The organism is Streptomyces avicenniae, from assembly GCF_000719135.1.
Classification (GTDB): Bacteria; Actinomycetota; Actinomycetes; order Streptomycetales; family Streptomycetaceae; genus Streptomyces; species Streptomyces avicenniae.
The window spans coordinates 57,672-169,516 of the sequence record NZ_JOEK01000020.1 but is presented as its reverse complement, the minus strand read 5'-3'; the positions used below and the strand labels follow the sequence as shown (position 1 = coordinate 169,516).

General features: G+C 73.3%; 107 protein-coding genes, 1 tRNA gene and 3 pseudogenes (1 of these 111 only partly in view). 50 read left to right on the top strand and 61 right to left on the bottom strand.

The genetic code is table 11. The features are described 5' to 3' along the window. Positions 1-52: 52 nt before the first annotated feature. On the bottom strand, positions 53-976 hold the full coding sequence (gene sigJ / locus IF27_RS28640) for an RNA polymerase sigma factor SigJ (protein WP_052852768.1): 924 nt from the start codon (positions 974-976) through the stop codon (positions 53-55). A gap of 183 nt (positions 977-1,159) precedes the next feature. Here sigJ and IF27_RS28635 point away from each other — a divergent pair, with 183 nt between their 5' ends. Then, positions 1,160-1,804 (top strand): GNAT family N-acetyltransferase, encoded by a 645-nt coding sequence (locus IF27_RS28635; RefSeq protein ID WP_052852767.1) that lies wholly within the window; start codon positions 1,160-1,162, stop codon positions 1,802-1,804. A 116-nt stretch (positions 1,805-1,920) separates the two neighbouring features. Further along, a complete protein-coding gene (locus IF27_RS28630) occupies positions 1,921-3,609 on the top strand; it encodes a DUF885 domain-containing protein (protein ID WP_052852766.1) in 1,689 nt (562 codons plus the stop codon). A 56-nt stretch (positions 3,610-3,665) separates the two neighbouring features. Here the strand turns inward: IF27_RS28630 and IF27_RS28625 are convergent, their stop codons facing one another. The 4 genes from IF27_RS28625 to IF27_RS28610 form a co-directional block, all read right to left on the bottom strand. Further along, a complete protein-coding gene (locus IF27_RS28625; RefSeq protein WP_052852765.1) occupies positions 3,666-6,680 on the bottom strand; it encodes an AAA family ATPase in 3,015 nt (1,004 codons plus the stop codon). Then, entirely contained in the window at positions 6,677-7,831 is a 1,155-nt protein-coding gene (locus tag IF27_RS28620) for an exonuclease SbcCD subunit D (RefSeq protein WP_052852764.1), read from the bottom strand. The genes IF27_RS28625 and IF27_RS28620 overlap by 4 nt, the downstream gene beginning before the upstream one ends. 127 nt (positions 7,832-7,958) lie before the next feature. After that, positions 7,959-8,633, bottom strand: a complete 675-nt coding sequence (locus tag IF27_RS28615; RefSeq protein WP_052852763.1) for a response regulator — start codon at positions 8,631-8,633, stop codon at positions 7,959-7,961. Continuing rightward, complete coding sequence (locus IF27_RS28610) at positions 8,630-9,871, bottom strand: sensor histidine kinase (protein ID WP_052852762.1); 1,242 nt, start codon at positions 9,869-9,871, stop codon at positions 8,630-8,632. The genes IF27_RS28615 and IF27_RS28610 overlap by 4 nt, the downstream gene beginning before the upstream one ends. Positions 9,872-10,006: 135 nt before the next feature. Between IF27_RS28610 and IF27_RS28605 the strand changes: the two genes are divergently transcribed. The 3 genes from IF27_RS28605 to IF27_RS28595 are packed head-to-tail and all read left to right on the top strand — an operon-like array spanning position 10,007 to position 13,397. After that, the gene (locus tag IF27_RS28605) at positions 10,007-10,915 is read left to right on the top strand and encodes an ATP-binding cassette domain-containing protein (RefSeq protein ID WP_052852761.1); all 909 of its coding nucleotides are present in this window, start codon (positions 10,007-10,009) and stop codon (positions 10,913-10,915) included. Further along, on the top strand, positions 10,912-12,510 hold the full coding sequence (locus IF27_RS28600) for an ABC transporter permease (protein ID WP_052852760.1): 1,599 nt from the start codon (positions 10,912-10,914) through the stop codon (positions 12,508-12,510). The genes IF27_RS28605 and IF27_RS28600 overlap by 4 nt, the downstream gene beginning before the upstream one ends. Further along, positions 12,507-13,397 carry a CPBP family intramembrane glutamic endopeptidase gene (locus IF27_RS28595; RefSeq protein WP_110946325.1) on the top strand — a complete coding sequence of 297 codons (891 nt, stop codon included), beginning with the start codon at positions 12,507-12,509 and terminating at the stop codon, positions 13,395-13,397. Before IF27_RS28600 ends, IF27_RS28595 begins: the two co-directional genes overlap by 4 nt. Positions 13,398-13,453: 56 nt before the next feature. On the opposite strand, the gene IF27_RS28590 is transcribed toward IF27_RS28595, so the two are convergent. From IF27_RS28590 to IF27_RS28580, 3 genes are all read right to left on the bottom strand, one after another. Further along, positions 13,454-14,125, bottom strand: a complete 672-nt coding sequence (locus IF27_RS28590) for an FMN reductase (RefSeq protein WP_223291246.1) — start codon at positions 14,123-14,125, stop codon at positions 13,454-13,456. Between the two features lie 83 nt (positions 14,126-14,208). Then, the gene (locus IF27_RS28585; protein WP_052852759.1) at positions 14,209-15,315 is read right to left on the bottom strand and encodes an LLM class flavin-dependent oxidoreductase; all 1,107 of its coding nucleotides are present in this window, start codon (positions 15,313-15,315) and stop codon (positions 14,209-14,211) included. A 96-nt stretch (positions 15,316-15,411) separates the two neighbouring features. After that, positions 15,412-16,038, bottom strand: a complete 627-nt coding sequence (locus IF27_RS28580; RefSeq protein WP_052852758.1) for a YigZ family protein — start codon at positions 16,036-16,038, stop codon at positions 15,412-15,414. Positions 16,039-16,095: 57 nt separating this feature from the next. On the opposite strand from IF27_RS28580, the gene IF27_RS28575 reads away from it, so the two are divergent. Next, the gene (locus IF27_RS28575) at positions 16,096-16,512 is read left to right on the top strand and encodes a CoA-binding protein (RefSeq protein WP_052852757.1); all 417 of its coding nucleotides are present in this window, start codon (positions 16,096-16,098) and stop codon (positions 16,510-16,512) included. A 160-nt stretch (positions 16,513-16,672) separates the two neighbouring features. Here IF27_RS28575 and IF27_RS28570 read toward each other — a convergent pair whose 3' ends face one another. Continuing rightward, positions 16,673-17,149 carry a hypothetical protein gene (locus IF27_RS28570; RefSeq protein WP_223291245.1) on the bottom strand — a complete coding sequence of 159 codons (477 nt, stop codon included), beginning with the start codon at positions 17,147-17,149 and terminating at the stop codon, positions 16,673-16,675. A gap of 278 nt (positions 17,150-17,427) precedes the next feature. Beyond that, entirely contained in the window at positions 17,428-18,261 is an 834-nt protein-coding gene (locus IF27_RS28565) for a class I SAM-dependent methyltransferase (RefSeq protein WP_110946324.1), read from the bottom strand. 162 nt (positions 18,262-18,423) lie between these two features. On the opposite strand from IF27_RS28565, the gene IF27_RS28560 reads away from it, so the two are divergent. Beyond that, on the top strand, positions 18,424-18,921 hold the full coding sequence (locus tag IF27_RS28560; RefSeq protein ID WP_052852754.1) for an ArsR/SmtB family transcription factor: 498 nt from the start codon (positions 18,424-18,426) through the stop codon (positions 18,919-18,921). A gap of 308 nt (positions 18,922-19,229) precedes the next feature. On the opposite strand, the gene IF27_RS28555 is transcribed toward IF27_RS28560, so the two are convergent. Beyond that, entirely contained in the window at positions 19,230-19,652 is a 423-nt protein-coding gene (locus tag IF27_RS28555) for a YjbQ family protein (RefSeq protein WP_052852753.1), read from the bottom strand. A gap of 406 nt (positions 19,653-20,058) precedes the next feature. Between IF27_RS28555 and IF27_RS28550 the strand changes: the two genes are divergently transcribed. The 6 genes from IF27_RS28550 (at position 20,059) to IF27_RS28525 (ending at position 26,449) form a co-directional block, all read left to right on the top strand. Beyond that, a complete protein-coding gene (locus tag IF27_RS28550; RefSeq protein ID WP_052852752.1) occupies positions 20,059-20,811 on the top strand; it encodes a (Fe-S)-binding protein in 753 nt (250 codons plus the stop codon). Next, positions 20,808-22,283, top strand: a complete 1,476-nt coding sequence (locus IF27_RS28545) for a lactate utilization protein B (protein WP_052852751.1) — start codon at positions 20,808-20,810, stop codon at positions 22,281-22,283. Before IF27_RS28550 ends, IF27_RS28545 begins: the two co-directional genes overlap by 4 nt. Next, positions 22,280-22,918: a LutC/YkgG family protein gene (locus tag IF27_RS28540; protein ID WP_052852750.1), complete on the top strand. Its 639-nt coding sequence runs from the start codon at positions 22,280-22,282 to the stop codon at positions 22,916-22,918. Before IF27_RS28545 ends, IF27_RS28540 begins: the two co-directional genes overlap by 4 nt. Before the next feature lie 165 nt (positions 22,919-23,083). Then, entirely contained in the window at positions 23,084-23,647 is a 564-nt protein-coding gene (locus IF27_RS28535; RefSeq protein ID WP_052852749.1) for a TIGR03086 family metal-binding protein, read from the top strand. Positions 23,648-23,782: 135 nt separating this feature from the next. Further along, a complete protein-coding gene (gene argG / locus IF27_RS28530) occupies positions 23,783-25,234 on the top strand; it encodes an argininosuccinate synthase (RefSeq protein WP_052852748.1) in 1,452 nt (483 codons plus the stop codon). 153 nt (positions 25,235-25,387) lie between these two features. Further along, the gene (locus IF27_RS28525) at positions 25,388-26,449 is read left to right on the top strand and encodes a questin oxidase family protein (protein ID WP_052852747.1); all 1,062 of its coding nucleotides are present in this window, start codon (positions 25,388-25,390) and stop codon (positions 26,447-26,449) included. Between the two features lie 19 nt (positions 26,450-26,468). Here IF27_RS28525 and IF27_RS28520 read toward each other — a convergent pair whose 3' ends face one another. Then, complete coding sequence (locus tag IF27_RS28520; RefSeq protein ID WP_052852746.1) at positions 26,469-26,993, bottom strand: O-acetyl-ADP-ribose deacetylase; 525 nt, start codon at positions 26,991-26,993, stop codon at positions 26,469-26,471. A gap of 4 nt (positions 26,994-26,997) precedes the next feature. Further along, a complete protein-coding gene (locus IF27_RS28515) occupies positions 26,998-27,663 on the bottom strand; it encodes a ThuA domain-containing protein (protein ID WP_052852745.1) in 666 nt (221 codons plus the stop codon). 189 nt (positions 27,664-27,852) lie between these two features. Here IF27_RS28515 and IF27_RS28510 point away from each other — a divergent pair, with 189 nt between their 5' ends. From IF27_RS28510 to IF27_RS28490, 5 genes are all read left to right on the top strand, one after another. Continuing rightward, the gene (locus IF27_RS28510; RefSeq protein ID WP_052852744.1) at positions 27,853-28,926 is read left to right on the top strand and encodes a DUF2332 domain-containing protein; all 1,074 of its coding nucleotides are present in this window, start codon (positions 27,853-27,855) and stop codon (positions 28,924-28,926) included. Positions 28,927-28,940: 14 nt separating this feature from the next. Further along, entirely contained in the window at positions 28,941-29,369 is a 429-nt protein-coding gene (locus IF27_RS28505) for a PPOX class F420-dependent oxidoreductase (RefSeq protein WP_052852743.1), read from the top strand. Between the two features lie 41 nt (positions 29,370-29,410). After that, positions 29,411-30,109 (top strand): class I SAM-dependent methyltransferase, encoded by a 699-nt coding sequence (locus tag IF27_RS28500; RefSeq protein ID WP_223291244.1) that lies wholly within the window; start codon positions 29,411-29,413, stop codon positions 30,107-30,109. A 38-nt stretch (positions 30,110-30,147) separates the two neighbouring features. Continuing rightward, a complete protein-coding gene (locus tag IF27_RS28495; RefSeq protein ID WP_223291243.1) occupies positions 30,148-30,582 on the top strand; it encodes an NUDIX hydrolase in 435 nt (144 codons plus the stop codon). Between the two features lie 65 nt (positions 30,583-30,647). Continuing rightward, a complete protein-coding gene (locus IF27_RS28490) occupies positions 30,648-31,298 on the top strand; it encodes a TetR/AcrR family transcriptional regulator (protein WP_052852742.1) in 651 nt (216 codons plus the stop codon). A gap of 9 nt (positions 31,299-31,307) precedes the next feature. Here the strand turns inward: IF27_RS28490 and IF27_RS28485 are convergent, their stop codons facing one another. From IF27_RS28485 to IF27_RS28475, 3 genes are all read right to left on the bottom strand, one after another. Further along, entirely contained in the window at positions 31,308-32,180 is an 873-nt protein-coding gene (locus IF27_RS28485; RefSeq protein ID WP_052852741.1) for an alpha/beta hydrolase, read from the bottom strand. Positions 32,181-32,283: 103 nt separating this feature from the next. After that, a complete protein-coding gene (locus IF27_RS28480; protein WP_052852740.1) occupies positions 32,284-34,113 on the bottom strand; it encodes an ABC transporter ATP-binding protein in 1,830 nt (609 codons plus the stop codon). Between the two features lie 60 nt (positions 34,114-34,173). Continuing rightward, complete coding sequence (locus tag IF27_RS28475; RefSeq protein WP_052852739.1) at positions 34,174-34,779, bottom strand: DUF1349 domain-containing protein; 606 nt, start codon at positions 34,777-34,779, stop codon at positions 34,174-34,176. A gap of 125 nt (positions 34,780-34,904) precedes the next feature. Between IF27_RS28475 and IF27_RS28470 the strand changes: the two genes are divergently transcribed. Then, complete coding sequence (locus tag IF27_RS28470) at positions 34,905-36,539, top strand: phytoene desaturase family protein (protein ID WP_052852738.1); 1,635 nt, start codon at positions 34,905-34,907, stop codon at positions 36,537-36,539. Between the two features lie 188 nt (positions 36,540-36,727). Further along, complete coding sequence (locus IF27_RS28465) at positions 36,728-37,321, top strand: lytic polysaccharide monooxygenase auxiliary activity family 9 protein (RefSeq protein WP_052852737.1); 594 nt, start codon at positions 36,728-36,730, stop codon at positions 37,319-37,321. A gap of 148 nt (positions 37,322-37,469) precedes the next feature. On the opposite strand, the gene IF27_RS28460 is transcribed toward IF27_RS28465, so the two are convergent. Further along, entirely contained in the window at positions 37,470-38,072 is a 603-nt protein-coding gene (locus IF27_RS28460) for a DoxX family membrane protein (RefSeq protein WP_052852736.1), read from the bottom strand. 650 nt (positions 38,073-38,722) lie between these two features. On the opposite strand from IF27_RS28460, the gene IF27_RS28450 reads away from it, so the two are divergent. Both IF27_RS28450 and IF27_RS28445 read left to right on the top strand, forming a co-directional pair. Beyond that, positions 38,723-40,498, top strand: coding sequence for an ABC transporter transmembrane domain-containing protein (locus tag IF27_RS28450; protein ID WP_052852734.1), 1,776 nt, complete (start codon positions 38,723-38,725; stop codon positions 40,496-40,498). Beyond that, a complete protein-coding gene (locus tag IF27_RS28445; RefSeq protein WP_052852733.1) occupies positions 40,495-42,276 on the top strand; it encodes an ABC transporter ATP-binding protein in 1,782 nt (593 codons plus the stop codon). Before IF27_RS28450 ends, IF27_RS28445 begins: the two co-directional genes overlap by 4 nt. 95 nt (positions 42,277-42,371) lie before the next feature. Here IF27_RS28445 and IF27_RS28440 read toward each other — a convergent pair whose 3' ends face one another. After that, positions 42,372-43,160: a metal-dependent hydrolase gene (locus tag IF27_RS28440; protein WP_052852732.1), complete on the bottom strand. Its 789-nt coding sequence runs from the start codon at positions 43,158-43,160 to the stop codon at positions 42,372-42,374. 139 nt (positions 43,161-43,299) lie between these two features. On the opposite strand from IF27_RS28440, the gene IF27_RS28435 reads away from it, so the two are divergent. After that, on the top strand, positions 43,300-45,813 hold the full coding sequence (locus IF27_RS28435; protein ID WP_052852731.1) for a DEAD/DEAH box helicase: 2,514 nt from the start codon (positions 43,300-43,302) through the stop codon (positions 45,811-45,813). On the opposite strand, the gene IF27_RS28430 is transcribed toward IF27_RS28435, so the two are convergent. The 3 genes from IF27_RS28430 to IF27_RS28420 all read right to left on the bottom strand — a co-directional run bounded on the left by IF27_RS28430 (position 45,785) and on the right by IF27_RS28420 (position 48,582). Next, complete coding sequence (locus IF27_RS28430) at positions 45,785-46,765, bottom strand: DUF6397 family protein (protein WP_052852730.1); 981 nt, start codon at positions 46,763-46,765, stop codon at positions 45,785-45,787. The two genes, IF27_RS28435 and IF27_RS28430, sit on opposite strands and share 29 nt — an antisense overlap. 122 nt (positions 46,766-46,887) lie before the next feature. Beyond that, positions 46,888-47,277, bottom strand: a complete 390-nt coding sequence (locus tag IF27_RS28425) for a roadblock/LC7 domain-containing protein (protein WP_052852729.1) — start codon at positions 47,275-47,277, stop codon at positions 46,888-46,890. Between the two features lie 216 nt (positions 47,278-47,493). Further along, complete coding sequence (locus IF27_RS28420; protein WP_052852728.1) at positions 47,494-48,582, bottom strand: fatty acid desaturase family protein; 1,089 nt, start codon at positions 48,580-48,582, stop codon at positions 47,494-47,496. Between the two features lie 234 nt (positions 48,583-48,816). On the opposite strand from IF27_RS28420, the gene IF27_RS28415 reads away from it, so the two are divergent. Beyond that, positions 48,817-51,723 (top strand): DEAD/DEAH box helicase, encoded by a 2,907-nt coding sequence (locus IF27_RS28415; RefSeq protein ID WP_052852727.1) that lies wholly within the window; start codon positions 48,817-48,819, stop codon positions 51,721-51,723. Next, positions 51,720-53,015 (top strand): SWIM zinc finger family protein, encoded by a 1,296-nt coding sequence (locus IF27_RS28410; protein ID WP_052852726.1) that lies wholly within the window; start codon positions 51,720-51,722, stop codon positions 53,013-53,015. Before IF27_RS28415 ends, IF27_RS28410 begins: the two co-directional genes overlap by 4 nt. Here IF27_RS28410 and IF27_RS28405 read toward each other — a convergent pair. Then, positions 52,988-53,797, bottom strand: a complete 810-nt coding sequence (locus tag IF27_RS28405) for an SGNH/GDSL hydrolase family protein (RefSeq protein WP_052852725.1) — start codon at positions 53,795-53,797, stop codon at positions 52,988-52,990. The two genes, IF27_RS28410 and IF27_RS28405, sit on opposite strands and share 28 nt — an antisense overlap. Positions 53,798-54,119: 322 nt before the next feature. Here IF27_RS28405 and IF27_RS28400 point away from each other — a divergent pair, with 322 nt between their 5' ends. After that, positions 54,120-57,086: a glycoside hydrolase family 2 TIM barrel-domain containing protein gene (locus IF27_RS28400; protein WP_052852724.1), complete on the top strand. Its 2,967-nt coding sequence runs from the start codon at positions 54,120-54,122 to the stop codon at positions 57,084-57,086. Between the two features lie 94 nt (positions 57,087-57,180). On the opposite strand, the gene IF27_RS32120 is transcribed toward IF27_RS28400, so the two are convergent. From IF27_RS32120 to IF27_RS28375, 5 genes and pseudogenes are all read right to left on the bottom strand, one after another. Next, positions 57,181-57,369, bottom strand: a complete 189-nt coding sequence (locus tag IF27_RS32120) for an SAM-dependent methyltransferase (protein ID WP_052852723.1) — start codon at positions 57,367-57,369, stop codon at positions 57,181-57,183. 25 nt (positions 57,370-57,394) lie between these two features. Beyond that, positions 57,395-57,616, bottom strand: a pseudogene (locus IF27_RS32115) (SAM-dependent methyltransferase); the annotation flags it as partial. 111 nt (positions 57,617-57,727) lie between these two features. Further along, positions 57,728-58,264, bottom strand: a pseudogene (locus tag IF27_RS28385) (SAM-dependent methyltransferase). 44 nt (positions 58,265-58,308) lie between these two features. After that, complete coding sequence (locus IF27_RS28380) at positions 58,309-58,545, bottom strand: DUF397 domain-containing protein (RefSeq protein WP_052852720.1); 237 nt, start codon at positions 58,543-58,545, stop codon at positions 58,309-58,311. Between the two features lie 3 nt (positions 58,546-58,548). Then, positions 58,549-59,427, bottom strand: coding sequence for a helix-turn-helix domain-containing protein (locus IF27_RS28375; RefSeq protein WP_190233137.1), 879 nt, complete (start codon positions 59,425-59,427; stop codon positions 58,549-58,551). 148 nt (positions 59,428-59,575) lie between these two features. Between IF27_RS28375 and IF27_RS30655 the strand changes: the two genes are divergently transcribed. Then, the gene (locus IF27_RS30655) at positions 59,576-60,031 is read left to right on the top strand and encodes an ATP-binding protein (protein WP_190233134.1); all 456 of its coding nucleotides are present in this window, start codon (positions 59,576-59,578) and stop codon (positions 60,029-60,031) included. A 4-nt stretch (positions 60,032-60,035) separates the two neighbouring features. On the opposite strand, the gene IF27_RS28365 is transcribed toward IF27_RS30655, so the two are convergent. After that, positions 60,036-61,262: an MFS transporter gene (locus tag IF27_RS28365; protein ID WP_052852719.1), complete on the bottom strand. Its 1,227-nt coding sequence runs from the start codon at positions 61,260-61,262 to the stop codon at positions 60,036-60,038. A 233-nt stretch (positions 61,263-61,495) separates the two neighbouring features. On the opposite strand from IF27_RS28365, the gene IF27_RS28360 reads away from it, so the two are divergent. The 3 genes from IF27_RS28360 (at position 61,496) to IF27_RS28350 (ending at position 64,091) form a co-directional block, all read left to right on the top strand. Beyond that, positions 61,496-62,512 carry a TerC family protein gene (locus tag IF27_RS28360; protein ID WP_052852718.1) on the top strand — a complete coding sequence of 339 codons (1,017 nt, stop codon included), beginning with the start codon at positions 61,496-61,498 and terminating at the stop codon, positions 62,510-62,512. A gap of 117 nt (positions 62,513-62,629) precedes the next feature. Further along, positions 62,630-62,908 carry an SGM_3592 family protein gene (locus IF27_RS28355; RefSeq protein ID WP_052852717.1) on the top strand — a complete coding sequence of 93 codons (279 nt, stop codon included), beginning with the start codon at positions 62,630-62,632 and terminating at the stop codon, positions 62,906-62,908. A 1-nt stretch (position 62,909) separates the two neighbouring features. Beyond that, a complete protein-coding gene (locus tag IF27_RS28350) occupies positions 62,910-64,091 on the top strand; it encodes an ROK family protein (protein ID WP_052852716.1) in 1,182 nt (393 codons plus the stop codon). 18 nt (positions 64,092-64,109) lie between these two features. Here the strand turns inward: IF27_RS28350 and IF27_RS28345 are convergent, their stop codons facing one another. Further along, positions 64,110-64,442, bottom strand: a complete 333-nt coding sequence (locus IF27_RS28345) for an NIPSNAP family protein (protein WP_052852715.1) — start codon at positions 64,440-64,442, stop codon at positions 64,110-64,112. Between the two features lie 256 nt (positions 64,443-64,698). Here IF27_RS28345 and IF27_RS28340 point away from each other — a divergent pair, with 256 nt between their 5' ends. Continuing rightward, positions 64,699-65,661 carry an EamA family transporter gene (locus IF27_RS28340; RefSeq protein WP_052852714.1) on the top strand — a complete coding sequence of 321 codons (963 nt, stop codon included), beginning with the start codon at positions 64,699-64,701 and terminating at the stop codon, positions 65,659-65,661. Positions 65,662-65,750: 89 nt separating this feature from the next. On the opposite strand, the gene xylA is transcribed toward IF27_RS28340, so the two are convergent. Continuing rightward, on the bottom strand, positions 65,751-66,923 hold the full coding sequence (xylA, locus tag IF27_RS28335) for a xylose isomerase (RefSeq protein ID WP_052852713.1): 1,173 nt from the start codon (positions 66,921-66,923) through the stop codon (positions 65,751-65,753). 122 nt (positions 66,924-67,045) lie between these two features. On the opposite strand from xylA, the gene xylB reads away from it, so the two are divergent. From xylB to IF27_RS28310, 5 genes are all read left to right on the top strand, one after another. Further along, entirely contained in the window at positions 67,046-68,479 is a 1,434-nt protein-coding gene (gene xylB / locus IF27_RS28330; protein WP_052852712.1) for a xylulokinase, read from the top strand. 50 nt (positions 68,480-68,529) lie between these two features. Continuing rightward, a complete protein-coding gene (locus IF27_RS28325) occupies positions 68,530-69,696 on the top strand; it encodes an ROK family transcriptional regulator (RefSeq protein ID WP_110946342.1) in 1,167 nt (388 codons plus the stop codon). Positions 69,697-69,847: 151 nt separating this feature from the next. Then, entirely contained in the window at positions 69,848-70,525 is a 678-nt protein-coding gene (locus IF27_RS28320) for an N-acetylmuramoyl-L-alanine amidase (RefSeq protein ID WP_052852710.1), read from the top strand. Positions 70,526-70,642: 117 nt separating this feature from the next. Continuing rightward, positions 70,643-71,317, top strand: a complete 675-nt coding sequence (locus IF27_RS31310; protein WP_190233139.1) for a hypothetical protein — start codon at positions 70,643-70,645, stop codon at positions 71,315-71,317. Positions 71,318-71,326: 9 nt separating this feature from the next. Next, positions 71,327-72,094 (top strand): bestrophin-like domain, encoded by a 768-nt coding sequence (locus IF27_RS28310; RefSeq protein WP_052852708.1) that lies wholly within the window; start codon positions 71,327-71,329, stop codon positions 72,092-72,094. On the opposite strand, the gene IF27_RS28305 is transcribed toward IF27_RS28310, so the two are convergent. Continuing rightward, positions 72,091-72,522 carry a VOC family protein gene (locus IF27_RS28305; protein WP_052852707.1) on the bottom strand — a complete coding sequence of 144 codons (432 nt, stop codon included), beginning with the start codon at positions 72,520-72,522 and terminating at the stop codon, positions 72,091-72,093. The genes IF27_RS28310 and IF27_RS28305 overlap by 4 nt on opposite strands. A 166-nt stretch (positions 72,523-72,688) precedes the next feature. On the opposite strand from IF27_RS28305, the gene IF27_RS28300 reads away from it, so the two are divergent. Beyond that, positions 72,689-73,243 (top strand): GNAT family N-acetyltransferase, encoded by a 555-nt coding sequence (locus IF27_RS28300; protein ID WP_052852706.1) that lies wholly within the window; start codon positions 72,689-72,691, stop codon positions 73,241-73,243. A gap of 85 nt (positions 73,244-73,328) precedes the next feature. On the opposite strand, the gene IF27_RS31305 is transcribed toward IF27_RS28300, so the two are convergent. From IF27_RS31305 to IF27_RS28290, 4 genes and pseudogenes are all read right to left on the bottom strand, one after another. Further along, complete coding sequence (locus tag IF27_RS31305) at positions 73,329-73,496, bottom strand: hypothetical protein (protein WP_190233133.1); 168 nt, start codon at positions 73,494-73,496, stop codon at positions 73,329-73,331. Between the two features lie 3 nt (positions 73,497-73,499). Continuing rightward, on the bottom strand, positions 73,500-74,309 hold the full coding sequence (locus IF27_RS31715) for a Tn3 family transposase (protein ID WP_052852705.1): 810 nt from the start codon (positions 74,307-74,309) through the stop codon (positions 73,500-73,502). Between the two features lie 16 nt (positions 74,310-74,325). Then, positions 74,326-74,772, bottom strand: a pseudogene (locus tag IF27_RS32110) (DUF4158 domain-containing protein); the annotation flags it as partial. Between the two features lie 148 nt (positions 74,773-74,920). After that, positions 74,921-75,652, bottom strand: coding sequence for a MerR family transcriptional regulator (locus IF27_RS28290; RefSeq protein ID WP_052852704.1), 732 nt, complete (start codon positions 75,650-75,652; stop codon positions 74,921-74,923). Positions 75,653-75,706: 54 nt separating this feature from the next. Here IF27_RS28290 and IF27_RS28285 point away from each other — a divergent pair, with 54 nt between their 5' ends. Next, positions 75,707-75,994, top strand: a complete 288-nt coding sequence (locus IF27_RS28285; RefSeq protein ID WP_052852703.1) for a hypothetical protein — start codon at positions 75,707-75,709, stop codon at positions 75,992-75,994. Positions 75,995-76,007: 13 nt separating this feature from the next. Here IF27_RS28285 and IF27_RS28280 read toward each other — a convergent pair whose 3' ends face one another. From IF27_RS28280 to IF27_RS28250, 7 genes are all read right to left on the bottom strand, one after another. Then, on the bottom strand, positions 76,008-77,015 hold the full coding sequence (locus tag IF27_RS28280) for an MsnO8 family LLM class oxidoreductase (protein WP_052852816.1): 1,008 nt from the start codon (positions 77,013-77,015) through the stop codon (positions 76,008-76,010). Between the two features lie 59 nt (positions 77,016-77,074). Then, positions 77,075-77,761, bottom strand: coding sequence for an ABC transporter ATP-binding protein (locus tag IF27_RS28275; RefSeq protein WP_052852702.1), 687 nt, complete (start codon positions 77,759-77,761; stop codon positions 77,075-77,077). Further along, on the bottom strand, positions 77,754-78,680 hold the full coding sequence (locus tag IF27_RS28270; protein WP_110946339.1) for an oligopeptide/dipeptide ABC transporter ATP-binding protein: 927 nt from the start codon (positions 78,678-78,680) through the stop codon (positions 77,754-77,756). Before IF27_RS28270 ends, IF27_RS28275 begins: the two co-directional genes overlap by 8 nt. A gap of 41 nt (positions 78,681-78,721) precedes the next feature. Beyond that, on the bottom strand, positions 78,722-79,621 hold the full coding sequence (locus IF27_RS28265) for an ABC transporter permease (RefSeq protein ID WP_052852700.1): 900 nt from the start codon (positions 79,619-79,621) through the stop codon (positions 78,722-78,724). A 5-nt stretch (positions 79,622-79,626) separates the two neighbouring features. Further along, positions 79,627-80,592 carry an ABC transporter permease gene (locus tag IF27_RS28260; protein ID WP_052852815.1) on the bottom strand — a complete coding sequence of 322 codons (966 nt, stop codon included), beginning with the start codon at positions 80,590-80,592 and terminating at the stop codon, positions 79,627-79,629. Positions 80,593-80,615: 23 nt separating this feature from the next. Continuing rightward, positions 80,616-82,229, bottom strand: coding sequence for an ABC transporter substrate-binding protein (locus IF27_RS28255; protein WP_052852699.1), 1,614 nt, complete (start codon positions 82,227-82,229; stop codon positions 80,616-80,618). 170 nt (positions 82,230-82,399) lie between these two features. Further along, positions 82,400-83,386: an acetylxylan esterase gene (locus IF27_RS28250; RefSeq protein ID WP_052852698.1), complete on the bottom strand. Its 987-nt coding sequence runs from the start codon at positions 83,384-83,386 to the stop codon at positions 82,400-82,402. Positions 83,387-83,494: 108 nt separating this feature from the next. Between IF27_RS28250 and IF27_RS28245 the strand changes: the two genes are divergently transcribed. The 4 genes from IF27_RS28245 to IF27_RS28235 all read left to right on the top strand — a co-directional run bounded on the left by IF27_RS28245 (position 83,495) and on the right by IF27_RS28235 (position 86,694). After that, positions 83,495-84,922 (top strand): lipase maturation factor family protein, encoded by a 1,428-nt coding sequence (locus IF27_RS28245; protein WP_052852697.1) that lies wholly within the window; start codon positions 83,495-83,497, stop codon positions 84,920-84,922. 74 nt (positions 84,923-84,996) lie between these two features. After that, positions 84,997-85,070, top strand: a tRNA-Pro gene (locus IF27_RS28240). A gap of 180 nt (positions 85,071-85,250) precedes the next feature. Next, a complete protein-coding gene (locus IF27_RS31890) occupies positions 85,251-85,382 on the top strand; it encodes a hypothetical protein (RefSeq protein ID WP_263053858.1) in 132 nt (43 codons plus the stop codon). A gap of 211 nt (positions 85,383-85,593) precedes the next feature. Continuing rightward, complete coding sequence (locus tag IF27_RS28235) at positions 85,594-86,694, top strand: ferric reductase-like transmembrane domain-containing protein (protein WP_223291242.1); 1,101 nt, start codon at positions 85,594-85,596, stop codon at positions 86,692-86,694. Positions 86,695-86,749: 55 nt separating this feature from the next. Here IF27_RS28235 and IF27_RS28230 read toward each other — a convergent pair whose 3' ends face one another. Continuing rightward, positions 86,750-87,952 (bottom strand): cytochrome P450, encoded by a 1,203-nt coding sequence (locus tag IF27_RS28230; protein ID WP_052852696.1) that lies wholly within the window; start codon positions 87,950-87,952, stop codon positions 86,750-86,752. A 360-nt stretch (positions 87,953-88,312) separates the two neighbouring features. Between IF27_RS28230 and IF27_RS31300 the strand changes: the two genes are divergently transcribed. Continuing rightward, positions 88,313-88,462 carry a hypothetical protein gene (locus IF27_RS31300; protein WP_190233132.1) on the top strand — a complete coding sequence of 50 codons (150 nt, stop codon included), beginning with the start codon at positions 88,313-88,315 and terminating at the stop codon, positions 88,460-88,462. A gap of 334 nt (positions 88,463-88,796) precedes the next feature. Here IF27_RS31300 and IF27_RS32105 read toward each other — a convergent pair whose 3' ends face one another. The 4 genes from IF27_RS32105 to IF27_RS28210 all read right to left on the bottom strand — a co-directional run bounded on the left by IF27_RS32105 (position 88,797) and on the right by IF27_RS28210 (position 92,758). After that, the gene (locus tag IF27_RS32105) at positions 88,797-89,132 is read right to left on the bottom strand and encodes a sortase domain-containing protein (protein ID WP_420822060.1); all 336 of its coding nucleotides are present in this window, start codon (positions 89,130-89,132) and stop codon (positions 88,797-88,799) included. Positions 89,133-90,539: 1,407 nt separating this feature from the next. Further along, the gene (locus IF27_RS28220; RefSeq protein WP_190233131.1) at positions 90,540-90,752 is read right to left on the bottom strand and encodes a hypothetical protein; all 213 of its coding nucleotides are present in this window, start codon (positions 90,750-90,752) and stop codon (positions 90,540-90,542) included. Between the two features lie 255 nt (positions 90,753-91,007). Then, complete coding sequence (locus tag IF27_RS28215) at positions 91,008-91,562, bottom strand: hypothetical protein (protein WP_190233130.1); 555 nt, start codon at positions 91,560-91,562, stop codon at positions 91,008-91,010. 308 nt (positions 91,563-91,870) lie between these two features. Continuing rightward, positions 91,871-92,758: an SDR family oxidoreductase gene (locus tag IF27_RS28210; protein ID WP_052852693.1), complete on the bottom strand. Its 888-nt coding sequence runs from the start codon at positions 92,756-92,758 to the stop codon at positions 91,871-91,873. 34 nt (positions 92,759-92,792) lie between these two features. On the opposite strand from IF27_RS28210, the gene IF27_RS28205 reads away from it, so the two are divergent. Continuing rightward, positions 92,793-93,368 carry a TetR/AcrR family transcriptional regulator gene (locus IF27_RS28205; protein WP_052852692.1) on the top strand — a complete coding sequence of 192 codons (576 nt, stop codon included), beginning with the start codon at positions 92,793-92,795 and terminating at the stop codon, positions 93,366-93,368. A gap of 9 nt (positions 93,369-93,377) precedes the next feature. On the opposite strand, the gene IF27_RS28200 is transcribed toward IF27_RS28205, so the two are convergent. Further along, positions 93,378-93,686: an ArsR/SmtB family transcription factor gene (locus tag IF27_RS28200; RefSeq protein WP_052852813.1), complete on the bottom strand. Its 309-nt coding sequence runs from the start codon at positions 93,684-93,686 to the stop codon at positions 93,378-93,380. Positions 93,687-93,747: 61 nt separating this feature from the next. On the opposite strand from IF27_RS28200, the gene IF27_RS28195 reads away from it, so the two are divergent. Both IF27_RS28195 and IF27_RS28190 read left to right on the top strand, forming a co-directional pair. Continuing rightward, on the top strand, positions 93,748-94,731 hold the full coding sequence (locus IF27_RS28195) for a zinc-binding dehydrogenase (RefSeq protein WP_052852691.1): 984 nt from the start codon (positions 93,748-93,750) through the stop codon (positions 94,729-94,731). Between the two features lie 473 nt (positions 94,732-95,204). Next, positions 95,205-96,830: an MFS transporter gene (locus IF27_RS28190; RefSeq protein ID WP_052852690.1), complete on the top strand. Its 1,626-nt coding sequence runs from the start codon at positions 95,205-95,207 to the stop codon at positions 96,828-96,830. A 73-nt stretch (positions 96,831-96,903) separates the two neighbouring features. Here IF27_RS28190 and IF27_RS28185 read toward each other — a convergent pair whose 3' ends face one another. From IF27_RS28185 to IF27_RS28165, 5 genes are read right to left on the bottom strand one after another with little or no spacing between them, the layout of a single operon-like run. Next, positions 96,904-98,400, bottom strand: coding sequence for an HAD-IA family hydrolase (locus IF27_RS28185; protein ID WP_263053859.1), 1,497 nt, complete (start codon positions 98,398-98,400; stop codon positions 96,904-96,906). A gap of 41 nt (positions 98,401-98,441) precedes the next feature. After that, entirely contained in the window at positions 98,442-99,536 is a 1,095-nt protein-coding gene (locus IF27_RS28180; protein ID WP_052852688.1) for an ABC transporter ATP-binding protein, read from the bottom strand. 2 nt (positions 99,537-99,538) lie between these two features. Next, on the bottom strand, positions 99,539-100,399 hold the full coding sequence (locus IF27_RS28175; RefSeq protein WP_052852687.1) for an ABC transporter permease: 861 nt from the start codon (positions 100,397-100,399) through the stop codon (positions 99,539-99,541). After that, complete coding sequence (locus tag IF27_RS28170) at positions 100,387-101,262, bottom strand: ABC transporter permease (RefSeq protein ID WP_052852686.1); 876 nt, start codon at positions 101,260-101,262, stop codon at positions 100,387-100,389. The genes IF27_RS28175 and IF27_RS28170 overlap by 13 nt, the downstream gene beginning before the upstream one ends. A 7-nt stretch (positions 101,263-101,269) precedes the next feature. Continuing rightward, positions 101,270-102,421, bottom strand: a complete 1,152-nt coding sequence (locus IF27_RS28165; protein WP_052852685.1) for an ABC transporter substrate-binding protein — start codon at positions 102,419-102,421, stop codon at positions 101,270-101,272. A 218-nt stretch (positions 102,422-102,639) separates the two neighbouring features. Here IF27_RS28165 and IF27_RS28160 point away from each other — a divergent pair, with 218 nt between their 5' ends. After that, positions 102,640-103,392, top strand: coding sequence for a GntR family transcriptional regulator (locus tag IF27_RS28160; RefSeq protein ID WP_052852684.1), 753 nt, complete (start codon positions 102,640-102,642; stop codon positions 103,390-103,392). Positions 103,393-103,430: 38 nt separating this feature from the next. Here IF27_RS28160 and IF27_RS28155 read toward each other — a convergent pair whose 3' ends face one another. After that, positions 103,431-104,039, bottom strand: coding sequence for a TetR/AcrR family transcriptional regulator (locus IF27_RS28155; RefSeq protein ID WP_052852683.1), 609 nt, complete (start codon positions 104,037-104,039; stop codon positions 103,431-103,433). Between the two features lie 94 nt (positions 104,040-104,133). Between IF27_RS28155 and IF27_RS28150 the strand changes: the two genes are divergently transcribed. From IF27_RS28150 to IF27_RS28140, 3 genes are all read left to right on the top strand, one after another. Then, on the top strand, positions 104,134-104,874 hold the full coding sequence (locus IF27_RS28150) for an SDR family NAD(P)-dependent oxidoreductase (protein ID WP_052852682.1): 741 nt from the start codon (positions 104,134-104,136) through the stop codon (positions 104,872-104,874). Positions 104,875-104,903: 29 nt separating this feature from the next. After that, entirely contained in the window at positions 104,904-105,299 is a 396-nt protein-coding gene (locus IF27_RS28145) for an ester cyclase (RefSeq protein ID WP_052852681.1), read from the top strand. Between the two features lie 66 nt (positions 105,300-105,365). Beyond that, entirely contained in the window at positions 105,366-106,052 is a 687-nt protein-coding gene (locus tag IF27_RS28140; RefSeq protein WP_052852680.1) for an SDR family NAD(P)-dependent oxidoreductase, read from the top strand. 76 nt (positions 106,053-106,128) lie between these two features. On the opposite strand, the gene lnt is transcribed toward IF27_RS28140, so the two are convergent. The 7 genes from lnt to IF27_RS28105 all read right to left on the bottom strand — a co-directional run. Beyond that, the gene (lnt, locus tag IF27_RS28135) at positions 106,129-107,751 is read right to left on the bottom strand and encodes an apolipoprotein N-acyltransferase (RefSeq protein WP_052852679.1); all 1,623 of its coding nucleotides are present in this window, start codon (positions 107,749-107,751) and stop codon (positions 106,129-106,131) included. A gap of 100 nt (positions 107,752-107,851) precedes the next feature. Beyond that, positions 107,852-109,720 carry an ABC transporter ATP-binding protein gene (locus tag IF27_RS28130; RefSeq protein ID WP_110946316.1) on the bottom strand — a complete coding sequence of 623 codons (1,869 nt, stop codon included), beginning with the start codon at positions 109,718-109,720 and terminating at the stop codon, positions 107,852-107,854. Further along, entirely contained in the window at positions 109,720-110,220 is a 501-nt protein-coding gene (locus IF27_RS28125; protein ID WP_052852678.1) for a hypothetical protein, read from the bottom strand. Before IF27_RS28125 ends, IF27_RS28130 begins: the two co-directional genes overlap by 1 nt. A gap of 10 nt (positions 110,221-110,230) precedes the next feature. Next, positions 110,231-110,800 carry a MauE/DoxX family redox-associated membrane protein gene (locus IF27_RS28120; protein ID WP_052852677.1) on the bottom strand — a complete coding sequence of 190 codons (570 nt, stop codon included), beginning with the start codon at positions 110,798-110,800 and terminating at the stop codon, positions 110,231-110,233. Positions 110,801-110,869: 69 nt separating this feature from the next. Next, positions 110,870-111,064, bottom strand: a complete 195-nt coding sequence (locus IF27_RS28115) for a hypothetical protein (RefSeq protein WP_052852676.1) — start codon at positions 111,062-111,064, stop codon at positions 110,870-110,872. Positions 111,065-111,186: 122 nt separating this feature from the next. After that, positions 111,187-111,654: a S26 family signal peptidase gene (locus tag IF27_RS28110; protein WP_052852675.1), complete on the bottom strand. Its 468-nt coding sequence runs from the start codon at positions 111,652-111,654 to the stop codon at positions 111,187-111,189. Positions 111,655-111,726: 72 nt separating this feature from the next. After that, positions 111,727-111,845: the 3' end of an MFS transporter gene (locus IF27_RS28105; protein ID WP_052852674.1), read on the bottom strand. The gene runs 1,456 nt beyond the window's last position; the window shows 119 of its 1,575 coding nt (coding positions 1,457-1,575); its start codon lies off the right edge, out of view — the gene reads right to left on this strand; the stop codon is at positions 111,727-111,729.

Here is a 111,845-nt window from a genome sequence, read left to right as displayed (position 1 = left end):
CAAGGGGATTCGGCGCGCGGCGGCTCCCGGACGGATGGGGCGGTGGCGCGCGTCAGTCCGTCGGAAGGTGGGCCGTCTTCTCCGGATTGGTGAGGACGAGGATGCGCTGCACGCGGCCGTCCGCGACGTCGAGCTGGAAGAAGCTGTGCGGTCGGCCCGCGCTGGTGACGACCAGGCCGAACCCGCCGTTGAGCGCGGTGAGTCGATAGCCGGGGTCGGCAGGGGCGTTGCCCCCGATGCCCATGAGGAAGCGGCCCACCTTGTCGGCGCCCGTGATGTCGCGCAGCGGGCCGCGGGCGAGGCCGCCGCTGTCGGCGACGAGCGTGACGTCGGGGGCGAGGAGGGACAGCAGTCCTGCGAGGTCCCCGTCCACGGCCGCGGCGAGGAACCGCTCCGTCAGGTCGCGCTGGTGCAGCGGGTCCACGGTATAGCGGGGGCGTCGCTCGACCATGTGCCGCCGGGCACGGACGGCGAGCTGCCGGACGGCGGCGGCGTCGCGCCCGAGGGCCGCCGCGATCTCCGTGTACGGCAGCCCGAACGCCTCCCGCAGCACGAACACCGCGCGCTCCAGGGGGGAGAGGGACTCCATGACGACGAGCACCGCGTAGGAGACGGTCTCGGCGAACACCGCGTGGTCAGCGCCGTCCGGGGCCGTGTGCGGCGAGGCGAGGGCCCGGTCGGTGGACAGCGGCTCGGGCAGCCAGGAACCGACATAGGTCTCGCGGCGGGCCGAGAGCTGCCGCAGCCGGTCGATGGCGAGCCTGCTGACGATGCGCACCAGATAGGCGCGCGGCTCCCTGACCGCCGCGTGGTCGGCGGCCGACCAGCGCGGCCAGCACTCCTGCACGACGTCCTCCGCGTCGCCGACCCGGCCGAGCATCCGGTAGGCCACGCCGAAGAGCAGCCCGCGGTGCGCCTCGAAGATGTCCACGGGGTCGGTCGGCGTGCCGGGGTGAGCGGAAGTGTCGTCTGCCACTCGTTCATCTCATCAGAGCGCGCCGCCGCGCACGCACCGGGGCCACGGCTCGCGCGCGTCGCCTCGGTACGGGCTGAGGCGGGTGGTGCTGGAGCGAGAGGAACATTTGCCCCGTAAGCCGCCTTTACTCTCCGGTCACAGGCTGTTCGTGATCACGCAATAACCGAGGACGACAGTGCTCGCATGGCAGACTGCGACGCACAGCACAGCTCGATCCGCCTCCCGCGCCGCGCCGCCCACGACTCCCTGGGCGGTTACCGGTCGGGCCGGTCGTGTGCGCCGGACATCAGGGGCGGATCACAGCGGCGGACGGCCGACGGCGTGGACAGCACGGAGACCCCGGTGCTGCTGCGGACCGCCGGTCCCGACGACCTCACGGCGGCACGGGCGATGCACGCCCGGTGCTCGGCCTTCACCCTCGCCCACCGCTACCCCGGCCCGCCCGGGGAAGCGGACCGGTACCTCGGCCACCTCCTGAGCCCGCGCTTCGGCCGGAGCCTGGCCGCCGAGACCACGCCAGGCCATGTCGTCGGCCTGGCGCACCTCCTGTGGGACGACGACGAGGCCGAGATCGCGCTGCTGGTCGAGGACGAGTGGCAGCGGCGGGGAATCGGCACGGCGATGCTGCGGTCGCTGCTGGCGATCGCCCTGCGCGAACGGCGCGAGATCGTATACACGGTGACGAGTACGGCCGACACCGCCATGCCCGCCCTGATGCGCGGCACCGGCCTGCCGCTCGAACGGCACACGGAAGGGTCAACTCTCGTGCTGAGCGCCCGCGTCACGGCGCTGCCCGCCGCCGCCTTGCCCCTGGCGGCAGGCGGCTGACCCGGGAGGGCGTACGGGCAGCGGATCACGCGCGGCGCCGCCCGGGAACCCATCCGGGCATGTCAGAGGCCCGAGGGGGCGTGACGAACCACCCCTCGGCGTATCAGGATGGGGCCATGTCTGAAGATCCCACCACCTGGCTCCCCCGGCAGCTCGCCGACGCGTACGTCGATTCCCTCGTCCAGCTCGACCCCATCACCGGCACGTACCTCGGCGTGGCCGCCTCGGCGGACGCGCTGCCGGACTACTCCCCCGCCGGGGAGGAGGCCCTCGCCGACCTGAAGCGGCGGACGCTGGAGCGGCTGGCCGAGGCCGAGCGCCTGCCCGGCGCGGACACGGACGTGGAGCGCCGCTGCGCCAGGCTGCTGCGCGAGAGGCTGACGGCCGAGCTGGCCGTGCACGACGCCGGGGAACCGCTGCGCGCGGTGAGCAACCTCCACTCGCCCCTGCACTCGGTGCGCAGTGTGTTCACCCTCGCCGCGACCGACACGGAGGACGACTGGGCCGCCATCGCCCGGCGTCTGCGGGCCGTGCCCGCCGCGCTGGAGGGCTACCGGGCCTCGCTGGCCGAGGGCCTCGCCCGCTCGCTGCACGCGGGCCCGCGCCAGGTCGTCACGGTCATCGGGCAGCTGGACGAGTGGATAGGCGGCGAGGACGGCACCAGCAGCTGGTTCGCCGACTTCGCCGCCGACGGCCCCGAGGCGCTGCGCTCCGAGCTGGACACGGCTGCGGGGGCGGCGACCGAGGCCATCACGGCGCTGCGGGACTGGCTGCGCGACGTGTACGCGCCCGCGGTGGAGGGCGGCCCCGACACCGTCGGCCGCGAGCGGTACGCCCGGTGGGTCCGCTACTGGAACGGCACGGACCTCGACCTGGACGAGGCGTACGCGTACGGCTGGTCCGAGTTCCACCGGCTGCACGCCGAGATGCAGGCGGAGACCGAGAAGATCCTCCCGGGGGCGACCCCCTGGGAGGCGCTGAAGCACCTGGACACCGAGGGCGAGACGGTGGACCTCGCCGACGTCAGGCAGTGGCTCCAGTCCCTGATGGACGAGGCCATCGAGACGCTGGACGGCACGCACTTCGAGCTGGCCGAGCCCGTCAAGCGCGTCGAGTCGATGATCGCCCCCGCGGGCAGCGCCGCGGCCCCGTACTACACGAGCCCGTCGCTGGACTTCTCCCGCCCCGGGCGCACCTGGCTGCCGACGCTGGGCGAGACGAAGTTCCCCGTCTACGACCTGGTGTCCACCTGGTACCACGAGGGGGTGCCCGGTCACCATCTCCAGCTCGCGCAGTGGGTGTACGTCGCGGACCAGCTCTCGCGCTACCAGACGACGGTCGGCGGCGTCAGCGCCAACCTGGAGGGCTGGGCGCTGTACGCCGAGCGCCTGATGGACGAGCTGGGCCTGCTCAAGAACGCCGAGCAGCGCATCGGTTACCTGGACTGCCAGATGATGCGCGCGGTCCGCGTCATCATCGACATCGGCATGCACCTGGAGCTGACGATCCCGGACGACTCGCCGTTCCACCCGGGCGAGACGTGGACGCCCGAGCTGGCGCACGAGTTCTTCGGACGGCACAGCGGGCGGCCCGCCGACTTCGTGGCCAGTGAGCTGGTGCGCTACCTGGGCATGCCGGGCCAGGCGATCGGCTACAAGCTGGGCGAGCGTGCCTGGCTGACGGGCCGCGAGGCCGCGAGGGCGGCGCACGGGGACGCGTTCGACGCCAAGAAGTGGCACATGGCGGCGCTGTCGCAGGGCTCGCTGGGCCTCGACGACCTGGTGGCCGAGCTGTCGGCACTGTGACGGGTGCGCGGTGCGCGCGGGGGTTTCCGCGCGCACCGCGCCCGTGCGGCGGACGTTCAGGCGGTCGCGGGCGCCATGTGGTGCCGCAGCGTCGAACCGGTGCGGGACTTGACCACTTCGAGTTGCGCGGGGACCCGTGAGCGCAGGTCGGGGACGTGGCTCACGATCGCCACGCTGCGGTCGTGCTCGCGCAGTCCGTCGAGGACGTCGAGGACCTCGTCGAGCGACTGCTCGTCGAGGCTGCCGAAGCCCTCGTCGATGAAGAGGGTGTCCAGGCGGATGCCACCGGCCTCGGCGGTCACCACGTCGGCGAGGCCGAGCGCGAGGGCCAGGGAGACGAAGAACGACTCGCCGCCGGAGAGACTGGCGGTGTCGCGGGCCCTGCCCGTCCAGGCGTCCATGATGTGGAGCCCGAGCCCGGAGCGCTGCCGGTGGGGCGCGCGGGCGTCGGAGTGGACGAGCGTGTAGCGGCCGGACGACATGCGGTGCAGGCGGGTCCCCGCGGCTGCCGCGACCTGTTCGAGCCGGGCGGCCAGGACGTAGGTCTCCAGGCGCATCCGGTACTCGTTCTCCTGCGACGTGCCCGCCGTCAGGCCGGCGAGCCGGGTGACGCGGCTGGCCTCGGCCCGCAGCGGTGCCAGCCGTTCGCGATCCACGGCGGCGCGCGCGGCGAGCTGGTCGAGCGCGTCTCCTCGGGCACGGGAGGCGGCCTCGGCGGCTGCGGCCGTGCGCAGCCGTGCCGTGGCGGCCACGAGCGCCGCCTCGGTGGCGGCGGGATCGGCGGGGAGGTGCACGGCGGGTCCTGCGGCGCGCTCCTCGGTGAGGAGCGCGGCGACCGAGGTCTCCTCGGCGTACCAGCTGTCGAGGCGCTCTTGGAGGGCGCGCTGCTCCGCCCGGTCGAGGGACGCCTCCCCGGCGGCCCGCGGGGTGGGGAACCCGGCGCCGAAGGCTGCGGTGGCGACGCGGTCGTCCGCCGTCTTGAGCCTGTCGGCGGTCTCGGCCGTGGCGCGGGCCGCGTCGGCGGCGGCGCCGAGCGCGTCGGCCAGCGCGGCGAGTTCGGTCGTGCGGGCGGCGACCGTGGGGGCTCCCGCGCGGGCGCGCTCGATGCCGTCGAGGAGGGAGGCCCGTTCCGCGTCGAGGGCCGTACGCCGTGAGACTCGGGCGGCCGTGCGCCGTTCGGTCTCCTGGATGCGGTCGCGCAGGGTGTCGTGGTCGCGCTCGGCCGTCGTGAGCGCTTGACGGGCGGCGGATTCGTCCGCGGCTTGGGCGCGGGCGGCGTCGAGGTCGGCGCGCAGGCCGGTGACGGCGGCGGCGAGTGCCGTGCGCGGCTCGTCGCCCGCCTCCGCGGCGGCGGACGCGCGCTGCTCGCGTAGTGTCGCGAGCCGGGCCTCCGCGCGTGCGCGGCCCTCGTCGGCGGACCGGTGGGCCGCGGACGCGGCCTCCTCGTCGGCGCGGTCCACGTGGTCGGCGGCTGCGGGGGTGGGGTGCGGGTGGTCGGGCGAGCCGCAGACGGCACAGGGCTCCCCGGGGGTGAGGCCCGCCGCCAGTTCGGCGGCGATGCCGCGCAGACGGCGTTCACGCAGGTCGAGCCAGTGGGCGTAGGCGTCGGCGGCGGTCTCGCGGGCGTGCAGGAGCCGTTCGCGGGCGGCGTGGACGGCCTCGGCCAGGTCGTCGCGGCGGTCGGCGGCGGCGAGGCGGCGTTCCGCAGGTTCGAGGCGCTGGGCCAGCGCCTCGGCGCGGGAGGCGGCGGCACGGGCGAGGTCGAGCCGTGCCCGGAGGCGTTCCGCCGTTCCTGGCCAGGCGGCGAGGAGCGGGCTCTCTTCGGCGACGAGGTTACGCTCCGCGGCCGTCTCGGCGTCGAGTTCCGCCAGGTCGGCGGTGATCCGCTGGGCGCGGCTCTCGGCGTGGGCTGCGGCGGCGAGCGCGCCCAGTTGCTCACGGACGGCGCGCTCGCGGTCGGTGAGCTGGAGGGCAGGGGCGTCGGCGAGGTCGGGAGGCAGGTGGGCGCGGGCGCGGCGTTCGGCCTCGGCGGCGGCCTCGTGGTCGGCGTCGGAGGCGTCGCGGAGCGCGAGGGCGGGGGCCACGGAGTCGGCGGCGCGCGCGAGGTCGAGGGTGTGGCGGACGCGGTCCCGTTCGGGCTGCGCGGCGGCGAGCGCGTCCGCACGGCGGTGGGCGTCGGCGAAGCGGGTCCGGAGCCGGGCGCGTTCGCGGGTTTCCGTGTGCTCCTCGCCCGCGGCTGCGTGGGCGGCCTCGGCGGTGTGGAGCGCAACACGGGTGATGTCCTGGTGTTCGCGCGCGGTGCTGCGCGCGTGGGCGGCCCAGGTGAGGACGGCGTCGGCCGGGTCGCCGAGGGCGCCTTCCGTGCCGGGCGCTTCGGGGACGCCGGGCAGGGACGCGGCTGCCTGCTCGATGCGGTGGGCGGTGGCACGCAGGTGCTCGTCGGCCTCACGGACCCGGTCGGCGGCCTCGGCGCGCAGGGTGGCGAGGTGTGCCTCCGCATCGGCGAAGCGGCGGGTGTCGAAGAGGCGGCCGAGGAGCTTGGCCCGCTCCTCGGCGCCCGCGCGCAGGAAGCGGGCGAATTCGCCCTGCGGCAGGAGGACGACCTGGCAGAACTGCTCGCGGCTCATCCCGCCGAGCAGCCCGCCCAGTTCGTCGGCGATCTCCTGGTGGGAGGCGCTGAGCGGGCGCCAGGCGGCGGTGGCCGCGTCGCGTTCGCGCAGGAGGGTGCGGGCGCGGTCGCGGGTGGTGCCGGTGCCCCGGCGCTTGGGCCGTACCTGTTCGGGTCGGCGGGTGATCTCCAGCCGCCGGTCGCCGAGGGTCAGTTCGAGGACGACTTCCGTGGCGGTTCCGGGCTCGGCGTGGTCGCTGCGCAGGGAGACGCCGCTGCTCTGCCGGGCGCCTGGGACGGTGCCGTAGAGGGCGAAGCAGACGGCGTCCAGGACGGACGTCTTGCCCGCCCCGGTGGGGCCGTGGAGGAGGAAGAGTCCGGCGGCGGCGAGGGCGTCGAAGTCCACGTGCTGGGTGCCGCCGAACGGGCCGAAGGCCGTCAGGGTCAGCCGGTGCAGCCTCATCGGGCCGCCCGCCGGACGCGGGCCGCGTCGAGTGCGGCGCGGAGGGCGGCGCGTTCCGCCGCGTCGGGGCCTTGCCCGGCGCGCACGTGCGTGACGAAGTCCTCGGCGATCTGCTGGTCGTCCCGCCCACTGAGGCGCTGGGCGTACGAGGCGGGGCCGGTGGCGTCGGCGCGCTCGGGGTCGTGGACGAGGCTGAGGACGTGTGGGAAGCGTGCGGACAGGCGTGCCATGGGCTCCTCGGGGTGGACCGGGTCCGTGAGCGTCGCCTCGACCCAGGCCGTCTCGTGCGGGCCGAGCGCGGGATCGGTGAGCAGGGTGTCGAGTCGGCCCCTGATCCGGGCGAGGGGCCGGGGGACGGGCCAGTCGAGGCGTGTGGCGTCGATCTGTCCTGCGGGGCCGAGATCGACGAGCCAGAGCGACTTGCGGTGTCCGGCCTCGGAGAAGGAGTAGGCCAGCGGTGAACCGGAGTAGCGGACGCGGTCGGTGAGGGTCTGACAGCCGTGGAGGTGCCCGAGCGCGGTGTAGTCGATGCCGTCGAACAGCGAGACCGGTACGGCGGAGGCGCCGCCGACCGTGATGTCGCGCTCGCTGTCGGACGGACGGCCGCCGGTGACGAAGGCGTGGGCCAGGACGACGGAGCGGGTGCCGTCGGGGCGGCGGGCGAGGTCGGCGCGCACGCGGTCCATGGCGGCGCCGAGCACGGCGGCGTGGTCGGCCCGGGGGACGGCGAACTCATCCCGGACCAGGGCGGGTTCGAGGTAGGGCAGACCGTAGACGGCGACGTCGCCGTGCGCGTCGGTGAGGACCACGGGTGTGGCGCAGTCGGCGGGGTCGGTCAGCAGGTGGATGCCCGCGCGGGCGATGAGGCGGGCGCCTGAGCCGAGCCGGTGCGGGGAGTCGTGGTTGCCGGAGATCAGAACGGTGGGGATGTCGAGGGCGGCCAGGCGGTGCAGGACGTCGTCGAGGAGTCGCACGGCGTGCAGCGGCGGGATGGCGCGGTCGTGGATGTCACCGGCGACGAGGACGGCGTCCACGCGTTCGGCGCGGGCGGTGGTGACCAGGTGGTCGAGGAACGCCTCCTGCTCGTCGCGCAGTCCGACGCGGTGGAAACTGCGGCCGAGATGCCAGTCGGAGGTGTGCAGCAGTCGCACCCGTCCACCACTCCCCCCTCGTCAGGCTTCGCCCCGGGCCGGTCTCCCCCGCGGCGACGGCCCTCAGTCTTTCACTGGGTGGGGGCGTGGTGGGCGGCGGGTGACCGGCGTCCTTGGAGCGGCGGCGTCACCCCTGGCCGGGGACGACGATGCCGCTCTCGTAGGCGAGGATGACGGCCTGTGTGCGGTTGCGCGCGCCGAGTTTGGTCAGGACGTTGCTGACATGGGTCTTGACGGTCTCCATGCTGACGGTGAGGTGTTCGGCGATCTGCGGGTTGGACAGGCCGGTGGCCATGAGACGCAGGATGTCCGTCTCGCGTCCGGTGAGCGGCACGGGCAGCCGTGGCCCGGCGGGGTCTTGACGGGCGGTGGGGGGACGCGTGGCGACGAGCCTGCGTACGGCGTCCGGGAACAGGAGCGTGTCCCCCGTCGCGACGAGCCGGACGGCGTGCGCGATCTGCCCGACGGGGGCTCGCTTGAGGATGAAGCCGTCCGCGCCCGCGCGCAGGGCGTCGTACACGTAGTCGTCGCTCTCGAAGGTGGTGATGACGATGATCTTCGGGGGGACTTCGAGGTCGGCCCGGAGCCTGCGGGTGGCCTCGATGCCGTCCATGCGCGGCATGCGGACGTCCATCAGGACGACGTCGGGGCGCAGGCTCGTGGCGAGTTGGAGGGCCTCGGCACCGTCGGCGGCCTCCCCGACGACGGCGAGGTCGGGCTGGGCCGACAGCAGGGTACGCAGACCGGTGCGGGTGAGTTCGTCGTCCTCGACGAGCAGCAGGGTCAGTGGGGCGCCTGTCATGGGGCGGCCCGCAGGGGGATCCGTGCGGAGAGATGCCAGCCGCCTTCACCGCCGGGTCCGGCGGTGAACTCGCCACGGAGCAGCCGGACCCGCTCGTCCAGGCCCACCAGTCCGCGTCCGCCGTGCCGCGCCGGTGACCGGGGCGGACGGTGATCGGGCAGGGCGTTGGCCATGTCGATGGCGAGCCAGTCCGATCCTGCCGTGAGCCGCAGCGTCACGGGGGCCCGGGGGGCGTGGCGCAGGGCGTTGGTCATGCCTTCCTGCACGATGCGGTACGCCTCGCGGGAGACCGTCGCCGGTAGGTGTGTCAGATCGCCGCCCGTCCGGACATCGATGTCCGTGCCCGTGTGTCGGAGGCGTTCGAGGAGCGGTGCGAGGTCGGCCAATGTGTGCTCGGGGGTGGTGGCCGCGCGGCCCTCGCGCAGCACGCCGAGGACGTGGTCGAGGTCGTCGAGTGCGCTGCGGCAGGACTCCTCGATGGCCGCGAGCGCCCGGCGGGCGGCTGCGGGATCGGTCTCCATCAGTTCGCCCGCCACCGCCGCCTGGACGGTGGAGGCGGTGAGCGTGTGGCCGACGGAGTCGTGGAGTTCGCGGGCGAGGCGGTTGCGCTGCTCCAGTTCACGCACCTGGGTCTCCAGGGCGGTGAACCGCTCGTCCGGACCGTGCCCCAGGAGCACGGGGGCCGTGGCGCGCAGCAGCGCGGTGGCGAGTGCGCTGAGCAGGGCGCCGGACAGGAGGGCGGCGGCGGAGACAGGTACTGTCCAGGCTCCGGCGGGGCCTGCGGCTATGTGCACGGGGAGGGTGAAGAACGTGATGTCGTCGCCGCCGCCGATCCAGACGCCGCCGAGGGCGACGGCGGTCGTCACGCACAGGACGGTGGTGGTCAGCAGCAGCCAGCCCGTCGCCTGATGGAGGGTGAGCCAGGCGACCGTCCGCGCACGGACCGGCCAGGCGCGTCCGGGCACGGGGAGGGGAGCGGGCAGGCGGGTACGCAGAGCGCGGTTGGCCAGCCGGATGTTCCAGCGGCGTACGGCGGGGAGCGCTCCCGCGACGGCGGTCGTCCCCGCGAGGGCGACGAAAAGTCCCCCCCAGCGGACCGCCGGTGGCCACCCGCCGGACACCAGTCCCACGGCGAGCGCGACAGCGACCGCCGGAAGGCTGACCATCACACCGGCCATGGCGAGGGTCCACCCCCGGTAGGTGTCGGCCCGGTACGTCGGGCTGATCAAGGTCCACATGAGAACCAGTATGGCAGTGGCCCATGGCAATGCCCTCCCCCGCACGGGGGCATTAGCTTCTCCCCCGGTCGGGGGAGAAGAATTCCCTCGCGACCGCGATGCGCGGGCGACGGCCGGTCGGCGAGAGTTACCGGCATGCTCGAATTGATCGATGTCGGAAAGGTCTACCGGGGCGGCAGGAACGCCGTTTCCGGAATGACACTGCGCCTGGGGCCGGGGCTGCTCGGACTGCTCGGCCCCAACGGCGCGGGAAAGTCCTCACTGATGCGCATGTGCGCCACGGTCACGCGGCCGAGCTCGGGTTCCCTGTTGTTCGAAGGGCAGGACGCCGTGGCACACCCGCAGCCGCTGCGCCGCGCACTGGGATATCTCCCGCAGGATTTCGGCGTACATCCCCATCTCACCGCCCTGGAATTTCTCTCCTATCTGGCCGCCGCGAAAGGAATCTCCGCCCGTTCGGCGCGGGCGCGGATCACCGAACTCCTGGAGACGGTCAATCTCACCGGGGCCGCCAGGCGGCCTCTCGGCTCCTATTCCGGCGGAATGCTGCGCAGAGTCGGTATCGCGCAGAGTCTGCTGGGTGATCCCCAGGTGCTGATCGTGGACGAGCCGACCGCCGGGCTCGACCCGGAGGAGCGGGTCCGGTTCCGCAATCTGCTCGGCGACCTGGCGGCGGACCGGACGGTCATGCTCTCCACGCACATCGTGTCCGACGTCGAATCGGTGGCCTCGGACATCGTGCTCATGGTCGGCGGCAGATCGGTGCTGCGCGGGTCGCCGGACGAACTGTCGGCCGTGGTGGCCGGTCGGGTCTGGGAAGTGGTGGTCGCGCCGGAACATGTCCCGGCGGTGCAGGCACGGTACGTGGTGAGCCGGATGGTCCGCACGGACGCGGGCGTGCGGTTGCGCGTACTCGCCGACGCGGTACCGTCCGCCGACGCCGAGCAGGTGGTTCCCGGCCTGGAGGACGTCTACCTCGCGGTCGTGCGGTCCTCGGGTGGGCCGGAGCCGCTGTCCTCGATGGCAGCGCGGGGGCGGCCGTGAACGGGGCACTGGGCAGGCTGGCCGTCGCAGACTTCCTCGACCGCGCCCGGCGGCCCGCGTACGCGGTGACTCTCGCCGGAGCCGTCGCGCTGGGGTATCTCGCCGTACCTTCGGCGAGCAGCCGCTGGGTGATCATGCAGCTCGGTGACTACCGCGGCCTCTACAACAGCGCCTACACGGGGATGGCGACGGCACTGGCCGGGACACTGTGGCTGACGTTCGCCGGGTTCTACGTGACGCGCAGCGGTATCGCCCGGGACGAGTCGTCCGGAGTCGGCCGCCTGCTGGCGGCGACACCGCTGCGGACCTGGCGCTATCTGGCCGCGAAGTTCCTGAGCAACGTCCTGGTGCTCGGCTCCATGACGGTCGTCCTGGCGGGGACCGCGGTCGTCATGCAGCTGGCGCGCGGAGAAGACGGGACACCGGCGCCCGTGCCGCTGCTCCTCCCGTTCGCCGTCCTGACGCTCCCGATGGTGGTCCTGACCGCCGGGGCTGCCGTCCTGTTCGAGACGACTCCCCTTCTGCGCACGGGACTGGGCAACGCCGTCTGGTTCTTCGTCTGGCTCACACTCGTCCTCGGCGGTCAGAGCGCCACCGCGCCCCTGGGCGGGATCGGGGTGCACGACGTCGTGGCCTCCATGAGCGAGGACTTGGCGGAGCAGGGAGTGTCGCTGTCCGGTGGGGAGTTCAGCCTCGGGCTGACCTACGTGGAGGAGCCGCTGAGGACGTTCGTCTGGAACGGTTTCACGCCGGACGCGGGTTTCCTGGCAGGGCGGTTCGCCGTGCTGCTGCTCGCGATACCGGTCGCGCTTCTGCCCGCGCTGTGGTTCCACCGGTTCGACCCGACCCGCGCGGCTCGGACCTCCGCACCGTCGCACGCGGAAGGAGCCCCTGGATCCGCCGACGTCCCCGAGGCCGTCTGGACACCACCCGCCGTCGCCGGGCCACCTCGTACACCCGTGTCCTATGGCCGTCCTCTGCCACGGCTGTTCACCGGTGAACTCCGGGTGCTCGTCCATGGCCCCGCGTGGTGGTGGATCGGCGCCGCGCTCCTCTCGCTGACCGCGCTGTTCGTCCCCCTGGACGCCGTCACACGGTTCGTCCTGCCGCTCGCCTGGCTCTGGCCCCTGCTCGTCTGGTCACGGCTGGGCTCTCAGCACCACGAGGCGGGGGTGGCCGTGCTGCTCGACGCGTGTCCGTCCCCGGCACGGCGCACGCTCGCCGAGTGGGGCGCCGGAGTCGCCGTCACGGCGGTGACCGGCCTGGCTCCGCTCCTGCGGGTCCTGGTGGCGGGTGATTTCGCCGGTGCCAGTGCCTGGGCAGGAGGAGTGCTGTTCATCCCGTCGCTCGCACTGGCGCTGGGCGCACTCAGCCGTACACACCGCACCTTCCAGGCCGTGTACCTGCCGATCTGGTACGTGACGGTCAACGGTCTCCCGCTGCTCGACTTCATGGGCACGGTACGCGACGGTGGGCAGCTCGCCGGGCCCCATCCGGCGGTCTTCGCGGGGACCGCCCTGCTGCTGCTCGCCACCGTCCTCACCATCGGCGCCGCGCGGCAGCGCGCCGACTCCGGAAAGGCGATGGGCCGATGACCGCCGAGTTGATTCAGACCAGCCCGGAGCGGGCCGTCCCGTGCGGAAGCACGAGGCGCAGGGGGCTCACGGCGTTCTTCGCCATCTCTTTCGGCGGCGCGTGGCTCTGGGTACTTGGCGCGCACGCCATGGGACAGTCGCTCGTCAATCCGCTGGTGCAGATACCGTTCGCGTTCATGCCCGCGATCGGGGCCGTCGTGGCCCGTCGTTGGGTGACCCGGGAGGGCTTCGCGGACGCGGGCCTCAGGCTGCGGCTGCGCGCGGCATGGCCCTACTACATCGGTGCATGGCTGGGGCCGCTCGCCATCACGGCGGGTGCCGCAGGAGTCGCCGTACTGCTCGGGCTCTGGGACGGGGATCTGGAGCCGCTGCGGGCGGCCATACCCGGTGTTCCGTGGTGGCTGGCCGTCCTGCTGCTGGTGAGCGTCATGCCACTGCTGGCACCGGTCTACTGGGGTGAGGAGTTCGGCTGGACAAGCTACCTGCGTCCACGAATAGGCGGCGGCCGTCCTCTCCGATCGGTGCTGTTGACCGGGCTGATATGGGCGGTGTGGCATTACCCGCTGGCATTCGTCGGGTACGTCGAGTTCGGGAACGTCGCGGCGGGTCTTCTCCTGTGGACCGGTTCCTTCCTCCTCCAGGAGATGCTGCTGGCCTGGCTCTACCTGCGCAGTGGCAGCATCTGGACAGCCGCGCTGGCGCACGCGGGGAACAACATGGTCCTGTCCCTGCTGCTCGGTGTCCTGCTGGGCGACGAGGACGGCGGCGCCGGGCTCGGCGCCGAGACCCTCACCTGGTTGCCCGCCGTCCCGATGGCCGGGCTGTGCGCGTGGCTGCTGCTCCGCCGGAGCTTCCAGCAGCCCAGCGGCGAGGCCCCAACCCGATGAAGCGCGTCGCCCGCCGCTCGTCGTCGAGCGGCGGGCGGGCCCCCTGGACGCCTGTGTCACCGGGGACGAAGGGCCGCCAGTTGCTGCGCGAAGGGCACGACCTCCGGTTCCTCCTCGGCATCGGCCGATTCCCCCGCGCCGTGTTCCGGCGCCGGGGAGACACGCTCGCCGGGGAGGAGGGCGGCCAGCTCGCGGGCCGCCCGGTCCACACGCCTCGGAAGGGTTTCGGTCCGCGGATCGCCCGTGCCTCCCCAGTCCTCCGACGCGGCATAGACGGCGGTGGGCACGGCGGTCGCGTGCAGGTACGAGAACAACGGCCGCATGGCGTGGTCGAGCACCAGCGAGTGGCGGGCCGTGCCGCCGGTGGCACCCATCAGGACCGGCTTGCCCGCGAGCGCGTCGGGCTCGATCAGGTCGAAGAACGACTTGAACAGGCCGCTGTACGACGCGGCGAACACGGGCGTCACCGCGATCACCGCGTCGGCTCCCGTGACGTCGCCGATGACCTGGCGCAGAACGGGCGCCGGGAAGCCCGTCACCAGGTGACCGGCGATGTCGGTGGCCAGTTCACGGAGTTCGACGACCTGCACCTGCGGCTCCCGGCCCTCGCGCGCCAGTTCACGCCGCACGGCCTCGACGAGCCGGTCGGCCAGCAGGCGCGTGGACGACGGCTGGCTCAGGCCCGCCGACACCACCACGATCCGCGGGGCGGGCATCGACGTGGACATGGGTTCCCTTCCTCTCTCCTGTGCTCTCGGTGATCTGCTGTCGGTCGCTGCTCGTGGTGTCCTGTCGCCGCGGGCCGGGCGGGTCAGTGGACGGGGTCGGCCGCCGCTTGCTCCTGTCGGCGGGCGGCCGTGAGCAGCGAGGCGTGGGTGGGCGCGTCGGGCACGTCGGCGGGCCGCCCCTTGGCGAACTCCTCCCGGAGCACCGGGACGACCTCCTCGCCGAGGATGTCCAGCTGCTCCAGCACCGTCTTCAGCGGCAGACCCGCGTGATCCACGAGGAACAGCTGCCGCTGGTAGTCCCCGAACGTCTCACGGAAGGCGAGCGTCTTCTCGATGACCTCCTGCGGGCTGCCGACGGTGAGTGGCGTCTGCTCGGTGAAGTCCTCCAGGGACGGGCCGTGGCCGTAGACGGGTGCGTTGTCGAAGTAGGGGCGGAACTCCCGGACGGCGTCCTGGGAGTTCTTCCGCATGAAGACCTGCCCGCCGAGACCGACGATGGCCTGCTGCTCGCTGCCGTGGCCGTAGTGCGCGTACCGGCGGCGGTAGAGGTCGATGAGGCGCTGGAAGTGCTCCTTGGGCCAGAAGATGTTGTTGGCGAAGAAGCCGTCACCGTAGTAGGCGGCCTGCTCGGCGATCTCGGGGCTGCGGATGGAGCCGTGCCAGACGAACGGCGGCACGCCGTCGAGCGGACGCGGCGTCGAGGTGAAGCCTTGGAGCGGGGTGCGGAACTGCCCCTCCCAGTCCACCACGTCCTCACGCCACAGCAGGTGGAGCAGCGCGTAGTTCTCGATGGCGAGCGGGATGCCCTGGCGGATGTCCTGGCCGAACCAGGGGTAGACGGGACCGGTGTTGCCGCGCCCCATCATGAGATCGACCCGCCCGTCCGCGAGGTGTTGGAGCATCGCGAAGTCCTCGGCGATCTTCACCGGGTCGTTCGTGGTGATCAGCGTGGTGGAGGTGGACAGGATCAGCCGCTCGGTGCGGGCCGCGATCCAGCCGAGCATGGTGGTGGGCGAGGAGGGGACGAACGGCGGGTTGTGGTGCTCGCCCGTCGCGAAGACGTCGAGGCCGACCTCCTCGGCCTTGAGGGCGATGGCCGTCATCGCCTTGATGCGGTCGTGCTCGCTCGGCACCGTGTGGTCCGTCGGGTCGGGCGTGACGTCACCGACGGTGAAGATTCCGAACTGCATGCCACCCACCTCCAGATGGTTCATTGTTCAACTACCGAGCTGAACAGTACCCCCTCGACGGCTATTCCCCCGCACTCCGGGGCGGGGTCGCCCCGGTCAGCCGGGAGCGTACGTCTCCCCGCCCAGCTCCAGCCGCGCGCTGCCGCCGGTGGCTCCGGCAAGCCATACGCGGAACGCCTCCACGTCCGCGACGGGCAGGCCGATCGTGAAGGTGACCTCCTCGCCGTAGCTCACCTCCCGTACGGCACGTCCCGTGGCCCGGAGGTCGTTCTCCAGGCGACCGGCGCGCGCGTGGCCCACCGTGACGGTGGCCAGCCGGAGCCGGTGGCGGGTGACCGTGCCCGCGACGTCGAGGGCAGCTCCCACCGCGCCGCCGTAGGCACGGATCAGGCCACCGGCACCCAGCTTGGTGCCGCCGAAGTACCGGGTGACCACCGCGACGGTGAATCGAACCTCCCGGCGCATGAGCATCTGGAGCATCGGCAGCCCGGCCGTGCCGCCCGGCTCGCCGTCGTCGCTGCCGCGCTGGACCGACGCGTCGGCGCCGAGGACGTACGCCCAGCAGTGGTGGCTGGCGGTGGGGTGCTCGGCGCGGACCTGGGCGATGAACGCCTGGGCCGCCTCCTCGTCCCCGACCGGCGCGAGGGCGCAGAGGAAACGCGAACGGTTCACCTCCGTCTCGTGGACCGTGCGGCCCGCCACCGTCTCGTACGCGTCACGCATCGGGCCAGCCTAGGGGGCGGGGGGAATGGAGCCGCAGGGCCGTTCGTTGAACGGTGCATGTATGACGACCGAGAGACCGCGCAGCGCATCCTGACCGAGTCGGGCGACACCTGGGCCGTCGTGGGGCTGTCCAGCAACACGAGCCGGGCGGCCTACGGCGTCGCGGCGGTACTGCGGCGCTTCGGCAAGCGCGTCGTCCCCGTGCACCCGAAGGCGGAGACGGTGCACGGCGAGCAGGGCTACGCCTCGCTGGCCGACATCCCGTTCCCGGTGGACGTCGTCGATGTGTTCGTGAACGGCGCTCTCGCCGGAGCGGTGGCCGACGAGGCGGTGGCGATCGGGGCGAAGGCGGTCTGGTTCCAGCTCGACGTGATCGACGAGGCGGCCTACGAGCGCACCCGCGCCGCCGGTCTCGACATGGTCATGAACCGCTGCCCCGCGATCGAGATACCGCAGTTCCCCGCACGCTCCTGACGCCGCGGCGGCCGAGGAGGCCGGGCCGCGCCTGCCGGTCCGGGTTGTCGCCGTCGGTGTCCGCGAACTTCCGCGCAGACACACCCAGGCAACCCGTTGCCCTGGCCCTCCCTCGCAGGATGACCAGGGCAACGGAAGTACCCGCCGGGCGTTGAATCGGTCAGGAGTCGTGGCGCCTGGTGACCACCATCGCCGTCCCCACGAGAGCCTCTCCGACTGGCGTCTCCGCCCACTCGGCCAGGAGGAGTGGTTTCTCGTCCACCGACGTCAGCAAGCGGACGCGTTCGTCGGCGCTCGGCGCCAGCGGGAGCGCGCAGCTGACGACCGGGTCACCCGTCGCGCTGGTGTGCTCTCCGGACTCCTCGTACGGGTCGTCCGGCACCCAGAGCCCGACCTCGATCTCCCACGCGGCATCGTCCTCGTCAGGCTCCGGTGCTTCGATCGTCAGGAAGAACCCGTTCGAGTCGTACGGCTCCGCAAAGAGCCGACAGCTCGGGTCGTCCAGCGAGGCACACATGTCGCCGACCCGAGAATGCGCAGTGACAACCACCCGAAGGTCGGCAACGGCTTTCTCCCGCTCCTCGGCGGAGAGCCCCGCCTCACGGTCATCGAGCTGCTCTCGTGTCGCGTCGCTCAACGTATCCAATCCGTCGTCGTGTTGGACGAAAGGATGGCCGAACTCTCACAGGCGCTCGATCTCCGGTTCATCCTCCTCGGAAGTCCCCGAATAGTCGGCGAGCGCCGCACGCAACGGGCTTCGCCCGGGATGCCGGGGCCTATCCGCTGTGGGTCCGTTTCGGGATGGGCAGGTTCGAGAGGATCGACGGCGTCATGGTCCTCGCTACCCGCGACGCCGTACGAGGCGTGCGTGAGGCCGGTTCCTGAGCCGACGGCCCCCGCACCCACGGGCGGAGTTCACACCTTCGTGAGGACGAAGAACAGGAAGCACACGAACTTCTCCGACGCGCGCCCCGCGAAGACCTCGGGGAAGCGTTCCTGCGCGCCGGGACCCGGGGCCGGTTCGCTGAGGACGTCGATCCGGAATCCGGCCGCGGTGAACGCGTCGGTGATCGCGTGCAGCGGCCGATCCCAGAAGGTCATCAGGTGCTTGGTGCCACCGAGTTCCCACCACTGGGAGGTGGGGCGGATCGCGAAGTAGTCGGTTCCGGGCGGTGCCGTCATATGACTGACGAAGGGATGGTGGACGGACCCGATGAGGCGCCCGCCCGGCCTCAGCACGCGCCGCAGTTCGGCCAGGGCCGTCGTCCAATCCTCCAAATAATGCAGGACCAACGAAGCCACGACGTCGTCGAACCCACCGTCAGCGAAAGGCAGCGGACCACCCAACTCGGCGTGCTCCAACACCACGTCGTCACCGAGCCGCTGCCGGGCCAGCGCCAACATTCCGGCACTGGAATCGAAACCGACGACAAAGGCACCCCGCTCACACAGCGCCTCCGCCACCGCGCCGGCACCGCAGCCGGCGTCGAGGACCCAACGGCCTGCCACGTCGCCGGCCAGGTCCACGATCGCGGGGCGCGCGTAATAGGCGTTGAGGAGGCTGGTCTCGTTCTCGGCCGCGTACGCCTCGGCGAAACTGTCGTAGTCGTTCGCCCTCTCCCCGGGCGGCGGGGGAGCCTCGACGGGACTGACCCAGGAGACCGTCCGGCGGTTCGGTGGGGTATCCACCTGTTCCTCGGGGCCGTCGGAAGCGGCGGTCCCGCCGGTCGTACCGGGACGGTTCGGCATGGTTGACCTCGTTCGTTCGGGCCACGGTGGGCGTGCCGGAAAATCTGGGGATCCCCGAGTTGTGAAGGGCACAGCGGCACCCTGAACGAGTGATTGAGTTTTGTCAATCAGTCATCGTCCAGCCCTTCAAGGGGCTTTCCGCCCTTCAGTAGGCTGCTGGTCATGACCGAACGCCGGCCGCCGACCGATGCGGAGGCGAAGGCGCTCGCCTCCGCCCTCCGTCTGCGCATCCTGCGTATCTGCGTGCGGAAGCCGCACACGAACAAGGAGATCGCGGCGATCCTCGGCCGAGACCCGGCCAGTGTGCTGCACCACACCAGAACGCTGGTCCGCACCGGGTTCCTGGAGGCGCAGGAGGAACGGCGCGGGGCGCGCGGCGCGCGCGAGATCCCGTATCTGGCGACGCACAAGAGCTGGCACCTCGAAGGGCCCACGCTGGACCGGTGGATGCTCGACGCGTTCCTGGAGGAACTCGCCCTCGTCCCCGCGTCCGAGACGGAGGGCACGAGGATGGCGCTGCGCCTGCCTCCGCCGCAGATGGAGGAGTTCCGCACCCGTCTCAAGGATCTGCTGGAAGAGTTCGCCGCCCTCCCGGACGACCCGGCCGCGCCGGCCTGGTCGCTCTTCGTGGTGGTGCACTCCGACCCGAACCGGCCCTGACGACGCCTTCCGGCCCCTCCCAGACACAGCGCGACGAGCCGACGATCAGATGGCCACAAGATCTGCCGGGCGAGCACCACAGGCCCGTCGCCACCCCGGCGAATCTTCATGAACCACCCTCTGCGAAATCCGGGGCACGGCCACATCCCCCAGACCACCGGTCCCCGGCGACACTCCTCTCCTCGAAAGGTTCGGCCTCAGCGATCGCCGTCGTATACACGTTGTCCCGCCACAGCGGCGCCTGGAACGTTTCGCCGGTGCGCAAGGAGATTCGGCGGCCACGCCCAAGGCGATCCGGAGCGGCTCGATCAGCCGAGGAAGCTGAGCCGCACCTGGCGGTCCGGGTTGTCGCCGTTGGTGTCCACCAGACAGACGGACTGCCAGGTGCCGAGTTCGAGGCGGCCTCCGATCACCGGCAGCGTTGCGTGGGGCGGGACGAGCGCCGGGAGGACGTGGTCCCGGCCGTGGCCGCGTGAGCCGTGGCGGTGCCGCCAGCGGTCGTCGGGCGGCAGCAGGTCGCCAAGGGTCGCGAGAAGGTCGTCGTCGCTGCCCGCGCCCGTCTCCAGCAGAGCGATCCCGGCGGTGGCGTGGGGCACGAAGACGTTCAGCAGCCCGTCCGCGCCCCCCGCGACGTCGGCGAGGAACGCCTCGCAGTCGTGCGTCAGATCCGTGACGGTCTCGCGGGGGCCGGTCGTGACGTGGATGACCGTGGTCCTGAAGGCGTCGCTCATGGGCACCACGCTACGAGGTGCCCGGCGTCTCGGCGGCGCACAGGGCGGCACGACCCGCGGGCGGGACCGTCCCACCGCCGCGCCGGGGTTCTTCCACGGTCCGCGATCGACGCCGGTGACCCGATGTCTGTTCACCGTGGGTGGCATGCCCGGCCGGAACATGCGAGCGTATAGCCGTACAGGGTGACCGACCCCGCACAATCGCGCCATAATGGTCCGATGTCTACTGGACTCCAGGTGCCGGTGACCACGGCGGCGGTGCGTGCGGTGGGCGGCGGTGCCAGGGACGCACTACTGTGCCCGCTGACGGCCGACCGGCGCGGGCGAGCGGGAGCCGTCGGGTGGACCTACGGCGTGGAACGGGACGGCGGCGGCCGGGATCGCCGCGGGCGGGAAAGGACTGAGGATGCGCGTTGCGCTGTTCGTCACCTGTGTCAACGACACGCTGTACCCGGGTACCGGACGTGCGGTGGTGTCGCTGCTCGAACGTCTGGGCGTCACGGTGGACTTCCCGCTGGAGCAGAGCTGCTGCGGCCAGGCGCAGTTCAACACCGGCTACCGGCACGAGACCGAACCGCTGGTCCACCGCTTCGGGCGGGCCTTCGAGGGCTATGACCACATCGTCACACCGTCCGGCTCGTGCGCCGCGATGGTCCGGGACAACTACCCGCGCATGGCGGCCAAGGCGGCGGCCGAGGGCCGGGGCGGCACCCTGACGCGCGTCGCCGAGTCGGTGGTGCCCCGGACGTACGAGCTGACCGAGTTCCTGGTGGACGTGCTAGGGGTGACGGACGTCGGCGCCTACTACCCGCACACCGTCACCTACCACCCCACCTGCCACGGACTCCGCATGCTGGGCCTCGGCGACAAGCCCCGGCGGCTGCTGGGCGCCGTCGAGGGGCTGGAACTCATCGACCTGCCCGGCGCGGAGGAGTGCTGCGGCTTCGGCGGGACGTTCGCCGTCAAGAACGAGGCGGTGTCGGCGGCGATGGGCGCGGACAAGGCGCGCAACATCACCGCCACGGGCGCGTCGGCCGTCTGCACGGTGGACAACTCCTGCCAGATGCACATCGGCGGCACGCTCGCCCGGCTCGGCTCGTCCGTACGCCCGGTGCACATCGCCGAGATCCTCGCCAGCACCAAGGAGGCCCCCCTGTGAGCGGCACCTACCTGGGCATGCCCGCCTTCCCGAAGGCCGCGACCCTGTCCACCCGGAACACGCGGATGCGCGCCAACCTCACGCACGCGACGCACACCATCCGCGACAAACGCGCCGCGGCGGTACGCGAACTCCCCGACTGGGCCCAGCTGCGCGCGGCGGGCGCCGCCGTCAAGGACCGGACGCTGCGGCACCTGGACCACTACCTGGAACAGCTGGAGGCCGCCGTGACGGCGGCCGGTGGCACGGTGCACTGGGCGGCGGACGCCCGTGAGGCGAACCGGATCGTCACCTCCCTCGTCCGGGCCACAGGCGAGACCGAGGTCGTCAAGGTCAAGTCGATGGCCACGCAGGAGATCGGCCTCAACGCCGCGCTGGAGGCGGCGGGCATCCGCGCGTACGAGACGGACCTCGCCGAGCTGATCGTGCAGCTCGGCGACGACCTGCCCTCCCACATCCTCGTCCCCGCCATCCACCGCAACCGGGACGAGATCCGCGACATCTTCCGCGAGCGGATGGCCGACTGGGGCAGGCCCGCGCCGGAGGGGCTGACGGAGGAGCCTGCCGTCCTGGCCGAGGCGGCGCGGCTGCACCTGCGGGAGAAGTTCCTGCGGGCCAAGGTGGGCATCTCGGGCGCGAACTTCATGGTGGCGGACACGGGCACGCTCGTCGTGGTCGAGTCCGAGGGCAACGGACGGATGTGCCTGACACTGCCCGAGACACTGATCTCGGTCGTCGGCATCGAGAAGATCGTCCCCACCTGGCAGGACCTGGAGGTCTTCCTCCAGCTGCTGCCCCGCTCCTCCACGGCGGAGCGCATGAACCCGTACACCTCGACGTGGACCGGCACCACCGACGGGGACGGGCCGCGGACGTTCCACCTCGTGCTGCTGGACAACGGGCGCACCGACACGCTGGCCGACACGGTGGGACGGCAGGCGCTGCGCTGCATCCGCTGCTCGGCCTGCCTGAACGTCTGCCCGGTGTACGAACGCGCCGGTGGCCACGCCTACGGCTCGGCGTACCCGGGCCCGATCGGCGCGATCCTGACGCCGCAGCTGCGCGGCGTGACGAGTGAGCTGGACGCCTCGCTCCCGTACGCGTCGTCGCTGTGCGGCGCGTGCTACGAGGTCTGCCCGGTGGCGATCGACATCCCCGAGGTGCTGGTGCACCTGCGCGAACGCGTCGTCCAGGGCGGCGAGACCACGATCCGCGGGGTGCGGACGCGTATCAGGCCCGCGAAGGGCCATGCCGCCGAGCGCGCCGCGATGCGGGCCGCCCGGTGGGCGCTCGACCATCCGGCGGCGATGCGGACGGGGCAGCGGCTCGCCGCGCGGACGCGGCGGTTCCACCCGAAGCGGCTGCCGGGCCCAGGACGGGCCTGGACGGCGAGCCGGGAGATGCCGACGGTACCGGCGGAGTCGTTCCGCGACTGGTGGCAGCGCGAGCGGGGCGGAAAGGTGACGCGATGAGCAGCAGGGACGCGATTCTGGGCCGGGTACGGCGGGCGCTGGCGGACGTTCCGCGCGAGGAGTCGCCGGATGACGTGGCGGTGGCGCGAGACTACCTGCGCACCCACTCCCCCGCCGACGCCGTGGAGACGCTGGCGGAGAACCTGGCCGACTACCGCGCCCTCGTCCACCGCACGGACACGGCGGGGCTGCCCGATCTGATCGGGCGCCTGCTGGCGGCGCGCGGGAGCCGTGACGTGGTCGTACCCGACGGCTTCCCGGCGGAGTGGCTGCCACAGGCGGACGCGGTGCGGTGGGTGCAGGACACGCCGGAGGCAACGCCTGACGAACTCGACCGGATGGACAGCGTCCTGACGGGATGCGCGCTGGCGATCGCCGAGACGGGCACGCTCGTGCTGGACGGCTCGGCGGGCCAGGGGCGGCGGCGGATCACGCTGATGCCGGACCATCACATCTGTGTCGTACGGGTGCCGGAGCAGGTCGTGGACTCGGTGCCGGAGGCGCTGCCCCGGCTGGTGCCGACCAGGCCGCTGACGTGGATCTCGGGCCCTTCGGCGACCAGCGACATCGAGCTGGACCGGGTCGAGGGCGTGCACGGACCGCGGACGCTGGAGGTCGTCCTCGTCACCCGGTGACGGTCGCCGCCGCCGGGCGTCTCTCCGCCGGAGCGCGTGCCCGGCGGCATAGCATGGCGGCGGAAGACGACGCCACGGGCGTTCCTCCGGACGACGCCGGGATGCCTCGGAACGCCACGGGCTCCTCCCTCGAACCTTCAGGTCGGACCTTCAGGAGAGAACACCGTGGAACTGCTCGACGGTTTCCGTCAGGGGCTCGATGAATTCGGGACGCGGGTGCACCGAGTGCGCTCGGAGCAATGGGCGTCCGGCACTCCGTGCGCCGAGTGGTCGGTGCGCGACCTGGTGAACCATCTCGTGTCGGAGCACCTGTGGGCGCCCCCGCTGCTGGGGGGCGCGACGCTCGCCGAGGTCGGCGACCGGTTCGACGGCGACGTGCTGGGCGACGACCCGGTCGCCGCGTGGGACGCGGCGGTCGCCGCGTCACGGGAGGCGGTGGGGCGCCCGGGCGTGCTGGGCTCGACCGTGCAGACGAGTTCGGGTAACACCCCTGCCGAGGAGTACCTGCGGCAGATGACGCTCGACCTGACGGTGCACGCGTGGGACCTGGCGCGCGGCATCGGGGCGGACGACAGGCTGGACCCCGGCCTCGTCGCCCTGGTCCACGACCACGCGGCAGGGCTGGTCCCGCAGTGGCAGGGCGTCGGGGTCTTCGCCCCTCCGGTCCCCGTGGCGGCCGACGCCCCGCTCCAGGACCGCCTGGTGGGGCTGATGGGCCGCACGCCCTGACGAGGGCGCCGGGGGCGGGGCTTCCATGCGGCGGAAGCTCCCCCGGCACCTCCCGGAACCTCCCGGAATCCCTTTCCCGCGTCCGCACATCAGCACGACGTTGCATCATCATGCGCGATGCCGCATACTCTTCCTGTGTCCAAGGTACTCACCTCCCTGCCCACCGGCGAACGCGTCGGCATCGCCTTCTCCGGAGGGCTCGACACCTCCGTCGCGGTCGCGTGGATGCGCGACAAGGGCGCCGTCCCCTGCACGTACACCGCCGACATCGGCCAGTACGACGAGCCCGACATCGCGTCCGTGCCCGGCCGCGCCACGGCGTACGGCGCCGAGGTCGCGCGCCTGATCGACTGCCGCGCGGCGCTGGTCGAGGAGGGCCTGGCCGCGCTCGCGTGCGGCGCCTTCCACATCCGCTCGGGCGGGCGCTCCTACTTCAACACGACGCCTCTCGGCCGCGCGGTCACCGGCACCCTGCTGGTCCGCGCGATGCTGGAGGACGACGTGCAGATCTGGGGCGACGGCTCGACGTTCAAGGGCAACGACATCGAGCGGTTCTACCGCTACGGCCTGCTGGCCAACCCGCATCTGCGCATCTACAAGCCGTGGCTCGACGCCGATTTCGTCTCCGAGCTGGGTGGCCGCAAGGAGATGTCGGAGTGGCTCCAGGCCCACGGCCTTCCCTACCGCGACAGCACGGAGAAGGCGTACTCCACCGACGCCAACATCTGGGGCGCCACGCACGAGGCCAAGACCCTGGAGCACCTCGACACGGGCGTCGAGACCGTCGATCCGATCATGGGCGTACGGTTCTGGGACCCCACGGTGGAGATCGCCGCCGAGGACGTGACGATCGGCTTCGACCAGGGCCGCCCGGTGACGGTGAACGGCAAGGAGTTCGCCACCCCGGTCGATCTGGTCATGGAGGCGAACGCTGTCGGTGGCCGCCACGGTCTCGGCATGTCCGACCAGGTCGAGAACCGGGTGATCGAGGCCAAGAGCCGCGGCATCTACGAGGCGCCCGGCATGGCGCTGCTGCACGCGGCGTACGAGCGCCTGGTCAACGCGATCCACAACGAGGACACGCTCGCGCAGTACCACAACGAGGGCCGCCGCCTCGGGCGCCTGATGTACGAGGGCCGCTGGCTCGACCCGCAGGCGCTGATGATCCGCGAGTCGCTCCAGCGCTGGGTGGGGTCCGCGGTCACCGGGCAGGTGACGCTGCGGCTGCGGCGCGGCGAGGACTACTCGATCCTGGACACCACGGGGCCCGCGTTCAGCTACCACCCGGACAAGCTGTCCATGGAGCGCACCGAGGACGCCGCGTTCGGCCCGGTGGACCGGATCGGTCAACTCACCATGCGCAACCTCGACATCGCCGACTCCCGGGCCAAGCTGGAGCAGTACGCCGAGCTGGGGATCGTCGGCAACACGCACGCGACGCTCGTCGGCGCCGCGCAGGCCGCCTCGACCGGGCTGATCGGCGCGATGCCGCAGGGCGGCGCCGAGGTCATCGCCTCCCGCGGGGAGGCCGTGTCCGACGACGACGCGATGCTCGACCGCGCCGCGATGGAGTTGGGCACCGACTGACCGCGAGAACCAGACCGCACGTCGGTCGCCCCGGCCGAGGGCCGCGGGTGTCTCCTCCCCCGGCACCAAGCCCTCTGTACTACGCCCTAAGTCCCCCGGCGCCACGTCCGCCGCCCGTTACGCGTCGCGGCGCGCGCGCCTAGCGTCCTGGACATGAGCGACGTGACCCCGACATCGGCAGCCAGCGACTCCGGCACACTCGACGAGGCGCTCGAACGGCTGCACCTCACCGGCCCCGAGTTCGAGGGCTGGCTCAGCAACCACGCCCCCATGGCCGTGGAGGCCATGGTCCGCAACGGGCAGGCCGCCCGCGTCCGCCCATGGCTGGACGACTACACCGCGCGTCTAGACGAACTGCCGGGCACCTACGGGCGCATCACCGAGACCACCTGGCGGGACGCCCTGGGCGACGCGCGTCACCTCACCGACTGGGCGGTCTTCTTCACCGAACGCCTCTCCGAACGCCCCTGGCGCGCGGTGCTCGCCGAGTGGTGGCCCCGGCTGCTCCCCGGCATCACCGCCAGTGCCACGCACCCCGTGATCCGTACGGGCCACGCGGTCAGGGCGCTGCGGGACGGCGGGGAGACGGCCCCACGCCTCGCCGAACTGGCGCACGCCCTCGGCTACTGGGCCGCACGGCACCACGTGCTGCCCTCGGCCGTCGCCCCGCTCGCGGCGCCCGCCGATCCGGCGGGGGCGCTGCGCGCGGTGCCGCGCGTCGAGCAGACGGGCGGGATCGAGGAGCGGCTCGGCCGGATCACGGCGCTGCCCGCCTGGCCGGACGGCCTGCCCGCCGACCCCGGCGCGGCCCAGGAACGTCTGCGTGCGCTGGTACGGGACGCGGTGGTGTACTACGCGGGCCACGCCCATGGCAATCCCGTGATGCTGGTGCACGCCGCGACCGCCCCCAACGCGGTGCTGCGCGTCCTGCCCGACCTTCCGGCCGAGCTCTGGCACGTGAGCGTGGCGGCGGCCTGGACGGCGAGCGCCGGGGTGGTGGCCGCGTACGCGCCCGCGAGCGCGCGGCCCGAGCCCGCCGAGGTCGCGGACCTGGACGCGGACGGTCTCTTCGACCGGGCGGCGGCGCACGGCGACGAGCACGCGATCAAGCTGGTGGACACGGCACTCGACGTGGCCGCCGCCGAACCCGGCCTGTCGCCGCGGGCGTTCGGTGCCGGGCTGCGGGCGTTCGAGCTGATCGCCCCCGTCGGCTGAGGTCCCGGCGGGGTAAGGGTCAGGTCACGTCGGGCAGTTCGGCGGCGAACGCCGCGAGCGCCCGCTCGTCGAACAGCACGAAGCGGACCTCGCGGAAGGCCCCGTCCGCCGTCTCCTCCCGGACCGTCCGCACGGCGATCCGCGCGCCGTCGTCCAGCGGCCAGCCGTAGACGCCGGTGGAGACGGCGGGGAACGCGACGGTGGTGGCGCCGAGTTCACGGGCGACGCGCAGCGACGAGCGGTAGCAGGAGGCCAGCAGGTCGGACCGGTCCTCCCCCGCCGAGTGGACCGGCCCGACCGTGTGCACGACCCAGCGCGCCGGGAGGCGGCCCGCCGTCGTCGCGACGGCCTCGCCGGTGGCCAGGCCGCCGCCGTAGTGGGACGCCCGGAGCGCCCGGCACTCCGCGAGGATGTCGGGGCCGCCCCTGCGGTGGATCGCGCCGTCCACACCGCCGCCGCCCAGCAGGGAGGAGTTGGCGGCGTTGACGACGACGTCCACGTGCTGTTCCGTGATGTCGCCGAGGACACGGGTGAGAGCGGTCACGCGGTCACCCCTCGATCCGGGCGGCCCACAGCAGGCCGCCGAGCAGGTGCCGGCGGAACACCGGCTCCGCGTACGACTCGGCGCGGTGGCCGAGCGCCGTGTAGAAGGACCGGCCGCCGCCGGTCTCGTGGCACCAGACGAGCGGGTGGTCGGCGCCCATCGTGCCGCCCTCGTACGTGCTCTCGTCGGCGCTCGCGAGGACCCGGACGCGGGCGCGGGGGTTGGCGGTGAAGTTGTACCACTCGTCGGTGACGTCCCAGCGCCCGTCGAGGTGCGCGGTCGCCGGGTGGTCGCGGTCCTCGACCACGACCGTGCCCTCCTGGATCGGGGGGTGGCCGTCGAAGACGGCGCCGACCAGCTCCCCGCCGAACCAGGGCCAGTCGTACTCGGTGGTCGAGGCGGCGTGGACGCCGACGAAGCCGCCGCCGTCCGCGAGGTGGGTACGCAGCGCGTCGCGTCCGGCGTCGGTGAGGACGGCGCCGCTGGTCGAGAGGAAGACGACGGCCGCGCTGCCGGGCAGGCGGGCGGTGAGGACGTCCGGGTCCTCGGTTGCGGTGACGTCGATGCCGTGCTCCGCCGCCAGTTCGGCGAAGGCCGTGACACCGGCGGGGATCGAGTCGTGCCGGAAGCCGGTGGTGCGTGAGTAAACGACGATGTGGGGTGCGCTCATGGGGACCCATCGTAGGAGGCGGGGCGCGCACGGCCGGGGGCATCGGTCCGTTCCGGTCCTCACGGCCGGGGCTCCGGGACGGCAACCCGCCGACGCGCGGGTTTCCTTCGGGGCATATTCTCCCGGCAGGTCTTCCGTTCGGCGGTCGCCGGGCCGCATGATCATGGGCATCCCCAGTGAGGAGTACAGATGCCCCGTGAACACGTTGCCCAGGTCTTCAGCCGACAGGCCGAAGCCTGTGCCCGACTCGGCTCACCGCTGTACGGAGCGTTGCTGGCTCGCGCGGCGCAGGACATCCGTGACGGCGGTCCGTGCGCCGGGGCCGTCCTCGGGCACGAGGACAGCGCACCGGACGACGCGCTGCCGCTCCGGTTCATGGCCGCCGTGCACTCCCTGGCACTGACAGGACGGGCGCCCGCGCTGGCCGGTCATCTCCCCAGCACGGGCGGGACGTTCGACCCGGAGCGGCCGGAAGCGGCCTGGCCCGCCCTGCTGGAGACCGTCTCGGGGCACCCCGAGTGGATCGCCGACTGGCTGACGCGCCCGCCGCAGACGAACGAGGTGGGCCGCGCGCATCTGCTCGTGGCCGGGCTCCTGTACGCCGTGCCGAGCGCCCAGCGGCCGATCCGGCTGTTCGAGCTGGGGTCGAGCGCGGGCCTGAACCTCCGGGCGGAGCAATTCCGTTACTCCTCCGACGACTTCGCCTGGGGGCCGGTGGACTCGGCCGTGCAGCTGACCGGCACCTGGGAGGGGCCCGTGCCCGACTGGCTGCGCACCGGGGCGCAGCAGCACCAGGCGCTGCGGATCGTCGAGCGGCGCGGGTGCGACCCGACGCCCATCGACCCGCTGTCGTCGGACGGGGCGCTCGCGCTGCGGGCGTACGTGTGGCCGGACCAGGTGGCGCGGATGCGGCGGCTGGACGGGGCGCTGGCGATAGCGGCGAAGGTCCCCGCGACGGTCGAGGCGGCCGGGGCCGCGGAGTTCCTGTCCGCCGTTGACCTCGAACCAGGGACGCTCACGGTCGTGTGGCACTCCGTCATGCAGCAGTACGTGGGCGCCGACGAGTGGGCGCTCGTGCGGCGGGAGCTGGACCGGCTGGCGGCGTCCGCGACGGAGGAGGCGGGGTTCGCGTACCTGTCGTTCGAGCCGCGCGAGGGGGACGCCTTCCGGCTGACGCTGCGGGACGGCGCGGAGCCCGAACGGCTGCTCGCCACGGCGCGTCCGCACGGGCTGCCCGCCCGCTGGCCGGACGCCCCGGAATGACGCAGCATGGGTTCATGGCACAGACGATGACGGACAGCGAGTGGCGGGAGTTCCTCGCGAGCGGTACGCGGACCGGGAAGCTGTCCACCGTGCGGGCCGACGGCTCCCCGCACATCGCGCCCGTGTGGTTCGTCCTGGACGGGTCGGACGTCCTGTTCACCACAGGCGCGGACACCGTGAAGGGCCGCAATCTGGCCAGGGACGGGCGCGCCGCCCTGTGCGTGGACGACGAGCGTCCGCCGTTCGCCTTCGTCGTCGTACGGGGTCGGGTGGAGCTGAGCGAGGATCTGCCGGACATGCAGATGTGGGCGACCAGGATCGCGGCGCGCTACATGGGCCAGGAGAAGGCCGAGGAGTACGGCGCGCGCAACGCGGTGCCGGGTGAACTGCTGGTACGGCTGCGGCCGGGGAAGGTGACCGGGCTGGCCGCCGTGGCGGACTGACCCGGCGGGACGCGGTGTCGGGCGGGATTCCGGGCGGACAGGTGTGGCACCCCTTCGTCGCCCGTGTGCGGGCCTGGCGGGAACCGGCGCTCGACCGGCGCGGCCTGACCCCTTGGCGGTCGGCGCTGCTGGGCGGGCTGGCGGGCGAGGTCCTGGAGATGGGCGCGGGCGACGGGCGGAACTTCGGGCGGTATCCCCCCGCGGTGACGCGGGTGATCGCCGTGGAGTCGGAGCAGGCGCTGCGCAGGAGGGCGCGGGTGCGGGCGGTGGAGAGTGCCCGGGCGCCCGGTGGGCGCGAGGGTCGTATCGAGGTCGTCGAGGGGGCGGCAGGACGGCTGCCGGCCGACGACGCGTCGTGCGACGCCGTGGTGGCGTGCCTGACGCTGTGCGCGGTCCCCGATCTGGAGGTGGCGCTGCGGGACGCGTACCGGGTCCTGCGGCCGGGTGGCACGCTGCACTTCCTGGAGCACGTACGGGCGCCGTCACGCGCGATGCGGGTGGTGCAGCGGGCGCTGGACGCGACGGTGTGGCCCCGGCTCGCGGGCGGCTGCCACACCGGACGGGACACGGTGGGGGCGGTCGGGCGGGCGGGCTTCGCGCTGGGCGAGGTCCGGTGTTTCCACGCCCCGGGCGGACGTACCCCCGCGTCGTACCACGTGCTCGGCACGGCGACACGGCCGCCCGCCGTGCCGGGCGGCCCCGGATCGGGCCCGGCGGATTGTCGGCCGTCCGTGTCATGATCGTGGGCGGACGGCACGACGACGGGAAGGCACGGACAGTGGGCGAGGTCATCCGCGGGGGCACGGACGCGGCGCCGAGGGTCATCGACACCGTGGCATGGGTGCTCCTGGCGGAAGGTCGTATCCTCGGCGCCCGTTCCCGGGGGAACGACGTCTTCTACATCCCGGGCGGCAAGCGGAAGCCGGGCGAGAGCGACGTCGAGACGCTGACGCGTGAGGTGCGGGAGGAGCTGAGCGTGTCGCTCGTGCCCGGCACCGCCGAGCATGTCGGCACCTACACGGCGGCGGCGCACGGGCATCCGGAGGGGACGCTCGTCACGATGGCCTGCTACACGGCGGAGTACCGGGGCACGCTGACCGCGAGCAGCGAGATCGAGGAGATCGCCTGGCTGCGGCTGGCGGACCGTGGGAGGACCGCGCCGGTTGACCACGCGGTCTTCGACGACCTGGCGCGGGTCGGCCGCCTGCGCTGACGGCCGGGCCCCGCGACGGCGGCGCGCCCGTACGATGGCCGGGGGCGGACGGAGAGGGGCACGCGATGGCGGACGCACGGACCGACGGGCGCGTGGCACGCGGCGACGCGACGCGGCGCCTCGTCCTCGGGCGCACCATGGCCATCGCCTCCGTGGAGGGTCTTGAGGGGCTGTCGATCGGCCGGGTCGCGGGCGAGCTGGGGCTGAGCAAGAGCGGGGTGTTCGCGCTCTTCGGTTCGAAGGAGGAGCTTCAGCTCTCCACCATCCGGGCGGCGCGGGCCGTGTTCGTCCAGCACGTCGCGCTGCCGACGCAGGAGGTTCCGCCGGGTGTCGGGCGCGTGTGGCGTCTGTGCCGGGCGTATCTCGACTACTCGCGGGAGCGCGTCTTCCCCGGCGGCTGCTTCTTCTCCGCCGTCGCCGCGGAGTTCGGCGGGCGGGACAGCCCGGTGCGCAAGGCGATCGCGGCGGCCCGCACCGAGTGGCTGGGGTACATCGGCTCGGTGCTCGGGGAGGCGCGCGACGAGGGCGGCGTCCGGGCGGACGTGGACCTGGGGCAGCTCGTGTTCGAGCTGTCGGCGCTCGTGGAGACGGCGAACGTGACGTCGGTGCTGCACGGCGAGGACAGCGGGTACGAGCGGGCCGCGGTCGCCGTCCTCGCCCGGCTGCGCGCGGTGGCGGGCGATCCGGGCGAGCTGGACGACGGCCGGGACGGCTGAGACGGGCGGTCAGGCCGCCGGGTGCGACGCCTGCTCGCCCGCCGTCGTGAAGGCGAGGACGGCCTCGACGACCCGGGGGTCGCTGAGGATACGGCGGTGGCCGAGGCCCTGGGTGACGAAGAGGTCGGCGCGGTCCGCGTAGGCGGCGACGAGGCGTTCCGCCTGGGCGAAGGGGATGGCGCGGTCCTCACGGTCGTGGACCACCATGAGCGGCAGCGTGAGCTGCTCGGGGCGGTGGGTGGCGGAGAAGCGCTCCCATATGTCGTGCTCGCCGGGGAAGAGGCGGCGTTCGAAGCTGCGGCGCAGCGCGGGCTTGGCGGAGTCGCGGACGCCGGTCAGGGCGCAGAAGCTGTCGAAGAGGTGCGGGAAGGTCGCCGGGGCGGAGATGGTGACGAGCCGGTCGGCGGTGAGGCCCTCGCGCAGGGCGAAGCAGGTGCCGAGGGCGCCCACCGAGTGGCCGACGACGGCGGCGAACCGGCCGTGCCGCGCGTGGAGGGCGAGCATGATCGCGCGGAAGTCGAGGATCGTCGAGGTCGCGCCGCCCGAGGCGCCGTGGGCCGGAGCGTCGAAGGCGACCGGGGTGAAGCCGCGGGCGGCGAGGGCGTCCGCGAGGGCGGTGAAGCAGGCGGCGCGGGACTTCCAGCCGTGGACCAGGAGGACGGGCCGCGTCCCGTCGCCCCAGGTGTGGACGACGACGGGGCGGCCGTTGACCTGGAGGACGTCCTGGGTCGCGCGGCGCAGGACGGGCTCCTCGACCGGGCGCAGCGGCAGGCGGGACAGCGGCCGGTGGAACAGGGACGTGGCGGCGCGGGCGGCGAGCGGCGGGGCGACGGCTCCGGTGGCGGAGAGCGCGGCGCGGACGAGGCGGGCGGCGAGAGGCATGGCGGGGCGTCCTTGGCTCGGCGGCTGAGGGTCCAGATTTTAGCACGACCGTTCGTATAGTTTTCTGGGTCGCCGAGCCCGCCGGGAGACGGAGGGGGCGGCGTCAGGGGGTGACGGTCTCCGTGGCGCGGCTCTCGCTGTCGCGGCGCACCAGGGCGGCGTACCGGCCGCCGAGCGCGAGGAGTTCCTCGTGGGTGCCGCGCTCCGCGACGCGGCCCGCGTCGAGGACGACGATCTGGTCGGCGTCGCGGACGGTGGACAGGCGGTGGGCGATGGTGAGGGTGGTGCGGCCCGCGGAGAGCGTGTCGATGGCGCGTTGGACGGCCTGCTCGGTGCGGGTGTCGAGCGCGCTGGTCGCCTCGTCCAGGACGAGGACGGGCGGGTCGCGCAGGATGGTCCGCGCGATGGCGAGGCGCTGCTTCTCGCCGCCGGAGAAGCGGTAGCCGCGCTCGCCGACGACCGTGTCGTAGCCGTCGGGGAGGGCGGCGATGTGGTCGTGGATCTGCGCGGCGCGGGCGGCGGCCTCGATCTCCTCACGGGTCGCCTCGGGGCGGGCGAAGCGCAGGTTGTCGGCGACGGTGGCGTGGAAGAGGTACGTCTCCTGCGAGACCACGCCGACGGCGCGCGCGAGGGAGGCGAAGTCCAGGTCGCGCACGTCCACGCCGTCGAGGGTGACGCGGCCCGCGCTGACGTCGTAGAGCCGCGGGACGAGGTACCCGAGCGTGCTCTTCCCCGCGCCGGTGGGCCCGACGACGGCGAGGGAGCCACCGGCGGGGACCGTCAGGTCGATCCCGTCGAGGGTGCGGGGGGCGGCGGGGTCGTACGCGAAGGAGACCTGCTCGAAGCGCAGCTCGCCGCGCGCCCGCTCGACGCGGACCGGGTCGGGCCGCTCGGTGATGTCCACCGGCAGGTCGAGGTATTCGAAGATGCGCTGGAAGAGCGCGAGCGACGCCTGGATGTCCACGCCGGTGGACAGCAGGGAGACGGCGGGACGCAGCAGCCCTTGCTGGAGGCTGACGAAGGCGACGAGCGTGCCGACGGACGGCGGGGTGCCGCCGAGTTCGAGCATCGCCCCGGCCGACCAGTAGAGGACGGCGGGGATGGCGGCCATGATCATGCCGATGGTGGCCATGCGCCAGCGCCCGGCCATGCTGGCACGGACCTCAAGGCCGACCAGGCGGCCCGACTCGTCGGAGAACTCGCTGGTCAGCGCCTCGGCCCGACCCATGGTGCGGCCCAGCAGGATGCCGCTGACGGACAGCGACTCGGTGACCATGGCGGCCATGACCGCCATCTGCTTCTGCCGCTGGGTGGTGATGCGCTTGCGCTCCCGGCCGACCCGGCGGGCGATCCAGACGAAGCAGGGCAGCAGGGCGAGCGAGACGAGGGTGAGCCGCCAGTCGAGGGCCAGCATGGCGACGACGGTGGCGGTGACGGCGGTGATGTTGGAGACGAGGGAGGTGGCCGTGGAGGTCACCGTGGCCTGCATGCCGCCGATGTCGTTGGCGATGCGGGACTGGACCTCGCCGGTCCTGGTACGGGTGAAGAACGCCAGCGGCATCTGCTGGAGCTTCCCGTAGACGGCGGTCCGCAGGTCGTGCATGACCTGCTGCCCGACGGTGGTGGAGATGAGCGTCTGGAGGACGCCGAAGACGCTGCTCGTCACGGCGGTGACCACCATGCCGAGGGCGAGGAGGCCGAGCAGGCCGGTGCGGCGTTCGGGGAGCGCGGTGTCGATGATCTCCCTCAGGAGGAACGGGGAGGCGACCGCGACGAGCGAGGAGGCGCCGACCAGGAGGCCGACGAGGAGGAGGCGGCCCCGGTAGGGGCGGAAGAGGCGGATGACGCGGCGGATCTGGGCCGGTTGCGGCGGCTGGGCGGGTGCGAGCGGGATCTCGGTCGGCACCGCCCGGGTCGTGGTGTCGTGCGGCATGGGCTCCTTTGCAGATGTTCAAGGCTGTCAACAGTCCAGCGTACGCCGCCACGCGGCAGGTCAGCTGCCGTCCCGGGGGTCGGCGAGCGTACGCCGGGTGTAGACGATCTCCTCGAAGTGGACCGACAGTCCCTCGCCGGTGGGCGACTGGGCGAGGAACCCGACGTCCACCGGGGTGTCGGCCGGGAGCGCGAACCAGCGCACGAGGTGCCAGAACCGTCCGTCGGTGGAGGCGTGGAACGCGTGGGCCCGGCCGACCCGGGCGACGCGCAGCCAGATGTCGCCGCTCTCCACGGGGAACGCGTTGGCGTCGTCGGAGACGCCCCGGTTGACGACGGTGACGACAGTGGGTCTGCCCTGCGGGGAGAGTTCGAGTGCGAGCTTCGCCCAGGTGTCGGCGCCCGCGTAGAGGAGGAGGACGCCCGCGTCGTACGTGGCGGACAGTCCCGCACGGACGCGGGCGCTCAGGACGTAGTCGCCCTGCGGGGTGGCGAGGAGCGCGGGCGCGTTCGTGAACCGGCCGGGGCCGCCCGGATCGGCGAAGAGGTCGGTGCGCGGACCGGCGGTGAGGGTGAGCGCGTCCGGGCCGGTGACCCGGACGTGGACCGGGCTGCCCCAGCGGTGGAGCGGGGCGGGCATCGCCGGGAGCGTCACCGGGTCGTCCATCTGCTGTTCTCCGTCCACGAACGGCGCGCGCCGGATCTGGTCGGACCCTAACCGCAGCGGCGGCGTGCGGCCAGAGGGCGGCCGGGACACTGGCCGGAAGTCGCCACGGCGTGTTACCAAAGGCCATGACTTCCGCTGCCGCTCCGCCCGGGACTCCCTCCTTCTCCGCGTACGACGCCGTGATCGTCGGGGGCGGGCACAACGGCCTGGTGGCCGCGGCCTACCTGGCAGGAGCGGGCCGCAGGACGCTGGTGCTCGAACGTCTGGGGCGGACCGGCGGCGCGGCGGTGTCGCAGGAGTTGTTCCCCGGGACGGGGGCGCGGCTGTCACGCTACTCGTACCTGGTGAGTCTGCTGCCCGAGCGGATCGTGCAGGACCTCGGGCTGCGGATCACGCTGCGGAAGCGGCGGGTCTCCTCCTACACGCCGGCGGTGCGGGCGGGCCGGGACACGGGGCTGCTGGTGGGCGGCGGCGAGACGCGGACGCGGGAGTCGTTCGCGCGGCTGACGGGCTCCGACCGGGAGTACGCGGCGTGGCGCCGGTTCTACGCGACGACGGCGCGCGTGGCGGAGCGGGTCTTCCCGACGCTGACGGAGCCGCTGCCGTCGCGCAGCGAGCTGCGGGCGCGGGTGGACGACGGGGCGGTCTGGGAGGCGTTGTTCGAACGGCCGCTGGGGGAGACGGTGGAGGCGGTGTTCGCGGACGACCTCGTGCGCGGGGTGGTCCTCACCGACGCGCTGATCGGTACGTTCACGCACGCACACGATCCGTCGCTGCTCCAGAACCGCTGCTTCCTCTACCACGTGATCGGGCGGGGCACCGGGGACTGGGACGTGCCGGTGGGCGGCATGGGCGCCGTCACCGACGCGCTCGCGCAGGCGGCGCGCGCGGCCGGGGCGGAGATCGTCACGGGGTGCGAGGTGACCGGCGTCGCGACGGACGGGACGACGGCCGAGGTCTCCTTCCGGGGGCCGCGGGGCGAGGGCGGCGTCGGCGCGGCGAAGGTGCTGGTGAACGCGTCGCCGCGCGAACTGGCCGCGCTGCTGGGCGAACCGGCGCCACCGGCGGCGGAAGGGGCGCAGTTCAAGGTGAACATGCTGCTGGAGCGGCTGCCCGCGCTCCGGGACCCGGACACCGATCCACGGGACGCGTTCGCCGGGACCTTCCACATCGCCGAGGGCTACGGCCAGTTGGAGGACGCTTACCGGCAGGCGGCGGCCGGGACGCCGCCGCGTACGCCGCCCGCCGAGGTGTACTGCCACTCGCTGAGCGACCCGACGATCCTCGCCGACGGCCCGGCGGCGCGGGGTTTGCAGACGCTGACCCTGTTCGGACTGCACACGCCCGCGCGGCTGTTCGCCGGGGACGAGGCGGGCGTGCGCGACCGGCTGCTGGCCGACACCCTGGCGGCGCTGGACACGTACCTGGCCGAGCCGATCGCCGGGTGTCTGGCGCGGGACGCGGACGGGCGGCCGTGCGTCGAGGCCAGGACGCCGCTGGACCTCGACCGCGAACTGCGGCTGCCCGGCGGGCACATCTTCCACGGGGACCTGGCGTTCCCGTGGCGGGACGGCACGGGTGGCGAGGGCGTCGAGAGCTTCGAGAACGTCGCGGACACGGCGGACGGGGCCGCCGCGAGGCGTTGGGGAGTGGCGACAGGGCACGCGAACGTGCTGCTCTGCGGGGCGGGCGCGGTGCGCGGCGGCGGGGTGAGCGGCATCGGCGGGCACAACGCGGCGATGGCCGTCCTGGGGCGCTGACCGGCGGTTTCGGGGGCTGATGAGCGCCGTGGGACAGGCGCGGCGTACCGCACGGGGGTGTCGGCACACCACCCTCCCATTGGTCTGGACATGACCAAACGGTTGCCAGTACCGTCAGACTTGGTCTAGACCGCAGTACCCGACCCTCGTTGGAGCGCTCACCCCCCACGACTCTCCGGGAGCCAATGATGCGTAAAAGGATCACCACCGCGCTGGCCGGTGTTGGCATGGCCATGACCTTGGTGCTCGGCACCGGTGGCAGCGCCCAGGCCCACGGTTACACCACCAGCCCGACGAGCCGTCAGCTGGCCTGTGCCCAGGGCACGGTCTCCGGCTGTGGCGACATCGTGTGGGAACCCCAGAGTGTGGAAGGCCCGAAGGGCTTCCCGCAGTCGGGTCCCGCCGACGGCACGATCTGCGCGGGCGGCAACTCGCGCTTCTCGCAGCTCGACAACCCGCGCAACGGTTCGTGGCCCACCACCCGTCTCGGCAGCGGCCAGCGGTTCACGTTCAACTGGACCTTCACGGCCCGGCACTCGACGTCCGACTTCCGCTACTACATCACCCGTAACGGGTGGAACCCGAACCAGCCCATCACCCGGGCCCAGCTGGAGCCCGCGCCGTTCCTGACCGTTCCGCTGAACGGTCGGCAGCCCGGCCAGACCGAGAGCCACGCCGGTACGCTGCCCGGCGGCAAGTCCGGCCGCCACGTCGTCCTCGCCGTCTGGAACGTCGCGGACACGAGCAACGCGTTCTACTCCTGCTCCGACGTGCAGTTCTGATCGGGTGTAGAAGACAGGCAAGAGGCACAGCAGAAGGACGGCCCGGCCGGAGTGCGTTCCGGCCGGGCCGTTCTCCTCGCCCCTCAGGGCGGCGGGTGCGCGGAGAGGCCGTCCCCCTCCCCCGCGCACCCGCCGCCGCGGGACGGGGTCACCGCAGCCAGGGGTGGCGCCTGACCAGCGCCAGCCGCTCCCAGGCGCCGCCGAGGCCCCAGACGCGCCCGGCGGAACACACGGCGACGACTACCATGGCGGCGGCGTAGACGACGTGCTGGTCGATCAGCGGGTTGGTGGACATGCTCGGCGAGCCGTCCGACAGGTAGCGGGCCGGGGGGAACTCCCCGAGCCAGAGGAAGAACATCATCAGCGGACCCGCGACCGCCGTGACGCGCAGGCCGATCCCGGCGACGAGGGCGACCCCGACGCCGAGCATCCCGGCCATGTAGAGCCAGTCCACCACGGCGACGCCCGCCCAGGAGTGGTAGGTGGCTTCGAGCGGGCCGACCGAGACGCTGGACAGGTAGCCGCTCGCGGGGGAACCGCCGCTGGACCACGCCCGCTCGGACGGCGTGGAGTAGCTGAACCCCAGCCACTTGTCGAGGAAGGTCCACAGGAAGATGACGCCCGTCGCGATCCGTAACACGGCGAGGGCCTTCAGGGCGGCGGGCGGGACGGTGGCGCCCGGGGACGGCGCCGGGGGGACGGACCGGCGTGGCTCGCCGGTCAGGACGTGCTCAGGGACGGGGACGACCATGATCGCTCCTGGTTCTGTACGGTGGGGTGCCTGCGGTCCGCGGGGGGCTCACCGCCACCTCGTCGTGGCGTGCCTGGTGCCCCGGACCTGCTCGGCCTCGTCGTAGAGCGTGCTGAACCCGGTACGGCCCGGGGCCTGGACGAGGTCGCCGGGGAAACGGGGAGAGGACCTCGACACGGTGCCGCGAGGGGCCGCCGGGAAGATCGAGCCTAGCGACCCGCCCGCCGCCGGTGTAGAGCCTGGCGACATAAATGGCATGGACATTACCTGCGCGCGCAAAGGCGGCGGGGAACGCCGGAACCGGTACCGCCTCCGACCTGGGATGGCCGAAGGGAACGCCCCCGAGGCGTACATGCGTTCGACGGAGGGAGCGGGGGACCGACGGGCGGCGCGGGCCGGGAACCGTACGCCGGACCGCTCTCCCGTGCCGACGGGAGGGCGCGCGAGGCGCACGTCCCCGACCGTCCGCCCCCATCGTCAGACCATAAGATCTTCATGACATAGCAACCCAAAGCTCGCGGTCTCCACGCCACCACGCCCCGATGTGAACATGGGAAAATCCGTTGATTTTCGGCACGTGGCGCGTGGACCCTTGCAAGGTTGTTCTCCATCGCTCGACCCCCCACCGGGGCACCTTTCTCTGGGACACCATGCAGATCCGCGATCTTCCGCACTCCGACCCCGGCGACCCGGACGTACGCTCCGGCTTCCGTTTCCTCGTATGGCTCTTCCGGCGCCAGCTCGGCGGACAGGCCAAGGCCCTGCTCTGGGGCACCCTGCACATGACGGCCGTCGCCTGCGTGCCGCTGGCCGTGGGACTCGCCGTCGAGGCGGTGGTGGACGGCTCAGGAGGCCGGCTGGCCGCCGTCGGGCTGCTGCTCCTGGCCATCACCCTGGTCATGAGCCTCGCCGACACCATGCTCCACCGCACGGCGGTGACCAACTGGATCGCCGCCGCGGCCCGCGTCCAGCAGCTCCTGGCACGCCGCACCGCGGAACTGGGCGGGCTCCTCACCCGCAGGGTCGCGGCGGGCGAGGTCGTCAAGGTCTCCACGGGGGACGTGGAGAAGATCGGCTGGTTCGTCGAGTCCTTCTCCCGCTTCGCCGCCGCCGTGGTCGTCACCGCGGGGGTGTGCACCGGCCTCATCGTGTTCGAACCCCGGATCGGGCTGCTGGTGCTGGGCGGTGTCGCCCTCGTCGCGCTCAGCGTGTGGCCGCTGCTCCCGGCCGCGACCCGGCGCGCGGACGTGGAGCGCGCCAAGTCGGGCCGCGCCACGGAGCTGGCGTCCGACACCGTCGCCGGGCTGCGGGTGCTGCGCGGTATCGGCGGCGAGGAGCTGTTCCTCGAACGCTACCGGCGGGCCTCCCAGGACGTGCGGGGCGCCTCCGTCCGCAACGCCCGCATGTGGTCCCTCATCGACGCGCTCCAGGTCGTCATGCCCGGCCTGCTGCTGATCGCGGTGGTGTGGCAGGGCGCCGGGCTGGCGCTCGACGGCCGTCTCGGGGCGGGCGAACTGGTCACGGTCTACGGGGCGGTGAGCTTCCTGATGTTCCCGCTGCGGCTGTTCCAGGAGGCCGCCATGGCCTTCGTCTTCTCCCGTCCCTCGGCGAAGCGGGCCGTGCGCGTCCTCTCGCTGCGCCGGGAACCCACGAGCGGCGGGTCCCTCACGGACGCCCAGGACACACTCGCGTCGGGTGACCTGTGGGACCCCGCCACCGGGCTCCTCGCCGTCGGGGGCCGACTCACCGCCGTCGTGTGCGGCGATCCCGAGCTGGCGGAACAGCTCGCCGGGCGGCTCGGCGGCCATGCCGCCGAGGAGGGGGACGAACCGTCCGCGCAGCTCGGCGGTGTCGCGCTGGACGGGGTGTCCCGGCAGACGGCACGCGCGGCCGTGCTCGTCCAGGACAAGGACCCTGTGCTCCTGTCAGGAACGCTGCGGGAACTGCTCGACGTGCCCGCGTCCGGACGGATCGGCGCGGCGGAGGCCCTGGCCACGGCGCAGTGCCAGGACGTGCTGGCGACGCTGGCGCAGTCGGCCCCCGACGGCAGCCGTGATCCGATGCGCACCAGGATCACGGAGCGCGGCAGGTCGCTGTCGGGAGGGCAGCGCCAGCGCCTGGCCCTGGCGCGTTCGCTGATCACGGACCCGGAGGTGCTGGTCCTGGACGAGCCGACCTCCGCCGTGGACGCGCACACCGAGGCACGGATCGCGCAGGGGCTCGGCGCCCTGCGCGCGGGACGCACCACGGTGGTGTTCACGTCGAGCCCGCTGATGCTGGAGCACGCCGACTCCGTCGTGTTCCTCCACGAGGGGACCGCGACCGCGAGCGGGCGGCACCGTGACCTCGTGCGGACCACACCGGAGTACCGCGCGGTCGTCACGCGCGAGCAGGAGACCGCAGACCTCGCTGAGGAGATCGCATGATCGGCGTTCCGCCGCCGGAGTACGACCCATCGACCGCGGAGCACAGCACCAAGCTCCCCGTGGCGGGGAAGCAGACCGTACGGCTCTACACGCGCGCCCTGCTGCACAGACACCGGCGTGCCTTCGCCGAGCTGGTCGTGGTCAACTCGGTGGCCGTCATCGCCTCGATGGTCGGCCCCTATCTGCTGGGCCGGGTCGTGCAGGACCTGTCGGACGGGGTGCGGGAGCTGCATCTCGGGCGCACCGTGACGCTGTTCGCGGTCTCGCTGGCCGTCCAGGCGTTCTTCGTACGGCTGGTGCGGCTGCGCGGCGCGGTGCTGGGCGAGCGGATGCTGGCCGATCTGCGCGAGGACTTCCTGGTCCGGGCGGTCGGTCTGCCGCCCGGCGTGCTGGAGCGCGCGGGGACGGGCGATCTGCTGGCCCGTATCAACACGGACATCGACCGGCTGTCGAAGGCGATGCGGGAGGCCGTGCCGCAGATGTCCATCGCGGTGGTCTGGGCCGGGCTGCTGCTGGCGGGCATCGTCCTGACCTCGCCGCCGCTCGGACTCGGTGTCCTGATCGCCGCGCCGCTGCTGGTCGGGGTCTGCGTCTGGTACTTCCGCCGGGCACCCGCCGGGTACCGCGCGGAGGCCGCCGGGTACGCGGCCGTCGCGGCGGCCCTGGCCGAGACGGTGGACGCGGGCCGCACGATCGAGGCGCACCGGCTGGAGTCGGAGCGGACCGCGCTCTCGGACCGCCGTGTCGGCGAATGGACCTCCTGGGAGCGGTACACGCTGTGGCTCCGGTCGATCCTGCTGCCCGCGATCAACGTCTACCATGCGCTCATCCTCTCCGGGGTGCTCATGATCGGCGGCTCGTTCGTCCTCCAGGGGTGGATGAGCATCGGTGAGCTGACGACCGGGGCGATGCTGGCGCAGATGATGGTGGAGCCGGTGGGGATGATCCTGCGCTGGCTGGACGAACTCCAGGTCGCGCAGGTGTCGCTGGCGCGACTGGTCGGGGTGCACGAGGTGGAGTCCGACGAGGGCGACGCCTCGGTGGTCCCGGACGGGCGGGATCTCACGGCGGACGGCGTGCGGTTCGGTTACCTGGCGGACAGCGACGTGCTGCACGGGGTGTCCCTGGATGTGCCGCCCGGGACACGGGTGGCGCTGGTGGGCCCCTCGGGCGCGGGCAAGTCCACGCTGGGTCGGCTCCTGGCCGGTGTCTACGCCCCGCGTCTGGGCGCGGTGACGCTGGGCGGGGCGCGCCTGGCCGGGATGACGGCGGAGCGCGTCAGGGAGCAGGTGGCGCTGGTCAACCAGGAGCACCACGTGTTCGTCGGCCCGCTGCGTGACAACCTGCTGCTGGCGCGGACGGACGCGACCGACGCGGAGCTGTGGGCCGCGCTGGGCGCGGTCGATGCGGCGGAGTGGGTGCGGGCGCTGCCCGGCGGACTGGACTGCGAGGTCGGGTCGGGCGCGGTGACGGTCTCCCCGGCCCAGGCGCAGCAGGTGGCGCTGGCACGGCTGGTGCTGGCCGACCCGCACACGCTGGTGCTCGACGAGGCGACGTCGCTGCTCGACCCGCGGGCGGCGCGTCACCTGGAGCGTTCGCTGTCCCGTGTGCTGGAGGGGCGGACCGTGATCGCCATCGCGCACCGGCTGCACACCGCGCACGACGCGGATGTCATCGCGGTGGTGGAGGACGGCCGTATCAGCGAACTGGGCAGCCACGACGAGCTGGTGGCGGCGGACGGCGCGTACGCGGCGCTGTGGCGTTCCTGGCACGGCTGACGGACGGGGCGGCCGTCCGCCCCCTGCGACGGCGACGCGCCGCCCGCCCCGGAGACGGGGCGGGCGGCGCGCGGCGTGTGATCGGTGAGCGGGCGTCAGAACGTGAGGACGGTGGCCCCCACGGCGCCCGCCGCCCCGATCAGCATGAACAGGGGCATCAGCACCTTGTTCTCCACCGGGGCACCCGCCCGGAAGCGCATGAACTGCGGGGTGCCGACCGGATACCAGCGCTTGCCCGCGATGGGCAGCGGCCACAGGACGGGGCAGCCGGAGATGGTGAGGGCGTCCCCGATGGTGTGGGTGATCGCGCCGAGGGCGATGGGGAGTCCCAGCCACAGGTACGGCTGGTCGGGGAAGAGCCAGGTGGAGCCGTTGCCCGGCTGGTCGAGGAAGTCGGCCAGGAGCCAGGCGCTGGTGGCGCCGAGGAGCCACACCAGGACGTCGCTCGACACACGGGCCATGCGCCAGAGCAGGCCCTCGACGGCGAGGACGAGGTGGATGAACAGGGTGACCAGGACGGCCCAGCGGTCCCAGGTGACCGCCGCCGCCGAGAATCCCGCGCCGAGTGCCAGTGCCCACAGCCAGGTGTGCGTCAGGGTGCGGTGCCCGCTGGTGCGGCGCCGTTCGCCCTTGGCGCGCGTGCCGTTGTAGACGGCCTGGGCGATCTTGTCGATGATGCCCGCGAGTATCTTGGACAGGGGGCCGAAGGCCCGGGATATCGTCGCCGACCTGTGGTCCAGGTCGGGGCCGAGGGCGGCTCCCGCGCAGATCAGGGCACCCGCGAGGAGGACCGGCCAGGGCATCGGGTGGTCCGCCCACGCGGCGCCCGCGCCGACGACGAGCCAGGCCATCGCCCCTGACAGTGAGTGTGCCGGTCCCATCATGGCTGTGCCCCGCCCCTTCGTCGTTCCGGTCCTGACCGGGCCGCGCGCGACCCGTGTCGGCCGGACAGCGTAATGCCTGGTGATCTTCGCATGTGCGGCCGGTTCCCCGGGGGCGGCCGTGTGCGGGCAGTATGGGACGGTGACCCTTATCGATCAGATGCCGCCGCAAGCCGATCCCGATGCCCTCTTCGAGGCGTTCTCGTCGTGGACGAGTCAGCGCGGGATCACCCTGTACCCCGCTCAGGAAGAGGCGCTGATCGAGGTGGTCTCGGGATCGAACGTCATCCTGTCCACCCCGACAGGGTCGGGCAAGTCCCTCGTGGCGGCGGGCGCGCACTTCGCCGCGCTGGCCAGGGACGAGGTGACGTTCTACACGGCGCCGATCAAGGCGCTCGTCTCGGAGAAGTTCTTCGACCTGTGCAAGGTGTTCGGGACGGAGAACGTCGGCATGCTCACCGGCGACGCGTCGGTCAACGCGGACGCCCCGGTGATCTGCTGCACGGCCGAGGTGCTCGCGTCGATCGCGCTGCGGGACGGCGCGCGGGCCGACGTCGGGCAGGTCGTCATGGACGAGTTCCACTTCTACGCCGAGCCCGACCGTGGCTGGGCGTGGCAGATCCCGCTGCTGGAGCTGCCACGGGCGCAGTTCGTGCTCATGTCGGCGACGCTGGGCGACATGTCGCGGTTCGAGGAGGACCTGCGGCGGCGGACCGGGCGGCCGACGGCCGTGGTCCGTTCGGCGACCCGGCCCGTGCCGCTGAGCTACGAGTACCGGACGACGGCGCTGACCGAGACGCTGACGGAGCTGCTGTCCACCCATCAGGCGCCCGTCTACATCGTCCACTTCACGCAGGCCCAGGCGGTGGAGCGGGCGCAGGCGCTGATGAGCATCAACATGTGCACGCGCGAGGAGAAGGACCGGATCGCGGCGCTGATCGGCAACTTCAGGTTCACGACGCGCTTCGGGCGCAACCTGTCGCGGTACGTGCGGCACGGCATCGGCGTGCACCACGCGGGGATGCTGCCGAAGTACCGGCGGCTGGTGGAGAAGCTGGCGCAGGCCGGGCTGCTGAAGGTGATCTGCGGCACGGACACGCTGGGGGTGGGCGTGAACGTGCCGATCAGGACGGTGCTGTTCACCGCGCTGACCAAGTACGACGGCAGCCGGGTGCGGGTGCTGCGGGCGCGGGAGTTCCACCAGATCGCGGGGCGTGCGGGGCGGGCCGGTTTCGACACGTCCGGGTTCGTGGTGGCGCAGGCGCCCGACCATGTCGTGGAGAACGAGAAGGCCTTGGCGAAGGCGGGTGACGACCCGAAGAAGCGGCGCAAGGTGGTGCGGAAGAAGCCGCCCGAGGGCTTCGTCAACTGGAGCGAGGACACGTTCACGCGGCTGATCGCGGCGGAACCCGAGCCGCTGACGTCGCGCTTCCGCGTCACCCACGCGATGCTGCTGGCGGTGATCGCGCGGCCGGGCGACGCCTTCGAGGGGATGCGTCATCTGCTGGAGGACAACCACGAGCCGCGCAGGCAGCAGCTCCGGCACATCCGGCGGGCGATCGCGATCTACCGCTCGCTGCTGGACGGCGGGATCGTGGAGCGGCTGGAGACGCCGGACGCCCAGGGGCGCAGGGTGCGGCTGACGGTCGATCTCCAGGCCGACTTCGCGCTGAACCAGCCGCTCTCCACCTTCGCGCTGGCCGCGTTCGAGCTGCTGCCGCCCGAATCCCCTTCCTATGCGCTGGACATGATCTCGGTGGTGGAGTCCACCCTGGACGACCCGCGGCAGATCCTGGCGGCCCAGCTGAACAAAGCGCGCGGCGAGGCCGTGGCGGCGATGAAGGCGGAGGGCGTCGAGTACGAGGAGCGGATGGAGCGGCTGACGGACATCGGCTACCCCAAGCCCCTTGAGGAGCTGCTCTTCCACGCCTACGGCGTCTACCGGAAGAGCCACCCGTGGGTCGGGGATCATCCGCTGTCCCCCAAGTCGGTGGTGCGGGACATGTACGAGCGGGCCATGACGTTCTCCGAGTTCGTGTCGCACTACGAGCTGGCGCGGACGGAGGGCATCGTGCTGCGGTATCTGGCGAGCGCCTACAAGACGCTGGAGCACACGGTTCCCGAGCACCTGAAGTCGGAGGAACTCCAGGACATCACCGCGTGGCTGGGCGAGCTGGTCCGTCAGGTGGACTCCAGCCTCCTGGACGAGTGGGAGCAGCTGGCCAATCCGGCGGACGAGGACGCCGAGGAGGCGCGGGAGCGTGCGGACCAGGTCAAGCCGGTCACCGCGAACGCGCGCGCGTTCCGGATCCTGGTGCGCAACGCGATGTTCCGCCGGGTGGAGCTGGCGGCCCTCGACCGCGTGGACGAGTTGGGCGAGCTGGACGGCGAGGCAGGCTGGAACGCCGATGCCTGGGCCGAGGCGCTCGACGGCTACTGGGACGAGTACGACGAGCTGGGCACCGGCCCCGACGCCCGGGGACCGCTCCTGCTGTCGATCGAGGAGCGCCCCGAGGACGGCCTGTGGCGTGTGCGCCAGACCTTCCACGACCCGGCAGGTGACCACGACTGGGGGATCTCCGCGGAGGTGGACCTCACCGCGTCCGACGCCGAGGGGCTGGCCGTCGTCAAGGTGACGGACGTCGGGCGGCTCTGAGCGCCCCGGCGGCCCGGTCCGCCGCGCGGGCGGCGACGAGCGCGTGCAGCAGTCTGTCCCGGTACCGGCGCTCCTCCTCGGGGCCCGACACCGTGAGGAGGCCGTCGGTGGCCGGGCAGGGGACCGGCGCGCTCCCGCCGTCCGCCGGGCGGCAGGGCTCGCCGAGCGGCGGGCGGAGGCGGTGGAGCCGCAGCCGCTCGCCGGGGTCGGGGACGGCGCTCTCCAGGGAGTGCGTCGGCAGCACGGCCGCGTGGACCGCCGCGCGCAGCCACGGATCGTCGGCCTGGGCGGCGAGCTGGGTGGTGCGCCGCGCGCGCCACTGCGGGGGGCGCCAGTCGTCGCAGCGGCGCAGGGCGCGCCGCAGCCCGTCCGGCAGTCTTCCGCCGAGGAGGGTGGGGCGCCGCGCCGCGAACGCGCGCAGTTCGGCGGCGGGGTAGCGCCAGACGGTGGCGCGGTGGCCGTTCGTCCGGAAGTCGAGCGGCACGAGGCAGCCGCCGCGGGCGAGCCGGGCGAAGCGGGCCTGGCTGATGCGGAGCAGTTCGGCTCCGGCAGCGGCGTTCACGAGACGGGCTGCGTCGCGCAGCGCGGCGCTGAATCCCGGGGTGCCGCGGAGCCGGTCCAGCTCCGCGCGGGCCACCCGGCGTTCCCACGGGGCGGCCCCGGGGACGGTCCCGATGTGGCCGAGCCGGACGGCGGCCTCGAACTCGGCGCCCCCGAGGCCGAGTTCGTGAGCGGCGCGGCGGGAGCTGACGGTGTCGCCGCGGGGGTGGGCGGCGCCGCGTTCGACGACGGTGGCGACGCGGCGCCGGACGGGCCGGGCGGGGTGAGCCGCCCGACCTGGCGTGACCGGCCGGGCGGACCTGACGGGCCACGCGGACGGACGGGACGGTGCGGGTCGTACGGGCTGTGCGGGTCGCGTCGGCCGCACGGACGGAACGGACTGCTGGGACATGGGATACCTTCCCTTCAGAAGATCACTCTCGGTGACCACCGTAAGGGAAAAATCCACCCTGTCGTTACTTTCCGTGCCCAATTACCTCGAACGAGTGAGCGTGTCCCCGCACGCGGGCCGGGTCACCGGTCCCGCGCCGAGAGCCCCATGTGCTCCCCGACCTTGTTGACCAGGAGCGTCATCTCGTACCCGACCTGGCCGATGTCGGCGTCCGCCCCGGTGAGCACGCACAGACAGCTGCCGTCACCGGCGGCCGTCACGAACAGCATGCCCTCGTCGAACTCGATCATCGTCTGCCGCACCTCACCGCACGCGAAGTGCTCCCCGACCCCTCTGGCGAGACTGTGCAGCCCCGAGGCGACCGCGGCCAGGTGCTCCGCGCTCGTCCGTTTGAGCCCGCGGCTCACCGACGTGACCAGCCCGTCGCTGGACAGCAGCAACACGTGGCGGACACGAGGCAGACGTTGCGCCAGATCGTCAAGCAGCCAGTCAAGCGTGGTACTCAGTGCCATCCCCAGCTCCCCCTTCTCGTAAGGCGACTGCTGTGTCAGCCTTCCCCAGGAAAGGGGCCCGGACAACCATCAGGACGCCACCGCTATGCGGAAGCGACCACACCGTTTCCCCGGCCGCGCCGTGTCACCGGGTCGGGTGACACGGAAACGGCGTGGCGCGGGACGGTCGTCCGTCCCGCGCCACGCCCTCCGCCCCTCCCCCGCCGGGGCGGTCGCTCAGTCCTGGGCGGCCCGCCTGTCCTCCCGCAGCGGCGCCCCGACGCTGTGCATGTGGCTCAGCGCCTGCCGGTACGAGTCGATCGCGCTCGTCTCCGTGTACCGCACGCCGATCTCCCGGCAGTAGTGCCGGACGAGCGGCTGCGCCAGCCGCAGGTGCGGGCGCGGCATGTTCGGGAACAGGTGGTGCTCGATCTGGTAGTTGAGCCCGCCCATGAGCCAGTCCGTGACGAGGCCGCCCCGCACGTTGCGCGAGGTCAGCACCTGCCGGCGCAGATGACCCCAGCGCTCGCTGTCCGAGGTCGGCATCTCCATGCCCTTGTGGTTCGGCGCGAAGACGCTGCCGAGGTGCAGGCCGAAGAGCCCCTGGTGGATGAGCGCGAAGAGCACCGCCTTGCCGGGCGACATCGCGACGGCCAGCAGGGCGACGTACGCGACGAAGTGGACGGCGAGCAGCACGCCCTCCACGAGACGGCCACGGCCCTGCCGCTCCCAGTTGTCGGACGAGATCACCATCTGCACGCTGGCGACCTTGAGGGCGATGCCTTCGAGGAGCAGCAGCGGGAAGAAGAGCCACGCCTGGTTGCGGGTGAGCCAGCGGCCGAAGCCCTCGCGCTTCTCGGCCTGCATCTGGGTCCAGACCATGACGCCCTCGCCGACGTCCGGGTCCTTGTCGATGTGGTTCGGGTTGGCGTGGTGCCGGTTGTGCTTGTCGTTCCACCACGCGGAACTCATGCCCAGCAGCAGGTTGCCGTGGAACAGGCCGAGGAGGCGGTTGACGCGGCGGGTGGCGGCCACCTGCGCGTGCCCGGCGTCGTGGCCGTAGAAGCCGCTGCGGGTCGAGAACAGCGCGAGGGGGACGGCCAGCAGCAGGGTCCACCAGGAGTTGCCGACCGCGAGGACGGCCCAGATGGTCCCGGCGAGGGCCAGCGCGTTGACGGTCATGCCCGCCGTGTACCACCCGCGCCGACGTGCGAGCAGCTGCTGTCCCTTGATCTGGCGCAGCAGCGGTGGGAACTCACCGGCGTCGCCGTCCCCCTTCCGCCGCTGCGGCGGCACAGGAGCAAGGACGAGCTGGGCATCGGACATGTCGCCTCCGGGATGGCCTGACTGAACTCCCACCCTAGGAACGGCGCCGGGCGGAAGCCATGGGCGCAGCACCCGACGCATGGTGTAGCCAGCCCCCCTACCGCCCGGCGGCGCGCTCCTGTATAGGGTCCTGGCCGGAGACCGGGCGAAACGCGCTGTTTCCAGGGGCAACCGGCCATGGGGTACCCTCGGCTCCCGCCATCGGCTGATCAAACTTGAGGAGTGCGCTTCGCCGTGCGAGCGAGCCCGCCGACCCGTGCCCGGACGACCGCACTCGCCGCCTGCGCGGCCGTCTTCCTGCCCTCGGACCCGCCTCGCGACTCGCGCGTCGCGTTCTGGCGCCCGGACGGCGGCGCGCCCGTCCCCGAGGAGGCGGGCGAGGACGGCGACGGCCACGAGGACCTGACCGTCGTCCTCCCCACCGCCGCCGGGGACGAGGCGGTCGCCCCGGTGACCGTCCCCGCGCTCGTCCTGCCGCTCGCCGACGCCGTCCCGGTCCTGACCCGGGCACGCTCGGCGCAGACGGGGACGGCCGCCGCCTACTGGGGCGCCGCCGCCGTCCTCGCCCTCCAGATCGCCGCACGGGGGCGGCTGCTCCCCGGCCTGAGCCCGTCCGACCACGACGCCTGGCGGCTCGGTCCGCTCACCGCGGGCGACGCGGAACGGCTCCGCGCCCTCGCCGACGCGATGCCGCCGCACGCCCACGCCGTGCCCCTCGACACCCCGCCCGGCGACGGCCCGCTCCTCCCCCGCCCCGAGCCGCTGCTCCGCGCCTTCCTCGACGCCGTCGCCGACACGCTCCCGCGCAGCCCGGCCGCGTCGATGGCCGCCGGAGGCACCGCCTTCGCCTCCGCGCCCGCGCACCACGTCCCCGCCCGCCGCGGCTGGGCCGTCGAACTGGCGGCCGGGCACGACACGGGCGTTCGGCTCTCGCTGCGCGTGGAGGCCGTCCTCGGCGCGGGGGCCGAGCCGCCCGCCTTCCGCGGCGTCGTGCAGCTGCACAGCCTGAGCGACCCCCTCGCCGTCGCGGACGCCGCGGACGTCTGGGCGGGCACGGCCGACGCGTTCGGCCCCCGTGCCCGCACGGACGCGCTGCTGGCCCTGCGGCGCGCCGCCGCCGCGTGGGAGCCGCTGACGCCGCTGCTGACGGCCGCAGTGCCCGGCTCCGTCGATCTGGCGGACGAGGAGATCGGCGAGCTGCTCGGCGCGCCGGTCGCCAGGGCGCTGGGCGCTGCGGGCGTCGAGGTGCACTGGCCCCGCTCCATGGTCAGGCGGCTCGGGACGCGTGCGCTGGTCGGCGAGGCGGGAGGCGACGACGCCGCCCGTACGTCCGCACGGCCCGCCCCGTCCGGCCTGCTGAGCCCCGACGCGCTGCTGACGTTCTCCTGGCGGTTCGCCGTCGGAGACACACCGCTCACCCGCGCCGAACTCGACCGGATCGCCGAGGCCGGGCGCCCCGCCGTCCGGCTGCGCGACCAGTGGATCCTCCTCGACCCCGAGGAGGTACGCCGCGCCCACGCCCGCTCGGACCGCAAGGTCACCGCCCTCGACGCGCTCGGCGCCGCGCTCACGGGCAGCGTCGCCGAGGACGGCGCGGGCCGTCCTGACGCGGAGCGGGTCGAGATCGACGCGACCGGTCCGCTCGCCGCCCTGCGCGACCTGCTGGCGGAGCCCGGGGCCGCGGAACCACTCCCCGCGCCGCCCGCCCTCGCCGCCACCCTGCGCGGCTACCAGGCGCGCGGCCTGACCTGGCTGCACCGCATGACGTCCCTCGGCCTCGGCGCCTGCCTGGCCGACGACATGGGCCTCGGCAAGACCGTCACGCTCATCGCCCTCCACCTGCACCGGCAGCTCGACCAGGCGACGGCGGGCCCCGCGCTCGTCGTCTGCCCCGCCTCGCTCCTCGGCAACTGGCAGCGCGAGCTGGCCACCTTCGCGCCGGACACGCCCGTACGCCGCTTCCACGGCGCGGCGCGCGACCTCGGCGCCCTGGCCCCGGGCGAGGTCGTCCTCACCACCTACGGCACGATGCGCCTGGACGCGGGGCGGCTGGCGGCCGAGGACTGGTCCCTGGTCGTCGCCGACGAGGCGCAGCACGTGAAGAATCCGTTCTCCGCGACGGCGGCCGGGCTGCGCGGCATCCCGTCACGGGCCCGCGTGGCCCTCACCGGCACGCCGGTGGAGAACAGCCTGACCGAGCTGTGGGCCATCCTCGACTGGACGACGCCCGGCCTCCTCGGGCGCCTGCCCGCCTTCAGGAGCCGCTACGCCGACGCGGTGGAGGACGGCGGCGACCCGGCCGCGGCCGACCGGCTCGCCCGGCTGGTGCGGCCGTTCCTGCTGCGGCGGCGCAAGTCCGACCCCGGCATCGCGCCCGAGCTGCCGCCGAAGACCGAGACCGACCGCGCCGTCCACCTGACGCCCGAGCAGGCCGGTCTCTACGAGGCGGTGGTCCGCGAGGGCCTGGCCGAGGTGGCGGGGACGGACGGGTTCGCGCGGCGCGGCCTGGTCGTCAAGCTGCTCACGTCGCTCAAGCAGATCTGCAACCACCCGGCGCACTACCTCGCCGAGAAGGAGCCGCGGCTCACCGGCCGTTCCGGCAAGCTCGAACTGCTCGACGAGCTGCTGGACGCGATCCTGGCCGAGGGCGCGAGCGTGCTGGTGTTCACGCAGTACGTGCGGATGGCGCGCCTGCTGGAGACGCACCTGACGCGGCGCGGCGTGCCGAGCCTGCTGCTGCACGGCGGCACGCCGGTGCCCCGGCGCGAGGAGATGGTGCGGCGCTTCTCGGACGGCGAGGTGCCCGTCTTCCTGCTGTCGCTGAAGGCGGCGGGCACCGGTCTCAACCTGACCCGCGCCGAGCACGTGATCCATTTCGACCGCTGGTGGAATCCGGCGGTCGAGGCGCAGGCGACCGACCGCGCGTACCGGATCGGGCAGGACAGGCCCGTGCAGGTGCACCGGCTCGTCGCCGAGGGCACCGTGGAGGAGCGCATCGCCGCGCTGCTGCGGCGCAAACAGGCGCTGGCCGACGCCGTCCTCGGCCCCACGGGCGACGCGGCGCTGACCGGTCTGAGCGACGGCGAGCTGGCCGATCTGGTCGCCCTGCGCGACCCGGACGAGCGGGGGAACGGGCTGTGACGCACGACGAGGAACTGGTGTTCGCGGCCCTGCCGCCCGCCCCGGGACGCGGATTCGCCGACACCTGGTGGGGGCGCGGCTGGTTGCAGGCGCTGGAGGACACCGCGCTGGAGAACGCGACGCTGCTGCGGGGCCGGAAGGTCGCGCGCTCCGGGGCCGTCGGCGCGGTGTCCGTGCGCCCCGGCCGTCTGACGGCGGTCGTGCGCTCGGGCGACGGGACGCCGTACCGCGCGGACGTGCTGCTGCGGCGGTTGAGCGGGGCCGAGTGGGACCGGCTGCTGGACACGGCCGCGCGCGAGGCGGGGCACGTGGCCGCGCTGCTGGACCACGAGATGCCCACGCACCTGGCGGCGGACGCGGCTGCGGCCGGGGTGGACCTGCTGCCCGGCATCGGCGACCTGGAGCCGCAGTGCGAGTGCGGGGAGTGGGACCACTGCGCGCACACGGCGGCGCTGGCGTACCAGGTGGCGCGGCTGCTGGACGCCGACCCGTTCGTCCTCCTGCTGCTGCGTGGCCGGACGGAGGGCGACCTGACGGCGGAGCTGGAGCGGCGCAACGCCGCGCGCGCCACGGCGGCGCCGAGCGGCCCGCAGGGCGAGCCTGCGTCCGAGGCGTACGCGCGGGCCGCCGTCCCCCTGCCCCAGCCGCCACCGTCGGAGACGGACGCGCCGCGCCCGCCCGACCTCGGTCCCGAGAGCGCGGAGGCGACGGGCGAGGACGGCGTGCCAGGCCTGCGCGACCTGGAGTTCCTGATCGCCGACGCGGCGGCGCGCGCGGGCCGCCTGTTCGCCGAGGCGCTGCGCCCCGGCCACGCGGACAGCGCGCCGCCCCCGGCCCTGACGGTGTGGCAGGACGCCGTGAGGATGACGGCGGGCCGCCCGCCCGCGCCGGTCGCCGCGCGGCTGGCCGAGGGCTGCGGACGGCCGGGTGACGACCTGTCGGCGGCGGCCGGGGCCTGGGCGTACGGCGGCGGCGTCGGACTCGCCGTGCTGGAGGGCGAGGCGTACGGACCGGCGTCCGAGGCCGCCGCGCGCCTCGCGACGGCCTGGCCCGACGCGGCGGGGCGCCCGCTGTCGCCCGCGGGCGGCGGGCGGTGGAGCGCCGAGGGCGGCGTGGTGGAGCTGCGGTTCGGGCCCGACAGGCGCTGGTGGCCGTTCCGGCTGCGGGGGGCGCGCTGGTGGCCCGCCGGTCCGCCCGACACGGCACCGGCCGCCGCCCTCGCCACCGCGCTGGGCGACGAGGACGACGGCCGGGCCGCCGACCGTCAGGCCAGGGACTCGAACACCGTGTAGTAACCGCCGGAGTGTCCGGCGGCGTTGGGGTGGTACGAGTCGCTGACCGGCAGCGTGACGCTGTGCAGCCATGCGCTGCCCGAGCAGATCTCGTGGCCGGTGAAGGCCGGACGCACGTCGCCGTACGTGAAGCCGTGTCCGGCGGCGCGCTGGGAGATGACCGAGTGCAGGTTGTCCGACGCGCCGTTGATCGCGGCACGGGACTGCTCGCTGATGCCGAAGATGCAACTGCCGTCGAGCTCGTACATGCGGGGGTAGCCGAGGACGACGACCTGCGCGTTCGGCGCGGCGGCGCTGATGGCGGCGTACACCGCGTCGAGCTTGCCCGGCAGGGTGTTGGAGATGTACTGGTTCGCCGTGGCGACCGCGCTCACACAGGCGCTCGTCCCGGACAGGACGCAGGTCTGCATCGTGTCGGCGAAGCCCGCGTCGTTGCCGCCGATGCTGATGCTCACCAGGGTGGTACCGGCGTCGAGGGGGCCGAGCTGGTCCGCGAGGACGTCGTCGGTGGTCGCGCCGGAACAGGAGGTGTTGTCGAAGGTGTCGGGGTCGTTGGCGTCGGCCCACAGCGACGGGTACGCGGCGAAGCTGCGGCGGCAGTCGCCCGCGGCGTCGTCGTAGTCACCGGCGCCGTTGCCCGACGAGTAGGAGTCGCCGAGGGCCACGTACGCGGTCACGGCGGTGGGGGCCTCCTCCGCCACCGCGACGGCGGGGGCGAGGGCGGTGACGCCGAGGACGAGGACCGCGGTGGCGGCTCTCGTCACGAGGCGGCGCAGAGTCATGGAACCTCCCAGGGAAGGTCGTGCGGGGGGACTGGTGGTGCATGAGCGCCTTACCCCTGTCAAGTTGTGTCCATGCCAAGGCGGTTGCTCCTCCGGCGCGGTCACGGGCACGGACGGGGGCGCGTTCCTGCCCTGGGCAACGACGGGCCGCGCCGCGAGTGACGGCCGGGGAACGGGCGGCGGTCGGAGCGGGACGTTCCGGGCGTCCCGCCGGAGGGGGTTGTCGGGAACGCGCCGCGGATCTAGCGTGACCGAACAGCGGGCAACAGATATCAACATCGCGGGGCGGTCGGCGGCCCCCTGACGTCCTCGGAGGAGCCCCATGCACACCCGGCCAGCGGACGACCGGCTCCCCCGCCACGAGGACCCCTCGCCCGGCACCGGCACGCTCCCCCCGCGCGCCTGGTACGCGGAGTCGGACGCGGCCCGGCTGTCCCTGAACGGCACATGGGACTTCCGCCTGTCCCCGACCGCCCACGGCACCGGGACCGCCTTCACCACCGACGCGGCCGTCACCGACGGCTGGGACGAGATCGCCGTCCCCGGCCACTGGGTGCTCCAGGGACACGGCGCCCCCGCCTACACCAACGTCGCCTACCCCTTCCCCCTCGACCCGCCGCGCGTGCCCACCGAGAACCCCACGGGCGACCACCGCCGCGTCTTCGACCTCCCGGACGACTGGCCGGCCGGGGGCGACAGCGTCCTGCGCCTCGACGGCGTGGAGTCGTACGCGCGGGTGTGGCTGAACGGGCGGGAACTGGGCGCGTTCCAGGGCAGCAGGCTGCCGCACGAGTTCTCCGTGGGACACCTGCTGCGCCCGCGCGGCAACGTGCTGGCCGTGCGCGTGCACCAGTGGTCGGCGGGCAGCTACCTGGAGGACCAGGACATGTGGTGGCTGCCCGGGATCTTCCGGGACGTCACCCTGCTGCACAGGCCCGCATTTTCCGCCTCCGACTTCTTCGTCCACGCGGACTACGACCACACGACCGGCGACGGCGTCCTGCGCGTGGACTGCGAGCCCGCCGGGCGCGTCACCGTCCCCGAGCTGGGCCTCGACCTGGCCACCGGCGAGGAGGCCAGGGTCCGCGTCGAGCCGTGGACGGCAGAGACGCCCCGGCTCTACGACGCCCTGCTGACCACGCCAGGCGAACGCGTCCCGCTCCGGCTGGGCTTCCGCACGGTGCGCGTGGCGGACGGCGTCTTCACGGTGAACGGCGGGCCCGTCCTGTTCCGGGGCGTCAACCGGCACGAGTTCCACCCCGAGCGTGGCCGCGCCCTCGACGCCGCGACGATGCGGCAGGACGTCCTGCTGATGAAGCGCCACAACATCAACGCCGTCCGCACCAGCCACTACCCGCCGCACCCGGCGTTCCTCGACCTGTGCGACGAGCTGGGCCTGTGGGTCATCGACGAGTGCGACCTGGAGACGCACGGGTTCACGTCCCCCGACGGATGGCCGGGCAACCCCGTGGACGACCCCCGCTTCACGCCCGCGCTCGTGGACCGCGCGCGGCGCATGGTCGAGCGGGACAAGAACCACCCGTCCGTCGTCGTGTGGTCGCTGGGCAACGAGTGCGGCGCGGGGAGCGGCCTGTCCGCCATGGCCGCGTGGATGCGGGAGCGCGACCCGTCCCGGCCGCTGCACTACGAGAACGACCCGTCGTACCCCGACAGCGACTTCTACTCGCGGATGTACGCGCCGCACGACGAGGTCGAGCTGATCGGCAGGCGCGCCGAGGAGCCGCTGGCCGACCCGGCCGCCGACGCGCGCCGCCGCTCGCTGCCGTTCGTCCTGTGCGAGTACGCGCACGCGATGGGCAACGGGCCCGGCGGGCTCGGCGAGTACCAGCGCCTGTTCGAGACGTACGAGCGGCTCCAGGGCGGGTTCGTCTGGGAGTGGATCGACCACGGCCTGCCCCGCCGCACGGCGGACGGGCGCGTGTACTTCGCCTACGGCGGCGACTTCGGCGAGGAGCTGCACGACGGCAACTTCGTCTGCGACGGGCTCCTGTTCCCCGACCGCACGCCCTCGCCCGGGCTCGTGGAGTACAAGAAGGTGATCGAACCGGTCCGCATCACCGGCGACGCGGCGGCGGGGACCGTACGCGTCGCCAACGGTCACGACTTCCGCGACCTCTCGCACCTCGCGTTCGGCTGGCGCTACGAGGTCGAGGGCGTCGCGGTGTCCGCCGGGCCGCTGGACGTCCCACCGCTCGCACCGGGCGCCAGCGCGGACGTCACGCTTCCCCCTGCGCCCGCGACCGACCTGGCGGGCGAGCCCGTGTGGACGGTGACCGCCGCGCTCACCGCCGACACCCCCTGGGCCCCCGCAGGTCACCCGGTGGCGTGGGCCCAGCTCGCCGCGCCCGCCACCCGCCCGGCACGCCCCGTCGCCGCGCCGCCGCCGTCACACCGGCCGTCCCGCACGGCGCACGGCATACGTCTCGGCCCGGGCTTCTTCGACGCGCGCGGCGGCGCCCTCACCGCGTTGGGCGGGCTGACGCTGCGCCAGGGGCCGCGCCTGGACCTGTGGCGCGCCCCGACCGACAACGACCTGGGCGCCTCGCCGCAGGACGGCGTACGGTACGGCGCGCTGTGGCGCGAGACCGGGCTGCACCGTCTCGGGCACCGCGTGGACGCGGTGGACCTGGAGGGCGACACGCTGCTGGTCCGCACCCGCGTCGCCCCGGCGGCGAGCCGCCTGGGGATGCGCGCCGACTACCGCTGGACGGCGGCAGGTGACGAGCTGCTCCTCGCCGTCACGGTCACCCCGGACGGCGGGGACTGGCCGTTCCCGCTGCCGCGCGTCGGGCTGCGTCTCGGCCTGCCGGACGCGTACGGCCACGCGTCGTGGTTCGGCGGCGGGCCAGGGGAGGCGTACCCGGACAGCCTCGCCGCCTCGGTGACGGGCCGGTACGGCATGGCAGTGGACGCCATGCAGACCCCGTACGTCAGGCCGCAGGAGAACGGCGCCCGCGCCGACGTGCGCTGGGCCGAGCTGCGCGCCGCCGACGGGACGGGGCTGCGCGTCGCCGCGGGTGAGCGGCCGTTCTGGTTCACGGCGCGGCGCTGGAGCAGCGAGCAGCTGGACGCCGCCCGGCACACCACCGACCTCGTGCCGGGCGACACGGTGTGGGTCGGCCTCGACCACGCGCTGCACGGCCTGGGGAGCCAGTCGTGCGGCCCAGGGCCGCTCCCCCGCCACCGGCTGACGGCGGGTCCGGCGGCGTTCTCGTTCCGGTTCTCCGCGGTGGGCGACGGCAGCCACGGCGCGGTGCCCGGCGCCTGAGCGGGGCGGAGGGGGAGCCCGTGGCGCCGTTGCCAGGGGCTCCTTCGTCGTTCCGCCCGTTCCCGGGCCGTCGCGGACGCGGTCCGCGCGGAGGTCAGGGCTTGAACCCGACCGCGGCGTAGAGGTTGGTCTCGCCCAGCTCGGAGTCGCCCGCCACCGAGCGCTCCGGCCGCCAGAACGGCGCCTGCACGATGCCGGGGTCCAGCAGGTCGAAGCCCGCGAAGAAGCCGCTCACCTGCGGGTGGGTGCGCAGCGTCAGGTTGGCCGTGGACTTCTTGTACACCTCAAGGGCGCCGGGGGCCAGCTCCGTACACGCTGACGATCGGGTCGTTGTCCACGTACGCGACCCGGACGTCGGGGGCGACCGTACGGGCGACCTCGTGCGTGTTCGGCGACGTCGGTATCCCCGTGCCGATGTCGATGCGGTCCACCTCGTAGTTGTCCTGCCCGCCGAGGTAGTAGTCGTACATCCGGGCCGGATGGGGCCGGCTGGTGTCGATCTCCTCGGCCGTGAAGCCTTCTTCAGCCACGCTGGTGCTCCCTCTTTCCTGTCGTGACGGTGGGGTGGTGCGGGGCCCGTGGCATGGGCGCCGCGGGCGGTCTCGGGTCGCGCGCCGTGGCGGGACCGTCCGGGGGCGGCGTCAGGGTCTGACCCCCACGCCGCAGTAGCCGCCGAGCCTGCGCAGCGTGGGGTCGTCCGGCACCGGGCGGTCGGGCCGCCAGAACGACGGCTGCACGAGGCCGGGTTCGAGCAGGTCGAACCCCTTGAAGAAAGCGGCGATCTGCGCCTGGGTGCGCACCGTGAGGTTGGCCGTGGAACTCTTGTACACCTTGACGGCCGTGGACGTCCGGTCGTCGCCGCCGTCGTCGAAGTCCGCGGTCCCGTGGCTGAGGATCAGGTGGCTGCCGGCGGGCAGGGCGTCGGTCGTACACGCTGACGATCGGGTCGTTGTCCACGTACGCGACCCGGACGTCGGGGGCGACCGTACGGGCGACCTCGTGCGTGTTCGGCGACGTCGGTATCCCGGTACCGATGTCGATGATCTGACGTATGCCCCGCTCGGTGACGAGCGGTCCACCTCGTAGTTGTCCTGCCCGCCGAGGTAGTAGTCGTACATCCGGGCCGGATGGGGCCGGCTGGTGTCGATCTCCTCGGCCGTGAAGCCTTCCTCGGCCACGTCCTCGCTCCTTCTTCCCGTCGTGCCGTCCTGCGCTGCGGTGCTCACACCAGGAGGAAGTCCGCCTCGCCCGACTTGACGCCCTCGATGAACCGCTCGATCTCGTGGGAGGTGCAGATCAGCGCGGGCCCGTCCGGGTCGGTGGACTGGCGCAGCGCGACCCGGCCGTCCCCCAGCCGCATCGCCTCGACGCAGCTGCCGCCGTTGCCCCCGCTCCATGGCTTGCGCCACCCCTCGGTGCCGAGATGGGCGGCGGGCATGCCGTTGTAAATGCGATCCATGGCTCAGATCTCCTTGCGAATACCACTGAGGATGGCCTCAGTGCGGTGCAGGGGCGCGGCTTGCGCGCTCATCCGGTCGAGTGCCTCCCGGAACGACGAGACGTCGTCGCGCTGCTCGAAGTAGGCGGCGCCGACGAGGCTCTCCGCGCAGGCGACGTCAGGCAGTTCCGGCAGCGGGAACCGGAACAGGTGGAACGGGCCGTACATCGCCGGATGCGGCCCGGCCGAGAACGGCATGACCTGGAGCCGGACGTGCGGCTGGGCGGTGGCCTCGATCAGCCGCGTGATCTGGGCGCGCATCACGTTGGGGCGACCGATGGGGCGGCGCAGGACGGTCTCGTCCATCACCACCCACAGCAGCGGCGGACGGCCGCGCGTCAGGATGTCCTGCCGGGCGAGGCGCAGGGCGACGAGGCGCTCGATCTCGTCCGCGGGGGCGTGCGGCATCCCGGCGCGCAGCACGGTGGCGGCGTACGCCTCGGTCTGGAGGAGCCCGGGGACGTAGTGCGGCTCGTACGCGCGGATCTGGTCCGCCTCCGCCTCCAGGCTGACGAACCCGCTGAACCAGTCGGGCAGGACGTCCCGGTAACGGTGCCACCAGCCAGGCTGGTTGGCCTCGCGGACCAGGGCGAGGAAGGCGTCCACGTCCTGCTGCCGCGTCACCCCGTAGACGCGCAGGAGCTTCTCGACGTAGGGCACCTTCAGCCCGACCTGCGCCTTCTCCATCCGCCGGATGGTGGCGTGCGTGACGTCGAGCGCGGCTGCCGCCTCCTCGAAGGACAGGCCGGTGGCCTCCCGCAGGTCCTGAAGCCGCTTGCCGAGCACGAGCCGCAGTGCCGTGGCCGCGCCGCCCCCCTGTCCGCCCGCCACGTCCCCACCCATCTCCCGGATCGCCGGTTCAGGCCCAACTCCCCTGCTGTGCAAGCAGTCTGTCATGTCGTCGGCTCCGCGCAACAGAGTGCAACGGACGATTCTGAAAATTGCAGGATGCCTCTTGCCGGATGCGAGGGACACACCCCACAGTAGGAACGTGGCTACCTCCCCGCACCTCCAGCCCCTGGAGCGAAACGAAAGCGCTGTCTGTCCACCGGGGCCGCTGAGCTTCCGGCTGCCGGCGGCTGACGCCTCGGCCGCCGAGGCACGGCGCCACGTACGGCGGCAGTTACCGCAGTGGGGTGCGTGCGCGGACACCTGCGACACGGCGCAGCTGGTCATCTCCGAGCTGGTGACGAATGTGCTCCGGCACACCGGCAGCACCGCCGTACGGTGCGAACTGCGGCCGATCGGCGGGCTGGTGCGCATCGCGGTCGCCGGTGAGGGCCCCGGGCCGCGCCACACGCCGCGCGCCGCCGACATGGACGACGAGTCGGGGCGTGGCCTCCTGCTGGTCTGCACGCTCGCGACGCGCTGGGGTGTCCGCCCCTGGGACGGCGGCCGGGGGCATGTCGTCTGGGCCGACCTGCGGCTGGACGGCGCGGGAGGCTGATCGCTCAGGCGGCACGGACGTGCCGGGCCGCCGCCATCGCGCGCAGGTGCCGCGTGCCGAGCAGGCCGACGGCGAGACCGACGAGGCCGCAGGCGAGCGTCAGGGCGTAGCCCCAGCGGGGCCCGTAGGTGTCGATGAGGACGCCCGCGCCCAGGACACCGCCCGCCTTGCCGACGCCGATGGCCGTGGACAGCCAGGTCATGCCCTCGGTGAGCGCGGCCGGTGGGACACCTTGGCGGACGAGGCCGTACCCGGCGATGACGGTCGGCGCCACGAGGAGCCCGGAGAAGAGGGAGAAGACCCACAGCGCCGTGACGCCCGGCATCGCCCACAGCGGCCCCATGCCGAGGACGACGGCGGCCAGCGCCAGCAGGAACCGCCGGTCGAGCGGCGTCTCCCACTGCCGCGCGCCGTACCACAGGCCGCCGACGCCGCTGCCGACCGCGTAGGCGGCCATGACGCCGCCGACCATCCACGGGCTCCCGTGCGCGTCCACGAACGCGAGGGTGGACAGCTCCCAGCAGGCGATCATGGCGGCGACGCACACGTAGACCGCGCACATCAGCCGCAGCCCGTGGACGGCCAGGGCGCTGCCGCCGCCGCCCGCGGGCCGGGGCACGGCGGGGGGTTCGGTGCGGCGCTGGGCGGCCAGGAGGAGGCCGCCCGCCGTCCCGGCGACGGCCACGGCCGCCACTCCGGCGGCGGGGTCGAGCAGCACGACGGCGGAGACCAGCAGCGGGCCGACGACGAAGATCAGCTCCTCGGCGACCGACTCGAAGGAGTAGGAGGAGGTGACGAGCGCGCCGTCGGACCCGGCGAGGTGGCTCCAGCGCGCCCTGGTCAGCGCGCCGACCGGCGGCATGACGGCCATGAACGCGGCGCCCGCGGCGTACAGCGTCCAGTGCGGCCCGTCCAGCTGCGCCGCGAGGACGAACAGGGCGCCGGTCGCGCCGAAGGCGAGGGCGAGGGGCCGCAGGACCCTGCGCTGCCCCAGCCGGTCGGCGGCGCGGCCGAGCCGGGGCACGACGAGCGCGTAGCACAGCGCACCGGCGGAGGCGACGGCTCCGGCCGTCGCGTAGCTCCCGGTCTCCGCCTCGACGAGGAAGACGGTCGCGAGGCTGAGCATCGCCAGCGGCAGACGGCCGACCAGGCTGGCGGCGACGAAGCTCCCCGCGCCCGGGATGCGAAATATCTCACGGTAGGCGCGCAGTCCCGCTGCGGATGTCCCCATGGGCGCGCAGTATCCCGCCACGGGGGGCAAACGCGCAGCTCACTTACGTGCGGGACCGCCGGTGCCGGGCCGCGCACCGGGCGGCATTCCATGATCCAAACGGCTGCGGGGTGGGCGGGGTTCGCGCATCGGGGCCGGGATGCCCGCCGGAAACATCGGGAGTGACTTTACTATTTGATTAATCTAGCGTTGCACCCTCTTGGGGCGCGCTCAGTCGGAAGACCGGAGGAACAGTGGACGTCTCGTTGACCATGTGGGTGCTGACGGTGGTGGTGCTCAGCGCACTCATCGCCGTTGACTTCTTCTTCGGGCGCAAGCCCCACGAGGTCTCGCTCCGGGAGGCGGGCACCTGGACCGTCATCTGGGTGATCCTCGCCTGTCTCTTCGGCCTCGGTCTGCTGGTCTTCGAAGGCGGCACGCCCTCCAGCGAGTTCTTCGCCGGTTACATCACCGAGAAGTCGCTGAGCGTGGACAACCTCTTCGTCTTCGTCCTGATCATGGCCAAGTTCTCGGTCCCGGTGCAGTACCAGGCGCGGGTGCTGATGGTCGGCGTGCTGATCGCGCTGGTCCTGCGGGCCGCGTTCATCGCCGCGGGCGCGGCGCTGATCTCCAACTTCTCCTGGGTCTTCTACATCTTCGGCGCGTTCCTCATCTGGACGGCGTGGAAGCTGATCAAGGAGGCGCGCGCGGGCGAGGAGGAGGAAGAGGCCCCCGAGAACGCCTTCATGAAGACGGTCCAGCGGCGCTTCCCGGCGACCGACCGGTACCACGGCACCAAGATGACGATCAAGGAGAACGGGCGCCGTCTGGTCACGCCCATGCTGATCGTCATGCTCGCCATCGGCAGCACGGACATCCTGTTCGCGCTCGACTCGATCCCGGCGATCTTCGGCCTCACCCAGGACCCGTACATCGTCTTCACCGCCAACGCCTTCGCGCTCATGGGTCTGCGGCAGCTGTACTTCCTGATCGGCGGGCTGCTGCGCAAGCTGGTCCACCTGTCGTACGGCCTGTCGGTCATCCTGGGCTTCATCGGCGTGAAGCTGGTGCTGCACGCGCTGCACGAGTCGGGCGTCCACGTGCCCGAGATCAGCATCGCCGTCTCCCTCACCGTGATCTGCGGCGTCCTGGCCGTCACGACCATCACCAGCCTGTACGCCACGCGCGGCGGCCGGGGCGGGGACGGCGGCGAGGGCAAGGGCAACGAGGGGAACGAGCAGGAGATCCCGGCCTCGGACTCCACGCGCTGAGGCCCGCCCCCACGGTGGACCGCCCGCCCGCCGTCCCGCCGGGAACCGGCGGGCGGCGCGCGGCGTTCACCCCGTGAGGAATTCCGCGCACCGAGGGTGGACGGGAGGCAGCAGCCCATGGGCGACGAACCGGCGGGCCGGGACGACCCGCGTCGCGACGAGTGGGACGAGCTCGTGCTGGACGAGAGCTTCGTGCGCGACGCGGAGGTGAAGGAACCGGCCGCCAGGACGCGCATGCTGCGCGAGCGCTGGAAGGACGGCGCCCCCGCGCCGCAGCCCTGGCGGTCGGACGAGCCGCCGGCCGGCTGGATACACGGCAAGGACCGCCGCAAGCGGTCCACCGGGGGCAGACGGCGGCGGTGGTTCCGCAGGAAGGGCAAGGACGGCGGGGAGTGAGGTGAGGCGCACCTCGCGCGACATCCGTACGGCGAACCGGTACGGGATCCTGCGCCAGGCGATCGCCTCGTCACCGGTGTCCCGGCCGCTCCTGGCCAGGGCCACCGGGCTCAGCCTCGCCACCGTCGCGACCCTCGTCGGCGAGCTGCTCGACCGCGGCATGCTGGTGGAGGCCGGGTACGAGGACTCGGGCGGTGGCCGTCCGCGCGGGCTGCTCGCCGTCAATCCGCGGGGCGGCGCGCTCGTCGGCGTGGACCTGACCGGGTCGGCGGTGCGGGTGGAGGTCGTCGATCTGGCGCTGCGCGTCCTCGCCAGGAGCCGCGAGGAGCGGCGGCGGGACGACGGCGACCCCGCGCGTGTCGTCGGAGAGATCGTCCGCGCCCTGCGCGCGGCGACGGACCGCGCCGGGGACGTCCGGGTGCTCGGGGCCGGTCTCGGGGTGCCGCGCACGCTGGACCCGGCCGGGGACCGGCACGGCGTCCCGCTGCTCGCGCGGCTCGGTGAGCACGTGCCCTACCGCCTCTACCTCGACAGCCCGCTGCGCGCCTGCGTGGTGGCGGAACTGTGGTTCGGCGCCGCGCGCGGGCGGGAGGACGCGGTGGTCATCAGCCTGGGCACGGACGTCGGCGCGGGACTCGTCCTCGGCGGCACGCCGCACCGTGGGCTGTCGGGCGACGCGGGCGGCTGGGGCCACACGACGCTGGAGCCGCACGGGCGGCCGTGCTCCTGCGGGCGGCGTGGCTGCCTTGAGGCGTACGTCGGGGCGCCCGGCATCCTGCGGACGCTGCGCGAGCTGACCGGTGACACCGCGGCGGACGGCGCGGGGGACGCGGACGCGACGGCCGTCCCCGCGCTCGCGGCGGCCTGCCGGGCGGGCGATCCGGCGGCCCTGGGAGCGGTACGGCGCACGGCGGACCTCCTCGGCGCGGGCATCGCCGATCTCGTCCACCTGCTCGACCCCGAGATCGTCGTCCTCACCGGCCGGGTCGCCCGCGCGCTCGGGCCCGCCCTGCTCGAACCGCTCAGGCCCGCCGTCGCCCGGCATCTCCTGCCCCGGGCACGGCCCGGCGCGCAGATCGTGCTCAGCCCGCTCGCCACCAACCCGGTGAGCCTCGGCGCGGCCACGCTCGCCCTGGAGGGCGTCCTCGCCGGTGCGCCCGCGACCGGCCGACGGCGTCCGTGATCCCGTCGGCGGCGGGGCCTACGCGGGCGCGGTGTCCGGAGGCGTGCCGGGCAGCATCGGGCGCATGAAGGTGCGCTCGTGGCGCAGGACGCAGCCGCTCTCGTCCCTGATGCGGTCCGCCTCGACGAACTCGGGGTCCCGGCCGAACAGCGTCCGGTACCGCTCGTACGCGGCGAGGCTGGGAAAGCTGAACAGGGCGAGCGCCGCGTCGCTGGCGCCCTCCCCCGGCAGGAAGTAGCCGTGGTGCGTGCCGCCGTGGCGGTCCACCAGCTCCATCCAGCGGCGTCCGAAGCGTTCGAACGCCTCGATCTTCGCCGGGTCGATCACATAGGTGACCACACAGGTAATCATCCGGACGAGGCTAGCCGCCGTGGGCCGTCCGGCGTCCGCCCACCCCGGCACCCACCGGTCGGATAAGCTGCCCGCCATGGATTCGGCTTCCGCCTCGTACCGGCACCGCGTCACCCCGCCGCCCGCCGCCCGCTGAGGGCGCCGCCAGGCCGCGTTCCACGCCTCCAGGACGTACCCGCCGGGTACGCGCCGATCGGCGTCGCGCCCTCATCCGCTGATCCCCACCGGAACTCAACGGAGCAGGACGCGTCCCACCATGTCGTCGAACCCTTCATCCCTTTCCTCCCCTTCCTCCCCCTCCCTCCGCCCGTCCGGCCAGGCCCGTGGCGGGGCGCCGCACGTCCTCGCCGCAGCCGCGCTCTGGGGGACGACGGGCACCGTCGCCAGCTTCGCGCCGCCCGCGGCGTCCCCCCTGTCCATCGGCGCCGCCACCATGGGGCTCGGCGGGCTGCTGACCCTCGCCCTCGCGGGGCGTTCCGCGTTCGCCGTCCTGCGGGGCGGCCGTGGGCAGCTCGTCCACCTGCTGACCGGCGCGGTCGGCGTGGTCGTGTACCCGCTCGCCTTCTACCTCGCGATGGACCTGGCCGGGGTCGCCGTGGGCACGGTGGTGTGCCTCGGGTCGGCGCCGGTGTTCGCCGCGCTCCTCGACCGGCTGCTGTACGGCGGGGCGTTGACCGCCCGCTGGGCAGCCGCGACGACGGCCGCCACCGGCGGGTGCGCCGTCCTCGTCCTCGACGGGCACGGGGCGGCCGGTGACCGCGTCGCTGCCGGTGTCGCCGCCGGGCTGCTGTCGGGCGCGGCGTACGCCGTGTACACGTCCTGCGCCTCGGCCCTCATCCGGCACGGACACACGGCCCGCGCCACGATGGGCGCGCTCTTCGGCCTCGGCGCGTGCGTGCTGCTGCCGCTCTTCGCCGCTACGGGCGGGGCACTGCTCGCGGAGCCGCGCGGGATCGCCGTGGCGGCCTACCTGGCGCTGGTGCCGATGTGCCTGGCGTACGCACTGTTCGGCGCAGGGTTGACGCGGGTGCGGGCGAGCGCCGCGACCACGCTGACGCTCTTCGAGCCGGTCGTGGCTGCGGTGCTGAGCGTCGCCGTCGTGGGTGAGCGGTTCGGCGCCGTGGGATGGGTGGGGGTCGGGCTCGTCGTGCTCGGGCTGCTGGTCCTCACGGCGCGCGCGCCGCGCCGCCCGCGGGCGGCGGCGGGCACCGGGGGCTGAGCCCGCGGGAACCCGTGGAAACCTGTGAAGAGGGGTGCCCCCACCGGCCCTCACTGACCGGTGCGGGCACCCCCTCCCCTCCGCGGACGTCAGTCGCGCGCGCCCAGCAGGTGGTCGATCGCGAGCTGGTCCAGGGCCTCGAACGCCAGGCCGCGCGCGGCGGCGGCGTCCACGTCGAAGTCCTCGTAGGCGCTGCGGTCCGCCAGCAGCGCGGCGTGCGTCTCGCCCGCGGCGAGCGTGGGGGTGGCCAGCTCGTCGAGACGGGCGGCGGTGAGCGCCTCCTGGACGGCCGGGTCGGCGCGGAAGGCGGCGGCACGCTCCTTCAGGATCAGGTAGTTGCGCATGCACCCGGCGGCCGAGGCCCACACGCCGTCGAAGTCCTCGGTCCTCGGGGGCTTGAAGTCGAAGTGGCGCGGGCCCTCGTAGCCGCCCGTCTCCAGCAGGTCCACCAGCCAGAACGCCGAGCGCAGGTCACCGGCGCCGAAGCGCAGGTCCTGGTCGTACTTGATGCCGTTCTGCCCGTTCAGGTCGATGTGGAACAGCTTGCCCGACCACAGCGCCTGCGCGATGGCGTGCGGGAAGTTGAGCCCGGCCATCTGCTCGTGGCCGACCTCCGGGTTGACGCCGAACAGCTCGGGACGCTCCAGGCGCTCGATGAACGCGAGGGCGTGCCCGACGGTCGGCAGCAGGATGTCGCCGCGCGGCTCGTTCGGCTTGGGCTCGATGGCGAAGCGGATGTCGTAGCCCTGGTCGGTCACGTACTCGCCGAGGAGGTCGAACGCCTCCTTGAACCGGTCGAGGGCCGCGCGGACGTCCTTGGCGGCGCCGCTCTCGGCGCCTTCCCTGCCGCCCCAGGCGACATAGGTCTTGGCGCCCAGCTCGACGGCGAGATCGACGTTGCGGATGACCTTGCGCAGCGCGTAACGGCGGACCTCACGGTCGTTGGACGTGAAGCCGCCGTCCTTGAAGACGGGGTGCGTGAACAGGTTCGTGGTCGCCATCGGCACGACGAGCCCGGTGCTGTCCAGGGCGGCCTTGAAGCGCTTGACGACGGCGTCGCGCTCCGCGTCCGTGGAGCCGAAGGGGATCAGGTCGTCGTCGTGGAAGGTCACGCCGTAGGCGCCCAGCTCGGCGAGCCGGTTCACGGACTCCACCGGGTCGAGGGCGGGCCGGGTGGCGTCGCCGAAGGGGTCACGGCCCTGCCAGCCGACGGTCCACAGACCGAAGCTGAACTTGTCCGCGGGAGTGGGCTGGTACGACATGGCGGCTCCTCGGGTCCCCAGGTGTTCGGATGACGGGTATTTCGTCATGGCCGTTTACAAATTAGTATGCGGGAGCCCGCTGTGAAAACCCCCCTGCCCCGGCCCGCGGAGAGGACGCCCCCATGGCCGTACCGGACGGACCCCTTGTCATCGGAGTGGACAGCTCCACCCAGTCCACCAAGGCACTGGTCGTGGACATCGCCACCGGCCGCGTCGTCGCCCGCGGCGCCGCGCCCAACATCGTCACCGCCGAGCGCGACAGCGACCCGGAACAGTGGTGGCAGGCGCTGCTCGCCGCCATCGACCAGTGCGGTCCCGCCGCCACGCAGGCCGCGGCCATCTCGGTCGCGGGCCAGCAGCACGGCCTGGTGACGCTCGACGCCGACGACCGCCCCGTGCGCGGCGCCCTGCTGTGGAACGACACCCGTTCCGCCCCGCAGCGCGACCGGCTGCTGGAGGAGCTGGGCGGCCCCGCCGCCTGGGCCGAGCGGATCGGCAGCGTCCCGCCCGCCTCCTTCACCGTCACGAAGTGGGCCTGGCTGCGCGAGCACGAGCCGGAGGCGGCGGCCAGGACGCGCGCCGTCCGCCTGCCGCACGACTACCTGACCGGGCGGCTCACCGGCCAGGGCGTCACCGGCGGCACGACCGACCGCGGCGACGCGTCGGGCAGCGGCTGGTGGTCCACCGCGACGGAGAGCTACGCCGACGAGATCCTGGACCACGTCGGCCTCGACCCCGCCCTCCTCCCCCGCGTCGTCCCGGCGGGCGAGGCGGCCGGGACCGTACGCGGCGGGCTGCCGCTGCCCGCGGGCATCCCCGTCGCGGCCGGTACAGGCGACAACATGGCGGGCGCCCTCGGCCTCGGCCTGGCGCCGGGCACGCCCGTGCTCAGCCTGGGCACCTCCGGCACGGTCTACGCCGTGACGCAGCAGCGTCCCGCCGACGCGTCGGGCATCGTGGCGGGCTTCGCCGACGCGGGCGACGCCTGGCTGCCGCTGGCCTGCACGCTCAACTGCACGCTGGCCGTCGATCGGTTCGCCGCGCTGCTCGGCCTCTACCGCGAGGCGGTCGAACCGGGCGGCGAGGCCGTCGTCCTGCCCTTCCTGGACGGCGAGCGCACCCCCGACCTGCCCTACGCCGCCGGTCTCGTCCGGGGCCTGCGGCACACCACGACCGGCGGCCAGCTCCTCCAGGCCGCCTACGACGGCGCCGTCTTCGCGCTCCTCGAAGCCCTCGACCGGGTGCTGGACGACAGCGCCGACCCGTCCTCGCCCATCCTGCTGATCGGCGGCGGCGCCAGGGGATCGGCCTGGCGCAACACCGTCCGCAGGCTGTCGGGACGCCCCGTGCGCGTGCCGCGCGCCGAGGAGTTGGTCGCGCTGGGCGCCGCGGCGCAGGCCGCCGGGCTGCTCCTCGGCCGCGACGCGGCGTCCGTCGCCCGCGACTGGGGCACGTCCGACGGGCCCGAGTTCGACGCGCAGACCCGCGACGACGCCGCGCTTGAGCGGCTGAAATCGACCCTCACCGACGCCGACGCGCTGCTGCGCCGCAGCTGAGCGGGGGATCCGCGCCGGTGTCAGCGACCGCACCCCAGTCCCAGGCCGAGATGCGGCAGCGCAACCTGTCGCGCGTGCTACACACCGTCGCGGGCGACGGCCCGCTCTCCCGCGCCGACGTCGCCGCGCGCATCGGGCTGACGCGCGCGGCCGTGTCCACGCTCGTGGACGAACTCCTGCGCGGCGGGCTGCTGGTCGAGCGCGGCCCGGGGCGGTCGGGCACGGTCGGCCGCCCCGGCACCCAGCTCCTCGCGGCCGACCGGGGCCCGAGCGGTGTCGGGGCCGAGATCGGCGTGGACCACCTCGCGGTCTGCGTGATGGACCTGCGCGGCGCCGTCCGCGTCCGCGCCGTCCACGAGACGCGCAACCAGGGCAGCGACCCGGCGGCCGTCCTCGCGACGCTCGGCGGCATGCTGCGGCGCGCCGCCGAGCGGGCCGACGCCGCCGGCCTGCGGCCCGCCGGGCTGACGGTGGCCGTGCCCGGCCTCGTCGTGCGCGACACGGCGACGGTGCTGCGCGCCCCCAACCTCGGCTGGCACCACACCGATCTCGCCGGTCTCCTGCCGACCGCGCTCGGCCCGGTGACCGTCGAGAACGAGGCCAGCCTCGGGGCGCTCGCCGAGCTGTGGTCGGGCGGTCACGGCGGCGAGTCGGAGAGCTTCGTGCACGTGTCGGCGCAGATCGGCATCGGCGCCGCCGTCGTCGTGGACGGCGAACTGCTGCGCGGCGCGCAGGGCTTCGCCGGTGAGCTGGGGCACGTGCCGGTGCGTCCCGAGGGCCGTCCGTGCACTTGCGGCGGGCGCGGCTGCCTGGAGGCGTACGCGGGTGAGGACGCCGTGCTGCGCGCCGCCGGGATCGAGCCGGGGCCGGGCGTCCGCATGGGCGCGCTGACCGCCCGCTGCGAGGCGGGCGAACCGGTCGCGCTGCGGGCCGTGCGGCAGGCGGGGACCGCGCTCGGGATCGCCCTGTCGGGCGCCGTGAACCTGCTGGACCCGCACCGGATCGTGATCGGCGGCAGCCTCGCCCGTCTCGCCCCCTGGCTGCTGCCCCCGGTGGGGCGGGAGCTGACGCGCCGTACGGCCGTGGCGGCGGGGGGCCGCGAGACGCCGGTGCCCGTGACGCCGTCACCGCTCGGGCAGGACGGGCCGCTGCTGGGCGCGGCGCGGTCGGCCGTACGGGCGGCGCTCGACAACCCGGCGGCGCTGCTGGGGGGTTGACGCCGCCGCAGGTCGGGCCAATGGCGGAACCCTCGCCCCCTTGGCAGACGGCACGGGCCGCCGTCAGCATGAATCCCGTCGGTTGTCATGTCCAGGCCGCCACCCGCGGCCGGGCACCCCGCGACACCGCGCCCTGACCCCGGGAGACACCATGCCGCAGCCCGCCGAGCGTCCGCCGTTCCCGTCCCGCCGCGCGCTGCTGCGCGGGGGCGCCGCCGTCGCCACCGCCGCGACCGCCCTCACGGTCGCCGCGGGGCACGCGCTGGCGGGCCAGGGGGACGCCCCGCCGCCCCGCCCGTCAGGCGCCGCTCCCGGGCCCGGCCCGTCGGGCCCGGTCAGGGCCGCGGACTTCCCGTGGTCGGAGTGGGTGCCTGCGGCGTCGTCCAACTACACGGTCGCGAACCGGCCGCGGACGTACCCGGTCGAGTACGTCGTCGTCCACGTGACGCAGGAGACGTTCGCCGACACCCTCGGCATCTTCACGAACCCGGCCGCGCGCGTGTCCGCGCACTACGTCGTCGCGTCGGACGACGGCCGCGTCGCGCAGTGCGTGGAGGAGAAGAACGTCGCCTGGCACGCGGGCAACTGGTCGTACAACACCCGCAGCATCGGCATCGAGCACGAGGGCTGGGTGGACGAACCGCGCTGGTTCACCGACGAGATGTACGCGGGATCGGCGCGCCTGACGGCCTTCCTGTGCGACTACTACCGCATCCCGATCAGCCGGTCGCGCATCATCGGGCACAACGAGGTGCCGGGCGCCACGCACACCGACCCCGGCCCGCTGTGGGACTGGGACCGCTACCTGGATCTCGTCAGCGCCGTCTGACCCCGCCCGCGCACCACCGTCACGCGGCCAATCCCCCCGAGGCCGCTTTTCATCAGATCGGGCGAACCGACACCCGTTCGGCCCCCTCGGGCCCGCCCGCGCGCCCAAGATCACCGCGTGGACACATGGCAGCGCGTACGCCGAGCGGGTGCCGGGGCCTTCTGTGCCGCGCTCCTCGTCATGGGCGTGGCCTCGGTCGCGGGGGCACGCGGCGGTGAGGACGACGGCGACCGGGACCGGTGGTGGGACTGGTACTGCCCGTTCGTCGTGGCAGAGGCGGGCGAGGCGAGGGTCGTCGTCGCCCCGGCGCACCCCCACTGCTTCCCCGTGCCGCACTGGCCGTGGCCGCCGCACCCGAGCCCGACGCCCACCCCCAGCCCGACACCGAGCCCCACACCGGCGCCCAGCCCGACGCCGACGCCCGCACCTGAGCCGACCCCGACGCCCGCGCCGTCGCCCGAGCCGACGCCGTCCCCGGAACCGCCGCCTCCGCCCCCGCCACCGGTCGTCGAGCCACCGGAGCCGCCGCCTCCCGCCCCGGAGCCGCCGCCGGAGCCACCACCGGCGCCTGAACCTGAACCGGCGCCCGTCGAGGAGCCCCCGCCCCCGGAGCCCGAGGCGCTTCCCCTGACCGCCGGGCTCGCCGCGCCGCCGCCGCGGGAGACACCGGACACCGGCGGCTCCGTCGTGAGCCGCACGCTGCTCGTCGTCGCCCCCGCCGTCCTCGCGGCGGCCACCCTGCGCCCACGCGGCGGCGGGTCCTCGTCCTCCTCACGTTCCCGCACCGGCTAGGAGATCACGGTGTCCGAATGGCTTGCCCTCACCATCATCGTCGCCGCCACCAGCGGCGTCGTGCTCCTCGCCGCGCTGTACCGGCGGCGCCACGCCGAGGAGCCGGACGACCCGTCGGAGACGCCCGACGTCATCGAGTACATGACGATGATGCTCGGCGTCGTGTACGCGATCGTCCTCGGCCTCGCCATCGCCGGCGTCTGGGAGGCCCGGGGGGAGGCGGAGGGATGGGTGCAGCAGGAGGCCCAGGCGCTGCACGAGATGGACGTACGGGCCGCCGTCTTCCCGCCCGCCGTCCGCGACGAGATCCGTGACCGCGTGGGCGACTACGTGGCGTACGCCTCCGGCGAGGAGTGGACGGAGCTGCGCGAGGAGGGACAGCTGACGCCCGAGGGCGACCGGCTGCTCGCCGAACTGCGCGCGACGATCACCGAACGCGAGCCGGAGACCGTGCGTGAGGTCGAGTCGTACCAGGGGCTGATCGACCAGGCCGCCACCGTGTCCGACGCCCGGTCGGGACGGGTCGGCGCCGCCGAGCCGACGATGCCGGTCGAGGTGTGGATCGGGCTGCTCGTGGGCGCGGCGGTCGTGGTCGGCATGGTGTTCGCCCTCCAGATCCAGCGATCGGCGCGGGAACTGGTGCTGGCCGGGCTGTTCAGCGCGATGATCGCGTTCCTGCTCTTCCTGGTCTGGCACTTCGACGCGCCCTACGCCCGCGCGCTCGACAACCCGACGGAGCCGTACACCCTCCTCTTCCCGGAGGTGACCGGCGGCTAGACCCCGTCGGTGGCGGCGGGGGCGGGCGTCGTCGTGCGTGGGCGATGGGCGCGGATGTCCACCGGGCGCCCGTCGGGATCGCGGGCCGTCATCGTCCACTGCGCGGGCAGCGTCGCGATCTCTCCGACCGGCCACCCGGCTTCGAGAATCCGCTCCCGCACCTCGCACAACTGCCCGTACGTCGCCACGCGCAGCGCCCACCCCGCCCCGCCCAGGGGGTCGAGGTCGGTGGGGGGCGCGGCGGCGGTCTCGACGATCATCAGGTGGTCGTCCCCGCCGATGTCGAGGGCGGCGATGCGCGGATCGGCAGCGGTCGCGGCGCGCTCGAACGCCGGGGACGCGCCCAGCACTTCGGTGTAGTACGCCAAGAGCCGGTCGAGGTCGGTGGTGGCCAGGGTCAGATGGTTGATACCGAGGAGTTCAGGCATGGTCTGCCCACCGTACTGCGGGACGGCGGGATGCAGCCTGCTTCGGTGAGTGCGTGGACTGGCCATGCTGCTCGCGATCACCGGCCGTCCCCATGCCATACCACCCGCCGGGCCGAACGCGGATCACCCGCCGCACGAAGCCGACGCCGCGAAGAAGGGATGAACGATGCAGGACGACCCGAGGGCCGAGGAGACCCACACGCTCCCTCCCTCCCCGCAGGTAGTGGCTCTCCAGGACTACACGCCCGCCGACCTGCGCGACATCGCCGGGGACGACCGCGATCCGTTCGAGGTGTCCGCTCTGGGGCTAACCTGGCGCCCCAAGGAACAGCACTTCGGTATCAGGGCGAACAACCGCCTGGTGGCCCATGCCGGCTGGGTCGCCGTACCCGTCTCCGTCGCCGGTACCACTTTGCAGGTGGCCGGCCTGGGAGGCGTGATCGTTGCACCGGAACTGCAAGGCCGCGGCTTGGCAAGGCTCGTCGTGTCCGCAGCCATGGCCCAGGCATCCGCACAGGGCCTGGAGTTCGGTCTCCTGTTCTGCCGCCCGGATCGCATGCCTGTTTACCGCACGATGGGATGGACTTCTTTATCCACCGACATCACAGTCGAACAGCCTGGCGGCGACCTCGCCATGCCCCTGCCGGCCATGTGGACGTCCCTTGGCACCGCAGTGCCGTGGCCTCCTGGGGCGGTCCGCCTCCTGTCACCGCCCATGTGACCCTGACAGGGGCACACCCAGGACCAGAACGTCCCAGCGCGAAGAGCCGTTCCGGCTTCTCCATTGCCCGCAGGGATCCAGCGCCCTATCGCCCTTTGGAGTTCTCATCTGTGGCACGGGGGTCACGCAGGGGGCACAGGCCCGGCTTCGACGGCCGGGTGAAGGCGTAGCGGCCGAGGAAGTTGATGTGGTCGTACCGGAGCGGAGAGAGCCGGGCGAGCAGGTCGTCGATGGCGGGGAAGCCGTCAGCCACGAACTATTTGACGGCAGCATCGATGGAGAGGCTGTTGAACAGGACCACGGCGTTGAGCGCCAGATCCAGGGCGCCAAGCTGGTCTTCCATGCCCTCGCGGTAGTGCTGGCGCAGTTCGCCGCGCTGCCCGAAGAAGATCTTCCGGGCGAGGCGGTGGCGGGCCTCGGTGACGTTGAGCCGAGCGCCGATCATGCGCCGGTATCCCTCGTCGGTGACGAACTGGAGCAGGTGCGGCGTCTTGAAGATCCGCCCGTAGTGGGCGAACGCGTCGCCCAGTCCGGTCGGTTTGCCGTCCCGGGAGAGCATGCGGATCAGGTCGTGACCGCGGACCTCCCCGAGAGTCAGAGAGCCCGCCTTGCGGAGCATGTCGCCCCGGTGGGCGCGTATCCGGTCCAGGCGGACGGTGTGGTCGGAAACCAGCTGGAGCGGGCCGTGGTCGGCCGCGGTCTTCGTCCGCCAGAGCCGTGCGTCGGAGATGTCGGCAATTCTCGGGGAGAACTGGTAGCCGCAGATGGCGAACAGGCCGAAGACGATGTCGGAGTACGACGCGGTGTCCGTGATGAGGGTCTCCGACTTCGGTCCGCCGTCGCGGGCGTGGATGGCGTCCAGGATGAAGAGCGAGTCGCGAAGGGTGCCCGGCACGACCACCCCGCCCAGCCCCATCACCTGGTCGTTGACCACGTTCAGCCAGGTGGCGCCCTTGTGCCACAGGCCGAAATACCGGGGGTTCGAGCCCACGTACAGGGTTCGCACCGGCACGGTGAAGCGGACCCCGTCGGCGGAGGCGACCAGACCGCCGCCCCACGCCCGCACGACGTCGAGCCAGCGTCGTGACCCTGGACAGCAGCACCCGGTTGTTCACCAACCACAGCACCGCTCGGTCGAACAACGCGCGCGGCCCCTCCAGCGACGACCACACCCTCGCCACCAGGAACTCCCGCAGTTCCTCCTCGCCCGCAGCAAACTCCCGATAGCCGTACCCGTCCCGGATCTCCCACACATGCTCGTACACCGTCTGCGAGCGTGCCCCGTGCTTGGCGAAGTTCTCGTCATCGATCCCGAGCAGTTCGGCGACGAACCGCACCACGAAAGCCGGGACCGCCGTGGGGTCCTCGGTCAGGAAGGTACCGAGCATCCGCACCGTGCCCCACTGCACCGCCCACCCCAACCGAGTCGCCGGACGGCGCTTCGCCCGCGCAAGTCCCAGGGTCTTGGTGTCCAGGCGGAAGAACTGTCCCAGCTCCCCGGGCGACGGCTCCGTGGCGAACCGCCCATAGCGGCTTCTTGCTCGGCAGACAGGTACTCAACAGGCATGCCGAGGAACGTACGACCCGCTGACCAGCCGAAACAGGCACGTCACCGAACCGGAATCAAGATCGCCCAGGTACCGCCGATTTCCGCTCCGATACTCCCCGAGAACCGACTCACCCGGCGATCCGCGCGCGGACGAGTGCGTCGAGGCGCCGCCACGCCGGTGAGGCGTCGTTGACCGCGCGCTGGACGAGCGCGGGGATGGCGGGCGCCGCGCCGGGGCCCGGCGGTTCGCCGGGGCCGTAGCGCCGCCTGGTCGCCTCGGCGATCCGGTGGGCGAGCCGGTCGATCCGGGGATCGCCGGGGTCGAGGGCGTACGCCCGGTCGTAGGCGAGGAAGAGCGGGATCAGCGCGGGGTCGGAGACGCTGTCGCGCTGGTCACGGAACGGGACGACCGCCTGGTCGGGGTCCGTCACGAACACGAGCGTCCACAGGTCGCGTTGCAGCTCCACCCACCGGGCGGTGAACCCGCGCCCCGGCAGCTCGTCCAGGTAGGCCACGACCTCGTCGGGCAGCGGCCCCGTCCGCCCCTCGGCGAGTCCGCGAAGGCGTGCACGCGTCGCCCGCAGCGCGTCGATGCGGGCCGTCAGGTCGTCGTCGATCTCGCGCAACGCCCGCCCGAACTCCTCGCCGGACGCCGCCCTCAGCTCCCTGACCCGGGCCAGCGGCACACCGGCCTCGGTGAGCGCCCTGATCCTGATCAGGGCCACGGCGTCGGCCGCGCCGTAGCGCCGGTAGCCGGACGCGTCACGGTCCGGCTCGGGGAACAGCCCCTTGTCGTGGTAGACGCGGACGGTCTTGGCGGACACCCCCACGTACCTGGCCAGTTGTCCGATGGTGATCATCCGGCCATCGTGCCACTTGACCTTTCCCCAGGGGCAGGGTCGCAGCATGGCGTCATGACGGACACGACCATGGACCGGGCGGTCCTGCGCGAGCTGGCCGACGCGGGCAACGAACGCGCCCTGGACCGGCTGGCCGACCTCGCCGACGCGGCGGGCGACCTGGAGGAGCTGGGCGAGTTGCTGGACGAGGGCTGTGCGCGGGCCGGGGCGCTGCTCACCCGGCGCGCGGTCGCCGCGGGTGACCTGCGCGCGCTCCAGCGGATCTGCGACGCCGGGTACGCGGGGGCGGGCGACGAACTGGGCCGGCTGCTGGCGGGCCCCGCCGACGAGCGGGGGGCGTGAGGGCCCGCGCGGCTCAGCGTCCGGCGGGGGCGTCCGCGCCCGGCAGTCCGGCCAGCCGGGCGAGGCGGCGGGTCGAGTCGAGGCGGCCCTCGGTGCCGTGGGTGTTGAGCGTCACGAGGAGTTCGTCGGCCCCGGTGCGCGTGACGAGTCGGGCGAGGGCCCGCGTCATCCCGGCCTCGTCGCCGTGGAGCTGCCCGGCCCTGGCCTGCTCGAAGTAGCCGCGCTCGCGCTCCGTCATGTCCCGGGCCAGGACGTCGCCCGGTGGTTCGAGGGGCGCGAAGACGCCGCGTGTCCTGGAGTGGACGGTCGCCCACGCCTCCGGCACCTGGAGCACGGCCGCCTCGGCTGCGGTGGCGGCGACCGCCGCGTTGACGGCGACGATCACATACGGCCGTTCCGCGTACGCTCCCGGCACGAATTCTGTCCGGTACCGGTCGATGGCGGCCAGCATCCGGTCCTCGTCGCTCAGGTGCGCCATCACGAGCGGCAGCCCGTGCGCGGCGGCGACCGAGGCGCCAGAGCCGACGGCGAGGACGAACGGCGGCACCCGCAGCCCCTCGGCGGGCAGCGCGCGGACGGGCCCCGAGCCCTCGAAGTGGCCGAGCAGCTCGGTGATCTGCTCCCCGAACCGGTCGGCAGCGTCCTTCTCGACCCCCAGCGCCCGCCGTACGGGTCCCACGAAGCCCACGGACCGCCCGAGCCCCATGTCGATCCGCCCGGGGAAGAGCGCTTCCAGCACCCCGAACTGCTCGGCGACGACGAGCGGCCGGTGGTTCGGCAGCATCACGCCGCCCGTGCCCACCCTGACGCGCCGTGTCGCGGAGGCGACGGCGGCGGCCAGCACGGTGGGCGCGGAGCCCGCGACGCCGGGGACGCCGTGGTGCTCGGCGACCCAGAAGCGGTGGAAGCCGAGGCCGTCCACCTGCCGGGCGAAGGCGACGGTCTCCCGCAGCGCCTCGTCGGGCCGCTGGCCCGCGCGGACCAGCGCGCGGTCCAGGATCGACCAGCGGACCGCGCGCAGCGCCGCCGCGTCGCCGCCGCCGTCGTTCCGGCCCGTCCTGTCGTCCGCTCGTCCTGTGCTCACTCCTGTGTCAACAGCTCGGCGCCCGCAGGATTCCCGTCGCCGTCCCATTCGCGCACGCTGTCGCACCACCGGCCGAGCAGCACCCGGTCGTGCCCGACCGCGAGGAGGGCCGCGCCCTGCTCCTTCCGGTAGTCCTCGACCAGCGCGACGAGGGCGGCCGTGGTGGAGGCGTCGAGCATCGCCGTCATCTCGTCGCAGATGAGCAGGCGGGGCCGCAGCAGCAGGGCGCGGGCCAGGCAGGCGCGCTGGAGCTGCCCGTCGCTCACCTCGTGCGGACGGCGCCGCAGCAGCTCGGCGCCGAGCCCGGCCGCGTCGGCGAGCGCGGCGGCGCGGTCGGCCAGCTCACGGCCGCGGCCGGTCGCGCGGGCCGGTTCCGCGATCAGGTCGCGCAGGCGCAGGCGCGGATCGGCGGCGAGGCGTGGCTGCTGGAAGACGACGCCGATGGCCGTGCGCTGGTGGCGTGGCGCGCGGAAGCGGTGGCCGGTGACGGTCTCCCCGGCGAGCCGTACGCTTCCGGCCCAGGGCGTGTGCAGCAGGGCGGCGACGCGGGCCAGGGTGGACTTGCCGCAGCCGCTCGGCCCGAGGAGCCCCAGCGCCTCGCCGTCGGCGACGGCGAGGGACATGTCGCGGACGACGGGCCGCCCGCGGTCGTATCCGGCGGTGATCCCGGTCAGTTCAAGCATCTGCGGCCTCCGGCGCGGTGGCGTGGTGGCAGGCGACGCCGCCGTCGAGGGGTGGCCGTGCGGCGCAGGCGGCGTCGGCGCGGGCGCAGCGCGGGGCGAAGGCGCAGCCGCCCGGCAGGGCGTCGAGTTCCGGCGGCAGGCCGGGGATGGGGGTGAAGTCGCGTTCCGGCAGGGCGGCGAGGAGCCCGGCGGCGTACGGGTGGCGGGGTCCCGGGGTGCCGAAGAAGGCGGCGGCGTCGGCGAGTTCGACGATGCGGCCCGCGTACATGACGGCGACGCGGTCGGCGATCCGGGCGGCGGCGGCGAGGTCGTGGGTGATGACGAGGAGGCCGCGTCCCTCGTCGGCGTGGCGGCGCAGCCCGGCGACGGTGCGGTCCACGAGGTCGCGGTCGAGGCCGGTGGTCGGCTCGTCGGCGAGGAGGAGGGGCGCGTCGCCGACGAGGGCGAGCGCGGTGGCGGCGCGCTGGGCGAGTCCGCCGGAGAGCTGGTGCGGGTGGTGGCCGAGGTGGTCGGCGGGGAAGGCCGCCCGTTCGGCCGCCGCGGCGACGGCGGGCGGCAGCGCGTCGCGGCGTGTGCCGGTGAGGGCGCGGACGGTCTCGCCGAGGTGGGCGCGCACGGTCCGCACCGGGGTGAGGTGGGCGGCCGGGCTCTGCGGGACGAGGCCGATGCGGCGCCCGCGTACCGTCCGCGCGAGTGCGCGTTCGCCGACGGTGAGCAGATCGACGGGCGCCGCGTGCTGGTCGTCCGGCGGGAGGACGGCGCTGCCGCGTGTCTGGGCGTTGGCGGGGAGCAGGCCGAGGAGCGCGCCGGTGAGGACGGACTTGCCGCAGCCGCTCTCGCCGACGAGGGCCAGGCACTCCCCCGCGGCCAGGTCGAAGGAGACGTCGCTGACGGCGGCGACGTGCCGTCCGTGCGGCATGCGGAAGCGGACGGACAGGCCGCGCACCGACAGCAGGGGCGTCACAGGACCAGCTCCGATCGGCGGCGGGGGTTGATCCGCTCGCGCCAGGCACCGGCGAGTCCGGCGATGGCGAGGGTGGGGATGATGATGAACAGGCCGGGGAAGAGCGTCGGCCACCAGTCGCCCGCGGCGAGGGGGCCCCTGGCGGCGTTGATCATGGTGCCCAGGCTGGCCTGGTGGGCGGGGATGCCGAGGCCGAGGAACGAGAGCGCGGATTCGTGCCACAGCGCGTGCGGCACCATCAGCACGGCGGCGAGGCCCGCCTGGGGCAGCACGGCGGGCATCAGGTGCCGTAGGACGACGCGCCTGCGTCCGGCACCTCCGGAGATGGCGGCGTCGATGTAGGGGCGGGTGCGCAGCGACAGGACCTCTGCGCGCACGATGCGGGCGGTGGAGACCCAGTGGGTCAGTCCGACCGACACGACGACGGGCCAGACGCCGGGGCGGAACATGGCGACGATGAAGATGCCCATCAGCAGGTGCGGCACGGCGGCGAAGGTGTCCACCAGCCGCATCAGCAGGCGGTCCGTACGTCCGCCCGCCGCGCCCGCGACGCAGCCGACGGCGAGCCCCAGGGCGGCGGCCACCAGCGCGGCGACGATGCCGACGGTCAAGGAGACGCGCAGCCCGTAGACGCTGCGCAGCAGGAGGTCGCGGCCTACGTCGTCGGTGCCGAAGGGGTGGTCCCAGGACGGCGGGAGCAGGCGGGAGGTCAGGTCGATGGCCTGCTGGTCCAGGGGGAAGAGCAGGGGCACGAGCAGCACGGCCGCCACAGCGGTGGCCACCAGTGCGGCGGACGTGGTGACGCGGACCTTGCGGGTGCCGCGCCGTTCGTGCGCCGGGGTGTGCCAGGGCTGCTCGGGTTCGGTGGCGGGGGTGGGAGGGTGCGTGGTCGCCATGGGGTTCACATCTCGTCGTGGCTGACGCGGGGGTCGGCCAGGCCGTAGAGCAGGTCGGCCAGCAGGTTGCCCACCAGGACCGCGATGGCGGAGAGGACGGTCAGTGCGGCCAACAGGGGGAAGTCGGACGCGGTGGCCGCGCGTACGGTGGCGGACGCTATGCCGGGCCAGCTGAAGACGGTCTCCACCAGCAGCGCGCCCGTGATGAGTTCGGGTATGCGCGTGCCTATCAGGGTGAGGACGGGGAGGAGCCCGGAGCGCAGGGCGTGCCCGAGGAGCACGGTCCGCTCGTCGAGGCCGCGCGCACGGGCACCGCGTACCGGGTCCTCGCGCAGGGCGTCGAGCACGCCTTGGCGCACGTACAGCACGAACCACGGGAGCTGCGAGATGGCCAGCACGGTCGCGGGCAGGATCAGGTGGCGCAGCAGGCCGCCCGCGGTGACGGCGTCGCTGCCGGGGTCGGTGAGCCCTCCGGCGGGCAGCAGGTCGAACTGGATCGCGAAGAGCCAGATGGCGAGCAGGGCGATCCAGAACGGCGGGGCGGCCTGGAGGGTGTAGCCGAGCGAGCTGACGGTCCGGTCGAGGAGACGTCCCGGCCTGCGGGCGGCGGCCACGCCGAGGACCGTCCCGCCGAGCACGGCGGCGACGAAGGCGACGGTGCACAGCAGCACGGACCAGCCGAGGCGTTCGGCGATGACCTGGGTGACGGGCTGGCGCAGCGACAGCGAGCTGCCGAGGTCGCCGCCGACGGCGGAGCGCAGCCACGTCCACCACTGCTCGGCGAAGCTGCCGTCGGCGCCGAGGTCGGCCCGCAGCCGGTCCAGCGTCTCGGCGGACGCGCCCACGCCGCTGCCGACGTACTGGCGCACGGGGTCGAAGGGGGACGCGGCGGCGACCGCGAACATGCCGAACGTCACCAGGGCGAGCACCGGGACGGCGGCCAGCAGCCGCCGTCCCGTCAGCCGTGCCATGGCCCCCCAGGGGAGCCCGGCGGTCACGCGCGGGCCCGCCAGGACTCGACGTTCCACCAGGGGCCGTGGCCGAGGCCGTGGTCGTGCGGCTCGGGCTGGGTCGTCACGCCGTCCCAGCGGTCGGCCATCACGTAGACGTGGTCGATGTGGGTGAGGAAGGTGTAGCCGGGATTGTCGGCCAGCTCCCGCTGCACGGTGTCGTACGCGGCGCCGCGCGCCTCGGGGTCCGCCGTGCGGCGGGCGAGGTCGAGCTGGTCGTCGATGGCGGGGTTGGCGTAGTACGCCATGTTGTTCCAGCCGTCGCCCGCGAGCCGCGAGTGGAGCATGCCGTAGAGGTCGAAGTCGGGGTCGGCGGGGTTGCCGCCGCCGTAGAGCACGCCGTCCTCGGGCAGGCGTTCCTCGATGACCTCCCAGGAGCCCGACTCGACGGTGATGTCGATGCCGATCTCGCGGGCGTCGGACGCGTAGGCGAGCGCGTGGTCCTGGCGCAGGCGGTCGCCCGCCGGGTACCAGAGGGTGAACTCGGCGCGCTGGCCGTCCTGTGCGCGGATGCCGCCGTCGCCTTCCGTCCATCCGGCCTCGTCGAGGATGGCGCGGGCCGCCTCGGGGTCGTGGGCCCGTTCACTGCCCTCGGCGAACCAGGGGCTGGTCGTGGGCACGGGGCCGTAGGCCGGGCGGCCAGCGCCCAGGAGGATGCCCTCGACCATCAGTTCGCGGTTCACGGCGAGGTCGAGGGCGCGGCGGACGGCGACGTCGCCGGTGACGGGGTTGCCGGTCGGGAGCGTGACGGCGCGGACGTCGGCGCTGACGGCGTTGTACGTGACCATGCCCTCGTCGTCGGCGAAGCCCTCGGCCAGGCTGGGCGGCAGGACGGCCGCGTCGATGTCGCCGGACCGGAGGCGGGTGGCCCGGACGTCGTCGTCGGGGATGATCGCCATGGTGAGGCGGTCCACGGTGGGTTCGCCGCCCCAGTAGCCGGGGTTGGCGCGCAGGCTGATGCGCTCGCCGGGTGTCCAGTCGGCGAGGACGTAGGGGCCGGTGCCGACGGGCTCCGTGTTGTACGGGCCGGTGTTGACGTCCTGGCCGCCCGCGGCCTCGGCCGAGGCGATGGGCAGGACGGTCCGCTCGGCGAACGGCGCGTAGGGGTAGGCGAGTTCGAAGACGACGCTGTGGTCCCCCTCGGCGCGCACGGCCTCGACGGGGTCCAGCTCGTCGCGGTAGGGGTAGTGGGTGCCGTCGTCGAGGACCGTCTCGTAGGTGAAGACCACGTCCTGGGCGGTGAACGGGGTGCCGTCGCTGAACTCGACGCCCTCGCGCAGCGTGTACGTGTACGTCAGCCCGTCGTCGCTGACCTGAGGCAGCTCCGTGGCGAGGGCGGGCTGGAGCGCCAGGTCCTCGTCGTGGCGCAGCAGGCCGTCGAAGATCTTCGAGTTGCCGTCCTTGCCGTACCCGAGGAGCGGGCTCAGCGAGTCGGGTTCGGTGGCTATGCCGACGACCAGCGAGTCCTGCCCGCCGTCGCCGCCCGTGTCACCTCCCCCGCCGCCGTCGTCCTCCCCGTCGGACGGGGCGGAGCAGGCCGCCAGCGCCAGCAGCGCGACCGTGGCGGCGAGTGTCGTCCGGAGCGTCCTGACCGTCATGAATACCCCTGCTGAACCTCGTACGTTATTGCGAAACTTTCGCAATTAAACAGTAAAGGCGGCGCAGGGGGTAGCGGGCGGGGGGTCGGGGCCACGGTGTTCCCCGCCCGCTCGGCCCGCGTTTCCCCCGAGTTCGCGGACCGTGCGGGACGGCGGGACGGCCGCGGGCGTCACGCGGCGGGCGCGCCCCCGAGGCCGCGCGCGGCGAGCCAGCCGAGCTGCGCGCGCGTCTGCGCGGGACCGCCGCCGCCGTGGTCGCCGAACTCCCAGACGGAGATGTCGGCCTCGCCCGCGTACCGGTTGTAGGCGGCGAAGACCGTGGACGGCGGGCAGACCGGGTCCATCAGCGCCACGCTGAACAGCGCGGGCGCGCCCGCCCGCGCCGCGAAGTGCACGCCGTCGAAGTAGGCGAGCGTCCCGAAGGCCCGCTCCCCCGCGTCACGCCTGTGCCGCCCGAGGTACTGGACGATCTCCAGGTAAGGACCGCCCGACGCGACGTCCGCCCCGCGCCTGAAGTGGCACAGGAACGGCACATCGACGAGCGCCGCCGCCACGGCGTCGCCCGCCAGCCCGGCCGTGGCCAGCGCCAGGCCGCCGCCCTGGCTGCCCCCGGCGACCACGACGCGCGCCGGGTCGATCGCGGGGTGCTCGCGCAGCACGTCCACGGCGCGCACGCAGTCGGCCATCACCCGCCGGTAGTAGTGGTCGTCCCGGCTCTCTATCCCGCGCGTCATCAGGCCGCCCACCCACTGCGCCGACCGCGCGCCCACCGGGTCGGGCGTGTCGTGGCCCTGCCCGCGCGTGTCCACCACGAAGTGGGCGTATCCGGCGGAGACCCACAGCAGGTGCTCGAAGTGCAGCCCGCGCCCGCCGCTGTAGCCGAGATACGTGATGACCGCGGGCAGCGGACGTGCCACGCCGCGCGGCAGCAGGAGCCAGCCGGATATCGGGTGCCCGCCCCAGCCGGGGAAGCGCACGTCGTACACCTCCGCTGTCACGAGCGGCGAGTCGTCCACCGGGCGGAACTCGGCGGGCCCCGGCGCCGCGGCGCGCGCGGCGGCGAGCGTGCCCTCCCAGAACGCGTCGAAGTCCCCGGGGGCCGCGACGGCGGGCCGGTACTCCCGCAGGTCCTCGATCGGCATATCGGTCAGCGGCATGCGTCCCGCCCTTCCCTCGTAGGTCCGCGGGAAAGCTACGCGCCGCCGCGTGCCTGGTCAACGGCCGTTCGCCGACCCCCCGCCCGCCCGGGATGGTAGGCAGGGACGATGGACTGGATCGCCGACCCCGACGCCTGGCTCAGCCGTCTGGTACTCCAGCGCGGACTGGCCGTCGTGTACCTGATGGCGTTCCTCTCGACCGTGCGGGAGTTCCCCGCGCTCGCCGGTGCCCGGGGGCTGACCCCGGCCGACGACCTCGTGCGCCGCGTGCCGTTCCGCAGGGCGCCCAGCGTCCTCCGGCTCGTGGGCTACACGGACCGGCGGCTCCTCGCCGTCGCGTGGACAGGCGCCGCGCTGTCGGCCGCGATGGCTGGCGGGCTGGGCGACGCCGTGCCGCTGGGGGTGTCGATGGCGCTGTGGGCCGTGCTGTGGGCGCTCTACCTGTCCGTCGTGAACGTGGGCGGGATCTGGTACGCGTTCGGCTGGGAGTCGCTGCTCCTGGAGGCGGGCTTCCTGGCGGTCTTCCTCGGCAACGACGACATCGCGCCGCCGACGTTCGGCATGCACCTCATGATCTGGCTCGCGTTCCGCGTCGAGCTGGGCGCGGGGCTGATCAAGTGGCGCGGCGACCCGTGCTGGCGCGAGCTGACGTGCCTGAACCACCACCACGAGACCCAGCCCATGCCGGGGCCGCTCAGCCGCCTGTTCCACCTCCTGCCGCGCCCGCTGCACCGCGTCGAGGCGGCGGCGAACCACGTGTGCCAGCTGATCGTCCCCTTCGGGCTGTTCCTCCCCCAGCCCGTCGCCACCTGGGCGGCGCTGCTGGTGATCGTCACGCAGCTGTGGCTCGTGGCCTCGGGGAACTTCGCCTGGCTGAACTGGCTGACGATGCTCCTCGCCGTCGCCGCCGTCCACCCGGCCCGCCTGCCGCTGCTCCCGGCCCCGCCCGCGGGGCAGCCGGACGCGCCGGTCTGGTTCAGCTGCGCGGTGTGGGCGGCGACGCTGCTGGTCGCCGTCCTGAGCTACCGCCCGGTGCGGAACCTACTGTCGCGGTACCAGTCGATGAACCGGACCTACAACGGGCTGCACCTCGTCAACACCTACGGCGCCTTCGGGAGCGTGACGCGCGTGCGGCACGAGATCGTCCTGGAGGGCACGCGCGACCCGGTGCCGGACGACGGGGCGCGCTGGGAGGCGTACGAGTTCCACGGCAAGCCGGGGGACGTACGGCGGCTGCCCCGCCAGTTCGCGCCCTTCCACCTGCGGCTGGACTGGCTGATGTGGTTCGCGGCGCTGAACCCGTCCGTCCCCAGGCCCTGGATGCGGGCGCTGATCGGACGGCTGCTGGCGGGCGACCGCGCGGTCCTGCGGCTGCTGCGGAGGAACCCGTTCGAGGACGCCCCTCCGGCCCACGTCCGGGCACGGGTCTACCGCTACCGCTTCTCGACGCGGCGGGAACGGCGCGCCACGAGCGCCCGCTGGCAGCGGACGTACGTCCACGACCACGTCGCACCCACCCCGGCCAGCGGCGACTGAGCGAGCAGCCGCACGGATGCGGTATGGTTCTGCTGCGCGGTCGGCGAGGGAGAAACCCCGAGCCGGACAAGCACCGGGACGTGGCGCAGTTTGGTAGCGCACTTGACTGGGGGTCAAGGGGTCGTGGGTTCAAATCCCGCCGTCCCGACGGTGGAACAAGCGCTCTGACAGGGATGGACATCCCAGGTCAGGGCGCTTTTCGCTGTGCACCTGCCACCACGCTCCCAGCAGCCCGTATGCGTCCACGCAGAACCCGGGGTACGGCCTCGCGCTGCGGAAGCAGGGCCGCACGGCACCGGCCGACCGGGAGCACCCCGTCTCCACCCTGGTGGACCGTGGCCGTTTCGCCCGCTCCCTCGCACAGGACCTGACCATGCCCGGACGCACACGGCAAGGCATCGACCGGGTGCTCGACCTGTGCCACTGGTTCCACCTCTCCCGGCCCCGGCTCGTCCTCTGAGCGGAGCACGGGCCCGGCTTCCCGGGTCCTCGCCGCGGAGTCCCGGGCCCCGGAGCGGTTGAACCGGGAAGCGGGCAGCTGTCTTCCGCTTCGGATGAGACGCAATTAATCTCATGCGACAAGCACACGAGAGCCCGTTGTGCAGGACTGGAACACCGCTCAGTCCTCCAGAGAATGGTTGACTCCGATGACAGACCCCACGAGCTCATCCGTGCCTCCGCCCCCCGGAAGACAGAGGACCGCCAAGCGGTTCGACTGGGCCGGTCTCAAGGCGGACCTCCGCGGCGCGATACCCGACGCGAGCCTGGCCCTGGTCATCACTGGCCTCATCTTCTGGCTGCTGTGGGCCCGTATCGAGAACGGCAGTTCGCCGAGTCTGCGGATCATGCCCCCCTTCGAGACGCCGTCCGAGTACTGGTGGTACTGGCTGTGCCAGGCCTTCGGCTGGTCGGCGATGCTGTGGGCCTACATCACCGTCGTCTTCGGCCTCCTCAGGTCGGGCAGCCGCCCGCCGTGGCGGTGGATGTCGGCGGCCCGCGTCGAGAAGTGGCACCGCACGACCAGCCTGACCACCATCGGGCTGATGTTCCTGCGCATGGCGACGTTCTACGGAGCCGAGCTGCAGACGAATTTCGAGAACCAGCCGATGGGCGAGCTGGCGCGCGAGACCCTGGTCAAGGTCTTCGTGCCCGGCGGGTACGCCACCGGGACGGGCCGCATCGCCATCCTCATCGGCCTGCTCGCGTTCTATCTCGCCATCGTCCTGGGCCTGGCGTTCTACATCCGTCAGACCACGGGGTCCCGGCTGTGGCGGGCACTCCACCGTTTCATCATCGCCGTCTACGTCCTGAGCATCTGGCACACCCTCATGTTCGGCACGAACGTCTGGTACGAGGGCTCCTTCCGCACCTTCGTCTGGGCGCTCCAGATGCCGCTGGCCGCACTGTTGCTGCTCCGGCTGCTCACCCCGGCACGGCCCAGTGAACAGCTGCGGCTGCGCGGCCCGCGCCGCGAGTCGCGCCCGCTGCCGCTGACCGCCCGGCTGGCCGGACGGCTCGCGGCGGCGGGCACGATCGCCGGACTGGCCGTCGTCGTCATCTCCGGAGCCGACGGAGGCAGGAGCGGCGACGCCCACTCGGCGGGGCCGTGGCCCGAGCGCTGGGTCATCTGGGTCGGCCTGCTGGTCTTCACCCTCGCCCTCGTCGCCGTCGTCCACCGGCTGCGGCCCGTCCCCCGCCCGGCGGGCCGGAAGCGGAAGGACACGACGGCGGACGGGGAGCGGACCGCGGACGAGCCACAACGCGCGAGCTGATCGCAGCCGGACCGTCAGGGGGCGTCGCCCCGGCGCGACGCCCCCTGACAGGTCCTCACCACACGACGGGCAGGCGGTCGAGACCACGCACCATCCGCCCCTGACGCCAGGTGAGTTCGCCGTCGTCCGCGGCGAGCCGCAGGGTCGGGAAGCGGCGCAGCAGCGTCCCGACGGCCACCCGGAGCTCCGCCTTGGCCAGTTGCGCCGCGACGCAGAAGTGCGGGCCGAAGCCGAAGGCCAGGTGAGGGTTGGGGCGGCGTGTCAGGTCCAGCTCGTCAGGACGTGCAAAAACGCGTCCGTCGCGGTTGGCCGCGTCGATCTGCACCATGACCGCCTCCCCCGCGCGGACGACCACCCCGCCCAACTCGACGTCCTCACCGGCGATACGGGTGAAGCCCGCCGAGGTCACGATGGGCGTGAACCTGAGCAGTTCCTCGACGGCACGGTCCAGCAGACCGGGATCGGCCCGCAGGGCGGCGAGCTGCTCAGGATGCGTCAGCAGGACGTGGGTGAAGTTGCCGATGTGGTTCGACGTGGTCTCCAGCCCCGCGTAGAGCAGGGTGACACCGAGGACGACCAACTCGTCCTCGCTGAGCCGCCCCTGTCTGTCCCGTGCCTCCACGAGCGCTCCCAGGAGGTCGTCGGAAGGCTCGCGGCGACGCGCGGCGACGAGTTCCGCCAGGTACTCCTTGAGCCGGGTGAACGCGGCGTGGATCTCCTCGCTGGGGAAGGCGCTGGTGGCCAGGGCGACATCGATCCAGCCGGTGAACCGGTCCCGGTCGGCGAGCGGGACGCCGAGCATCTCGCAGATGACCGCCATGGGCAGCGGTACGGCCAGCCCGGCGATCAGGTCGGCCGGGGGGCCCTGTTCCGCGGCTTCGTCCAGCAGCCGGTCGGTCACGCGCTGGGCATGCCGGGAGAGCCTGTCGATCTGGCGGGGGCTGAACGCCGCGGACACCAGTCGCCGCAGACGGCTGTGCTCCGGCGGGTCCACCGTGTGGAGCGTCGCGTCGGTCAGTCGGCGCGGCGAGGTGCGGGGCACGTCCTGGTCGAGCAGCGCGGCCCGGCTGAACCTCGGATCGCTCAGCACGGTGCGGACGTCCTCGTGCCGGACGGCGAGCCAGGCTTCTCCCCCGTAGGGGAGGGTGATCCGGCTGAGCGGTTCGTGCTCCCGCAGCCAGGCGTACTCGGGCTCCAGCGCAAGCGCGGTGGGATCACGGAACGGGTAGGGGCATGCGGTCGGTGTGGGTCGTGTCATGAGTCCCAAGTCCCTTCGAGCGGTTGACCGACGGCGGGAGGCGCGACCTTGTGCCCGGGGGACGTGCGCCTGGCGCATGGTGTCGTGGCCCGCGCCGGTGTCCGGCGCCCGATCCGGGCGAGGGCGGGCACGGTACGGCGGAAGGCGTGACGGCGGGCCATGGCGCGATGGGGATGAGCCCGTGATCTCCTGACACCATGAAGCTTCTCCGTCCCTCCCCGGGGCAGGGGCGGCCGTCGAGTCACATGTCGGGCGCGCCCACCGCCCGGTTCCCGACCCGGGAGGACATCGACGCGGCGGCGCACTCTCGCCACGATCCGGACGCATCCGGCCTGGGCCTTCGCCTACAACCTCGTCCTGGTGCCGCTGGCCGCCGTGGGCCCCCCACCCGGGACAGCGGTCTCGCGGTCGCAGGTGCGGCTCACCTACCTCGACGGACGCGGCACCTCCGCGTACGTCACCCCACGGAACACCGGGGACTCGGACGACTGGCTGAAACCGGCCGCCTGACCCGCCCACCGGAGATGACCGTCACTCGTATCAACGGCTTCTGCCCCTGCGCCACTTCGGCAGCGCAAACTCGGTACTCGCGAGAACCGGAGGGTTCCGCCGCCCGACGTGTACCCGCGATGGACGGGCAGCCCGACGCAAGGGATGCGAAGTCCAAGGCCCCGTCGGTCCACTCCTGCGCCTCGTCCTCGGTGGAGAAGGAACGGGGAAGCGATCGGCAGCCACGACTGCCGATCGCTCCAGCGGACTCGTGCACGACACGGCCGGGCCGGTACGCGAACTCCGGCGACACCAGTGCGCCAGGTCCATCGGCCGTTCAGCCAGACCCCAGGGGTCAGGCGGAGTGCGAGCTGACCAGTATCCCTATCTTGTCTATTCGGTGTTCCGGGTTGTCGAACTCGTCGGACCAGAAGTTCCCGGCGGCATGGTCCTCCTGGGTCGCGCACGTCGAAAGGGTGATCACGGCCTCCTCAGGGGTGCGATCGGGATAGCCCGGAACGGCGGCCCGTTGCTCCGCCAGGGACTGCTCCGAACGGAACGACGTCTGCCTGGTCTCGTACACCTCGTACACGTAGACGCGGCCCTCGGTGGCCACTTCGACCCGCGCGCCGTTGTCGAGGTCGGGTATCGAGAAGAACGGCGCGCCGGCCGAGTTCCGGTGTGCCGTCACCTGGTAGTTGCCGATCCCTCCCGGGCCGACTCCCCCGGACGGGCCGTGCGGGCTGGCCGCGATACCGCGATCCTGTATCACCGTTCCCGGGCCGTCGTCGGTCTCCCCCTCATAGGGCTGGATGCGCAGGCGCTCGATGCCGATGTCCGGAATCGTCAGGTAGGCGTCCTGCGGGCGGCCGTCGCTGGCGGGTGTCGATTCCTCCTGGCCGTTCGGGTCCTGGTCGGGAGTCGGCGTCTCGTCAGCAGCGTCACCGGGGGCGGCGGTTCCTCCGTGGGGCTCGGGTCCTGGCTCGGAGACGGCGCCTCGGCGACGACATCGCTGGAGTCCTGTCGGCTCTCCGGCGTGGACTGGGTCTCGCCGGTGTCCGCGGCGCATCCGCCGATGGCCATGACGAGCGCGGTCAGTCCGGCGACGCATAACGTGGTCAGGTTGCGCGGACTCATGGCAACGGACTCTGGCGCGGGGGGTTTGCGTCTTGTCCACATGATGTTGCTGCTCATTTCGGGTCGGGATCGCCAGGAGACGACGGGACTCGGGTACGGAGGGGCCGACCACCGCTGCCGGTGTCCGCCGCGCCAGCGGCGGGCCGTGGCGCGATACGGGCGGTCGGCGGCTGCGGGCGCCGGTCGCGGGGCGACGGGCCGGTGAGGGGGACGGTCAGGTCAGGCGGCGCCGGAGGAACGCGACGCTGCCTGCCACGGGCTGGGCGAACTGCGGTGAGTCGCAGGCGCGTTACTCGTCGCGGCATCAGCTGGACGGTATGTGGCGCACCGGTGCGGTACTCACTCGCCGGGAACCGCACAACCGGCTTCGCCTCCCTGTGCGCCTCGACCTGAGCCGGACGCGGGACGGCCGCCACCACACCGCTCACCGTGTCGAACCGCCTCACCCCCGACACCGCCCTTTCCCCAGGTCCTTCATCGGCCTCGGCGACCTGCCGAATAAGCGATCTTATTCCAAGCAGTCAATATTCAAAAACAGACCGAGCAGGCAACCACAGCAAACAGAACAGAGAAGACATCCGACCTTCGCGGGCTATTCACGGAACAGGCGTACTGAGGTGACGCCAGATACGCACGTGCCCTGTGTGAACTTCTGGGACGGTGACGGCTTCCGGAGCCGTATGCGCAGGTTCGAATCCCAGCGAAGGCGACCAGGTCCGCGCGCTGACAGACCTGTCACCCAAGGCGTCGCGCGTTGATTCACTTCCGCCCGCGCGGGGAGCACCCCCGGGCCACCTGCCCTCGGGGTCCGCGCGCGGTGGGGGCCAGGTGGGGACCACAGGTTGCGCACCCCGGTGAACGAACCGCCTTCCTCGGAACGGCACCTCGTGCAGGACGTGCGCTCCGGGCCAAGAAGGCGGTGGACTCGATGGGTTGGGGGCATTCCACCGGGTTCCCGAGGTTATTCGGTCGAGATCATCTCCCCGATTTCTCCCAAGGCCTCAAGGCGGGCGAGCCAGCGCGTGGTTGCCGCAGCCGCGGCGAGCGCTCCGCCCTGTGCCTGCTCCGCGATGACCGGCATAGCGGCCGGGATCTCCGTGGACGTCCACGGCGCTTCGTGCCCGGCGGGGTCCACCAGGACGGCGACGGTCGCGGTCACCTGCTCCAGCCGCACCTGCCCAAGTTCACCCACCATGAGTGGGATGTCGGCAATGGCCGAAGGATCTCAGCCAGTCCCGCGGGGGCACTGCTCGTTCCACTCGTCGGCGCGGCGCACGTGGCCGAGCGTGTTCTTGCTGTTCGGCGATTCAGCGGCCTTGCGCGGTGATGGCCACGGCGTCCTTGTGTCGCTTCCGCGCCTCGGTGGCGGGTCCGGCACGCAGTGAGTGCCCGGTTCCAGCGGGCCTCGGCGGCGCGGGCGACAGCGCCGTCACCGGAACGCCCCAGGAGCGTCGGGGTCGATGAGGGCGCCGAGGAGGGCGTGGGCCATGTCCTGCTCGGTGCACGTCGGCCGGTCGCCGTAGCGGCTGCGGGTCCCGGCGGCGAGCAGCGCGGCGATCGGTTCCTCATCGGCGGGGACGTCGGCACGCTGCGGCCACGCGGTCGCCTCCAACAGCCCATGGACATGACGGTGGAGCGCGGCCTGCGCCTGCTCGTCGGACGCGGAGTCCGGCAGCGTCCTGCCCCGCCTGCGCGGGCCGCTGGCGACCGCCTGCGCGAGGGTGCCCGCGCGGCGCGAGGCGATGGCCCGCGCCGCCCAGGCCCGGCAGGTGGTGCCCCGCAGCAGGGTGATGCGGCGGTCGCGCATCGCGTCAAAACGGCCGGTGTCCAGCACGGCGGCCAGGTGCACCCGCATCTGCACAAGCGTGGGGCCGTCCGCCCAGCGCAGGTCCCACGCGTCAACGCCCGCCGACTCGGGACGCACGGTCACACCGGCCGCCTCGCCCAACGCGATGGCCAGGTCCCCCGCCTGCCGACGGCTCACCGTCCCCACTCCCCGGTGCCGTCGTCGGTGGTGGTCATCCGTTCCCCTCTCCGGCGGCCCGGCACGCGGGTGCTGACCGGCCGCCAGTGCCCCGTTTGTCGCGTCAGACAAGACGACTTTATCCGGGGTGAGCAGTCCACCCCCGCACGAGCGAGGGCGCCCCAGTGGGCGGCCGTGTGCCATGGGGACCAAGCGCTCCGCGACCCCTTCGGCCGCTGCCAATTGCTCGTGCCTCAGCACGACCCCGTGCGGGGTGGGGGCGGCCAGCAGTAGGGGGCGGGCGGCCTCCGCGCCGTCGTACGCCGAGCTCACCGTGTCGTGAAGTCGGAGGCGTGCTCGCTCGCCCACTGCGCGAACGAGCGCGCCGGGCTTCCGGTCACCTCGGCGAGAGTGAGGTAGGGGTCGGCCAGGCCGTCACGAGGTTCGTCGGCCGCGCCCGCGACGCCGTCGTAGTTCTCGAAGCCGAAGAGGAAATCGGCGTTGTCGGCGGCGAAGCCGCCTTGGGCGCGATAGAAGGTCCGCGCCTCCTCGGCGGTGACCTCGGCCAGCTCGACGCTCTCGCCGATCGCAGCGGCGATCGCGGCGACCTGCTCCCGCTTGGTCAACGTGTCCGGCCCGACGAGCGTGTCGATCCGGCCGCGGCGTCGGGAGTCGAGGAGGTCGGCGACGACGACGTCGGCGACGTCGGCCTCGTGGATCGGGCTGCCGGACTGCTCGGGGAACGGCTCGACCACACGGCGGTGCGACCTGATCGAAGGCCCCCACAGCAGCGACGCGTTGGTGGCGAACTCACCGGGCCGGACGAGGGTCCAGTCGAGGCCGGAGGCCGTGACGGCCTGTTCGACCGGCAGGTTGTACGACGTGTCGTACCCGGCCGTCACGGCCGCGGAGGACACGACGACGATGTGCTCGACACCGGCGCCTCGGGCCCGCCCGATCACGCCGTCCACCGTGTCCGGCCAAGCGATCAGGACGAGTTGGGCGGCGCCAGCGAAGGCCGACTCCAGTGTCGCGGGCTCGGCGAGGTCGCCCGCCACGACCTCGGCCCGGGGAGGCATGTCGGCACGACCGGGGCGACGCGACACCGCCCGCACGGGACGGCCCGCGTGGAGGAGCCCGGCCACGACGGCACGGCCGACCGGCCCGGTGGCACCCGTCACGACGATGGGACCGAGAGCATCAGAATGAGACATCATCGTCTCATTCTGGGAGAGGATGTATCGTGGCGCAATGGGTCTCTCGCCACAGCGCGCACGCACTCGTCAGGCGATCCTGGACGGGGCCGCGAAGGAATGGGCGCACGACCCGTCCGTCGGCCTCGCGCGCATCGCGGCAACCGCCGGCGTGGGCCGGGCGACGATCCATCGCTACTTCCCCGACCGCGAACACCTCCACCAGGCCCTCGTCAGCGAGTCCTGGGCGACACTGCGCGAGGCGATCGAACGGGCCGCCCCGGGAACGGGCTCCGCGTGGGAGGTGATCGAGCGGATCGTCGGCGCGATGGTCCACGCCGATGACCGCGTGCGGTTCCTGTTCACCGCCACGGAAGGGACCGCCTCCGACGCGGACGCCCCTGTCGCCCGAGCGGTCGATGCGCTGGTCGTCGGCGAGATCGAACGAGGTCAGCGCGAGGGGACGCTCGACGCGACCGTTCCCGCCGGGTGGATCGAGCGCATGATCTGGAGCACCGTCTACACGGGGCTCGACGCCGCATCGGACGGCCTCGTCGCACCGCACGCCGTCGAAGACCTCATCCGCCGAACCCTTCGGAGAGTGGTTCGGCCCCACCCTCCCGCCCTGCCCTGACGGCCGGGCCTAGAACACGTCGCGCAGGGTCTCCAGGAGGCGGGCGATGTTCGCCTCGTCGCGGCGGTAGTAGGTCCACTTGCCCCGCCGGGTGGCGACCACCAGCCCCGCCTGCCGCAGCATCGCGAGGTACTGCGAGGTGGTGGACTGCCCCAGGCCCATGCGCTGCTGGATGTCGGTCACGCAGACACCGATCTCGACGTCGTCGGGCTCCTGGCCGGGGAAACTCATCGGCTCCTTGAGCCACACCAGCATCTGACGGCGGGCCGGGTTGGACAGGGCCCGGAAGACCGCCAGCAACTCCGCCTCCGAGAACATGCGGCGATCGTAGCCCAGGCACATATTGACGATTCGCGATATGGCGATCTATGGTCCTCGCATGTCGGCTTCGATGCGTGTGATGGAACTCGTCCACTTCGGTGACGCGGACACCGCGTTCGCCCCCCGAGAACTGCCGAGGCCCACCCCCGGCCCCGGCCAGGTGCTGGTGCGCGTGGAGGCCACCTCCGTGAACCCGCTCGACCTCCAGACCCGGCGCGGCGACTACCGCGACCAGGTGGCGCTGCCCACGGTGATCGGCAACGACGTGTCCGGCGTGGTGGTCGAGTGCGGCCCCGGGGCGGACGACTTCCGGCCGGGTGACGAGGTCTGGTATCTGGCGCCGGTGTTCGGCCAGCAGGGGACCTATGCCGAATTCCACGTGGTCGATCAGGCCCTGGTCGCCCCCAAGCCCGCACGGTTGTCGCACGTCGAGGCCGCCGGTCTCGCGCTCGTGGGCGTCACGGTGTGGGAGGCGCTGGTCGAACGCGCCCGGCTGCGGGTCGGGGAACGGGTCCTGGTGCACGGTGGAGCGGGCGGGGTCGGCTCGGCCGCGATCCAGGTCGCCGGCGCGCTCGGGGCCGAGGTGGTGACCACCGCGCGCGAAAGGGACCACGAGTTCGTCACCGGACTGGGAGCCGACGTCGCGATCGACTTCTCGGCCGGTGACCACGTGCCGCAGGTCCGCGCGCTGGGCGGGGTGGACGTCGTGCTGGACACGGTCGGCGGGGACACCCTCTCCCGCAGCCCGGAGGTCCTCGCCGACCGAGGCCGCGTGGTGTCCATCGTGGACATCCCCCGACCTCAGAACCTCCTCGCCGCGTGGGGCGTGAACGCGACCTATCACTTCCTCTTCGCCAGCCCCGGCCGGGCGAAGCTCACGGCACTCGGCCGACTGGTCGATCGGGGCAAACTCCGGCCGGTGATCGGCTCCGTGCTGCCGCTGGCCGACGTCGCCCAGGCCCACACGCTGCTGGAGGGCGGCTCCACGGACGAGGGCCGCAGACGCCCACGCGGCAAGATCGCCATCGCCGTGCACCGGTGAGCGCCCGGGCCGACGTCGCGGTCACCCCGCATCTCGCCACCCATGTGAGCAGCGTCAGCTCCGCCGACCCCGCACTCCAACTCCCTGGACATGCCGGTCGGATCGCCGCTCGGTGACGAGTCGTCCGCCCACGCCCGGTCGGCCGCACATGGCGGCGAGCGGGAAGGGACACCGACGAGAATGGCCTGAAGTTGCATACCCCCAGTGGGTATGGTGGAGCGCAGCGAGGGCATACCCCGGCAGGGTATACATCGCCTTCGGTGACCTTGTTTCCGTCGCCCGCTCCAGGGGGTTCCTGTGAAGACCTTGCCCAGGATCACCGGCCTCGCCGCGGCACCGGCCGTCGCGCCGTCCTCGACGCACGGCGTCCGGTGCATCCCGGTGAGCCCGTCCACGGCCGGTGGAGCCGGTGCAGGACGCGCGGCACCGTCCATACGCCTCCGCCCTCGTGAGAAGTAGAAGGAAGGCTCCCCATGTCTTCGAGTCCTGTTCAGGAGCAGGCGCCGCGCGCCGGGGCGCGGCAGTGGTTCGGCCTGTGGATTCTGCTGTTCCCCGTCGCGTTGATGACCGCGGACCTCGGCGTGCTCTGGCTGGCCACCCCGTCCATGACGGCCGACCTGCGGCCGACGAGTTCCCAACTGCTGTGGATCACGGACATCTACGGCTTCATGACCTGCGGATTCCTGATCGTCATGGGCGCCCTCGGCGACCGGCTCGGGCGGCGCAGGCTGCTCGTGCTCGGTTCGCTCGGCGTGATCGTCTCCTCGCTGCTCGCCGCCTACGCGTCCGGGCCCGGGATGCTGATCACCGCGCGCGCCCTGCTGGGTGTCGCCGGTGCGGCCGTACTGCCCTCGACCCTCGCCCTGATCATCCACATGTTCGCCGACGCCAAGCAGCGCGCCACGGCGATCGCCATGTGGGTGACGGCGCTGTCCGCTGGCATCGCCATCGGGCCGGTGATCGGCGGCGTGCTGCTGGAGTACTTCTGGTGGGGGTCGGTGTTCCTGGTGGGCGTCCCCGTCATGGCGCTCGCGCTGCCGCCGATCCTGCTGCTGGTGCCCGAGTACCGGGACCCGGAGCCCGGCCGCTTCGACCTGGTCAGCGTGGCGCTCTTCCTGCTCGGGATCCTGCCGGTGGTGTACGCCGTCAAGAGGGTCGCCGAGGACGGATGGGGCGTGGCCCACCTGGCCGTCGCGGTCGTCGGCGTCGTCTTCACCGTGCTGTTCGTCTCGCGTCAACGGCGTCTCGCCGCGCCGCTGCTGGACATGCGGCTGTTCCGCGACCGGGTGTTCACCGGCGCCCTGCTGACGCTGCTGCTGGGCATGATGGCGCTCAACGGCGTCGAGTACCTGATCCCGCAGTTCCTGCTGGTCGTCGGTGACCTGAGCCCGCTGGCCGCCGGACTGTGGCTGCTGCCCGGCGCGTCGGGCCTGGTGGTGGGCTCGCAGCTCACCCCGGTGCTGGCGCGCCGGTGCAGGCCCGCGCTCGTCCTCGCGGGCGGCACGGTGATCACGCTCATCGGGTTCTGGCTGACCGCCACGGCCCCCGCCGACGACTCGGGTGTCGCGCCGTCCGCGATCGGGCTGACGATCATCATGTTCGGCGTGGCGCCGATCAGCGTGCTCGGCACCAACCTCGCCGTGGGTGCCGCGCCGCCGGAGAAGGCGGGTGCGGCGGCCGGTGCCGGGCAGACCGCCTACGACCTGGGCCTCGCCCTGGGCATCGCCCTCACCGGCACCGTGGCCGTCGCCGTCTACCGGGGCGAGATCGCCGACGCCCTGCCAGCCGACGTGCCCGCCGGGGCGGCGGAGGCGGCCCGGGACACGGTCGGTGGCGCCAGTGCCGCGGCGCAGGAACTGCCGGGCGAGACCGGCGAGAGGCTGCTCACCGTGGCGCAGGACGCCTTCACCTCAGGTCTCCACGCCGCGGCCTGGGTCAGCGCGGGCCTGGCCCTCGTGACGACGGTCGTCGTGCTCGCGCTGCTGCGGCACATCCCGGCCATCGGGGGCGAGGCGGAGCGCGAGAGCGCGGACGACTCCCCCGGGCGCCCGTCGGCCGACGGTTCCCGCGCGCCGCAGGAGCAGGGGACGGTCACCTGAGCCAGCGGCTCCGTGCGCGGCCTGCCGATCCCGCCACGCGGCGCTCGCGTGGACAGCCGCCGGGGGCGCGGTGTCACCGCATCAGGAAGGTGGCGAGCACGGCCGCGTGGTCGGACGGCCAGGCGTTGCCCCGCACGTCCGGGTACGGGCGCGGCGCCCCGGTCACGTGCGTCCGGGCGGACGTGACCCGCAGGCCGCTCCCGGCGTACAGGACGTAGTCGATACGGTCCTGCGGCTCCGCCCGGCCGCTGCCGTCCGGGTGCGCGGGACGCACCGGGGACCAGGTGGCGCCCGGCGCGGCGACCGGGTCGGGGTGGACGGTGCGGTAGGCGTCGCGCAGTCCGGCGGCCTCGGCGGCCCGGCTGACCGGCCACGCGACCGGTCCCCGCCCTCCGCGCGCGGGCGCGGCGGCGGCCGTCCAGTCGAGGTGGGAAGGCGCGTTGAGGTCGCCGGTGAGGATGACCGGGGTGACGTCGGCCGCGGCGAGGTGGCCCTCCATCGCCGCGAGGAGCCCCCGCATCTGGCGGACCCGCCCGGACTCCGCCTCGCGCACCGGCAGGTCCGCCGCGGGGCGGCCGTCGAGCAGCGCGTCGTAGGGCCCGTACGGCTCGGGGTTCAGGTGCGCGGTCCAGACGACGACGGCACGGCCGCCGCCGAGATCGACGCGGACGCCGATGCCGCCGTAGCCGGACGGCTCGGGTGTGCCGTACCGCGCCACGAGGGGATGGCGGCTGAGGATCGCGAGGTTGCGGCCCACGGTGTGGTGGTGCCAGCCGAGCGCGGCGGCGAGGTCGGCGGCGGCTCCGGCGTTCTCCTGGATGCCGACGATGTCGGCGCGGGTCTCGCGCAGGACGCGGAGTTGCTTGGCGTGGTGGTCGTCCACGCGGGTGCCGCCGAACCACAGGTTCCAGCTCAGCACGCGCAGTTCGGGCGGCGCGGGCGCGGCGCCCGTCGCGGCGAGGCCGCGCAGCAGCGGCAGGCCGACGTCGGCGAGGCTGGCACGCACGACGCGGCCCGGGGCCGAGGGGATCGGGACGGCCGAGGGCACGGCGAGCACCGGGCAGCCCGCCGCCTCGGCCGACGCGACGCCGGTGGGCGTGTCCTCGACGGCCACGCACGCGGCGGGCGGTACGCCGAGGGCACGGGCGGCGGCCAGGTAGGGGTCGGAGGCGGGCTTGGCGTGCTCGGTGTCGTCGGCGCTGATGGTGACGGCGAAGCGGTCGCGGCCGAGCACCCGCAGCACGGTCTCCACGATCGGCCGGGGCGAGGCGGACACCAGGCCGACGGGGACGCCGTGCGCCCTGAGCCGGTCGAGGAGTTCGGTCGCGCCGGGCCGCGGCGGCACGCCGTCCGCGAGCCGGTCGGCGAACGCCCGGTGCAGCCGACCGGCGACGGCGTCGGGCGGGACGTCGGCCGCGGCGGCCCGGCACAGGTGGGCGGCGGTGTGCTCGACGGCGCGGCCGAGCACGTCCGGCAGGTCGGCGTCGGTCAGCCGGTGGCCGAGCCGGGCGGCGACCTCCTCGGTGGCCTGCCACCACAGCCGCTCGGTGTCCACCAGGGTGCCGTCCATGTCGAACAGGACGGCACGCAGCGGCTCCTGGGCGGCGGCGCTCACGCGGCGGCCCGGTCGGCGACGAGGACGGGGCGTTCCGGCAGCGTCACGGTCACGGGCGAGCCGGGCGGCAGCGCGGCGGCGTCGTGCGTGGGCAGGTCGGCCTTGACCTGGGTGCCGTCGGCGAGCCGCACGGACAGCCGGGTGACGGCGCCGAGGAAGGTGGCGACGGTGACCCGGGCGGTGCCGTCGGCGGCCGGGCTCAGGCCCAGCTGCTCGGGCCTGACGAGGACGTCCACCGTGGCCCCGGCCCGGCGGCCCGTGCCGCCGTCCGCCGGGCGGCGGACGCCGAGCACGTCCACGGCGCCGTCGGCCGCCATCCGCCCCGGCAGGCGGCTGATGGTGCCGACGAACCCGGCGACGAACGCGGTGGCCGGTCGCGCGTACAGCTCGGCGGGCGCCGCGCACTGCTCGACGCGGCCCGCCCGCAGCACCGCGACGCGGTCGGCCATCGACAGGGCCTCCTCCTGGTCGTGGGTGACGAAGAGGGTGGTGAGGGCCAGCTCCCGCTGGAGGCTCCTGATCTCTTCCCGGAGGGCGAGCCTGACCTGTGCGTCGAGCGCGGACAGCGGCTCGTCCAGGAGCAGTACGCGTGGCCGCAGGGCGAGGGCGCGGGCGAGCGCGATCCGCTGCTGCTGGCCGCCGGAGAGCTGGTGCGGGTAGCGGTCGCCGTGGGTGGGCAGGCCGACCAGGTCGAGGAGTTCGGCGGCACGGGCGCGGCGCTCCGCCGTGCGCACCTTCCGCATCCGCAGGCCGAACGCGACGTTGTCCAGCGCGGTGAGGTGGGGGAAGAGGCTGTAGGACTGGAAGACCATACCGGCGTCGCGGCGGTGGGCGGGGACGTCGGTGACGTCGGCGCCGTCGAGGAGTACCTGGCCCGCGTCGGGGTGTTCGAAGCCCGCCAGCATGCGCAGGGCGGTGGTCTTGCCGCAGCCGGACGGGCCGAGCAGGGCGATGAGTTCGCCGGGCTCGACGGCCAGGTCGAGCCCGTCGAGGGCGACGGTCGGCCCGAACGCGCGCCGCAGGCCGCGGAACTCGACCGAGGCGGGGGCGGCGGTGTGGGCCGGGGCGAGGGCGGTGGATGTCTTCGGCATGGTCAGGACCTCGGGGACGGGGTGGGGCGGGGGGCGGCGCCGCGCCCGCCCGCGGAGACGACGGCGAGCAGCAGCGCCCAGGTCAGCAGCAGGCTGAGCACGGAGACGGCGACCGAGACCTGCGCCTGCGAGCCGCTGACGCCCACGATCCACACGGCGAACGGCCGGAAGCCGAGCAGCTGCGCGACGGTGAACTCGCCGAGCACCAGGGCGAGGGTGAGGAAGGACGCGTTCAGCAGCGCGCCGCGCAGGTTCGGCAGCACGACGCGGAACAGGGCCTGCGGCCAGCCGGCGCCGCAGCTGCGGGCGGCCTCGACGAGGGTGCGCACGTCGATGGCGCGCAGCCCGCTGTCCAGGGCCCGGTGGACGAACGGCAGGGCCATCACCGTGTAGGCGAGGACGAGCACGAGGGGGAAGTCGGGGTCCTGGAGCGCCACGAACGTCTGGAAGAACGGTGTGCTGGCGAAGTGTTCCGGGCCCCAGCCGAGGACGGTGCCGATACCGGCGACGAAGGCGATGGGCGGGACGACCAGCGGCAGCGAGCAGACGATCTCCACGACCGGGCGCAGCCGGGGCGCGCCGAGGCGGAGGGCGACCAGCGCCGGGACGGTGAGCAGCAGCACCAGGGCGATGGTGGCGGCGGCCAGTTCGAGGGAGAGCAGCAGGCTGTCGCCGAAGCCCTCGGCCGTGGTGATCCGCCCGTACGCGTCGAGCGTGAGGCCGCTGCCGGGCACGTCCACGGTGAAGACGACGGAGGCGGCGAGCGGCACGAGGAAGTAGACGGCGGCCCCGGTCAGCACGGCGGCGCGCCACCAGCGGGGGCGGGGGCGTGCGGCGCGGGCGTGGGGTGTCAGGCGAGCCATCGCGCGCTCCGGCGTTGCAGGGGAAGGTAGACGGCCATCACGAGGCCCGCGACCGCGACCATGTCGAGGCTGAGGGCGAGGGCGACGTTCTCGCGGCCGATGAGGACGTTGCCCGAGAGGGCGTCGGCGATCTGGAGGGTGACCAGCGGTATGGAGCTGCCGACCATGGCGCGGGCGGTGGCGTAGGCGGCGAAGGCGCTGCCGAACAGGAGGACGAGGCCGCCGAGCAGCGACGGCGCGAGCACCGGGAGGGCGACGTGCCGCCAGTACTGCACGGTGGTGGCGCCGTTGTTCCGCGCGGCCTCGCGCCACTCGACGCGCAGGCCCTCCAGCGCCGGGGTGAGGGTGAGCACCATGAGGGGGACGAGGAAGTAGAGGTAGGTCAGGGTGAGGCCCCAGAAGCTGTAGAGGCTCCAGCCGGCGTCGTCGAGGCTCAGGTGGCGCGTGAGGACACCGGAGTTGCCCAGGGTGGCGACGAAGGCGAACGCCAGCGGTACGCCGCCGAAGTTGGCCAGCACGCCGGAGGCGGTGAGGACGGACTCGCGCAGCGCGCGGGACCGCGACGTGACGACGGCCTGGGCGAGCGGCAGCCCGAGCAGGGCGGCGAGCACCGCCGCGGTGGCGGACAGCCGGACGCTGCCGAGCAGGGCGTCGAGGTAGTGGCCGCTGAGGGATTCGGTGACGTTGGCGGTGGTGAAGGAGGTGGCGCCCGAGACGGGGTCCCGCGCGGTGAAGGCGCCGTGGAGCATGGCCAGCGCGGGGACCCCGAAGCTCAGTGCGACGAACGCGAGCAGCGGGACCACCGCGAGCCGGCCACGGTCCCGGCGGGGGCGTGCCGGGGCGGGCGGGGTGGCGGCGGACATGGTGGGGTCAGCCTCCGATGGCGGCGGACCAGCCCTGCGCGAGGACGTCCTTGGCCGCGTTCTGCTGGTCCTCGGTCGGGAACTGGGGGGTGCCCTCGACCTCGGGCAGCGCGGCGGCGGCGGTCGCGTCGAGGGTGCCGTCCTCGGCCATGGCGGGCATCAGCACGGGGCGGGCGAAGCCCTGGAGGAACAGGTTCTGGCCCTCGGGGCTGTAGAGCCATTCCTGCCACAGGCGGGCGGCGGCGGGGTGGGGGGCGTGCTTGTTGATGGCCTGGGCGTAGTACTGGGCGAACCGGCCGTCGTCGGGCACGTTCACCTGCCAGTCGATGCCCTTGGCGGCGAACTCCTCGGCGTAGCCCGCGTTGAGGTAGTCCCAGTCGATGGTGATCGGGGTCTCGCCGGTCTCGATGGTGGCCGGGGTGGCCTCCACGGGCGTGAAGTTGCCCGCCTCCTTGACCTCGGCGAAGAAGTCGATGCCGGGCTGGATGTCGTCGAAGGACCCGCCGTTCGCGAGGGAGGCCGCGTAGACACCGGCGAAGGCGGCACCGGCCTGCGTCGGATTGCCGTTGAGCGCGACCTGACCGCGGTAGCGGCCGGGTTCGAGCAGGTCGGCGAAGCTGGTGGGGCAGGTCTCGACGCGGCTGGCGTCGCAGCCGATGGAGACGTAGCCGCCGTAGTCGTGGTACCAGCGGGCGTCGGCGTCGCGCTGCTCGGCGGGGATGGCGTCGAACGCGGCGACGCGGTACGGCGCGAGCAGGTCCTGGGACGCGGCCTCGACGGCGAACGCGCTGCCGAGGTCGAGCACGTCGGGGGCGCGGTCCTGGCCGATGCGGGAGGTGACGGCGTTGATCTCGTCCTGGCTGCTGCCGTCGGGGTTCTCCACCTCGACCTCGATGCCGTACTTCTCCTCGAAACCGGCGATGACGGCCTCGTAGTTGGCCCAGTCGGGCGGCAGGGCGATGGCGTTGAGGCGGCCCTCCTCCTGGGCGGCGGCGATCAGCGCGTCCATGCCGCCGAAGTCCTCGGCCGAGGTGGCCGTGGCGGCGCTGGGGCCGTCGCCGGGCGACGCGTCCTCCGAGGGGGCGGCGCCGCACGCGCCGAGGAGCAGCGTGGTGGCCGCGATGCCGCACGCGATGACGGTGGTTCTTCCACGGGTCATGGTCGAGAGGTCCTTTCCTGCGGGCGCTCCGGCTGGGGGTCAGCCGGTTACTTGTTCGAACAAGTGCGCCCTCAGTAGGCCCGGCCGCGGTGTCCTGACCATGAACGGAGGAGGAATTGACGCGATGCATCAGTGGACAGTCGCCGCGGGCGGATACCGTCGTGGTCCGGCCCGGGAGGACACCGGGACGAGTCGAGCAGGGGGAGTCGGGGAGAGCGGTGGCGGCGCGACACGAGGAGATCGCCGAGGAGTTGCGGCGGGCGATCGACGACGGCGAGTACGCGGTGGGGGCGCTGCTGCCCGCCGAGACAGGGCTGGCCGGGCGGTACGGGGTGTCCAGGGGGACGGTGCGGCAGGCGGTGGCGGCACTGACGGCCGAGGGGCTGATCGGCTCGCGGCAGGGCGCGCGGCGGGTGGTGCTGGCCAGTCGGCGCAGCCAGAGCTTCGAGGAACTGCGGAGCTTCGCGCAGTGGGCGCGCGCGATGGGGCGGCGCGCCTCGGGGCTCGTGGTGGCGCGGGAGCGCCGCCGGGCGACGGCCGAGGACGTGGCCAGGCTCCAGTTGCGGGACGACGGGGAGGTGCTGCACGTGCTGCGGGTGCGGGGGCTGGACGGCGAACGGGTGCTGGTCGAGCGGACGGTGTACGCGGACTGGATCGCCCCGGCCGTCGAACGCGTCGAGGACGACTGCGAGTCGGTCACCGCGCGGCTCTACCAGGAGACGGGGCTGGTCTTCGCGTACGGCAAGCATCTGATCGACGCGGTGTCGGCGGGCGCGCGGGACGCGGAGCTGCTCGGCGTGCGGCGGACCAGCCCGCTGCTGCGGGTGCGGCGGGTGACCACGACGGCGGCGGGGCGGCCCGTCGAGTGGTCGGACGACCGGTACCGTCCCGACGCGGTGAACTTCAGCGTGCACAACTCGATCGGGTCCAACCCGCTGGCCAGGCAGGCGGGCCCGGGGTTCGGCGGCTGACCGGGCGGCCTCGGCGGTGACGGCGGTGACGGCGCTTCTCAGGAAGGTGGCCAGGCGCGCAGGGCGGCGTCGGTCATCGCCCGGAGTTCGTCGCGGCCGACACCGCTCGCGGCCTGCACGGCGACGCCGAACGCCAGGGCCGTGACGTAGCGGGCCAGCAGCCCCGGATCGGAGCCCTCGGGCAGGTCACCGTCCTCGACGGCCCGCCTGAACCGCTCGCGGATGCGGGAGTAGCTGTTGTCGCGCCAGGTCACGAGGAGGTCGCGGACGTCCTGCCCCGAGTCGCTGACGGTGAGGGCGCCCTGCACGCCGAGGCAGCCCTGCGGGGAGGTGGCGCCGGTGGTGCTGCGGATCGTCCCGGCGAGGACGGCGGCGGCGACGTCGCGGGCGGTCGGCTCGGCCAGGGCCTGGTCCAGGTAGCCGCCGGGGCCCTCGCTGTAGCGCGCGAGCGCCTTGCGGAACAGCTCCTCCTTGTTGCCGAAGGCCGCGTACATGCTGGTGGTGGAGATGCCCATCGCGTGCGTCAGGTTGGCCAGGCTCGCGCCCTCGTAGCCGTGCTCCCAGAACACCAGCATGGCGCGCTCCAGGGCCTCGTCGGTGTCGAATCCCCGCGGTCGGCCGGTCACGCCGTTCCTTCTCGTCTCCACCCCCGTAGCCTACCTCTTCCGCATCGATCGCTGCGGAAGTGCTAGGGTCGGCATTCCGCAGCGATCGTTGCGGAAGTCGGAGGAGGTCGTTCACGTGGGATTACTCGAAGGCAGGACCGCTCTCGTCACGGGGGGCAGCGCCGGGATCGGCCTGGCAGCCGCCGTACGGCTGGCGGCTGAGGGCGCGCACGTGTTCGTCACGGGCCGACGCGAGGCCGAACTCGACGCGGCCGTCAAGGCCATCGGCCCCGCGGCCACCGGGGTGCCGGGCGACATCGGGGACCTGGCCGACCTGGACCGGCTCTACGCGACCATCCGCGCCCACGGCCGGGGCCTCGACGTGCTGTTCGCCAACGCCTCGATCGCCGCGCTCGGCACGCTCGACCAGGTCACGGAGGAGCACTTCGACGCCCTGTTCCGCATCAACGTCCGGGGCACGCTGTTCACCGTCAAGAAGGCGCTCCCCCTGCTCAACGACGGCGCCTCGGTGATCCTGAACGGCTCCACCAACGGGGACGTCGGCGACGACGCGATGGGCGTGTACGCCGCGAGCAAGGCCGCCACCCGGTCGTTCGCCAGGACCTGGGCCAACGAGCTGAAGGGGCGCGGCATCCGCGTCAACACCGTCACGCCTGGCCCGACCGACACCCCCGCCCTGGCGGCGCTGACCCCGGACGCGGAGCTGTTCAGGCGGCAGTTGTCCGCGCGGGTGCCGCTGGGGCGGCTCGCGCGCCCGGAGGAGATCGCCGCCGCCGTGGCGTTCCTCGCCTCGGACCAGAGCAGCTTCATCACCGGTTCGAGCCTGTACGCCGACGGCGGCCTGAACCAGATCTGAGTCCCACGACCCCACGGAAAGGGCACCCCATGTCCGGCGACGAGGAGTTGCGCGGGTTCTACCTGCGGTACATCGAGGCGCTGAACGCGCACGAGTTCGACCACATGGACCGGTTCATCCACGACCTGACGACGCTGAACGGCGAGCCGGGCACCCGGGAGGACGTCCTCGCGGTGCAGCGGCACGACGTGGACGCGGTTCCCGACCTCCACTGGGAGCTCAAGGAACTGCTGCTCGACGGCGACCGGTTGGCCGCGCGGCTGGTCAACACCGGTACGCCGGTGAAGGAGTGGCTCGGGGTGCCCGCCACCGGCGCCTCGTTCGAGATCGTCGAGTACGCCGTCTACCAGGTCCGCGACGGCCGGTTCGTCCACATGACGGCCCTGCACGACAGCGCCGCGATGCGGCGGCAGCTGACCGGCTGACTGCCACCGCCCCGCCGGGCGGCGACCGTCCCGTCGTCCCATCCGTTCCACGAGGAGAGAGAGCACATGACCGTCACACTGATCACCGGCGCCAACAAGGGGATCGGCTTCGCAACAGCCAGGCAGCTCGTGGAGTTGGGCCACGACGTGTGGATCGGCGCGCGGGACGCCGAGCGGGGCGGGAAGGCCGCGGCGGCGCTCGGGGCGCGGTTCGTGCGGCTCGACGTGACCGACGACGTGTCGGTGAACGGCGCGCTGGAGACGATAGGGGCGGCCGAGGGCCGGCTCGACGTCCTGGTGCACAACGCGGGCGTCCTGGGGCACGGCACCGCCGACGGCCCCACGGCCCTGCGGGTGTTCGACACCAACGTGGTGGGGATCGTGCGCGTCACGGAGGCGGCGCTGCCCCTGCTGCGCCGGTCCGCGAACCCGACGGTGGTGACCGTGTCGAGCAGCGCCGGATCGTTCTGGGCGGTCACCAACCCGGAACGGCCGGAGTTCCAGCTGCCGACCGCGCTGTACTCGGCGTCGAAGTCGGCGGCCACCATGCTCACCGTGCAGTACGCCAAGTCCCAGCCCGGCATCAAGTTCAACGCCGTGGAGCCCGGCTTCACCGCCACCGACCTGACCGCGGGGTTCGACGGCGGAAGGTCGCCCGAGGAGAGCGCACGGATCGTCGTCCGTCTGGCGACGCTCGGCGCGGACGGCCCGACGGGGACCTTCCAGGACGAGGCGGGTGAACTCGCCTGGTAGGCGCGTGAGGGAACGAAGGACCGGCGGGGTCTCCCGGAGGGGGGAGGACCCCGCCGGTCCTTCGTGACGCGCGGGCCTACGCGTCCGCGCCCGCGCCCGTGTTCGCGCCGGGCGACTTCGCGCGGCGCGCCCGGTGGACGCCGAGGCCCGTCGCCCCGAGGGCGGCGAGCCCGACCAGCAGCTCGGGCAGGGTGCCGACGCGCGTCGCCAGGGACTCGGAGGTGCGCAGCGGGACGGTGGCCGTGAGCACGTCACGGGTCCACGGGCCGGTGGACTCCACGACCCTGCCGTCCGGCGTGACGACGGCGCTGATCCCGGTGGTGGACGCGACGAGGACCGAGCGGTTGTGCTCGACGGCGCGCAGCCGGGACATGGCCAGCTGCTGCTCGGGCTCCGCGGTGCTGCCGTTGCGCATGTAGGTGGCGTTGTTGGTGGGGACGGCGATCAGGTTCGCGCCGGTGCGCACGGCGCCGCGCACCTGGCTGTCGTAGGCGACCTCGTAGCAGATCGAGGCGGCGAGCCGGACGGGGCCCGCGTCCAGGCGGACGGGCTCGCTCCCGGCGATGAAGTCGCGCGGTATGAGCTGGAGGTCCCCGAACCCGCCGAGGAGGCCGCGCGCGGGGATGTACTCGCCGAAGGGCACCAGGTGCTGCTTGGTCGAGTACGGTCCTGGGCCGGTGACGGGGTCCCACAGCAGGCTGCTGTTGCGGATGCGGTCGCCCGGCGCGTCGAGGATGGCCCCGACCACCAGCGGGGCGCCGACCTCGGCCGCGACGACCGAGATCCGCCGCCGCAGTCCCGGATCGGCGCGGGGGTCGCGGTCCGTCGCGTTCTCGGGCCACAGCACGATGTCCGGCTGCGGGGCGCGGCCCGCGCGGATGTCGCGGGCGAGTTCGCGCGTGGCGTCGATGTGGTTGTCGGCGACGCGCTCGACCCTGGCCTGCTCCTCCAGTGACCGGCCGCGCGGGACGTTGCCCTGCACGACGGCGACCGTCGCGCTCCGGTCGTCGCCGCCGACGGCGCCCGAGGGGACGAACAGCGCGCCCGCCGCGCACAGGACGAGCGCCACCACGAGACCGGCCCCCGCGCGGCGGCCCGCGCGCACCGTCGTCCCGCCGAGCAGCGCGGCCAGGCAGGCGGCGGCGAGCGCCACGACCGCGCTGACGGCCGGTGCTCCCCCGATCGCGGCCCAGCCGAGCGTCGGCGCGTCGGCCTGGCTGAAGGCGAGGCGGCCCCACGGGAAGCCGCCGAGCGGCACCCGGGAGCGTATGGCCTCGGCGGTCACCCACCAGGCAGCCGCCCACAGCGGCCAGGCCGGAAGCCGGTCGAGGACGGGTACGGCGCAGCTCAGGGCGCCGAGCAGCAGCGCCTGGACGACGCTGAGCACCGCCCAGGGCAGCACACCGAGGTTGGTGAGCCACAGGAGGAGCGGACCGAAGAACGCCAGGCCGAAGACGGTCCCCAGGGCGAACGCCGTCCGCATGCGCCGGCGCCGCAGGACGAACAGCAGCAGCGCGGGCCCGACCGGTGCCAGCGGCCACCAGCCGAGGGGCGGGAAGGAGGCGGCCAGGAGGAGCCCGCCCACCAGGGCGACGGCGAGCGCCGCGGGCCCGCCCCGGACGGCGGCGGCGAAGGTACGGGGGAGGGAGACGGCACGGGGTACGTGCGGCGTCGCCCTGGGCTGGTCAGTCGTGGTCACAGGACCAAGTGTCCCCGCCGCGATCGCGCTTGTCCGGGAACTTCGGATCGCGGTCCGAACGTGATCAGGTCGTTGTGAGGGACGCAGGGGACGCGGCCGGTCACGCGGCTCCGTGGCTGCCGTCGCCGTCGTCGCTGCCGTGGTCGGGCGTCGTCCGGTAGCCGGTCGCCTGGAGGGCGAAGATCCTGGCGTACGTGCCGCCTTCGGCGAGGAGCGTGTCGTGGGTGCCCTCCTCCGCTATGCGGCCGTCCTCCAGGACGACGATGCGGTCCGCCTCCCTGACCGCGCCGAGCCGGTGCGAGACGAGCAGGCTCGTACGCCCGTGCCGGTGGCGGCGCAGCCCGCGGTGGATCTCGTGCTCGGCCTCCGCGTCGAGACCGGCGCTCGGCTCGTCCAGGATGAGCAGGTCGCGGTGGTCGCGCAGCAGGGTCCTGGCCAGCGCGACCCGCTGCCACTGGCCGCCGGAGAGGACGACCCCGGCCTGCGGGTCGGCGCCGTCGCCCTGGTCGGCGAACAGCCGGCTGAGGAGGGTGTCGTAGCCGCGGGGGAGGTTTTCGAGAGCCGTGTCGATGTCCACCTGACGCGCGGCGGCGCGCAGCCGGGGGCGGTCGGCGAGCGCGGGGAGGTCGCCGACGCCGATGTTCTCGGCGGCGGTCAGGTCGTAACACATGTAGTCCTGGAACAGGACGCCTGTCCTGCGGCGCAGTTCGGCGGGCGGGATGTCGCGCAGGTCCACGCCGTCCCAGCGGATGGCGCCCTTCGTCGGGTCGTAGAAGCGGCACAGCAGCTTGATCAGCGTGCTCTTGCCCGCGCCGTTCAGCCCGACCAGCGCGACGGCCCGGCCGTGCGGGATGGTCAGGTTGACGCCGCGCAGCACCCAGGGGTGCGCGTCGTCGTAGCGGAACCAGACGTCGCGGAACTCGATGGCCCCGCGCAGGGCGGGCAGGGCGGGGGCCTGACGCGGCGAGGGGCGGAGGTCGTCGGCCAGGGACGTGACGCGGAGGTGGTAGGCGAACAGCAGCAGCGCCTGGTGCGCCATGGAGATGTTGTCCACCAGCCCGGTCAGAGCGGCCTGCGCCCCGGCGACGGCGGCGATGAACGCGGTCACGTCCCCGGCGGTCAGCGCGTCGGTGGCGGCGGCGTGGACGGCCCACACCAGCCCGCCGCCCGCGACGAGCGTGGACAGCGTCGCGAGCAGCGCCTGGGTACGGACCTCCTGCCGGTCCACCCGGCGCTCGCCGGACTGCGTGGTGGCCAGTTCCCCGAGCATCCGGCCCTTGAGGAAGTCGCCGAGGCCGAGCAGCCGGATCTCCTTGGCGGCCCGGATGTCGGTGAGCAGCAGGGAGTAGAAGACCTGCCGCCTGGTGGCCTGGGAGACGTCCGCCATCATCGAGACCCTGCGGCGTGACAGGGCCAGCCGTGCCAGCAGCGCGGGGACCGACGCGGCCGTCACCAGGGCGGCCATGACGGGGCTGAGCACGGTGAGCGTCGCCAGCAGGCTGACCAGGGTGAGCACGTTGCGCCCGGTGTCGAACAGGCCGGTGGTCATGGGCCCGATGGCGCCGCCCGACGCCTGCTGCGCCATGGCCACGTCGTTGCGGAAGGCCGGGTTCTCCAGCCGGGAGAGGCCCTGGAAGCCGTTGATGGCGGTGTAGAGCTGGTCCTGCATCAACCGGTCGAGGCGGCGGGAGAGTTCGTCGCGCAGGTAGGCGGTGAGGTGGGGCAGGACGCCCGCGACGAGCCCGGTGGCCGCGAGGGCGACCGCCCACCGTACGGCTTCCGCGGTGTGTCCTGCCGTGAGGCCGTCGATGACGAACTTGGTGGACCATGCGGTGGCGGTCGGCAGGAGCCCGCCGACCACGGTGGCGAGCAGGTAGACGGCGGTCAGCCAGGGCCCGGCGTGCCAGCAGAGCCCCAGGGCGTGGAGGATCTGCCGCGCGAGCCCTCGCGGTGCCTCGGGGCGGCTCATCAGGGTGTCGCGACGAGACCGGCCGGGTCGTGGGTGACCCGCGTGACGGAGCCGGTCCTGTCCACGAGCAGGAACGTCGGGAACACCGTGATGCCGACGCTCTCCACCAGGGACGCGGCCTCCTCGTGTCGGATGACGGTCGGCAGGTCCGCCACGTGCGCGGCCAGTTCGTCCGCCCGCGGACCGGCACCGTGAACGACGGCGGCCGAGCCGTCGGCCGCGGTCGCGGCGAACCAGGGGGCGTGCTCGTGGCACGCGTCGCACTTCGCCTCGAAGAAGGCCACCATCCGCTCCTCGTCCGCCTCCTCGGCGGCCAGGCCGGGCAGGGTCCTGCCGAGGAGGACGGTGTCGCGGTCGAGGGCGAGGCTGCGCTCCCTGGCGCCGAGCCGCGACAGTTCGGCCGTGTGCTCGCGCAGGCGGCGGAGCACTGCGAAGGTGAGCAGCAGGTCGAGCAGGCACAGGCAACCGACCAGCACCAGGGCGGCGATCAGGAACGGCATGGCGGGGCTCCTACGGTTTCTCGGTTCGCGGCACGGGGGCGACGTCGAACGGGGACGTGCCGAACAGTGCGGCCAGGTCGTCGAGGCGCACCACGAGCAGGACCGCCACGAGCGCCGCGCCGAGCGCGAGGAGGCCGCCGCCGGGGTGCGGGGGCCAGAGGGTGGGCGGGGTGGTCAGCGCCCCGGCGAGGCCGCAGGCGGCGACGGCGGCCAGGGCCGTGTTCCGCACGACGTGGACGGGGCCGAGCGGGGTGACGGAGGCGCCGAAGCAGTGGCAGGGCGCCGTGGCACCACGCCGCAACGCAAGGATGATCGCTACAGCAAAGACACTCATGGTGCACAGAGCCAGCGCGAACGCGAACGAAGTGGTTGCGGGGACGAGCAGGAGACCGGCGGTCAGCGTCTCGACGCCGACCGCCGCACGGGCGGCGGCGCGGGAGAACCGCCGTGGCAGCAGGCGCAGTTCCACGATGGAGGCGGCGAACTCGCCGAACGCCGCACGGTCGCGGAGCTTCCCGGCGACGGCGACGACGAGGACGCCGAGCAGCAGCACGCGGCATCCGAGCACGAGGTAGGGCATGCGGGTCACTCCCGGGAGGTCACCCGGCCCGTTCCCTGGTGTGGGGACGGGGCGGGCGACGTCTCACGACTAGCAGGGGCCGTCCGTGGTGTTGCACGGCCCGCAGCCGGTCATGCCGCCGACGACATGACACGTGCGCGCGACCCAGGCGCCGTTGATGTGGCAGTAGCAGCGCTTCTTGAAGGTGGCGTCCGCCTTGGCCACGGCCTTGGGCGCGACCGCTTCCAACAGGCGGTCCCCGGCACGTCCCAGGAGATTGAGCATGGCAACGCTCCTATGAATCAGAGTAGTTACTCGTGCAATGGGAGCGACAGTAGCAGACGACGCCGCAACCGTACCCTTTCGCACATCGGGAATGTGGCGGAGGGGGCGAGGGCGTGCGCGGGTCAGGCGTGCGGGGCCGTCGGGTCAAGACCGCGCACGACGACGCCGAGCAGTTGCGCGGCGGGGTAGGGGCCGCGCTGGCGGGAGTCCACGCTGTCGTGGTGGTCGCCGAAGACGATCAGGGTGCCGTCGGGGACCGGCGATCCCGTCGCGTGGTCCGCCACCCCGGGCGGCACGGGGTCGCCCGGCAGGGCCACCACACGTTTGATGTTCCAGTTGCGGCCGTCGGCCCCGGCCTCCGAGGGCCGGAACGGGCTGTCGGCCGGGGGTTCGAGGACCACGACGTCCCCGGTGCGCACCCGCGCGAGGCCGCGGCGGCGCACGAGCACCCGGTCCCCCGGCTCGTACGTCGGCAGCATGCTGGTGCCCTCGACGGTGACGACGGTCCACTGCCGCCGTATGCGCAGCACTCCGGCTCCGGCGCCCAGCCCGGCGAGCAGGACACCGGCTCCGATCCACAGCAACGGCATGGGGGCTCCTTCGGCGAGGGGACGGCGGACCGCGTCCGCCGGGGCACCGTGCAACGTACCCGGCCCGCCCGTTCAGCCGACCGGGGCGGTCGTCCCCTGCTCCCCCGCCTGCACGGGGCCGCGGCGCCGTGGTCCGCGGGCGAGGACGTGGAGGAGGAGGACGGCCATGACGGCGACGCCCGCCCACATGG

Excerpts from the sequence above, each read along its gene's own strand:
- IF27_RS28475 (WP_052852739.1), bottom strand. The coding sequence starts at position 34,779 with ATGGACGACCCGGTGACGCTCCCGGCGATGCCCGCCCCGCTCCACCGC.
- IF27_RS28130 (WP_110946316.1), bottom strand. The coding sequence starts at position 109,720 with ATGAGCCGCCCCGAGGCACCGCGAGGGCTCGCGCGGCAGATCCTCCAC.
- IF27_RS28290 (WP_052852704.1), bottom strand. The coding sequence starts at position 75,652 with ATGATCACCATCGGACAACTGGCCAGGTACGTGGGGGTGTCCGCCAAG.
- IF27_RS28605 (WP_052852761.1), top strand. The coding sequence starts at position 10,007 with ATGCTCGAATTGATCGATGTCGGAAAGGTCTACCGGGGCGGCAGGAAC.
- IF27_RS28430 (WP_052852730.1), bottom strand. The coding sequence starts at position 46,765 with ATGTCCCAGCAGTCCGTTCCGTCCGTGCGGCCGACGCGACCCGCACAG.
- IF27_RS28425 (WP_052852729.1), bottom strand. The coding sequence starts at position 47,277 with ATGGCACTGAGTACCACGCTTGACTGGCTGCTTGACGATCTGGCGCAA.
- IF27_RS28560 (WP_052852754.1), top strand. The coding sequence starts at position 18,424 with ATGACCGAACGCCGGCCGCCGACCGATGCGGAGGCGAAGGCGCTCGCC.
- IF27_RS28445 (WP_052852733.1), top strand. The coding sequence starts at position 40,495 with ATGATCGGCGTTCCGCCGCCGGAGTACGACCCATCGACCGCGGAGCAC.
- IF27_RS28210 (WP_052852693.1), bottom strand. The coding sequence starts at position 92,758 with ATGATGTCTCATTCTGATGCTCTCGGTCCCATCGTCGTGACGGGTGCC.
- IF27_RS28175 (WP_052852687.1), bottom strand. The coding sequence starts at position 100,399 with ATGGCTCGCCTGACACCCCACGCCCGCGCCGCACGCCCCCGCCCCCGC.
- IF27_RS28255 (WP_052852699.1), bottom strand. The coding sequence starts at position 82,229 with ATGACGGTCAGGACGCTCCGGACGACACTCGCCGCCACGGTCGCGCTG.
- IF27_RS28195 (WP_052852691.1), top strand. The coding sequence starts at position 93,748 with ATGTCGGCTTCGATGCGTGTGATGGAACTCGTCCACTTCGGTGACGCG.
- IF27_RS28405 (WP_052852725.1), bottom strand. The coding sequence starts at position 53,797 with ATGACTCTGCGCCGCCTCGTGACGAGAGCCGCCACCGCGGTCCTCGTC.
- IF27_RS28375 (WP_190233137.1), bottom strand. The coding sequence starts at position 59,427 with ATGGGTGGGGACGTGGCGGGCGGACAGGGGGGCGGCGCGGCCACGGCA.
- IF27_RS28540 (WP_052852750.1), top strand. The coding sequence starts at position 22,280 with ATGAGCAGCAGGGACGCGATTCTGGGCCGGGTACGGCGGGCGCTGGCG.
- IF27_RS28575 (WP_052852757.1), top strand. The coding sequence starts at position 16,096 with ATGTATGACGACCGAGAGACCGCGCAGCGCATCCTGACCGAGTCGGGC.
- IF27_RS28185 (WP_263053859.1), bottom strand. The coding sequence starts at position 98,400 with ATGGACGGCACCCTGGTGGACACCGAGCGGCTGTGGTGGCAGGCCACC.
- xylA (WP_052852713.1), bottom strand. The coding sequence starts at position 66,923 with ATGTCGTACCAGCCCACTCCCGCGGACAAGTTCAGCTTCGGTCTGTGG.
- IF27_RS28550 (WP_052852752.1), top strand. The coding sequence starts at position 20,059 with ATGCGCGTTGCGCTGTTCGTCACCTGTGTCAACGACACGCTGTACCCG.
- IF27_RS28200 (WP_052852813.1), bottom strand. The coding sequence starts at position 93,686 with ATGTTCTCGGAGGCGGAGTTGCTGGCGGTCTTCCGGGCCCTGTCCAAC.
- IF27_RS28580 (WP_052852758.1), bottom strand. The coding sequence starts at position 16,038 with ATGCGTGACGCGTACGAGACGGTGGCGGGCCGCACGGTCCACGAGACG.
- IF27_RS28245 (WP_052852697.1), top strand. The coding sequence starts at position 83,495 with ATGGACTGGATCGCCGACCCCGACGCCTGGCTCAGCCGTCTGGTACTC.
- IF27_RS28305 (WP_052852707.1), bottom strand. The coding sequence starts at position 72,522 with ATGCCTGAACTCCTCGGTATCAACCATCTGACCCTGGCCACCACCGAC.
- IF27_RS28180 (WP_052852688.1), bottom strand. The coding sequence starts at position 99,536 with ATGCCGAAGACATCCACCGCCCTCGCCCCGGCCCACACCGCCGCCCCC.
- IF27_RS28400 (WP_052852724.1), top strand. The coding sequence starts at position 54,120 with ATGCACACCCGGCCAGCGGACGACCGGCTCCCCCGCCACGAGGACCCC.
- IF27_RS28165 (WP_052852685.1), bottom strand. The coding sequence starts at position 102,421 with ATGACCCGTGGAAGAACCACCGTCATCGCGTGCGGCATCGCGGCCACC.
- IF27_RS28275 (WP_052852702.1), bottom strand. The coding sequence starts at position 77,761 with ATGCTTGAACTGACCGGGATCACCGCCGGATACGACCGCGGGCGGCCC.
- IF27_RS28585 (WP_052852759.1), bottom strand. The coding sequence starts at position 15,315 with ATGCAGTTCGGAATCTTCACCGTCGGTGACGTCACGCCCGACCCGACG.
- IF27_RS28320 (WP_052852710.1), top strand. The coding sequence starts at position 69,848 with ATGCCGCAGCCCGCCGAGCGTCCGCCGTTCCCGTCCCGCCGCGCGCTG.
- IF27_RS28490 (WP_052852742.1), top strand. The coding sequence starts at position 30,648 with ATGGCGGACGCACGGACCGACGGGCGCGTGGCACGCGGCGACGCGACG.
- IF27_RS28555 (WP_052852753.1), bottom strand. The coding sequence starts at position 19,652 with ATGAGCGACGCCTTCAGGACCACGGTCATCCACGTCACGACCGGCCCC.
- IF27_RS28260 (WP_052852815.1), bottom strand. The coding sequence starts at position 80,592 with ATGGCACGGCTGACGGGACGGCGGCTGCTGGCCGCCGTCCCGGTGCTC.
- IF27_RS28140 (WP_052852680.1), top strand. The coding sequence starts at position 105,366 with ATGACCGTCACACTGATCACCGGCGCCAACAAGGGGATCGGCTTCGCA.
- IF27_RS28635 (WP_052852767.1), top strand. The coding sequence starts at position 1,160 with ATGGCAGACTGCGACGCACAGCACAGCTCGATCCGCCTCCCGCGCCGC.
- IF27_RS28115 (WP_052852676.1), bottom strand. The coding sequence starts at position 111,064 with ATGCTCAATCTCCTGGGACGTGCCGGGGACCGCCTGTTGGAAGCGGTC.
- IF27_RS28250 (WP_052852698.1), bottom strand. The coding sequence starts at position 83,386 with ATGCCGCTGACCGATATGCCGATCGAGGACCTGCGGGAGTACCGGCCC.
- IF27_RS28565 (WP_110946324.1), bottom strand. The coding sequence starts at position 18,261 with ATGCCGAACCGTCCCGGTACGACCGGCGGGACCGCCGCTTCCGACGGC.
- IF27_RS28525 (WP_052852747.1), top strand. The coding sequence starts at position 25,388 with ATGAGCGACGTGACCCCGACATCGGCAGCCAGCGACTCCGGCACACTC.
- IF27_RS28120 (WP_052852677.1), bottom strand. The coding sequence starts at position 110,800 with ATGCCCTACCTCGTGCTCGGATGCCGCGTGCTGCTGCTCGGCGTCCTC.
- IF27_RS28345 (WP_052852715.1), bottom strand. The coding sequence starts at position 64,442 with ATGATTACCTGTGTGGTCACCTATGTGATCGACCCGGCGAAGATCGAG.
- IF27_RS28610 (WP_052852762.1), bottom strand. The coding sequence starts at position 9,871 with ATGTGGACCTTGATCAGCCCGACGTACCGGGCCGACACCTACCGGGGG.
- IF27_RS28420 (WP_052852728.1), bottom strand. The coding sequence starts at position 48,582 with ATGTCCGATGCCCAGCTCGTCCTTGCTCCTGTGCCGCCGCAGCGGCGG.
- IF27_RS28480 (WP_052852740.1), bottom strand. The coding sequence starts at position 34,113 with ATGCCGCACGACACCACGACCCGGGCGGTGCCGACCGAGATCCCGCTC.
- IF27_RS28285 (WP_052852703.1), top strand. The coding sequence starts at position 75,707 with ATGACGGACACGACCATGGACCGGGCGGTCCTGCGCGAGCTGGCCGAC.
- IF27_RS28380 (WP_052852720.1), bottom strand. The coding sequence starts at position 58,545 with ATGGATCGCATTTACAACGGCATGCCCGCCGCCCATCTCGGCACCGAG.
- IF27_RS28110 (WP_052852675.1), bottom strand. The coding sequence starts at position 111,654 with ATGCCGTTGCTGTGGATCGGAGCCGGTGTCCTGCTCGCCGGGCTGGGC.
- IF27_RS28265 (WP_052852700.1), bottom strand. The coding sequence starts at position 79,621 with ATGGCGACCACGCACCCTCCCACCCCCGCCACCGAACCCGAGCAGCCC.
- IF27_RS28340 (WP_052852714.1), top strand. The coding sequence starts at position 64,699 with ATGTCGTCGAACCCTTCATCCCTTTCCTCCCCTTCCTCCCCCTCCCTC.
- IF27_RS28145 (WP_052852681.1), top strand. The coding sequence starts at position 104,904 with ATGTCCGGCGACGAGGAGTTGCGCGGGTTCTACCTGCGGTACATCGAG.
- IF27_RS28125 (WP_052852678.1), bottom strand. The coding sequence starts at position 110,220 with ATGCCGTTCCTGATCGCCGCCCTGGTGCTGGTCGGTTGCCTGTGCCTG.
- IF27_RS28595 (WP_110946325.1), top strand. The coding sequence starts at position 12,507 with ATGACCGCCGAGTTGATTCAGACCAGCCCGGAGCGGGCCGTCCCGTGC.
- IF27_RS28190 (WP_052852690.1), top strand. The coding sequence starts at position 95,205 with ATGTCTTCGAGTCCTGTTCAGGAGCAGGCGCCGCGCGCCGGGGCGCGG.
- IF27_RS28365 (WP_052852719.1), bottom strand. The coding sequence starts at position 61,262 with ATGGGGACATCCGCAGCGGGACTGCGCGCCTACCGTGAGATATTTCGC.
- IF27_RS28630 (WP_052852766.1), top strand. The coding sequence starts at position 1,921 with ATGTCTGAAGATCCCACCACCTGGCTCCCCCGGCAGCTCGCCGACGCG.
- IF27_RS28270 (WP_110946339.1), bottom strand. The coding sequence starts at position 78,680 with ATGCCGCACGGACGGCACGTCGCCGCCGTCAGCGACGTCTCCTTCGAC.
- IF27_RS28625 (WP_052852765.1), bottom strand. The coding sequence starts at position 6,680 with ATGAGGCTGCACCGGCTGACCCTGACGGCCTTCGGCCCGTTCGGCGGC.
- IF27_RS28590 (WP_223291246.1), bottom strand. The coding sequence starts at position 14,125 with ATGTCCACGTCGATGCCCGCCCCGCGGATCGTGGTGGTGTCGGCGGGC.
- IF27_RS28230 (WP_052852696.1), bottom strand. The coding sequence starts at position 87,952 with ATGACACGACCCACACCGACCGCATGCCCCTACCCGTTCCGTGATCCC.
- IF27_RS28510 (WP_052852744.1), top strand. The coding sequence starts at position 27,853 with ATGCCCCGTGAACACGTTGCCCAGGTCTTCAGCCGACAGGCCGAAGCC.
- IF27_RS28505 (WP_052852743.1), top strand. The coding sequence starts at position 28,941 with ATGGCACAGACGATGACGGACAGCGAGTGGCGGGAGTTCCTCGCGAGC.
- IF27_RS28300 (WP_052852706.1), top strand. The coding sequence starts at position 72,689 with ATGCAGGACGACCCGAGGGCCGAGGAGACCCACACGCTCCCTCCCTCC.
- IF27_RS28615 (WP_052852763.1), bottom strand. The coding sequence starts at position 8,633 with ATGACAGGCGCCCCACTGACCCTGCTGCTCGTCGAGGACGACGAACTC.
- IF27_RS28470 (WP_052852738.1), top strand. The coding sequence starts at position 34,905 with ATGACTTCCGCTGCCGCTCCGCCCGGGACTCCCTCCTTCTCCGCGTAC.
- IF27_RS28460 (WP_052852736.1), bottom strand. The coding sequence starts at position 38,072 with ATGGTCGTCCCCGTCCCTGAGCACGTCCTGACCGGCGAGCCACGCCGG.
- xylB (WP_052852712.1), top strand. The coding sequence starts at position 67,046 with ATGGCCGTACCGGACGGACCCCTTGTCATCGGAGTGGACAGCTCCACC.
- IF27_RS28355 (WP_052852717.1), top strand. The coding sequence starts at position 62,630 with ATGGGCGACGAACCGGCGGGCCGGGACGACCCGCGTCGCGACGAGTGG.
- IF27_RS28170 (WP_052852686.1), bottom strand. The coding sequence starts at position 101,262 with ATGTCCGCCGCCACCCCGCCCGCCCCGGCACGCCCCCGCCGGGACCGT.
- IF27_RS28465 (WP_052852737.1), top strand. The coding sequence starts at position 36,728 with ATGCGTAAAAGGATCACCACCGCGCTGGCCGGTGTTGGCATGGCCATG.
- IF27_RS28515 (WP_052852745.1), bottom strand. The coding sequence starts at position 27,663 with ATGAGCGCACCCCACATCGTCGTTTACTCACGCACCACCGGCTTCCGG.
- IF27_RS28440 (WP_052852732.1), bottom strand. The coding sequence starts at position 43,160 with ATGATGGGACCGGCACACTCACTGTCAGGGGCGATGGCCTGGCTCGTC.
- IF27_RS28450 (WP_052852734.1), top strand. The coding sequence starts at position 38,723 with ATGCAGATCCGCGATCTTCCGCACTCCGACCCCGGCGACCCGGACGTA.
- IF27_RS28205 (WP_052852692.1), top strand. The coding sequence starts at position 92,793 with ATGGGTCTCTCGCCACAGCGCGCACGCACTCGTCAGGCGATCCTGGAC.
- IF27_RS28325 (WP_110946342.1), top strand. The coding sequence starts at position 68,530 with ATGCGGCAGCGCAACCTGTCGCGCGTGCTACACACCGTCGCGGGCGAC.
- IF27_RS28485 (WP_052852741.1), bottom strand. The coding sequence starts at position 32,180 with ATGCCTCTCGCCGCCCGCCTCGTCCGCGCCGCGCTCTCCGCCACCGGA.